80 protein-coding genes, 1 tRNA gene and 3 pseudogenes are annotated in these 84493 nt (G+C 60.8%); 60 read left to right on the top strand and 24 right to left on the bottom strand.

Going from position 1 to position 84493, the window contains the following annotated elements; translation table 11 throughout:
* Positions 1 to 1308 (bottom strand): Ig-like domain-containing protein (locus tag ACTJJN_RS05565; protein WP_440781076.1); only part of this gene is annotated, 1308 nt, incomplete at its 3' end.
* Positions 1309 to 1498: 190 nt separating this feature from the next.
* Positions 1499 to 3055, bottom strand: a complete 1557-nt coding sequence (gene norR / locus ACTJJN_RS05560) for a nitric oxide reductase transcriptional regulator NorR (protein ID WP_014755368.1) — start codon at positions 3053 to 3055, stop codon at positions 1499 to 1501.
* Between the two features lie 154 nt (positions 3056 to 3209).
* On the opposite strand from norR, the gene hmpA reads away from it, so the two are divergent.
* From hmpA to ACTJJN_RS05480, 16 genes are all read left to right on the top strand, one after another.
* Complete coding sequence (gene hmpA / locus ACTJJN_RS05555) at positions 3210 to 4388, top strand: NO-inducible flavohemoprotein (RefSeq protein ID WP_012051223.1); 1179 nt, start codon at positions 3210 to 3212, stop codon at positions 4386 to 4388.
* A 456-nt stretch (positions 4389 to 4844) separates the two neighbouring features.
* Positions 4845 to 5351: a disulfide bond formation protein B gene (locus tag ACTJJN_RS05550; protein WP_012051224.1), complete on the top strand. Its 507-nt coding sequence runs from the start codon at positions 4845 to 4847 to the stop codon at positions 5349 to 5351.
* Positions 5352 to 5910: 559 nt separating this feature from the next.
* Positions 5911 to 6852 carry a ubiquinol oxidase subunit II gene (gene cyoA / locus ACTJJN_RS05545; RefSeq protein WP_003248605.1) on the top strand — a complete coding sequence of 314 codons (942 nt, stop codon included), beginning with the start codon at positions 5911 to 5913 and terminating at the stop codon, positions 6850 to 6852.
* 3 nt (positions 6853 to 6855) lie between these two features.
* Complete coding sequence (gene cyoB, locus ACTJJN_RS05540) at positions 6856 to 8874, top strand: cytochrome o ubiquinol oxidase subunit I (protein WP_003248603.1); 2019 nt, start codon at positions 6856 to 6858, stop codon at positions 8872 to 8874.
* A gap of 3 nt (positions 8875 to 8877) precedes the next feature.
* Entirely contained in the window at positions 8878 to 9504 is a 627-nt protein-coding gene (gene cyoC, locus ACTJJN_RS05535) for a cytochrome o ubiquinol oxidase subunit III (protein WP_012051225.1), read from the top strand.
* Positions 9504 to 9836 (top strand): cytochrome o ubiquinol oxidase subunit IV, encoded by a 333-nt coding sequence (cyoD, locus tag ACTJJN_RS05530; RefSeq protein ID WP_003248599.1) that lies wholly within the window; start codon positions 9504 to 9506, stop codon positions 9834 to 9836. Before cyoC ends, cyoD begins: the two co-directional genes overlap by 1 nt.
* 11 nt (positions 9837 to 9847) lie before the next feature.
* Complete coding sequence (gene cyoE, locus ACTJJN_RS05525) at positions 9848 to 10735, top strand: heme o synthase (protein WP_014861450.1); 888 nt, start codon at positions 9848 to 9850, stop codon at positions 10733 to 10735.
* 299 nt (positions 10736 to 11034) lie between these two features.
* On the top strand, positions 11035 to 12243 hold the full coding sequence (gene alaC / locus ACTJJN_RS05520) for an alanine transaminase (protein ID WP_012051226.1): 1209 nt from the start codon (positions 11035 to 11037) through the stop codon (positions 12241 to 12243).
* A 114-nt stretch (positions 12244 to 12357) separates the two neighbouring features.
* Positions 12358 to 13485, top strand: coding sequence for a hypothetical protein (locus ACTJJN_RS05515; protein ID WP_012051227.1), 1128 nt, complete (start codon positions 12358 to 12360; stop codon positions 13483 to 13485).
* A 160-nt stretch (positions 13486 to 13645) separates the two neighbouring features.
* Positions 13646 to 14029, top strand: coding sequence for a YkgJ family cysteine cluster protein (locus ACTJJN_RS05510; protein ID WP_003248590.1), 384 nt, complete (start codon positions 13646 to 13648; stop codon positions 14027 to 14029).
* Positions 14030 to 14290: 261 nt separating this feature from the next.
* The gene (locus tag ACTJJN_RS05505) at positions 14291 to 14854 is read left to right on the top strand and encodes a GNAT family N-acetyltransferase (protein ID WP_003248588.1); all 564 of its coding nucleotides are present in this window, start codon (positions 14291 to 14293) and stop codon (positions 14852 to 14854) included.
* Positions 14855 to 14910: 56 nt separating this feature from the next.
* Entirely contained in the window at positions 14911 to 15438 is a 528-nt protein-coding gene (locus ACTJJN_RS05500; protein WP_012051229.1) for a sigma-70 family RNA polymerase sigma factor, read from the top strand.
* Positions 15435 to 16406, top strand: coding sequence for a FecR family protein (locus ACTJJN_RS05495; RefSeq protein ID WP_012051230.1), 972 nt, complete (start codon positions 15435 to 15437; stop codon positions 16404 to 16406). Before ACTJJN_RS05500 ends, ACTJJN_RS05495 begins: the two co-directional genes overlap by 4 nt.
* Positions 16407 to 16482: 76 nt before the next feature.
* Positions 16483 to 19008: a TonB-dependent siderophore receptor gene (locus tag ACTJJN_RS05490; RefSeq protein ID WP_012051231.1), complete on the top strand. Its 2526-nt coding sequence runs from the start codon at positions 16483 to 16485 to the stop codon at positions 19006 to 19008.
* 67 nt (positions 19009 to 19075) lie between these two features.
* Positions 19076 to 19615: a hypothetical protein gene (locus ACTJJN_RS05485; protein WP_004576355.1), complete on the top strand. Its 540-nt coding sequence runs from the start codon at positions 19076 to 19078 to the stop codon at positions 19613 to 19615.
* 20 nt (positions 19616 to 19635) lie between these two features.
* Entirely contained in the window at positions 19636 to 20022 is a 387-nt protein-coding gene (locus ACTJJN_RS05480; RefSeq protein WP_440781068.1) for a lysozyme inhibitor LprI family protein, read from the top strand.
* 135 nt (positions 20023 to 20157) lie between these two features.
* On the opposite strand, the gene mnmH is transcribed toward ACTJJN_RS05480, so the two are convergent.
* Positions 20158 to 21270 (bottom strand): tRNA 2-selenouridine(34) synthase MnmH, encoded by a 1113-nt coding sequence (gene mnmH / locus ACTJJN_RS05475; RefSeq protein WP_004576353.1) that lies wholly within the window; start codon positions 21268 to 21270, stop codon positions 20158 to 20160.
* Positions 21270 to 22304, bottom strand: a complete 1035-nt coding sequence (gene selD, locus ACTJJN_RS05470; RefSeq protein ID WP_003248580.1) for a selenide, water dikinase SelD — start codon at positions 22302 to 22304, stop codon at positions 21270 to 21272. Before selD ends, mnmH begins: the two co-directional genes overlap by 1 nt.
* A 126-nt stretch (positions 22305 to 22430) precedes the next feature.
* Between selD and ACTJJN_RS05465 the strand changes: the two genes are divergently transcribed.
* The 4 genes from ACTJJN_RS05465 to phnE are packed head-to-tail and all read left to right on the top strand — an operon-like array spanning position 22431 to position 25676.
* The gene (locus ACTJJN_RS05465) at positions 22431 to 23285 is read left to right on the top strand and encodes a putative selenate ABC transporter substrate-binding protein (protein WP_440781066.1); all 855 of its coding nucleotides are present in this window, start codon (positions 22431 to 22433) and stop codon (positions 23283 to 23285) included.
* On the top strand, positions 23282 to 24091 hold the full coding sequence (locus tag ACTJJN_RS05460) for a phosphonate ABC transporter ATP-binding protein (protein ID WP_440781064.1): 810 nt from the start codon (positions 23282 to 23284) through the stop codon (positions 24089 to 24091). The genes ACTJJN_RS05465 and ACTJJN_RS05460 overlap by 4 nt, the downstream gene beginning before the upstream one ends.
* Positions 24085 to 24912 carry a PhnE/PtxC family ABC transporter permease gene (locus tag ACTJJN_RS05455; RefSeq protein WP_003248575.1) on the top strand — a complete coding sequence of 276 codons (828 nt, stop codon included), beginning with the start codon at positions 24085 to 24087 and terminating at the stop codon, positions 24910 to 24912. Before ACTJJN_RS05460 ends, ACTJJN_RS05455 begins: the two co-directional genes overlap by 7 nt.
* On the top strand, positions 24909 to 25676 hold the full coding sequence (phnE, locus tag ACTJJN_RS05450; RefSeq protein WP_003248573.1) for a phosphonate ABC transporter, permease protein PhnE: 768 nt from the start codon (positions 24909 to 24911) through the stop codon (positions 25674 to 25676). The genes ACTJJN_RS05455 and phnE overlap by 4 nt, the downstream gene beginning before the upstream one ends.
* 36 nt (positions 25677 to 25712) lie before the next feature.
* Here the strand turns inward: phnE and ACTJJN_RS05445 are convergent, their stop codons facing one another.
* Positions 25713 to 26606 (bottom strand): bestrophin family protein, encoded by an 894-nt coding sequence (locus tag ACTJJN_RS05445; RefSeq protein WP_012051235.1) that lies wholly within the window; start codon positions 26604 to 26606, stop codon positions 25713 to 25715.
* 221 nt (positions 26607 to 26827) lie between these two features.
* On the opposite strand from ACTJJN_RS05445, the gene ACTJJN_RS05440 reads away from it, so the two are divergent.
* Positions 26828 to 27121, top strand: a complete 294-nt coding sequence (locus tag ACTJJN_RS05440) for a type II toxin-antitoxin system RelE/ParE family toxin (RefSeq protein ID WP_012051236.1) — start codon at positions 26828 to 26830, stop codon at positions 27119 to 27121.
* On the top strand, positions 27118 to 27414 hold the full coding sequence (locus tag ACTJJN_RS05435; protein WP_004576347.1) for an addiction module antidote protein: 297 nt from the start codon (positions 27118 to 27120) through the stop codon (positions 27412 to 27414). The genes ACTJJN_RS05440 and ACTJJN_RS05435 overlap by 4 nt, the downstream gene beginning before the upstream one ends.
* A gap of 10 nt (positions 27415 to 27424) precedes the next feature.
* On the opposite strand, the gene ACTJJN_RS05430 is transcribed toward ACTJJN_RS05435, so the two are convergent.
* Together ACTJJN_RS05430 and ACTJJN_RS05425 are read right to left on the bottom strand one after the other, a co-directional pair.
* Positions 27425 to 27904 (bottom strand): GNAT family N-acetyltransferase, encoded by a 480-nt coding sequence (locus tag ACTJJN_RS05430; protein WP_012051237.1) that lies wholly within the window; start codon positions 27902 to 27904, stop codon positions 27425 to 27427.
* A 145-nt stretch (positions 27905 to 28049) separates the two neighbouring features.
* Entirely contained in the window at positions 28050 to 28697 is a 648-nt protein-coding gene (locus ACTJJN_RS05425) for a trypsin-like peptidase domain-containing protein (RefSeq protein ID WP_440781079.1), read from the bottom strand.
* Positions 28698 to 29039: 342 nt separating this feature from the next.
* Between ACTJJN_RS05425 and ACTJJN_RS05420 the strand changes: the two genes are divergently transcribed.
* On the top strand, positions 29040 to 29462 hold the full coding sequence (locus ACTJJN_RS05420; protein ID WP_012051239.1) for a bleomycin resistance protein: 423 nt from the start codon (positions 29040 to 29042) through the stop codon (positions 29460 to 29462).
* A gap of 15 nt (positions 29463 to 29477) precedes the next feature.
* On the opposite strand, the pseudogene ACTJJN_RS05415 reads toward ACTJJN_RS05420, so the two are convergent.
* Positions 29478 to 29588 (bottom strand): annotated as a pseudogene (locus tag ACTJJN_RS05415) (effector protein); the annotation flags it as partial.
* Positions 29589 to 30022: 434 nt separating this feature from the next.
* On the opposite strand from ACTJJN_RS05415, the gene ACTJJN_RS05410 reads away from it, so the two are divergent.
* Together ACTJJN_RS05410 and ACTJJN_RS05405 are read left to right on the top strand one after the other, a co-directional pair.
* On the top strand, positions 30023 to 31438 hold the full coding sequence (locus ACTJJN_RS05410; protein WP_041166846.1) for an NAD(P)/FAD-dependent oxidoreductase: 1416 nt from the start codon (positions 30023 to 30025) through the stop codon (positions 31436 to 31438).
* Between the two features lie 79 nt (positions 31439 to 31517).
* Positions 31518 to 32015, top strand: a complete 498-nt coding sequence (locus ACTJJN_RS05405; protein ID WP_435652912.1) for a RidA family protein — start codon at positions 31518 to 31520, stop codon at positions 32013 to 32015.
* Positions 32016 to 32207: 192 nt separating this feature from the next.
* Here the strand turns inward: ACTJJN_RS05405 and ACTJJN_RS05400 are convergent, their stop codons facing one another.
* Positions 32208 to 32441, bottom strand: a complete 234-nt coding sequence (locus ACTJJN_RS05400) for a hypothetical protein (protein ID WP_440781061.1) — start codon at positions 32439 to 32441, stop codon at positions 32208 to 32210.
* A gap of 242 nt (positions 32442 to 32683) precedes the next feature.
* Here ACTJJN_RS05400 and ACTJJN_RS05395 point away from each other — a divergent pair, with 242 nt between their 5' ends.
* Complete coding sequence (locus ACTJJN_RS05395) at positions 32684 to 34444, top strand: ATP-dependent nuclease (protein ID WP_440781060.1); 1761 nt, start codon at positions 32684 to 32686, stop codon at positions 34442 to 34444.
* A 139-nt stretch (positions 34445 to 34583) separates the two neighbouring features.
* On the opposite strand, the gene ACTJJN_RS05390 is transcribed toward ACTJJN_RS05395, so the two are convergent.
* Positions 34584 to 35165 carry a hypothetical protein gene (locus ACTJJN_RS05390; RefSeq protein ID WP_440781059.1) on the bottom strand — a complete coding sequence of 194 codons (582 nt, stop codon included), beginning with the start codon at positions 35163 to 35165 and terminating at the stop codon, positions 34584 to 34586.
* Positions 35166 to 35473: 308 nt separating this feature from the next.
* Here ACTJJN_RS05390 and ACTJJN_RS05385 point away from each other — a divergent pair, with 308 nt between their 5' ends.
* Positions 35474 to 36892, top strand: a complete 1419-nt coding sequence (locus ACTJJN_RS05385; RefSeq protein ID WP_440781058.1) for a hypothetical protein — start codon at positions 35474 to 35476, stop codon at positions 36890 to 36892.
* 77 nt (positions 36893 to 36969) lie between these two features.
* Here ACTJJN_RS05385 and ACTJJN_RS05380 read toward each other — a convergent pair.
* The 6 genes and pseudogenes from ACTJJN_RS05380 to ACTJJN_RS05355 form a co-directional block, all read right to left on the bottom strand.
* Positions 36970 to 37557: pseudogene (locus ACTJJN_RS05380) on the bottom strand (tail assembly protein).
* Positions 37557 to 37859, bottom strand: coding sequence for a hypothetical protein (locus tag ACTJJN_RS05375; protein WP_440781057.1), 303 nt, complete (start codon positions 37857 to 37859; stop codon positions 37557 to 37559). Before ACTJJN_RS05375 ends, ACTJJN_RS05380 begins: the two are co-directional and overlap by 1 nt.
* A 315-nt stretch (positions 37860 to 38174) precedes the next feature.
* Positions 38175 to 38372, bottom strand: coding sequence for a hypothetical protein (locus tag ACTJJN_RS05370; protein ID WP_440781056.1), 198 nt, complete (start codon positions 38370 to 38372; stop codon positions 38175 to 38177).
* Positions 38373 to 38501: 129 nt separating this feature from the next.
* Complete coding sequence (locus ACTJJN_RS05365) at positions 38502 to 39647, bottom strand: phage major capsid protein (RefSeq protein WP_440781054.1); 1146 nt, start codon at positions 39645 to 39647, stop codon at positions 38502 to 38504.
* Positions 39613 to 39729 (bottom strand): annotated as a pseudogene (locus ACTJJN_RS05360) (Arm DNA-binding domain-containing protein); the annotation flags it as partial. The pseudogene ACTJJN_RS05360 and the gene ACTJJN_RS05365, both read right to left, overlap by 35 nt.
* Before the next feature lie 207 nt (positions 39730 to 39936).
* A tRNA-Leu gene (locus ACTJJN_RS05355) sits at positions 39937 to 40021 on the bottom strand.
* A 105-nt stretch (positions 40022 to 40126) separates the two neighbouring features.
* Here ACTJJN_RS05355 and queA point away from each other — a divergent pair.
* The 6 genes from queA (at position 40127) to ACTJJN_RS05325 (ending at position 46193) form a co-directional block, all read left to right on the top strand.
* Positions 40127 to 41176 carry a tRNA preQ1(34) S-adenosylmethionine ribosyltransferase-isomerase QueA gene (queA, locus tag ACTJJN_RS05350; protein ID WP_440781052.1) on the top strand — a complete coding sequence of 350 codons (1050 nt, stop codon included), beginning with the start codon at positions 40127 to 40129 and terminating at the stop codon, positions 41174 to 41176.
* A 14-nt stretch (positions 41177 to 41190) separates the two neighbouring features.
* Complete coding sequence (tgt, locus tag ACTJJN_RS05345; RefSeq protein WP_003248558.1) at positions 41191 to 42306, top strand: tRNA guanosine(34) transglycosylase Tgt; 1116 nt, start codon at positions 41191 to 41193, stop codon at positions 42304 to 42306.
* 42 nt (positions 42307 to 42348) lie between these two features.
* On the top strand, positions 42349 to 42684 hold the full coding sequence (gene yajC, locus ACTJJN_RS05340; RefSeq protein WP_003248556.1) for a preprotein translocase subunit YajC: 336 nt from the start codon (positions 42349 to 42351) through the stop codon (positions 42682 to 42684).
* A 63-nt stretch (positions 42685 to 42747) separates the two neighbouring features.
* Positions 42748 to 44610, top strand: a complete 1863-nt coding sequence (secD, locus tag ACTJJN_RS05335) for a protein translocase subunit SecD (protein ID WP_012051243.1) — start codon at positions 42748 to 42750, stop codon at positions 44608 to 44610.
* A 10-nt stretch (positions 44611 to 44620) separates the two neighbouring features.
* A complete protein-coding gene (secF, locus tag ACTJJN_RS05330; RefSeq protein WP_012051244.1) occupies positions 44621 to 45529 on the top strand; it encodes a protein translocase subunit SecF in 909 nt (302 codons plus the stop codon).
* 121 nt (positions 45530 to 45650) lie between these two features.
* Complete coding sequence (locus tag ACTJJN_RS05325) at positions 45651 to 46193, top strand: glycine zipper 2TM domain-containing protein (protein WP_003248550.1); 543 nt, start codon at positions 45651 to 45653, stop codon at positions 46191 to 46193.
* A 132-nt stretch (positions 46194 to 46325) separates the two neighbouring features.
* Here ACTJJN_RS05325 and suhB read toward each other — a convergent pair whose 3' ends face one another.
* The gene (gene suhB / locus ACTJJN_RS05320) at positions 46326 to 47144 is read right to left on the bottom strand and encodes a type III secretion system regulator SuhB (protein WP_003248548.1); all 819 of its coding nucleotides are present in this window, start codon (positions 47142 to 47144) and stop codon (positions 46326 to 46328) included.
* A gap of 151 nt (positions 47145 to 47295) precedes the next feature.
* On the opposite strand from suhB, the gene trmJ reads away from it, so the two are divergent.
* The 21 genes from trmJ to ACTJJN_RS05215 all read left to right on the top strand — a co-directional run bounded on the left by trmJ (position 47296) and on the right by ACTJJN_RS05215 (position 65935).
* Entirely contained in the window at positions 47296 to 48051 is a 756-nt protein-coding gene (gene trmJ / locus ACTJJN_RS05315) for a tRNA (cytosine(32)/uridine(32)-2'-O)-methyltransferase TrmJ (protein WP_029611811.1), read from the top strand.
* A gap of 3 nt (positions 48052 to 48054) precedes the next feature.
* A complete protein-coding gene (gene cysE, locus ACTJJN_RS05310; RefSeq protein WP_003248544.1) occupies positions 48055 to 48840 on the top strand; it encodes a serine O-acetyltransferase in 786 nt (261 codons plus the stop codon).
* A gap of 179 nt (positions 48841 to 49019) precedes the next feature.
* On the top strand, positions 49020 to 49511 hold the full coding sequence (gene iscR / locus ACTJJN_RS05305; protein WP_003248542.1) for a Fe-S cluster assembly transcriptional regulator IscR: 492 nt from the start codon (positions 49020 to 49022) through the stop codon (positions 49509 to 49511).
* 45 nt (positions 49512 to 49556) lie between these two features.
* Entirely contained in the window at positions 49557 to 50771 is a 1215-nt protein-coding gene (locus tag ACTJJN_RS05300) for an IscS subfamily cysteine desulfurase (protein ID WP_003248541.1), read from the top strand.
* Between the two features lie 46 nt (positions 50772 to 50817).
* Positions 50818 to 51204 (top strand): Fe-S cluster assembly scaffold IscU, encoded by a 387-nt coding sequence (gene iscU, locus ACTJJN_RS05295; RefSeq protein ID WP_003248539.1) that lies wholly within the window; start codon positions 50818 to 50820, stop codon positions 51202 to 51204.
* 28 nt (positions 51205 to 51232) lie between these two features.
* Positions 51233 to 51556: an iron-sulfur cluster assembly protein IscA gene (iscA, locus tag ACTJJN_RS05290; RefSeq protein WP_003248536.1), complete on the top strand. Its 324-nt coding sequence runs from the start codon at positions 51233 to 51235 to the stop codon at positions 51554 to 51556.
* Positions 51557 to 51564: 8 nt separating this feature from the next.
* Positions 51565 to 52086 carry a co-chaperone HscB gene (gene hscB, locus ACTJJN_RS05285; RefSeq protein WP_003248535.1) on the top strand — a complete coding sequence of 174 codons (522 nt, stop codon included), beginning with the start codon at positions 51565 to 51567 and terminating at the stop codon, positions 52084 to 52086.
* 42 nt (positions 52087 to 52128) lie between these two features.
* On the top strand, positions 52129 to 53991 hold the full coding sequence (gene hscA / locus ACTJJN_RS05280) for a Fe-S protein assembly chaperone HscA (protein ID WP_143999577.1): 1863 nt from the start codon (positions 52129 to 52131) through the stop codon (positions 53989 to 53991).
* 3 nt (positions 53992 to 53994) lie between these two features.
* Positions 53995 to 54336 carry an ISC system 2Fe-2S type ferredoxin gene (gene fdx, locus ACTJJN_RS05275; RefSeq protein WP_012051250.1) on the top strand — a complete coding sequence of 114 codons (342 nt, stop codon included), beginning with the start codon at positions 53995 to 53997 and terminating at the stop codon, positions 54334 to 54336.
* 10 nt (positions 54337 to 54346) lie between these two features.
* Complete coding sequence (iscX, locus tag ACTJJN_RS05270; RefSeq protein ID WP_003248529.1) at positions 54347 to 54547, top strand: Fe-S cluster assembly protein IscX; 201 nt, start codon at positions 54347 to 54349, stop codon at positions 54545 to 54547.
* An 88-nt stretch (positions 54548 to 54635) separates the two neighbouring features.
* A complete protein-coding gene (gene ndk / locus ACTJJN_RS05265) occupies positions 54636 to 55061 on the top strand; it encodes a nucleoside-diphosphate kinase (RefSeq protein WP_003248526.1) in 426 nt (141 codons plus the stop codon).
* 28 nt (positions 55062 to 55089) lie between these two features.
* Positions 55090 to 56235, top strand: coding sequence for a 23S rRNA (adenine(2503)-C(2))-methyltransferase RlmN (rlmN, locus tag ACTJJN_RS05260; RefSeq protein ID WP_010952067.1), 1146 nt, complete (start codon positions 55090 to 55092; stop codon positions 56233 to 56235).
* A gap of 14 nt (positions 56236 to 56249) precedes the next feature.
* Positions 56250 to 57011, top strand: coding sequence for a type IV pilus biogenesis/stability protein PilW (gene pilW, locus ACTJJN_RS05255; RefSeq protein WP_012051251.1), 762 nt, complete (start codon positions 56250 to 56252; stop codon positions 57009 to 57011).
* Positions 57008 to 58024 (top strand): RodZ domain-containing protein, encoded by a 1017-nt coding sequence (locus ACTJJN_RS05250; protein ID WP_440781048.1) that lies wholly within the window; start codon positions 57008 to 57010, stop codon positions 58022 to 58024. The genes pilW and ACTJJN_RS05250 overlap by 4 nt, the downstream gene beginning before the upstream one ends.
* Positions 58025 to 58027: 3 nt before the next feature.
* Entirely contained in the window at positions 58028 to 59137 is a 1110-nt protein-coding gene (gene ispG / locus ACTJJN_RS05245) for a flavodoxin-dependent (E)-4-hydroxy-3-methylbut-2-enyl-diphosphate synthase (RefSeq protein ID WP_003248517.1), read from the top strand.
* A 25-nt stretch (positions 59138 to 59162) separates the two neighbouring features.
* The gene (gene hisS, locus ACTJJN_RS05240) at positions 59163 to 60452 is read left to right on the top strand and encodes a histidine--tRNA ligase (protein ID WP_003248516.1); all 1290 of its coding nucleotides are present in this window, start codon (positions 59163 to 59165) and stop codon (positions 60450 to 60452) included.
* 39 nt (positions 60453 to 60491) lie between these two features.
* Positions 60492 to 61133, top strand: coding sequence for a tetratricopeptide repeat protein (locus ACTJJN_RS05235; protein WP_003248514.1), 642 nt, complete (start codon positions 60492 to 60494; stop codon positions 61131 to 61133).
* Entirely contained in the window at positions 61134 to 62276 is a 1143-nt protein-coding gene (bamB, locus tag ACTJJN_RS05230; RefSeq protein ID WP_003248513.1) for an outer membrane protein assembly factor BamB, read from the top strand.
* 116 nt (positions 62277 to 62392) lie between these two features.
* Positions 62393 to 63856, top strand: coding sequence for a ribosome biogenesis GTPase Der (gene der / locus ACTJJN_RS05225; protein WP_003248512.1), 1464 nt, complete (start codon positions 62393 to 62395; stop codon positions 63854 to 63856).
* Between the two features lie 151 nt (positions 63857 to 64007).
* Positions 64008 to 65156 carry a pyridoxal phosphate-dependent aminotransferase gene (locus tag ACTJJN_RS05220; RefSeq protein ID WP_003248511.1) on the top strand — a complete coding sequence of 383 codons (1149 nt, stop codon included), beginning with the start codon at positions 64008 to 64010 and terminating at the stop codon, positions 65154 to 65156.
* Entirely contained in the window at positions 65144 to 65935 is a 792-nt protein-coding gene (locus tag ACTJJN_RS05215; RefSeq protein ID WP_012051253.1) for an amidohydrolase, read from the top strand. Before ACTJJN_RS05220 ends, ACTJJN_RS05215 begins: the two co-directional genes overlap by 13 nt.
* Before the next feature lie 257 nt (positions 65936 to 66192).
* Here ACTJJN_RS05215 and ACTJJN_RS05210 read toward each other — a convergent pair whose 3' ends face one another.
* Together ACTJJN_RS05210 and ACTJJN_RS05205 are read right to left on the bottom strand one after the other, a co-directional pair.
* Positions 66193 to 68745, bottom strand: a complete 2553-nt coding sequence (locus ACTJJN_RS05210) for a PepSY domain-containing protein (protein WP_440781045.1) — start codon at positions 68743 to 68745, stop codon at positions 66193 to 66195.
* A gap of 239 nt (positions 68746 to 68984) precedes the next feature.
* Complete coding sequence (locus ACTJJN_RS05205) at positions 68985 to 71276, bottom strand: TonB-dependent receptor (RefSeq protein WP_440781044.1); 2292 nt, start codon at positions 71274 to 71276, stop codon at positions 68985 to 68987.
* Between the two features lie 221 nt (positions 71277 to 71497).
* Between ACTJJN_RS05205 and ACTJJN_RS05200 the strand changes: the two genes are divergently transcribed.
* Positions 71498 to 72178 carry a Fe2+-dependent dioxygenase gene (locus ACTJJN_RS05200; RefSeq protein WP_012051256.1) on the top strand — a complete coding sequence of 227 codons (681 nt, stop codon included), beginning with the start codon at positions 71498 to 71500 and terminating at the stop codon, positions 72176 to 72178.
* 3 nt (positions 72179 to 72181) lie between these two features.
* Positions 72182 to 72931, top strand: a complete 750-nt coding sequence (locus ACTJJN_RS05195; RefSeq protein ID WP_004577174.1) for a tetratricopeptide repeat protein — start codon at positions 72182 to 72184, stop codon at positions 72929 to 72931.
* Between the two features lie 183 nt (positions 72932 to 73114).
* Here the strand turns inward: ACTJJN_RS05195 and ACTJJN_RS05190 are convergent, their stop codons facing one another.
* Complete coding sequence (locus ACTJJN_RS05190; RefSeq protein ID WP_003248498.1) at positions 73115 to 74278, bottom strand: type III PLP-dependent enzyme; 1164 nt, start codon at positions 74276 to 74278, stop codon at positions 73115 to 73117.
* Positions 74279 to 74754: 476 nt separating this feature from the next.
* Between ACTJJN_RS05190 and ACTJJN_RS05185 the strand changes: the two genes are divergently transcribed.
* From ACTJJN_RS05185 to ACTJJN_RS05175, 3 genes are all read left to right on the top strand, one after another.
* Positions 74755 to 75252 carry an RNA polymerase sigma factor gene (locus ACTJJN_RS05185; protein WP_440781042.1) on the top strand — a complete coding sequence of 166 codons (498 nt, stop codon included), beginning with the start codon at positions 74755 to 74757 and terminating at the stop codon, positions 75250 to 75252.
* A 20-nt stretch (positions 75253 to 75272) separates the two neighbouring features.
* The gene (locus tag ACTJJN_RS05180; protein ID WP_440781041.1) at positions 75273 to 76235 is read left to right on the top strand and encodes a FecR family protein; all 963 of its coding nucleotides are present in this window, start codon (positions 75273 to 75275) and stop codon (positions 76233 to 76235) included.
* Positions 76236 to 76343: 108 nt separating this feature from the next.
* Positions 76344 to 78773 carry a TonB-dependent siderophore receptor gene (locus ACTJJN_RS05175; protein ID WP_440781040.1) on the top strand — a complete coding sequence of 810 codons (2430 nt, stop codon included), beginning with the start codon at positions 76344 to 76346 and terminating at the stop codon, positions 78771 to 78773.
* A gap of 136 nt (positions 78774 to 78909) precedes the next feature.
* Here ACTJJN_RS05175 and ACTJJN_RS05170 read toward each other — a convergent pair whose 3' ends face one another.
* Genes ACTJJN_RS05170 through ACTJJN_RS05155 form a run of 4 tightly spaced genes read right to left on the bottom strand, consistent with a single transcriptional unit; the run spans position 78910 to position 82352 of the window.
* On the bottom strand, positions 78910 to 80067 hold the full coding sequence (locus ACTJJN_RS05170) for an osmoprotectant ABC transporter ATP-binding protein OsmV (RefSeq protein ID WP_003248489.1): 1158 nt from the start codon (positions 80065 to 80067) through the stop codon (positions 78910 to 78912).
* Complete coding sequence (locus tag ACTJJN_RS05165; protein ID WP_010952080.1) at positions 80064 to 80717, bottom strand: ABC transporter permease; 654 nt, start codon at positions 80715 to 80717, stop codon at positions 80064 to 80066. The genes ACTJJN_RS05170 and ACTJJN_RS05165 overlap by 4 nt, the downstream gene beginning before the upstream one ends.
* The gene (locus ACTJJN_RS05160) at positions 80714 to 81625 is read right to left on the bottom strand and encodes a glycine betaine ABC transporter substrate-binding protein (RefSeq protein WP_110744911.1); all 912 of its coding nucleotides are present in this window, start codon (positions 81623 to 81625) and stop codon (positions 80714 to 80716) included. The genes ACTJJN_RS05165 and ACTJJN_RS05160 overlap by 4 nt, the downstream gene beginning before the upstream one ends.
* A 13-nt stretch (positions 81626 to 81638) precedes the next feature.
* Complete coding sequence (locus ACTJJN_RS05155) at positions 81639 to 82352, bottom strand: ABC transporter permease (protein WP_003248483.1); 714 nt, start codon at positions 82350 to 82352, stop codon at positions 81639 to 81641.
* A gap of 514 nt (positions 82353 to 82866) precedes the next feature.
* On the opposite strand from ACTJJN_RS05155, the gene ACTJJN_RS05150 reads away from it, so the two are divergent.
* Positions 82867 to 84450 (top strand): peptide chain release factor 3, encoded by a 1584-nt coding sequence (locus tag ACTJJN_RS05150; protein ID WP_003248481.1) that lies wholly within the window; start codon positions 82867 to 82869, stop codon positions 84448 to 84450.
* Positions 84451 to 84493: the final 43 nt, after the last annotated feature.

The following is an 84493-nucleotide window of genomic DNA, read 5'->3' as shown; positions in this document are numbered from 1 at the left end:
GCTCAGGGCCAGGCCGTCAGCACCAACTGTAATATTGGTTACTGCGTCAGGCGGTGTGATGTCCGGCGCATCGAATTGCAATGGGGCAGAGCTGTTGCCGGCGGCATCCACCAGACGCACGTCGAGTGCTTCACCATTGGTCTGGGCAGGCGACAGGGTGAGGCTGAACAGGCCATCGGCACCGACGACACCGGTGCCAATCAGGTTGCCGGCAGCATCGCGCACCTGCACGGTAGCACCAGGCTCACCGCGTCCGGTGAAAGTGACGCCATCGGCCAAGGCCAGGTCGGTCGGTTGTTCAGGGGCTGTGGTATCTGGGGTGTCGACGTCCGGCGCCGTGATGCTGGCAACTGGCGAGATATTGCCAGCCGCGTCTGCGGCGCTGATCTCCAGGGCCTGGCCGTCGATTTGTGGCGGTTGCAGAGTGATGCTGAACTGGCCGTCCGCACCGGCCACCGCAGTGCCCAGCAATACGCCACCAGCGCCTCGCACGGAAACCGTCGAGCCGGGCTCGGCACGACCGGTGAGGGTGTTACCCTGCTCATCGATAGCCAGGTCGGTCGGCGCCAGTGGTGCAGTTGCGTCCGGCGCAGTGACAGTGCCAGGCGCCGAGACATTGCCGGCGGCGTCGGTCAGGGTGACATCAAGGTTTTCGCTGTTGATCTGCGGTGCATTCAACGTCACGTTGAAGTTGCCGTCGGCACCCACTGTGCCGCTGCCGATCAGGTTGCCGGCGGCGTCGCGGATGTTCACCGTGGTGCCTGCTTCGCCACGGCCGGTCAGACGCAAGCCATCCGGCGAAACCAGCAGGTCGATCGGCGTGGCCGGTGCGCTGGTGTCGGGGTCGGAACCGCCGCTGCTGCTGCTGCTGCTGCCGCCGCCGTTGTTCGCCGCCGCCGCTGCGCCGCCCACGCCGAGCAGGCTGAGCCCGGCTATCGCCCACGTTGGCATGGCGCTACCGGCGGTGCCAATACCCGCGACCAGTTCGTCCAACGAGGCCACGTCTTCAAAGGTGAAGCCGGTGAACGCTGCTGCATCGTACTGGGCATGCCACAGGGTGCCATCGTCGCCGACGAAGACCATATCGCTGCCGACCCCGGCCTGGTCCACGGCGAAGAAGTTACCGATGGTGATCTTTTCCCCCGACTTCAGGGTGACGATCAGGTCCTGCCCGCGCTGGGTGACCGTGGCCACTTTGTCTGGAGAAACCGGTACCTGCACGACGCTTGGTGCGTTTAGATTGATATTGCCCCAGGCGCTCTGAGTGGCGACTTCGGATTGCTTATCGGCGACGACGATGTTGTCCATGGATGCTCCCTGCTGATATCCGGATCCCCCGGCCCGAGTGTTCGGGCCATAACCGACGTAACAGAGCCCTTTCAGGGGTCTTACGCACAGCCTCGACCAGGCAGTCGACAAACGGGTGGTTAGGGAGATATAGCAGCCGGTGGGGAAGCAACCAGATGGCTTTCTGGGTTAATCCTTTGGTAGAAAAGCCTCAGCGAAGCCCTAGCCTGCGGGCCAAACGGCTCAGGTTTGCGCGGTCCAGACCGAGTTCGCGGGCCGCTGCTGCCCAGTTGTCCTGATGCCGCTGCAGGCAGGCTTCGATCACCTGTCGCTGGTAACTATCGACGGCTTCACGCAAGCCGCCTTCAGGCGGGGTGACCACTTGCAGCGGTGCAGCGGGGGAGGGCAGCGTGCCTGGCGTGGTTGCCGACACACGCAGGTCCAGGTCGATGGCTTCGAGAGTGAGGATACGTGGCCGATCAGGGTGCTGGCCCAGCGCCTTGAGTGCCGAGCGGCCGATCAGGTGTTCCAGTTCGCGCACGTTGCCTGGCCAGTCGTAGGCGATCAACGCGGCTTGGGCCTCATGGCTCAGGCGCAGGCTGTTCAGGCCCAGCCGTGAACGGTTCTGTTCGAGGAAGTAGCCCGCCAATAGCAGCACGTCTCGCCCACGTTCGCGCAAAGGTGGCACGTGCAGCGGGTAAACGCTGAGGCGGTGATAGAAGTCGGCGCGAAAGTTGCCCGTACGCACCTCGGCAGCGAGGTCGCGGTTGGTAGCGGCGATCAGGCGCACGTCCACCCGGTGCTCGCGGTCCGAACCCAGGCGCTGCAGCTGGCCGCTTTGCAGCACGCGTAGCAGTTTCGCCTGCACCGTCAGCGGCAGTTCGCCCACTTCGTCGAGGAACAGCGTGCCGCCGTTGGCCAGTTCGAACTTGCCGCGGCGCTCGCCATGCGCGCCGGTGAAGGCGCCGCGCACATGGCCGAACAGTTCGCTTTCCACCAAGGTGTCGGGCAGGGCGGCGCAGTTGAGGCTGACCAGCGGCTTGTCGGCGCGGTTACTGGCCTGGTGCAGGGCCTGGGCCACCAGCTCCTTGCCAACCCCGGTTTCGCCGGTGATCAGCACGGTCAGGTCGCTGCTGCCGACCAGACGAATTTCCTCCACCAGGCGTTTGTGCGCGGGGCTCTGGCCAATCAGCTCTCTATCCTGGCCGCTGGCCTGGCGGTAGAGCTCGGCGCGATGGTGTTCGTCTTCGGCGCGCAGGGCCAGGTGCTCGATACGCTCGGCCACGGTAACGGTGGCGGCAGCCAGGCTGGCAAAGGCCTGCAGGGCATCCAGCTCCAGGCTCTGGAACTGCCCGGGGGTGAGGGCGTCGAGGGTGACCAGGCCCCATGGGCGCTCATCGACCATCAACGGGCAGCCCATGCAGTCGTGCACTTCAAGGTCGGCATCGGGGGCATTGACCAAACCATCGTAGGGGTCGGGCAGTTCGGAATCGCTGGCGAAACGGGTGGGTTCCGGGCGGCTGAGCAGTATCTGGAAACGCGGGTGCTCGCTGACCCGAAAGCGCCGGCCGAGGGTGTCGGGGCTAAGGCCATCCACTGCCAGCGGCACCAGCCATTCACCATCCAGTCGCAGCAGTGCTGCAGCATCGCACGGCAGCAGGCCACGCATGGCTTGCAACAGGCGGCGGTAGCGTTCCTGGTCGGGCAAATCGCGGGACAGGTCGCTGACCAGGGGCAGGAGGGTGGTGAGCAGTGGCTGTGTAGTCATATGGACTCCTATGGGTCGATATGACTATACGCAGAGGTGGGTCGTTTTGACATGACCTGCATCAAACCCCTGATTTTGCTGGCGATAAAAGTTGGCACGATTGCTGTAATGGCAGGGGCAGTCATTTGAAGCCACAGGCTCAGGAGTTGTTGCAATGCTCAATGCCGAACAACGTGCAATCATCAAGGCCACTGTACCTCTGCTGGAAAGCGGCGGCGAAGCGCTGACCACCCACTTCTACAAGATGATGCTCAGCGAATACCCCGAGGTACGGCCGCTGTTCAACCAGGCCCACCAGGCCAGTGGCGATCAGCCGCGTGCGCTGGCTAACGGCGTGTTGATGTATGCCCGCCATATCGACCAGCTGGAGCAACTGGGCGGCCTGGTCGGGCAGATCATCAACAAGCATGTTGCCCTGCAGATTCTGCCGGAGCACTACCCGATTGTCGGAAGCTGCCTGCTGCGCGCCATTGAGGAAGTGCTGGGCAAGGACATTGCCACCCCTGCGGTGATCGACGCGTGGGGCGCGGCCTATGGCCAGCTGGCCGACATTCTGATTGGCGCTGAAGAAAACCTCTATAAAGAGAAGGAAGAGGCCGAGGGTGGCTGGCGCGGTACCCGTGAATTCCGCCTGGTACGCCGCGAGCAGGAAAGCAGCGAGATCGTTTCGTTCTACTTCGCCCCGGTGGATGGCATGCCGGTGCTCAAGGCAGAACCTGGACAGTACATCGGTCTGAAACTTGACATTGACGGTGCCGAGCAGCGCCGCAACTATTCCCTGTCGGCGCTGTGCGACGGCAAGGAATACCGCATTAGCGTCAAGCGCGAGGCGGGCGGCAAGGTCTCCAACTACCTGCACGATGAGCTGGTGGTGGGCGATACCCTGAAACTGTTCCCGCCTGCGGGTGACTTCACCCTGGCAGCCAGCGACAAGCCGCTGGTGCTGATCAGCGGAGGGGTGGGCATTACCCCGACCCTGGCGATGCTGCAGGCAGCACTGCAAACCCGGCGCGAGGTGCATTTCATCCACTGTGCGCGTAATGGCGCGGTGCATGCCTTCCGGGACTGGATCGATGGCCTGGCGGCGCGCCATCCACAGCTCAAGCGCTTCTACTGCTATGCCGAGCCGGAAGGTGGCGCTGCGGCCGACGCCGTGGGTTTGCTCAGTGAAGACCTGCTTGCCGAGTGGCTGCCGCAGGAGCGTGACGTGGACGCCTACTTCCTCGGGCCGAAAGGCTTCATGGCGGCGGTCAAACGCCAGCTGAAGGGCCTGGGTGTGCCGGAGCAGCAGAGCCGCTACGAGTTCTTCGGGCCGGCGGCAGCGCTGGAGTGATATAGCGCCTGTGCCGGCCTCTTCGCGGGCACGCCCGCTCCCACAGGTATTGCACCGGTCTTGAATGTGGTGCCGTCTCTGTAGGAGCGGGTTTACCCGCGAAGGGGCCGGTACAGGCTTATAAAGTGCTCGTCCCCCAGCTGCAGCACACCTTTCTGCCTATATATAAAGGAAAGATGAAACCGGGCGCTGCGCTTTCATCCTTAATCATCCTTTAATCACGGTATCCTTCACTCCCGGGTGTCGAGGGGCTTGCCCCTGCGCGGCACCTGGGCAGCCGTTTTTTTGCCGCCCGGCGTTGAACCGACGTCGTTGCGGCCGGTCTCAGCCACACTGGATAGCCCTGCGCAGTGCTTCCGCGACGCTCCCTCGGCATGCTCACAGGCCATGCCCAGCGTGTAGACTTGCGCCCAGGCAGGCGGACCACGCTGCCACTATCCATCGAAGGAACCGGCAATGAACGAACAAACATCGCGCCTGAATCGGGAACGGCGCTTTCTGGTGCTGTTGGGGCTGATCTGCCTTTCACTGATCGGCGGCGCCCTCTACATGCAGGTGGTGCTAGGCGAGGCACCCTGCCCGTTGTGCATCCTGCAGCGTTATGCGTTGCTGTTCATTGCCGTGTTTGCCTTCATCGCTGCGGCGATGCCTGGGCGCCGCAGCCTGACCTTCTTCGAGGCATTGGTGGTGCTCAGTGCAATTGGCGGAATCGTTGCGGCTGGCAACCATGTGTATATACTCGCCAACCCCATGGTCAGTTGCGGTATCGATACCCTGCAGCCGATCGTGGATGACCTGCCACTGGCAAAGCTGTGGCCACTGGCGTTTCAGGTCGACGGCTTCTGCAGCACGCCGTATCCGCCGATCCTCGGCCTGTCGCTGGCGCAATGGGCACTTGTGGCGTTCGTGCTGACCGCTATCCTCGTCCCGCTCGGTATCTACCGCAATCGACGCCAGGCTTAGACAAAAGTCCCGAATTGCATGGGGTCTTTTGCACCGCATGAGAAGAGGGAAAAGTTGCGCACCGCTTGATCCAGATCAACCCACAGGCCTTGCAGAATGCGGCTTTGAGGCCTAGCAAGCGGGGTGCGACAAACTGTCGCGAAGTTGAATTATTGAGCAGCATTGTTACGGATTCTGTAAAAGACTGTTGCTCAATAAGTCATAGTCAAGGGTTGGCGACCTATCTACAATCGCCCCCAATTTCCGTTCGGCACTGCTTGCGAGTCGCAGGATTGAAGGAAGCCCCAGCGCTCCTTTTTGCTGACTTCGTCAAGTTTCGCCCAACGGCGATACCGGGCGGACACCCCTCCGCGTTTTCCCGCACCAAATGGACTTGGTCTGAAGTACAGGCCTGTTGCCTACGAAACCATAAGCACCGCTAACCCGCTTGAAGCCAAGGTCCTGCAGTCGGACCCCAGGCAGGAGCGAGTACGGGCGCGAAATGCCTCACTTGGCAGGACGAAGTGTTGGCTACCAAAACACAAATTGCATTGAAGCAAGCTGATCTAGAGGTCGTGAGATGAGTAAAAAGCGTTACCCCAGACTGTTTGGCATATTGCCCTTTTTAGGCATGCTTTTACTCAGTGGGTGCAACTGGACCCTGCTCGACCCGAAGGGCCAGGTCGGCATTGAGCAAAAGAACCTGATCCTGATCGCTACCGGCCTGATGCTGCTGGTGGTAATCCCTGTGATCATCATGACCCTGGCGTTTGCCTGGAAGTACCGTGCTTCCAACAAGGCAGCCACCTACACCCCTGACTGGTCGCACTCGACCAAGATCGAGGCCGCGGTGTGGATCATCCCGATCCTGATCATCATCGCCCTGGGTTACGTCACCTACCACTCCACCCACAAGCTGGACCCTTATCGTCCGCTGGATTCGGACGTTAAGCCGATTCAGATCGACGTGGTCGCGCTGGACTGGAAGTGGCTGTTCATCTACCCGGAGCAGGGCATTGCCACGGTCAACAAGATCGTCTTCCCGGCTAACACTCCGGTCAACTTCCGCGTCACTTCCGACGCCGTGATGAACTCGTTCTTCATCCCGGGCCTGGGCGGCCAGATCTACGCCATGGCCGGCATGACCACCAAGCTGCACCTGATCGCCAACGAAAACGGCGAATTCGACGGTATCAGCGCCAACTACAGCGGTGCTGGCTTCACCGGCATGAAATTCAAGGCTACTGCCACCTCTCAGGAAGACTTCGACAAGTGGGTCGCTGAAGTCAAGCAGTCGCCGAAGAAGCTGGACAAGGCCGAATACGACGCCTTGGCCAAACCAAGCGAAAACAACCCGGTCGCGCTGTATAGCGAGGCTTCGCCTGAGCAGTTCCAGCTGATCGTCGACAAGTACGAAGGCATGAACCGCGGTCGTAGCCACGAAGAAGCAGGCAGCAAAGATCTGGCCACAACCAAGGGTGTGGAATCGAGTATGCAACCAGCTGCCGGTGCAGAGGAGTAAGAGATGTTCGGTAAATTAAGCCTGGAGGCGATACCCTATCACGAGCCGATAGTCATGGTGACGCTTGCCATGATCGCGCTCGGCGGTATCGCTGTCGTCGGTCTTATCACCTATTTCCGCAAGTGGACCTACTTGTGGAGCGAGTGGCTGACTACTGTCGACCACAAAAAGATCGGCGTGATGTACATCATCGTCGCGATGGTCATGCTGCTGCGCGGCTTTGCCGACGCCATCATGATGCGTACCCAGCTGGCTGCCGCAACCGGCGGCTCCGAAGGCTACCTGCCGCCTGAACACTATGACCAGATCTTCACCGCTCACGGTGTGATCATGATCATCTTCATGGCGATGCCGTTCTTCACCGGCCTGATGAACCTGGCGGTTCCTCTGCAGATCGGTGCACGTGACGTTGCCTTCCCGTTCCTGAACTCCCTGAGCTTCTACCTGCTGCTGGCAGGCGTGCTGCTGGTCAACATCTCGCTGGGCGTTGGTGAATTCGCCAAGACCGGCTGGGTTGCCTATCCGCCGCTCGCGGGCATTCAGTACAGCCCTGGGGTGGGTGTCGACTACTACATCTGGGCGCTACAGCTATCCGGATTGGGTACGACGCTTACCGGCGTGAACTTCCTCGTCACCGTGATGAAGATGCGCGCACCTGGCATGAAACTGATGGACATGCCGATCTTCACCTGGACCTGCACCTGGGCCAACGTACTGATCGTCGCTTCGTTCCCGATCCTGACTGCTGCACTCGCTCTGCTGACTGTTGACCGTTATCTGGACTTCCACATCTTCACCAACGAGCTTGGTGGGAACCCGATGATGTACGTCAACCTGTTCTGGGCGTGGGGTCACCCTGAGGTTTACATCCTGATCCTGCCGGCCTTCGGCGTGTTCTCGGAAGTGACTTCGACGTTCTCTGGCAAACGCCTGTTCGGCCACCACTCGATGATTTACGCATCGGGCGCGATCGCCATCCTCGGCTTTGCTGTATGGCTGCACCACTTCTTCACCATGGGTGCCGGCGCCAGCGTCAACACCTTCTTCGGCCTGGCGACGATGCTGATCTCCATTCCGACCGGTGTGAAGCTGTTCAACTGGCTGTTCACCATGTACCAAGGCCGTGTGCGCTTCACCGCACCGATGCTCTGGACCCTGGGCTTCATGGTCACCTTCTCCATCGGTGGCATGACCGGCGTACTGCTGGCCGTTCCGGGTGCTGACTTCGTCCTGCACAACAGCCTGTTCGTAATTGCGCACTTCCACAACGTGATCATCGGTGGCGCGGTATTCGGCTACATCGCCGGTTTCGCCTTCTGGTTCCCGAAAGCCTTCGGCTTCACCCTGAACGAGAAGTGGGGCAAAGCTGCCTTCTGGTTCTGGCTGTCGGGCTTCTACGTTGCGTTCATGCCGCTGTACGCCCTGGGCTTCATGGGCATGACCCGTCGTCTGAACCACTCCGACAACCCACTGTGGGAACCCTACCTGTACGTAGCCGTTGTCGGCGCCGTGCTGATCCTGTTCGGTATCGCTTGCCAGCTGATCCAGATCTTCGTTTCGGTCCGCGACCGCAACCAGAACCTGGACGTGACCGGCGACCCATGGGGCGGCCGTACCCTGGAATGGTCGACTTCTTCGCCACCTCCGTTCTACAACTTCGCTCACATGCCTGAGAAAGTTGGCCTGGACTGCTGGCACGAAGCCAAGGAAGCAGGCGTTGCGTACAAGGCCCCGGCCAAGTACGAAGCCATCCACATGCCGAGCAACACTGCTACCGGTCTGTTCATGGGCCTGTTCCTGACCGTCTTCGGCTTCGCCTTCATCTGGCACATCTGGTGGCTGGTGGGCGCGAGCCTGGTTGCAACCATCGCTGTCTTCGTTCGCCACGCTGCACGTGACGACCAGGGCTACATGGTTCCGGCCGAAGAAGTGGCGCGCATCGAAGGCGAGCGTATGAAAGCGCTGGCCAAAGCAGGTGCTCTGCCTGCCGGCGCACGTGTCGAATCGTTTGAGCGGGTGTAATCAATGTCCAGTCAAGTAATGCACGGCGGCGCTGCTCATGGTCACGACCATGGGCATGACGACCACCACCACGACTCGGGCCAGATGACCGTACTGGGCTTCTGGCTGTACCTGATGACCGACTGCATCCTGTTTGCGTCGCTCTTCGCCACCTACGCGGTGCTGTCCGGCAGTTTTGCCGGCGGCCCGTCGGGTCATGACATCTTCCAGCTCGATTTCGTAGCTGTTGAAACGCTGTTCCTGCTGCTGTCCTCGATCACCTTCGGCTTCGCCATGCTGAAGATGTTCGATGGCAAGAAAGCAGGTGTACTGGGCTGGTTGGCTGTGACCTTCCTGTTCGGTGCAGGCTTCATCGCGATGGAGATCTATGAGTTCCATCACCTGATCAGCGAGGGCTTCGGCCCGCAGCGCAGTGGCTTCCTGTCGGGCTTCTTCGCCCTGGTAGGTACCCACGGTCTGCACGTGACTGCTGGTCTGATCTGGATGGCAATCATGATGTACCAGATCAACAAGCACGGCATCACGCCGACCGCCAAGACCCGCATGAGCTGCCTGAGCCTGTTCTGGCACTTCCTGGACGTGGTCTGGATCTGCGTATTCACCGTCGTTTACCTGCTGGGGGTTCTGTAATGGCTAACGCACACGACACTCATCACGAAGGTAATCACGGCAGCGTCAAGTCGTACATGATCGGTTTTGTACTGTCGATCATCCTGACTGCGATCCCGTTCGGCCTGGCCATGACTGCCAGCCTGCCGAAGAACCTGACCGTTCTGATCATTGTTGCCATGGCCGTGATCCAGGTAGTTGTTCACCTGGTTTACTTCCTGCACATGGACCGCTCGAAAGAGCAACGCAACAACGTTTCGACGTTCCTGTTCACCACCCTGGTGATCGCTCTGCTTGTCGGCCTGTCGCTGTGGATCATGTTCAGCATCCACTTCGAAATGTTGGCCAAGTGAGGTAAGACTGCATGTCCGTTAAGCACTTTATCCAAATCACCAAACCGGGGATCATTTTCGGTAACGTGCTTTCCGTGGCAGGCGGTTTCTTCCTTGCCTCGAAGGGCCATGTGGATTTCGCCCTGTTCCTGGCGGTGGTGATCGGTACTTCGCTGGTGGTTGCGTCCGGATGCGTGTTCAACAACTGCATCGACCGTGACATCGACCACAAGATGGAGCGCACCAAGAACCGCGTCATGGTCCAGGGCGGCATGTCGCTGCCCCTCGCGCTGATCTACGCCACCCTGCTCGGGGTGGCGGGTTTCAGCCTGCTGTATGTCCAGGCCAACCCGCTGTCTGCGTTCTGCGCACTGATTGGCTTTGTCGTCTATGTCGGTTTCTACAGCCTGTGGCTGAAGCGTAAATCGGTGCACGGCACCTTGGTTGGCAGCCTGTCGGGTGCCATGCCTCCGGTGATCGGCTACTGCGCCGTGAGCAACAGCTTCGACCTGGCTGCGGTAACCCTGCTGGTGATGTTCAGCCTTTGGCAAATGCCGCACAGCTTTGCCATCGCGATCTTCCGCTTCAAGGATTACAGCGCTGCCAACATTCCGGTCCTGCCGGTGGCACGTGGCGTCCTGGCGGCGAAGAAGCAGATTGTGCTGTACGTGCTGGCCTTTGTGCTCGCCACCTTGATGCTCACCCTCGGCGGTTACGCCGGCCTCGGCTACCTGGCCGTGGCAGCAGCCATGGGCCTGTACTGGCTGTACATGGCCTGGGGTGGTTACAAGGCCGAGGACGACAGCAAGTGGGCCCGCAAGGTGTTCGGCTTCTCCATCCTTACCGTCACTGCCCTGAGCGTGATGATGGGGGTGGACAGCCAGACCGCTGCGGATGTGCTGATGACCTACGCACGCTGAAACTGCTGCCTGTTTCACGAAAACCCCGGCCACTGTGCCGGGGTTTTTTTTGGGTATTTTTCCTGTGCTGGCCTCTTCGCGGGTANCCTACAAGGTTCCTGTAGCGGGTTTACCCGCGAAGAGGCCAGCACAGAAAAATAAAAATGCCTGATTTTCAAAAAATAGATCTGAAAAGTTCTAATAAAACAGGAAATTATCCTTTACAGGGATCCTGTTTCGGCACTATCTTCTGATTCAGGCCGCCATATCGGCCAACGTCGCTCGGACGGTTCCGGGCGCTTACGTCCTCAGAGGAAGCCATGGCCAACCCAGGTTCGCCGCGCCGCTTTGCGCGCATCGATCGTCTCCCCCCTTACGTCTTCAACATCACTGCCGAGCTCAAGATGGCCGCCCGCCGCCGTGGCGAGGACATCATCGACCTGAGCATGGGCAACCCCGATGGCGCCACCCCGCCGCACATCGTCGAGAAGCTGGTACAGGTCGCCCAACGTGAAGACACCCACGGTTACTCCACCTCGCGCGGCATCCCGCGCCTGCGCCGGGCCATCTCCAACTGGTACAAGGACCGCTACGAGGTCGACATCGACCCGGAAAGCGAAGCCATCGTCACCATCGGCTCGAAAGAGGGCTTGGCCCACCTGATGCTGGCCACCCTCGACCAGGGCGACACGGTGCTGGTGCCCAACCCCAGCTACCCGATCCACATCTACGGCGCAGTGATTGCAGGTGCTCAGGTGCGTTCGGTGCCGCTGGTGCCGGGTGTGGACTTCTTCAACGAGCTTGAGCGGGCCATTCGCGAGTCCATCCCCAAGCCGAAGATGATGATCCTGGGCTTCCCGTCCAACCCGACCGCCCAGTGCGTGGAGCTGGACTTCTTCGAGCGCGTGGTGGCCCTGGCCAAGCAGTACAACGTACTGGTGGTGCATGACCTGGCCTATGCCGATATCGTCTACGACGGCTGGAAAGCCCCATCGATCATGCAGGTGCCGGGTGCCAAGGACATTGCGGTGGAGTTCTTCACTCTGTCCAAGAGCTACAACATGGCAGGCTGGCGCATCGGCTTCATGGTCGGCAACCACGAGTTGGTCAGCGCCCTGGCACGGATCAAGAGCTATCACGACTATGGCACCTTCACCCCGCTACAGGTTGCAGCCATTGCCGCGCTGGAAGGCGACCAACAGTGCGTGCGCGACATTGCCGAGCAGTATCGCCAGCGCCGTAACCTGCTGGTAAAAGGGCTGCACGAACTGGGCTGGATGGTCGAGAACCCCAAGGCGTCGATGTACGTGTGGGCGAAGATCCCGCCGGAGTATGCACACCTGGGTTCGCTGGAGTTCTCCAAGAAGCTGCTGGCTGAGGCCAAGGTCTGCGTGTCGCCGGGGATCGGCTTTGGTGACTATGGGGACGACCATGTTCGCTTTGCGTTGATCGAGAACCAGGACCGTATTCGCCAGGCCATCCGCGGGATCCGGCAAATGTTCCGGGCTGATGGTTTGGCTCGCAAGTAAGCCCATTGGGGCTGCGAAGCAGCCCCAACTGCCTCTTGGGTGAGTTTTCCGCCTGCCTTCTGGTTACCCGTACGCCTACCGTCAGCACTCATTTCTCACCAAAGAGATCTCCCCATGAGTGTCTTCACCGCCTACTTCTGCGGCACTGGCTCGCACCGTTTCGACGACGCCAATCCCAACTTCTGGAATGGCGAGCTGGTCTCGACCCTGGCCAGTAATGACCAGAGCCGGGAATTCGCCCACTGGATCGCCGTCGATGGCCCAGGCAGCGGCAACCTTCAGGATGACAACCTGTTCGTCGAACCCGGCGGCTATTTCAACTGGACCGGCCAGCTGTTTGGCCGCGGCTGGGAGGAGAACGTCAACCATGTGCTGCAGGTCATCAAAGGCGAAAGCAGCTGGCGGCGCACCAAACTCAGTGAGCAAGAATACGAGCGGCTGAAAGCTGCCGGCGTGCCCATTCCGGACGTGTCTTCCTCCGCCTCATGGTTCTGGCGAACCTACGACTATGGCGATCGCCACCCGACCCCGCAGGAACTGCAGGAGCGCATCATCAGCATGTTCCGCAAACCGCGCCTGCCAACCCAGGTCAACCTGGTGGGCTGGAGCAGGGGAGGGATCAGCTGCCACATGCTGGCCAATGCCATGGCGCAAGACCCTGTATTGCGGGGCATACCGGTGAACATATTTGCCATCGACCCGGTGCCTGGCGTTGGTAACGTGCAAGTCGAACGCGTAACGTTGGCGGATAACGTCAAAGAGTACGTAGGCTTCTACTCAAGGGATGAGCGCTCCAAAGGTTTTGCCTGCGTGATCCCTTCGGTCGCCAAAGGGACACGGATATGCGTTTATCCGATGCCGGGTCGCCATGCCACGCTGGTGGGCAACGCCTCGGCTGATGGCGCAGGCGATGGCAAGGTGCTGGCCGAACCTGGGCTGATCGTTCGCCACTTTGCCGAGGTTTGTCTGACCCGCTGGGGCGTGCACCTGGACAAACGTCTGGCCTTGAGCAGCAGCCAGTTGATGAAGTATCACCAGGTCATGGCGGCCGCCGACAGGCAGTATCAGGCCATGCGCAGTGAGTCCTACACGGTACTCACCGAGGGCGATAAAAATGATCGTCTGGTGCACTGTGGTGAGGTGCATACGCAGTTCAGCAAGGTACAGGGAGGCAACTACAAGCCGAGCGAAGGCCTGGGTTTACAACGCTGGGATGCTGAAGCCTACCAGCCCATCTGCTAGCTGAAAGGGGGCGGCCGGTGAATGCACTGGTCGCCCTTGTTCAGTGGCCGGATCAGCGGCAACTTTTTTTGCATTCCCCCTCTATCCAGCGGCCCCTGGTTGGATTAAAAATGGCGCCGCGGGCCAGCCCCGATAACAACCACCTTCCCTCCGTGACATCATGTCTGAATATAACCCTTGCCTTGACTGCGGCGCCTGCTGCGGGTACTTCCGTGTGTCCTTCTTCTGGGGCGAATGCCAGTCTGCCGGGGGCGTAGTGCCGGACGACCTGGTGGTACAGATCAACCCCACGCGCGTTGCCATGATCGGCACCGATGCCAAGCCTTGCCGCTGTGTCAGCCTTCAGGGCGAGATCGGTAAAGAGGTGGCTTGTACGATTTACGCCAACCGTTCCAGCCCGTGCCGCGAGTTTGATGCGTCGTGGGAGGGTGGGGTGCATAACCCGAGCTGTGATGATGCGCGGGCAGCGTATGGCCTGCCGCCGCTGACTCCGCCAGAGGCCAACGAGCCGCATTGGCCTGATGATGGGGCTGAGGTGGCCTGAAGTATCGATCAGCCTGACGCGGTCGATGTGGGCCTTGCGTCGCGAAAGGGCCGCACAGCGGCCCCAGGCATCAGCGGCGCCGCGAGANGCCAGGGCTGCTTTGCAGCCCTTTCGCGACGCAAGGCCGCTCCCACAGATAGCGTGCAAGGCTCCTGGCCTGTGGTGAACCTGCCGGCGACGGCTGCAAAGCTGCCCGAGATGCCTGAACCCTGCACTTGACGTTAAACTGTCATCTCCCCAGCAATGGACAGGAGATCCGGCGTGACCCCTCCCCGCAGTTTCCCCAGTGACCTCTGCCTCGACAGCCCACGGCTGCAACTGCGCCCCATGCGCCATGCCGATGCCGCGCAGTGGCTGGCGATCATGGCCGACCCCGAGGTCATGCGCTATTGGCACCATGCACCCTGGCAAGACCTGGCCGAGGCCGAAAGCGCCCTGGCCGCCGACCGCGAAGCCTATGCCAATGGCGACCAACTCAAGCTCGGCATGTACCGCCGCGACAACGGCGAACTGATCGGCATGGTCCAGCTGTTCAACATCGACGACATTTCCCGCCGTGGCGAAATCGGCTACTGCCTGGCCAGCGCCGTGCAGGGCAGGGGCTACATGGACGAAGCGCTGACCTGCTTCATCGACTACCTCGCCCACACCCTGCATATGCGCCGCCTGGAAGGCGAAATCGACCCGCGCAACCAGGGCTCGGCACGCACCCTGGAGCGGCAAGGTTTTGTGCTGGAAGGCACCTTGCGGGCGCGCTGGTGCGTGGCGGGAGAGTTGTCCGACTCTGGCATTTACGGCTTGTTGCTCGAACCACCTGTTGCATAGTCTTACGGCGAATAGCTACTATTCGGGAACAATTCTCACTTGTGTCCCGGTGCCCCATGCCCGTAGCCGACTCACCGAGCCCGTACCCGCTTGAACAGCTGTACAGCGAGCACCATGGCTGGCTTTTCAGCTGGCTACGTCGCAAGCTGCGTTGTTCGCACAGCGCAGCCGACCTGGCCCAGGACACCTTCGTGCGCATCCTGGCCTCGCGTGATGCCTTGCTGGGCATGCGCGAGCCACGCGCCTACCTCAGTACCACCGCACGCCGCCTGTTGATCGACCGGGTGCGCCGACAGCAAATCGAGGAGGCCTACCTCAGCGAACTTGCCTTGGCTGCCGAGGCGCTGGAAGGGCACCAGTCTCCCGAAAGCATCCTCATCACCCTCGAAGCGCTGGAACAGATCGCTTTCCTGCTGGAAGGCCTGCACGTGAATGCCCGCGAGGCCTTCGTCGGTTACTACCTGGACGACCTGACCCAGCCTCAGATTGCCAAACGCCTACAGATTTCCCCACGCATGGTGCGCAAGTACCTGGCCCAGGCCCTGATCCATTGCCACCGCACGCTGGACATTGCCGAACCGTGAATCCCTCGCGTATCGAACAGGAAGCTGCCGAGTGGGCCCTGTGCCTGGGCGAGGGTGAGCTGGATGCCGACGAGACGCGCGAGTTCGACGCCTGGCTGCAGGCCGACCCACGCCACGGCGCCACCTTGCGCCGCATGCAAGGGGTGATCAGCCAGGTGCAGGCACTGCGCGAGCAACGCGGACCGGTGGGCGCCGGGCTGCGCGCCGGCGCACAGGTTTCGGCTTCAGGCTCGGGTGCACGGCGCACGTTGCTCGGTTTGGCCCTGGCAATCTCCTTGCTGGGCACACTGAGCCTTTCCGGTGGTACGCCGCGCGACTGGCTGGCCGACTTGCATACAGCGCCGGCGGAGTGGCGCAGCCAAACCTTGGAAGATGGCTCGCAGCTGACCTTGGCGGGCAACTCTGCCGTGGATGTCGAGTTCAGCACTGGCGAGCGGCGCATCCGCCTGCTGCATGGCCAGGTGCTGGTAGATGTCAGCCATGACCCGACGCGACCCTTCGTGATACAGACCGAGGAAGGCAGCTTCAAGGCGTTGGGTACGCGCTTCGTGGTCAGCGAAGGCCACGCTCGCAGCGAGCTGACCATGCTTGAGTCCCGGGTCGAGGCGCGCACTGCCGTGTCCGGCGATCAGTTGGTCGTCGGCCCGGGCGAGCGGGCATGGGTGGCGCGTGACGGGCTTGGCCCGTTGCCGGCCATCGACCCGGCACGGGTCGATCGGGCCTGGCAGCATCACCAGTTGGTGGCCGACGGCGTACCGCTCGACCAGGTGCTCGATGCCTTGGCCGAGCAACGCCGTGGCGTGCTGCGCTTCGACCGCCAGGCAATGCAGGCGATCAAGGTGTCGGCGGTACTGCCTCTGGATGACAGCGAAAGGGCCCTGCGCCTGCTGGCCGAGGCGCTGCCGATTCGTATCGGCGGCGTTGGCCGCTGGTGGACCACGGTCGAGCCCGTCTCACGAGAAAATTGATTCAGGTGGTTCCGCTTCTGCGCAGTGGCCCGTCAGACAAGAGGCCAACCGATCAAGAACAAGGAGCCGATCCACCATGCGCCGATTCCCTGGCCACCCCGTCCTCAGCCCGCTAGCCCTGGCCCTGCGCCTTTCCTGGGCCGGGCTGGCCCTGTCCGTTGCGTCCCTGCCGGCCGTCGCCGAGGAGGCCGCCCGCCGCAGCTTCGAAGTGCCCGCCGGCAACCTGGCCCAAGCGCTGGGTAGCTATGCTCAGCAAGCCGCCGTGTCGCTGGCCTTCACCCCCGAAGCACTGGCCGGCCTGCAAAGCAACGGCCTGCATGGCCTGTATTCGGTGGACAGCGGTTTTGCCGTGCTGCTGGCCGGCAGTGGCTACCGGGTAGAGCGTAGCGATAACGGCTACCGGCTGGTGGCCGAGCCGCAAGCGGCGGTGAGCAGTGAGGCGATGGAACTTGGCGTGACCACCGTAGCCGGGCAGGGCATGGGCCAGAGTACCGAGAACACCGGCTCCTACGCACCGGGCCTGATCAGCGTTGGCTCCAAGACCCCGACCAGCCTGCGCCAGACGCCGCAATCGGTGTCGACCGTGACCCGCCAGCTGATTGAAGACCAGCAACTGACCGACATCAACCAGGCGATGAAAGTGACGCCGGGGATCGTCACCCAGAGCACCACCTTCCGCACCCAGGACTTCATCTCGCGTGGTTTCAGTATCCAGAACCTGCAGATCGACGGCGCTGCACCGCAGGCGCTGGGCACCGCGATGGGTTCGTTCTATTCGTCGAACATCTTCGAACTGGCCGAGTTCGACCACATCGAGGTACTGCGCGGTACTGCTGCGTTGTATGGTGGCTCGGGTGACCCGGGTGGCATCATCAACATGGTGCGCAAGCGGCCGACTTCTTTTAACCAGCTGAAGCTGACCCTGTCGGCCGGTAGCTGGGACAACTATCGCCAGGAGTTCGACCTGTCCGGCCCGCTGGGCTGGGATGGCCGCGTGCGCGGTCGCCTGGTGATGTCCAACACCGATCGCCAGTATTTCACCGACAACCGCGCCACCGAGCGGCCGTTGGTGTATGGCGTGCTGGAGGCGGACGTTACGGACGACACCATGCTCACCTTCGGCGCTCGCTACAACAAATCCCACGAAACTGGCAGCAACAGTGCGGTGCCGCGCTACAGCAATGGTGCTGACCTGAACCTGCCACGGCATACCGGCCTGACCAAGAATTGGGCCTACCTCGACGCCACTGCGCGCGAGTACTTCGCCAAGGTGGACCACCGATTCAACGACGACTGGAAGCTCAACCTCAGCTACACCAACACGTGGGACCTTGGGCTGTTCAAGACGGCGACCACCCTGAATGCAGTAGACCCGGTGACCAATACCGGGGCGACCTGGTACGGCACCTCGACCCGCCAGGAGAACGAGCAGCACCTGTATGACGGTAACGTCTCTGGCCACTTCCAGGCCTTTGGTCTGGACCATGAAGTGGTCTTCGGCGCCGACTACCAGAAGATCGACAGCCGGTGGCTGGGCACTGCGCCTTATGCCGCCTCGGGCGCGCCGGCCAACGTGTTCGACCCCGACAGCTCGGCATTCGACGACCCCGGCAACGGGCGTGACTACAAGCGCGACTACAGCCCCAACTCGCAACGTCAGTACGGCCTGTACGGCAGCCTGCGTTTGCAGCTGGCCGAGCCCCTGCACCTGATTGTCGGTGCGCGTGCACAGCGTTTCCACTTTTGGCAGACCTACACCAACAACCTGACCTCGCCAGCAAGTATCTCCAGCCCGGAGCAGCGTATAGGCACGAAGGTCACCCCGTTCGGTGGCCTGGTCTACGACCTTGACGATCAATGGTCGACATACGTCAGCTATTCGGAAATCTACAAACCGCAGTCCAGCCGAATCAGCGGCCCTGCGCAAAGCGGTTCGCCGCTTGAGCCCATGACCGGCAAAACCTACGAAACCGGCCTCAAGGGTGAGTTGTTCAATGGCGCGCTCAACGCCAGCGTGGCGCTGTACTACAGCACCCGCGAAAACGAAGCGGTGCAAGACCCGAACTTCCTGGCCACCAACGCCGGCTTCTCGGGCAGCTGCTGCTATGTGTCCAACGGTAAGGTGGTGAGCAAGGGCATCGACATGGAGCTGTCTGGCGAGCTGCTGCCGGACTGGATGCTGGTGGGGGGCTACACCTTCAACCTGAACCGTAACCGCAGCGCCGATGCACCGCTGAGCACGGTGATGCCAAAGCACCTGTTCAAGCTGTACAGCACCTACCGGCTGCCGGGTATCCTCAGCGACTTCAAGGTCGGCGGCGGCGTGCAGGTGCAAAGCGCCACGTACATGAGCGGTACAGTGAATCGCTACGACAGCAGCGGCGCGCTGGTTGAGCGAAACGTACCGTTCGACTTCGACCAGAGCGGCTATGCGATCTGGAACGCGTTGGTCGAATACCGTGTCGATGATCACTGGAACGTCACGCTCAACGGCAACAACCTGTTCGACAAGAAGTACTACGAAACCGTGGGTACTTCGACCTATGGCAACTACTATGGTGAGCCACGCAACTTCATGGTGACCCTGCGCGGCACCTATTGAGGGTTTGGAAGCGGGGCAGGGCCTGGGTTAAGGTCGTAGGCTGTCCCGTTTCTCTCAGGAATCCCCTTTGCCCGCTTTCTACCTGAGTATCAGCCTGCTGCTGTATTTGCTCGCCCTGTTCTTCGATGGTGCGCTGATGAGCGGCGAGCGTCATATGCCGGCCCTGCAGATGCTGCTGTACGGGCCATGGGGCATGCCGTTCGGCTTGTACCAATGGTTTGCCAATCCGCTGCTGGCCCTGGCCATCCTGGCTCATCGGCGGTTTCGCCGGCTGGCCTTGCTGGCCGGGCTTGGGGCGGCGTATCTGGCTGCCAGCAGTTTTGGCATCGACCGCTTGCCGGATAACCGCAGCTACGAGTTTCATGACCTTACCGGTTTTGGTGCTGGCTTCTACCTGTGGCTGGTAGCAATGGTGGTGTTTTGCCTGGGGCAAGCCTGGTTTTGCTGGAAGGCGCGAAGGGCTGACGACATGCCAGGCTGGAACTGGCTTGATGTCGCCTTGATTGCCGCCCTGGGGGTAACGTTGTATGCAGCGACGCAAATGCCCTCGCTGCGCTTCGAGCCAGGCAAGGTGCTGATGCCTCCGGAGCAGCCGCAGACGCTTTGATACCCACAAGGAGGGTTAGCATGATCAAGCATTACCTGGCAGGCCTGGCACTGGCCTGCGTGCTACCGGTAGCGATGGCGGACGATTACACGGCGGCCTACGGGCAGTGCATGGACAAGGCCTCCAGCACCGTGGCCATGAGCGCGTGCATCGGGGCCGAAACGCAAGTGCAGGACCAGCGCTTGAACCGGGTGTACAAGCAGTTGATGGGCAAGCTGGATGCCGGGCAGCAGAAGAGCCTGCGGGATGTGCAGCGCAAGTGGCTGGCCTACCGTGATGGCAATTGCCAGTTCCATGTACAGGCCAGTGGCGGGACCCTGGCGCAGCTGGAAGGTGGCACCTGCATCCTGGACATGACCTGCGACCGCGCTGCGGAGCTGGAGCGGGTGCTTAGCCCTGGGCAGTAGCGCCTGTTCAGGCATGATTGGCCCACATTTGCAGGCGCGGGTTCAGCCGCGAACACCGGCTTTACCGGTGTCCTGCTCCGCGTTGCCTTCTTCGCGGGTGAACCCGCTCCTACAGGGCACTGCAGGGTGCTGGTTCTATTTGCGCGGTTCGCGCAGCGCCCGGGCCTTGAGGTACTCGCGCACTTCCACGGCATCCCCGGCAAACTCGATGCGCTCGGCCTTGGCTGCGCGCTGGTAGGCATACATCGGGTCGTAGTACTCGTTCAGCAAGCCTTCGATCCAGCCCCGGTGCAGGTCTACTGCGCCGCTGCGCTGCTGCTCTTGCAAGGCTTCGCGCAGCATCTCGGACAAGCGCTGATGGCGCTCTCCACCCAAACGCTTGTAGATATTGGCCATGCTCTGCAGCATACGTTCGGCAAACAGCCGGGGACCGTCTTCTTCGCCATGCACGGCCTTGAACTCGGCGCTCAGGTTGACCACGTAGTCGCGCAGGATGCGCTCCACGCGGTTGGTGAAGCTGTCTTCAAGCCACACCAGCGGGTAATGCTGCATGCCTTGGTACAACTCCAGCGGCACCGTGCAGCTGCCAACAATGCGGCCTTCATCTTCCAGCACAAACTGCCCGATACCGCGGGCGCGCTTTTTCAGCACGTCGATTGCCAGCTGGTTTTCAAAGTCGATCTGCGCCGGTTGCGCCGTGGCGCGCTTGCCGAAACTGGAGCCGCGATGGTTGGCGTGGCCTTCAAGGTCCAGCACGTTGTCCAACTGGTGCAGCACATCGGTCTTGCCGGTACCGGTCAGTCCACCGACCAGTACGAAATCACATTGCTCCACCGCTTGCTGGGTAGTCTCCAGCAGGAAGGTACGCATGGCCTTGTAGCCGCCTTTGACACGCGGGTACTGAATACCCGCCTCATCGCGCAGCCAGCCCTGCACGATCTGCGAACGCAGGCCGCCACGGAAGCAGTACAGGTAACCGTCAGGGTGCGCCTTGGCAAACGCTGCCCAGGCCTCCAGGCGGGCTTGCTTGGTGGTGCCACTGACCAGCTGGTGGCCCAGGGCGATGGCGGCGGCCTGGCCCTGCTGCTTGTAGCAGGTGCCGACCTTCTGCCGCTCCTGGTCGTTCATCAGCGGCAGGTTTACCACGCCAGGGAAGGCGCCTTTGGCGAATTCGACGGGGGCGCGCATGTCCATCATCGGCACGTCGTCGAGGAACAGCTGACGGAAGTCGGTGCAGTCGGGGCGCATCAGATCACCTCGACCGCATGGCTCTGTCGCTCGACCAGCTTGCCGATCGGAGACAGTTTCAGGCCCAGTTCGGCAGCCACGGCGAGGAACTCGGTTTCACCCTCCGGGGCAACAGCAACCAGCAAGCCACCGCTGGTCTGCGGATCGCACAGCAGGTGCTTCTGGTCGTCGCTGAGGGCGCCGATCTTGTGCCCGTAGCTGTCGTAGTTGCGCAGGGTTCCACCGGGGATGCAGCCTTCGGCCAGGTAGTGGTCGACGCTAGGCAGGCGTGGCACGGCGGCGTAGTTCAGGTGCGCGGTGAGGCCGCTGCCTTCGGCCAGCTCGACCAGGTGGCCGAGCAGGCCGAACCCGGTGACGTCGGTCATGGCCTTGACCCCGTCCAGCTTGCCGAAGCGGCTGCCGGGCGTGTTGAGGGTGCACATCCAGTCGCGAGCCAGGCCTTGGTCTTGCACACGCAGCTTGGCCTTCTTTTCGGCAGTGGTGAGGATGCCGATGCCCAGGGGCTTGGTCAGGTACAGCTGGCAGCCCGCGCTGGCAGTGTCGTTGCGTTTGAGGTGGCGTTTATTGACCACGCCGGTGACGGCCAGGCCAAAGATCGGCTCAGGCGCGTCGATCGAGTGGCCGCCGGCCAGCGGGATACCCGCTTCGGCGCACACTGCGCGGCCGCCGCGGATGACTTCGCGGGCGACTTCCGGCGGTAGCACGTTGACCGGCCAGCCGAGGATGGCAATGGCCATCAGCGGGTCGCCGCCCATGGCATAGATGTCGCTGATGGCGTTGGTGGCGGCAATGCGGCCGAAGTCGTAAGGGTCATCGACGATCGGCATGAAAAAGTCGGTGGTCGAAACCACGCCGCGCTCGTCGTCCAGCGCGTACACTGCTGCATCGTCGCGCGAGGCATTGCCGACCCACAGTTTCGGGTCCAGGGCCTGGGTGCCGCTTTCGGCGAGGATCACGTCCAGCACCTTGGGGGAGATCTTGCAGCCACAGCCGGCGCCATGGCTGTACTGGGTCAGGCGAATCGGCTCGCTCATATGCACCTCTGCAGGTCAAATTGTTGCGCGATTGTAGCAAAGCTGGCCTTTAGGCCCTTGCCTCTTATAATTCCCGGTGTCGGCAAATGTGTCGGCACTTCCCCGCTATTGAACCGGAGAACACCCATGCTCAACCGCCCCCTGGCGCTTGCCGCCGGCCTCGTGCTGTCTTGCTGTGCCGCTGTCGTTCAGGCCGCCGAAACCCTGCGGGTCAGCGCCATCCCCGACGAAGCGCCGACCGAACTGCAGCGCAAGTTCAAGCCTTTGGGTGAGTACCTGGCCAAGCAACTGGGCATGGAGGTGAAGTTCGTACCCGTGGCCGACTACCCGGCGGTGGTGGAGTCGCTGGCCGCAGACCGTCTCGACCTGGCCTGGCTGGGGGGCTTCACGTTCGTTCAGGTGCACCTGAAGGACCCGACCGCCACGCCATTGGTACAGCGTGAGCAGGACGCTCAGTTCACGTCCAAGTTCATCACCGCCAACCCCGACGTGAAAAGCCTGACCGACCTGAAGGGCAAGTCGTTTGCCTTCGGTTCCATTTCGTCCACCTCGGGCAGCCTGATGCCGCGTTACTTCATGCTCAAGCAGGACAATATCAAGCCTGAAGAGTACTTCAGCCGCGTGGCCTATTCTGGCGCCCATGATGCCACCGTGGCCTGGGTGCAGGCTGGCAAGGTCGAGGCTGGCGTGCTGAACGCCAGCGTGTGGCAAAAGCTGGTGGATGCCGGCAAGGTCGACACCACCAAGGTGAAGGTGTTCGCCACCACCCCGACCTACTTCGACTACAACTGGACCGTGCGCGGCAACATGGACCCGGCGTTGAAACAGAAAATCAAGAAAGCCTTCCTGGACCTTGACCCGAGCAACCCGGAGCACAAGGCGATCCTGGACCTGCAGGCCGCCAGCCGCTTCATCGAGACCAAGCCTGAGAACTACAAGGGCACCGAACAAGCTGCACGCGAGGCCGGCCTGCTCAAGTGACAGCTTCGAATGCGGCAATCCATCTTCACGGTGCCAGCCTGCGTCATGGTCAGGTACGCGCGCTTGACGCGGTGAGCCTGCGGATCGCGCAGGGCGAGCGTGTCGCCATCATCGGGCCGTCGGGGGCGGGCAAGTCCAGCTTGCTGCACCTGATGGCCACGGCCGTTCAGCCCAGCAGTGGGCGCCTGGAGTTGCTTGGCGAGCAGCCTTGGGCGCTGTCGGCAAGGGCACGCCAGCGACTGCGCGCGCAGGTTGGCCTGGTGCATCAGGCGCCGCCTTTGCCACCGCGTCAGCGGGTAGTGACCGCAGTGCTGGCGGGTCGCCTGGGGCAGTGGGGTACGATGCGCGGCTTGCTCAACCTGCTGTACCCCAGCGATGTACCGGGGGCGCGCCAGGCCTTGGCCGAACTGGGCCTGGCCGACAAGCTGTTCGTGCAGTGTGGGCAGTTGTCCGGTGGCCAGTTGCAGCGGGTGGGCATTGCTCGGGCGTTGTACCAGCGCCCGCAGGTGCTGCTGACCGACGAACCGGTGTCGGCCATGGACCCGGTGTTGGCCGACCACAGCCTGGCCTTGCTCAATCGCCATGCCCAAGCGACTGGCGTGACGTTGGTGGCGAGCCTGCACGCCGTAGAGCTCGCGCTGGCGCATTTTCCGCGGGTGATTGGCATTCGGGAAGGGCAGGTTGTGTTCGACTGCCCGGCCGAAGCGGTCACCGAGCATCTGCTGGACGCGCTGTATGCCAACGAACAACTGGCTCCGCCGCCAACCCAAGGGCCGATCCTGACCGTGCAGATTCCGCGATGCTAAAGGCTGACGCCCGCGACCCGGCGCTGCTGCCACGGTTGCTGCTGGCCCTGTTGGCGGTAGCAGTACTGTGGCCGGCTATCCAGTCAAGCGAACTGAACCCCGGGGTGCTGTTGCAGGCGGACAACCGTCAGCAGATTGCCAGCTTTACCAGCGCCTTCTGGCCGCCGGCACATGATGCCGATTTTCTTGCACTGCTGTATGAAGCCACCTTGCAGACCCTGGCCGTGGCGACTGCCGGCATGGCGCTGGCGTTGTTGTTGGCGATCCCGGCTGGCTTGCTGGCCAGCCGTGCCTTGTCCTTGCGTGCTGCTTCACGCGGCGGGCGGGCCGGGTTCTGGTCGCGACTGTTGCGCCTGCCGGTGCGTGGGCTGCTGATTTTCCTGCGTAGCGTGCCGGAGATCGTCTGGGCGTTGCTGTTCGTGCGCGCCGTGGGGCTGGGACCGACGGCGGGCGTACTGGCTATCGCCATCACCTACAGTGGCATGCTCGGCAAGGTTTACGCCGAAATCTTCGAGTCGGTCGACCAGCGCCCGGCGCATGCCTTGTTGCAGGCGGGCAGTGGCCGGCTGGCGGCGTTTTTCTACGGCATCCTGCCCAATGCTGCCTCCGAAGTGGTGTCGTACACCGTGTACCGCTGGGAGTGCGCGGTGCGGGCTTCGGTGGTGATGGGCTTTGTCGGTGCTGGCGGGCTGGGCCAGCAGATCGACCTGTCGATGCGCATGTTTGCGGGTGCGCAAGTGGCGAGCATGCTGTTGACGTTCTTGCTGCTGGTGATCCTGGCCGACCTGCTCAGCCGCCTGCTGCGCTGGAGACTGGCATGAACCGGGTGATCAACTTGGTGCTATTGGGTGCCATCGTGTCAGCGGTGGTGGCCTCGTTCGCATACCTGGAGCTGGACCTGCACGCACTGGTCGGCAATGGCGGGCTGGGGCAGATGGGCGAGTACGCCGGGCGCTTCCTGCAGCCGGATCTGTCTGCGGGGCACCTCAAGGCGGTGTGGCGCGGGGCGCTGGAAACCCTGGCCATGTCTGGCATGGGCACCTTGTTGGCGATGGTATTGGGGATGTTGCTGGCACTGCCGGCGGCGGGCCGCTTCGGTTGGCCGTTGCAAGGGGCCGCGCGTTTGCTGCTCAATGCCTTGCGTGCCATTCCTGAACTGGTGTGGGCTGCGCTGACTGTGCTGGCGGCTGGGCTGGGGCCGAATGCCGGTACCCTGGCTTTGGCGTTGCACACCGCTGGCGTGCTGGGGCGGTTGTTTGCCGAGGCGCTTGAGAACGCCCCGCCCGAGCCGGCGGCAGCGATCCGTTTGCAGGGGGGCAGCCAGGTGGCGGCGTTCTGCTTTGGTACCCTGCCCAACCTGTGGCCGCAGTTGCTGGCCTACAGCTTGTACCGCTGGGAGAACAACATCCGCATGGCCAGCGTGCTTGGGTTTGTCGGGGCGGGCGGGTTGGGGCAGATGCTGTACACCACCTTGAGCCTGTTCCAGGAGGCCCAGGCCAGCACGGTGATCATCGGTATGCTGGTGTTGGTGTTGCTGGTGGATGTGTCGAGTGATGTGTTGCGTCAGCGCTATGTGCGGGCCTGACGGAGAGCCCGGGCTGCAAAGCAGCCCCTATATCTCTCAAGCGTCTACAGCCTCGGCACACTGCGCCTCCCGCTGCATCGACTCCAGGTTACGCTCGATCGTCTCGCATATGGTATCCATCTGGATCTGATGCTCGCTGAACCTGAACGGGCTCTGCAAGTCCGTGCCGATCCGCTCGATGGCCAGCAACATGAACCCTACCACCGTCGACGCCAGCGGCGTGAACCAGCCTAGCGACTCCACCAACCCCACGGGCACGATCAGGCAGAACAGGGTGATGAACAGCCGTGGGAAATACACATAGGGGTAGGGCAATGGCGTATTGGCAATCCGCTCCATGCCGCCCTGGGCGTTAGACAGGTCTACCAGCGTCGACTCCAGCCGCGCCAGGCGAATGCTGTCCAGTCGCCCGGCCTGGTATTCCCGCGCCAGCAAGGCTGCCGAGCCGCCGAGAATGTCATTGGCGAAATTGTTCGAGCGGTTGCGCCGTTCGAACTCACCTGGCGGGATGAAGGCCATCAGCTCCTCCGGGCAGGGCTCACCTTTCAGGTGAGCCGCCAGGCAGTTCACATAGGCGATATGCCGGCGCAGCAGGGTGGCCTTGACCGGGTTCAGGCCGTCATCCGGGTCATCGATCAGCGTCAGCGTCTGCCGGGCGAAGCTGCGCGAACTGTTCACCAGCGCGCCCCACAGGGTGCGAGCCTCCCACCAGCGGTTGTAGGCGCTGCTGTTGCGAAAACTCACCAGCACCACCAAGGCTGAGCCCAGCAGGGTCAGCGGGATCAGTGGCAGGGTGAACTTGCTGTTCAAGAACAGCATGAAATCGATGGTGACCAGCACATCCCAGATCAGCAGCCAGAACAGCGACCAACCGATATAGCCGATGGTCTTCACCACCAGGCGGTACTTGCGGGCGATGACGTCTTTCACGCGGGGGTACCTCGAAACGCGGGGGATGCAGGATGGGACGCCGAGGCTCGTCGAAGGTTCGAGGGTTGAATGTTGCAAGGGATTTTGTAGCTGAAACGAAGGGAAAACTCCGACCAGCCTATCAGACGTGCCTGAATTCCTGATTCAGCTCAAAAACGACAGAGTGGGTCGCTTCAATCCTTGAATGGGTGTATCCATAAGGATACGAGTGGGACCACTTGATGTTTCTCGTTGAACAGACGGAAAGCTTTGCCGCTTGGCTATCGAGCTTGAGAGATTTGAGTGCCAGGCTGGCGATAGGTCGTAGGCTGGAGCGAGCAGCGGCGGGCAATCTTGGTGACTTCAAGTGGCTTGGAGGCGGTATTGGTGAGCTTCGCATCGACGTAGCTGCCGGTTATCGCGTCGATTTCACGCAAAAGGGGCAGAGGTTGGTTTTACTGCTGGTCGGCGGCGACAAGTCCACCCAGGCCGCCGACATCCTCAAAGCCAGAAAGCTGCTGAAGGAGATGAAATGAGCGAAAAATTGATCCCGTTTGATATGGCAGCCTTGTTGAGCAGCGATGAGGCAATCAGTGAATACCTTAGCCAGGTGCTATCAAATGGCGATACCGAGGAAATCATTCGAGCACTTGGCCATATCGCTCGTGCACGGGGCATGACACATATTGCTACGGAGAGTGGGCTGGGTAGAGAAAGCCTGTACAAGGCGCTGAGCCCTGGCGCGAAGCCTCGTTTTGACACTGTATTGAGGGTCATTCGTGCTCTGGGGGTGGACCTTCTCGTTCAGCCACATGCAATGACCCGCTGATCCAGCTCGGTTAAGTCAATATTTGCTTCATCTGCACCAACGCTACCCGCGTGCCGTCCCACGCCTGCCGCTCCTCGATGCCGAACGGTGTGAAGCCCAGCTGTGGATAAAGCAGCAAGCCTGCGGTGTTGTGATTGAAGCATGACACCCAGACCTCCCGGGCGCTGTACTGCTGGCGGGCGAGGTCGATCATTGCCATTACCAGATAACGCGCTACACCAAGGCCGCGGGCGCTGGGGGCCACCACTACGTTACCCAAGGCACATAGGCCGCCATGTTCGGCTTTGTAGAAATTGGCGAAGGCCAGGACAGCGCCGTTACCTTCCACTACCGTGGAGCCGCTGCGTTGGGCTATGGCGTCGCTCAGCTGGTTGGGGGTGAGGGGGTAGGTGGCTTTGGGGAACATGTAGAACAGTTCGTCCGGGCTCTGCGGGAAGCTGCAGATAACGGGGATGTCTTCAGGCCGGATGGGACGATGGGTCAGGTGCATGGCAGGTCCTTCTCGCGTTGGCTGGCAGGGCCTCTTCGCGGGTAAACCCGCTCCCACAGGTACTGCACAAGGCNGCGGGTTTACCCGCGAAGAGGCCATCACCCTCACATCATAGGCCGCTTTCCATCCAACACCGCGCCCCGATTCACGGCTTGGCGGCCACCGCCACGTAGCCTTTGACCGCAGCCGGCGCCCTCGGCTTGGCCTTGTGCGCCAACAGGTACTGATAGCGCCGCCATTCCTTGTCGATCTCGCTAAACGACATGAACACGCTGATGCGATCTTTACCGGCCAGGTCCGGGCGCTGGCCGGCGTCGATCTCGCTGGTGGGAATGATGGCGACGTTGATGCCTACCACCGTGCCGTCATCGGCAAACACCGGCCCACCCGACATGCCTTTGGTGATCGGGCCGTCATGCACCGAGTAGAAAACACTGCCAGGCGTACCTTCAAGCCGTACCAGCGACGACAGGGCATGGCCCTTGCCCTGCATCGGTATCATGAAACTGTTGAAGCCCACCGCCGTCACGGCTTCCCCTGGCACGTACTGGCGCCAGTGCGGCACGCTGCTGGCTTTGTGCTTGAAGAACACTACGTCACCGAGGCCCTCGTGGACCACGTTGCGCAGGAAGGGGGTGTGTTTGGCGGTTACAGCGTAATCCTCGTTCCACTGGATGGCGCTGGCCATCAGCAACATCGGCAGAGGGGCACCAGAAGTGACCACGAAAGCCTGACTGTAGACGGGATCTGAAACGTACGACGTTGGCACTCCATTGCACCCACTGAGCAGCATCATTGCCGCCATGCAGGGCGCGATTGTTTTCATGTGTCACACAGGGCGTGGAAAAATGGGAACGCAACTATGGCTAAGTGCCATTACGCTAGCAATACTTTCGGCATATATCCGACGAATGACAGCTTAAGTGTTAGTCATGACGGCGGCCAATAGAATGCAGGTATGGCTACAGGTCCCAGAGCCATTGGGGCGGCGTCAAAGTGAAGGGATTTTTTTCGGGCGAATCTGAGGGGTGTGAACTGCATTGAGCTGCATTGGGCGACCACACTGACAAGCTACCTTTTTCAGGGCGGCCTGTTCATAGTTGCCAGTCGACTTACCCTGAAAGGAATCAGAACATTGTTTAAGCTAAATCCCCTGGTGCCGGAGCTGATTGTTTCTGATCTACCTCGCAGCCTGGCATTTTACTGCGGCGTACTCGGCTTCAAGATTGAATACGACCGGCCAGAAGAGCATTTTGCCTTTCTGTCTTTTGGCGGCAGCCAGCTGATGCTGGAGCAGGACTGGCAGAGTGAGTCACCCTGGCGGGTCGGCCCGCTGGAGCCGCCGTATGGTCGAGGCATCAACCTGTCGATCGAATGCGCTGATGCACTGGCCTTGGTCGCGTCGCTGGGGGTTGCGGGGCATAGCATCAGAAAGCCGATTGAAGAGTGTTGGTACCGCCAGGGCGGCATGCTGGTCGGCCAGCGCAATTTCCTGGTGCAGGATCCGGACGGCTACTTGCTTCGGTTTGCTGAAGATCTCGGCGTGAAGAGCGCCTGAGCCACGGGCGGGCACACGAAAAATTGACCCCAGGTTGCGCTCGATGGTCTCGCAACGGGTATCCATCTGGATCGGGTGCTCACTGAACCTGAACAGGCTCTGCTAATCCGTGCCGATCCGCTCCATGCCTCCCTGTGCATTGGACAGATCTACCACCGTCGGATCCTGATGCCCTTGTCCACACTGAATATGTGGCAATGAAGTGTTGCCGCATAACGCTATGCACCCACACAGTTACTGAATCCGCAGCGCTTATTGCCCCCGCGCACTTTCGGAACTAAGCCAGCATCTTCGCCCGAACTAACTTCCCTCTTTCGAGTGTTGAGTGTCGCCATATTAACTATTTATGTCACTTGCGCGATAGTTTCAAAATGGCTGAACTAAGTATTTGTCCACAGCGCTTTTTCCCGAAGCGGGTCATCAACAAAATAGCCGCCCTTCAATTTTAAACATCAGCCTGACGCGGTGGCCGAAAGTTGGCCGCGGCGGCTGGCGGCCGGGTAGGTGGCTCGCCGCCTGAGCTGATGAACCCACACCGATTACCAGGAAAGGAAAGTGTCATGGGAATGACGAGGCGTAAATTTTTGATCGGCGGCGGCGTCGTGGCTATTGCAGGTGGCGCAGGCATTCTGACCCCCTTGCTGACCCGCGAAGGCAGGTTGATCCCCGGCAAACCGCGGTTTGGTTTTGTAGAAGGTAGCGAAGGTGCGCTTCCCAAACAGGCAGACGTCGTCGTTGTTGGCGCTGGTATTCTGGGGCTCATGACCGCAATCAATCTTGTCGAGCGTGGCCTCTCGGTAGTCGTCGTTGAAAAAGGTGATATTGCCGGCGAGCAGTCATGCAGGTTCTATGGTCAGGTCATGACCTACAAGATGCCTGATGCGACGTTCCAGTTGCACCATCTTGCCAAACAACGGTGGCGCGAGATGAATGCCAAAGTGGGTGCAGATACCAGCTATCGCACTCAGGGCCGGGTCGAAGTTCCTTTCGATGAAGAAGACCTGGAAAACGTCAGAAAGTGGATCGATGTCAAAAGCCGGGAAGTAGCAGCGGACAACCCCTTCAAGACTCGGATCATTCAGGGGAATGAACTCGAACAGCGGCTGCGCGGTGCATCCTCGAGCTGGAAAATTGCAGGTTTCGAGGAAGACTCCGGTAGCCTGGACGCCGAGCGCGCATCGTTTGTCATGGCGGAGTACGCCAAGAAAATGGGTGTGCGCATCTACACCCACTGCGCCGCAAGGGGCCTGGAAACCCAGGCGGGCGTCATCTCCGATGTGGTGACCGAGAAGGGCGCCATCAGGACTTCTCGCGTGGTCGTGGCAGGCGGCGCCTGGTCCAGGCTGTTCATGCAGAACCTGGGCGTCGATGTGCCTACCTTGCCGGCCTACCAGTCCCAGCAAATCATCAGCGCGGCGCCCCGTGCACCGGGGGGCAACGTTGCATTGCCAGGGAATATCTACTTCCGTGAGCAGGCCGACGGTACATACGCCACCTCGCCGCGCGTCGTCGTTGCCCCGGTGGTCAAAGAATCGTTCATGTATGGTTATAAATACCTGCCATTGCTGGCCATCCCCGACTTCCCGGTGCACATCTCACTCAACAAGCAACTGATCGATTCGTTCACTCAGCCCACCCAGTGGAGGCTGGACGAGGTATCGCCCTTCGAGAAAAACAGGCTGATGACGGCGGCCCCGGATATTCCAGAGCTGGATGCATCTCTGGAAAAGCTCAAAGTCGAGTTCCCTGCCTTCAAAGATGCGAAGTTGATCGATCAGTGGAGCGGTGCCATGGCCATCGCCCCGGATGAGAACCCGATCATTTCGCAGGTCAACGAGTACCCAGGCCTGGTCATCAACACCGCGACCGGTTGGGGTATGACGGAAAGCCCGGTGTCGTCCGAGCTGACGGCAGACCTGCTGCTTGGAAAGGCGCCGGTGCTGGACCCGAAACCCTTCAGTTTGTATCGATTCTAAATACGCATACCGCAATGGAATGACCCGTACACGCATAAACGGTGCGTGTACATTCTTGTGTAACCATCAGGAGAGAAATATGAAATTCGCTTTCAAGACCGTTGCTGCATTGGCGTTGGGAATAGCCGGTGTTGGCAGCGTTCATGCACAAGATATTGTGCGCCATGGCGCAGGTAGTTTCCCTATCTCGTCGGCTGTAGAGATTCCTGCCGGGAAGTCGGTCGTCTATCTGAGCGGTTCCGTCCCGTCGGTGATCCATCCCGATGCGCCCAAGGATTCGCTGGAAGCCTACGGTGATACCAAGGCACAAACCATCAATGTGCTTGAAAGCATCCAGCAGCAGCTGAAAACGCTGGGTCTTGGCCTGACTGACGTGGTGAAGATGCAGGTTTTCCTGGTGGGTGGGCCGGAGAACGGCGGCAAGATGGATTTCGACGGTTTCATGGCTGGCTACACCCAGTTCTTCGGGCCAGCCGCCAAGCAGCCGGTGCTACCTGCGCGCTCGGCGTTCCAGATTGCAGGCCTGGCGCACCCTGCCTGGCGGGTTGAGATCGAAGTGACAGCGGTTCGTCCCTGAGAGGACCTTGGCCCAGCCCGACAAAATCGTCGGGCACAAAAAAACCGACCGTAAGGTCGGTTTTTTCCGGATTTGGTGCCCGAGGGAGACCAATACTGTTCGATGAAGGCCTTAGCTTATGAGGGGTTTGGTGTTTGTGGGAGAAAACCTACTCACAAATCTACTCACTTTGTTGCGAGCGTTGCGAAGCCATCACACATCTGTGCCATCTATTCGGACAGACGCTTGAGCGTCATCAGCATACGGGATGCTCACCTCGACCTTTTTGCCTGACTCGGTAGTGATTTCAATCACGAGTCGGTGAGGAGGGGCTGCAAAGTCGTCTGTGAACAGCACGTGGACAGCCTCTTTGCATGAGTCGCCCGTGGAGACCGGCCAATAAGCCGAGCCGTCTTTGGCCGGCAGATACACTTGAATGCTGGACATTTCCTTTCTCCTAGCTGCTTTAGATTGCGTGTCTTAGCAGGCTAGCCGACTTTTATGATCCTTCTTCGGGATGTCAACACGCTGCTAAACCTCATGGAATGCTGCACGCTAGCGGCCATCGAGATTATTGGTACCCCCAGAAATACCCCCTCGGGTGAATTGATGCGACTAGTGGCTTTGGGCTACTCTGGTGCGATCTACTTGCCTCACGCTAGGCGCATCGGCTTAAAGGGAATTAAAAATTGGTTGCCATCACGTCAATTAGATTTAACCAGTTCAAAGCGTTTCATTCCTTTTCAGTGAGGCTTGACACCTGCAACATACTAGTTGGTCCCAACAACGCAGGGAAATCCACTGTAATCAGTGCATTTCGCCTTCTCGAAACAGCTTTAAGAACAGCAGGGAAGCGTCGCCCAGAATTCGTAACGATCGATGGAAGAAATAAGCTAGGACATCGAATCCCAGTAACCGGACTGCCGGTATCCTTGGAGAACGTACATACGGACTATGTGCACACCGATACAAACATCACCTACCGTTTCTCCAATGGAAACTTTATATATCTTACCTTCCCTGAAGATGGTGGATGTGTAATGACGTGGGAAACCCAAGGGCCCTCAATTCGCACCGCACAGGGCTTTCGCACTGCATTCCCGATTAAAGTTCAAGTAGTCCCAGTGCTCGGACCACTTGAACATGAAGAACCGATGATTACTGAAGAAACTGTAAGGCGATCAGTCGGAACCCCACGAGCTAGTCGACACTTCAGAAACTTCTGGTATCAAAATCCAGAGGGTTTTGAAAGCTTCCGCGAAATGCTCGAAAAAACATGGCCAGGCATGTCTATTGGGAAGCCGGAATTCGATTCATCATCTAGACTATTTGCTATGTATTGCAAAGAAGGCCGAATGGATCGTGAGATCTTCTGGGCAGGATTCGGATTTCAAATCTGGTGCCAACTTTTAACACATTTATCCCGATCCAAAGAGTACAATCTGACAGTTATTGACGAGCCCGAAGTTTATCTTCATCCAGATCTACAGCGACAGCTTCTTACAATACTTAGAGACTGTGCAAACGACTTCGTATTAGCTACCCACTCAACAGAAATCATGGGTGAGGCAGATCCTTCAGAGATTCTCATTGTTGATAAAACAAAAAAATCTGCCAGGCGAGTAAAGGATGTCGAAGGCGTCCAAGAAGCCATGAACGCCTTAGGCTCAATGCAGAACATTACGCTGACACAGTTAGCGCGCAACAAAAAAGTGTTATTCTGCGAGGGCACATTTGACTATAAGGCAATGCGCAGATTCGCCGGAAAAATGGGATTTAGTGAACTAGCCTCGGGCAACGACATAACTCAGCTTTCGTCGGACGGTTATAGTTCCTGGCCGAAGGTTCAAGCCTTAGCATGGGGTTTAAAATCGGCTTTGGGAGCTGAAATCAAGATCGCGGCTGTCTATGACAGAGATTTTTGGTGCGATGCCGAAACCGAAATTGTAGAAGCAAAACTAAAAGCAGAACTTACCTTCGCTCACATCCACCGAAGAAAGGAAATGGAGAATTATCTTCTAGTCCCGGCAGTGCTAGAGCGCTGCTTGAATAAATACATCTTGGAGCGCAGCAAGCGAGACGGTAGCCCAGTGATCGAGGCTTTCATAGAGCCTATTCTTGAAACCATTACTAGCAGTCAAAAATTTGAACTTCAGGGCCAGTATGTAAGCAAGTACACGGAGCACCACCGCGGCACCGGAAAGGACTTATCGACATTAAACTCTGAAAGCTTGAAAGCATTCGAAGAGAAATGGATCAACCTCGACATCAGAATGGAGATCGTCTGCGGCAAAGATGTACTTAGGGAGTTAAGATCCAAAGTGAACGAGCTTTACTCAGTCACTCTTACCGACTTGAGGATCATGGACGAGTTTGACGTCGATGAAATCCCTGAAGATCTACGAAACTTAATTACCTCACTAGACACATATCGCGCTGGCACTTTGTAACTCTGCCCGCGCCTAGCACATGCGAATAGACTCTTTGCACGGGCGCACTGATGCTTAGAGGTGTCCTCAGATCTGAGGACACCCCAAGCCGGTACGCAGGTCTTGGTCAGCGGCGGGCTACCAGCCGTGTGATGCGGTCCTACGCATACTCGGCTGGCGGTAGATCGCCCTCGATTAATTGCGGGAAGAATGTGTAGGTGGTGGTGAATCGCTTCTTTTTTCGAAGCTTGCTAGGGATTGATAGTAGCCAATTGAGTATTCCTGGGGGAGCATCGTAGCTTGCAGTAATCGTAAATTTCTGCTTTTTTAAACCAAGAGGCATTCCGCCTTCAGGCGGATACTGCATCAAATCGGTGTTTTGAAGCAAAAATAGAAACTGCGTTTGTCCTGGTGCGAACTGTTCTATTGTGTTCTTGAATAGTCCCCCAAAAATATCACGCCGGTCGTTTTTGAGGTCGCCCTCAACGGTTAAGCTTAGATTCTCTGCACGAATGCTGCCGATATTTACCAGAGTGAACTGAACAAAGATGTCTTGAAATCTAGTCTTGGATTTTGCGGTTTTAGTTTCAGTTGAGCCGATAGGCATGTCGAATTCTATCTCTGGTCCGAAGCGGTTACATACCTGGTGGTATACCTCAATTACTGGGCGCTTTTGGTTGGATATAATTTGAACTCCAACCCTCAAAGATCCAGTTAGTGCCGAAGCTGGTACTTCAACCATTGTTTACTCCACCGCAAAGGCTGTTAAATTGTGATCGTGGATTTTACTTGATCTTTCAGGTCTTCGCTGGCTTTCCGAAGGTAGGCAGTCACCCTGCCATTGCGTTGCGTGCGCTGATTGAGCATCCAGGCCCAGTCCTTGATAGCCGACCCAGAACCTTACGTAGGTCAACCTAAGAAATCTCCAGATACACGGCCATGTCGAAAAGGGAGGTGCAAGTGGACCGCCAAGCGGTTTGAGATCGGTATAATGATGGCTTCAGGCCTGCGTTGGTAGGTTGCTCATGGCGCTTTCTAGATGGAATTTTTATGGGTCAGAACTTAACTGGGCTGTTCTTGGGCGCAGGCGCTTCATTCGACGTTGGAATGCCTCTTGTCTGGGATCTGACTAAAAAAACAAAAAACTGGCTGACGCCAGAAAAATTGCGCAGTTTCAATGAAGGCTGGAAAAGGCAAGGTGGTGGGGTTTCAGATTCGATTATTGAGGAATTGATCGGTGTTATGTCGAGGGACGACTTGCATTACGAGAGTGTTCTCGGATATCTAGAGGTTCAATCTAAACGACACGGTGGTGACTCTGCAGGGTACCACACGATGTATTCGTGGATGGTGGAGATGGTTTATATGCAGCTGTATCTACAGCATGTAAATGGATCTCAATTTATTATAGAACATCTTGATCTCTATAGAGGGATAAATGCCCTTTATGAAAATAACACACCATTGTGGGTCTTTTCACTAAATCACGACTCCATTGTGGAGATGATTGCCAAAAATCTTTCTATTCCGTTGTATTCAGGTTTTACAGATGCATTGGTTGAACTACCTCGACGGAACGCCGCAGGGGAAATTATTGGTACTCTTTTGGCTGAATCAATCTCTAAAAGTGAATTGGATGACGGATGTATGCGGTTCCCCAATCCGCCGGAGCCTGGGATATACTTGCTCAAGCTTCACGGATCTCTTGATATATTTGTCCATAATGACAATTCTGATTTAGTAAAGATTCTTCCCCAAGGCGATACACCTCAGGCTGTCATTGACTCTCTGCGGGCTACTAACGAAGAGTTGGTTTATGTAGATCAGCGTGCGCCTGGCGGTAAAGCCAAAGTGCTGAACGAGATAGCCTACGCCGACTTTGATGGGGAAATGAAATTTCTCCGCAGAACCCTACTTTCTGGAGCTCAGAAATTTAATGAGCGGTCTTCTCAGGTTCTTCCTAAGTCGATGCTTAAACACTTCAGGTCTAATATCAACTTTGTTCGGGAGTTGATATGCGTTGGTTACGGATTTGGTGATCAGCACATTAATGAAATTATGAAGTCTTGGTTGGAGTTTTCTGCAGATAGGTCTATCAAGATAGTTAGTCCAGGAGCGAAGTCAATTCCGTCCTTCCTCTTGCATCTGGCACCGCAAATTGTGTTGGTTCCAAGCGGGGCTACGGAATTTTTCGATGAGATAGCGGGCATCGAGAGGTCGGAAAAGGAGTTGCTAGGAAAAAGAATTTTCCTGGCGACTCATAGACTTGGACCGCTCAAAAGTGCAGAGGCGTTTAAGCTTTTTGAAGCGAGTGAGCGCGATAGGCATCTCGCTGAAGTGGCGGAAATGATGTTGTCAATTAAAGGCGGAGAAGAACCGGAGAGCATTCTAAAGAGAACTGAAGATTTTGTAGCGTCAGAAATCGAATCGATTCGACGGTTTTTACAACATCTTGAGTCGCTATCATGAATTACTTGGGGGCGTCCCTACAACTGAGGACACCCTTACATACCCGGAATTCCGGGTATGTAAGGGTCGAGCTAGCTTCAAACCTTGTCCTGCGGATAGATCCCGAAGGAAATGATCGCTCCTCCCCAGCGGCGCTCGCCGATGCAGATCGGGACAGGGTTACCGCTGGCCGTAGTGTTCTTGGCATTTCCGAAAGCATATGACGGCAGATTCTCTGGCGCTCCGCTCTGCGACAGCCCCGCGACCTGAGGGCTGAGCATCTGAATGACACCACCAGCCACAAGAGCAACGCCGGGGCCTTAGGTAGCCCCTCCGGTGAACGGTCCTGCAATGATCAGGGCTATTCCGACGATGGTCTGCAGCAGGCCAGCACGCTTGCTGCCATGCACTACCGGCACAAACCACAGCTCCCGAGCACCGCCCAGACCCAACTCCCCCTCACCGATGTTCTTGCCGTTCTTGAAGACCGCGAAGCACATGCCCTGGCCCTCTGCCTCGGCCAGGTCACGGGCGAAGCCTGGATAGTTAGCATCCAGCGCTTTGGTGGCCTCTTTCGCATCACCGCGCTCCAGCACGAAGTGGTGGTGCTTGCCGTACTTCTTGCCCAAGAAGCCGCCCAGGCGGATCTTGGTCTTTGGTGCGTAATCAATCGCGGTTGCGGCCATTACACAGCCTCCTGTGGCATACCCAGGTGGACGCCCAGGCGCCGGGCAAGCATCTCGCGACACTGCAACGCCTCCAAGCGGATGGCGGCCTCTCGGGCAGGATCAGGGTTCCAGTTGGGCGCATAGTTGCACATGGAGGCGCGAGCGCCCCGCAGGGTGCCACGCAACAAGTCGGCGGATATGCGCGCCTCCTCTTCGGTGAAAAACACACCATCGCGCTTCACCCTTTGGCCGGCCTGGACGTGATCGACTTCCCACAGCAGATAGCAGGGGCCGCCTTTGTCCAGGGTGAAGGTGGCCACGTCACAGGCTCGGGCGAAACGCTCTTAAAAGGTGGATGGAGCTGGTTGGATGGTCATCAGCGGGTAGCCTCCAGGTGTTAACTCGTCGGTGTTAAAGCGTTAACTTTTTGGTGTTAAAGGTGTTAACCCTTTAACATTCGCCAGACCGTCTAGAATTGGCTCAAGGCCGCTAAATCATTGGCTTCCAGCCCCATGCACGTTCGGCATGGGTGTTAACCTCGCTTTAGCATTTTTTGTTAAAGGGGGAAAAAATCTGCACGTGGGGTCGGAGGCGGTCTAGGTCAGCGGACCTTCCAGACTTTCGACCCGCCCCCCTCAGTAGGTCGGCGCGATGTACGGCGGCGCCGACCGGATCTGCTCCAACGCTTCGGCTGGGCTCAGGCCGCTGGCCAACAGGCGATCGATCTCTTTGCTCAACCGCTCACGCTCTTCCATCTGGCGCAACAGGGCGCGGCTGTGGGCGATCTGGTTGAGGGCTCGTTGAACTGGCTTGGGTAGATGGGTATGGCTCATGGTCTTCTCCGGTGTGAATGAAAAGGCCCGCGAGTGCGGGCCAGTGCCGGATCACCCCACAAAGGAAAGAAGGGCTCCGACTGCTGCGGTTAGGAGGTCGTGGCACTCACAGCTGACCCACGCTTGCGCTTACGGAGTCGGCGCACCGGTCAGCGTCACCAGGCGAGTGGCCGTAGGAGCGAACACAGCCAGGCCAGCGCGCAGCTCTGCCAGGATGGTCACAATGATGCGGCGGAAGTTGTCGCCGTCGTGGCGGCTAGCCTCCACGGTCACTTCCTGGCGGTCCAGCAACGCGGCCACGCTGGTATCGAGGATCAATGCCTCGCCTTGTGGCATGCCGTTGGTGACGACTACGGGGGTGCCCCACAGGCTGGGCGGCGCTGGATCGCGTGGGGTGCCAATCACATACTGGCCGTCGCCATCCTCGGCGCGCTCGCTCTCGATGGCGAACCAGTCACGCGGGTTCATCACGATTACGTTTGGATTCCAACCTTCGGCTTTGAGGTCAGTAAGGGCAGCGCCAATGCGGTCAGCTGGCTTGCCGGTGGTGATGCCTGCAGCGGTCGCCTGCTTCTTGAACCCGAGGATTTCCCCCGCGCCGCCGGCGCCGTTGATGAGTTCGGCTTCCAACTTCTGGCGCACGCCCACGCTCATCAGCGTGTTGATCTGTCCCTCAAGCTGGTCATTGTCCTTCAGCACCTGGAGGCTCGCCGGAATCCAGGTGGCGATCTCCGCCCGTTCCATTTTGGTGGGCATCGACCCTTCGGCCTTCTCCTCACCTTCTTCTTTCTGGTAGGCCGCGCCGTTGATGTAGCCGTCGAGGCGAACGAACTCGTAGGTAGCGCTGGTGACCGGCACGATCGGCAGCACATCCAGCAAGCTCAGCCGCGGCTGCGGAATGCCACGGATACCGGCACCATCACGCTGCGGGGCAGTTGGGTAGCTGGTCGAGCCAGTGACGCCTTTGTTGGGGTTGGTGATGGCTGCGCGCACGCCCACTTTGCAATTGATCTGGCCGGTGGACTTCATACCGTTGCGGAAGCCGGCGATGCCATCAGCGACCACGACCTGGGCAGTCAAAGCATTGGAGTCGGTGGAATCGTCGTTAGCGCCTCGGCGGGCGCTGACATTCACCATCTTCTGCTCGATTTCTTGAAGGCGGGCGCCGAACTCGTTTTGCTTCTCTGCTGAGGACGATTTGAAGTCAGCGATCTGCGTGCCGATGTTCTGCAGCGTTAAGGCGCCACAGTTTGCCCCCAGCGGTTGTAACCTCAAGGCAAAGGCCCTGGGCGTCAGCGAGGCGATAGAGCTTGTCGCGGGGTTTGGCGGTGCGGATGGCGGTATCTGTGAGCGCCACGGCTATTCCCGTGGAGTGCCGAACCGCGCTGGATTGCGGTCGGTGTGTGAGTAGGATTCTGGACCGAACTCGTCCTACTCACAAATCTACTCATATGCTTGCGGGCTTACAAGGGAACCGCTGGGAACGATGGGCACAAAAAAACCGGCCATGTGGCCGGTTTCTCTGGTGTTCCGGGTCTGGTAGGGACCGCTTGGAACTATGTGATGGTGCCCCGAGGGAGACTCGAACTCCCACTCCTTTCGAAAACGGATTTTGAATCCGCCGCGTCTACCAATTCCGCCATCAGGGCGTGGCGCGCAGTATAAAGAGGTGCCGCTGGTCGGTCAATCGGCTTTCATGGTCAATTTTCACACATTGGGCTAAACTTCCCGGCCCTGCCGAACCGAACATCATCATGCGCGTCGCCGATTTTTCCTTCGAACTCCCTGATTCCCTGATCGCCCGCCACCCGTTGGCCGAGCGCCATGGCAGCCGTCTGCTGGTGCTCGATGGGCCTACCGGCGCGCTGGCGCACCGGCAATTCCCCGACTTGCTCGACTATCTGCGCCCCGGCGACTTGATGGTGTTCAACAACACCCGAGTGATCCCGGCGCGGTTGTTCGGCCAGAAAGCCTCCGGCGGCAAGCTGGAGGTACTGGTCGAACGCGTGCTCGACAGCCACCGGGTGCTGGCCCATGTGCGCGCCAGCAAGGCGCCCAAGGTTGGCGCGGTCATCCTCATCGATGGCGGTGGCGAGGCCGAAATGGTCGCGCGCCATGACACGCTGTTCGAACTTCGCTTCACCGAAGAGGTGCTGCCGTTGCTCGACCGTGTCGGCCACATGCCGCTGCCGCCCTATATCGACCGCCCGGACGAGGGCGCCGACCGTGAGCGCTACCAGACCGTGTACGCCCAGCGCGCCGGCGCGGTTGCCGCGCCTACCGCAGGCCTGCACTTCGACGAGGCGCTGCTGGAAAAGATCGCCGACAAGGGCGTCGAGCGCGCCTTCGTCACCCTGCATGTGGGCGCCGGCACCTTCCAGCCGGTGCGGGTCAACAAGATCGAAGACCACCACATGCATAAAGAGTGGCTCGAAGTGGGCCAGGATGTGGTCGATGCCATCGAGGCCTGCCGGGCCCGTGGTGGTCGGGTGATCGCGGTTGGCACCACCAGTGTGCGTTCGCTGGAAAGCGCCGCGCGTGATGGTGTGCTCAAGGCCTTCAGTGGCGACACCGACATCTTCATCTACCCGGGCCGGCCGTTCCATGTGGTCGATGCCTTGGTCACCAACTTCCATCTGCCGGAGTCCACGCTGCTGATGCTGGTCTCGGCTTTCGCCGGCTACCCCGAGACCATGGCTGCCTACGCAGCGGCGGTCGAGCACGGGTACCGCTTCTTCAGTTACGGTGATGCCATGTTCATCACCCGCAATCCGGCGCCACGCGGGCCCGAGGATCAAGCATGAGTCGCACCTGTCGAATGTCCTTCGAACTGCTGGCCACCGACGGCAAGGCCCGTCGGGGTCGCATCACCTTCCCACGCGGCACCGTGGAAACCCCGGCATTCATGCCGGTAGGGACCTATGGCACGGTCAAGGGCATGCTGCCACGCGACATCGAGGCCATCGGCGCCGAGATGATCCTCGGCAACACCTTCCACCTGTGGCTGCGTCCGGGCACCGAGGTGATCAAGAAGCACAACGGCCTGCACGATTTCATGCAGTGGAAAGGCCCGATCCTCACCGACTCCGGTGGTTTCCAGGTATTCAGCCTGGGTGCCATGCGCAAGATCAAGGAAGAGGGCGTGACCTTCGCTTCGCCGGTCGATGGTTCCAAGGTGTTCATGGGCCCGGAAGAGTCGATGCAGGTTCAGCGTGACCTGGGCTCGGACGTGGTAATGATCTTCGACGAGTGCACCCCGTACCCGGCCGAGCACGATGTGGCACGCACTTCCATGGAGTTGTCGCTGCGCTGGGCCCAGCGCTCGAAGAATGCCCATGCCGACAACACCGCAGCGCTGTTCGGCATTGTCCAGGGTGGCATGTACCAGGACCTGCGCATGCGCTCGCTGGAAGGCCTGGAAAACATCGGTTTCGACGGCCTGGCCATTGGCGGCCTGTCGGTGGGCGAGCCCAAGCACGAAATGATCAAGGTGCTGGATTATCTGCCGGACCAGATGCCTGCTGACAAACCTCGTTACCTTATGGGGGTAGGCAAACCGGAAGATCTCGTTGAGGGTGTGCGCCGCGGCGTCGACATGTTCGACTGCGTGATGCCGACGCGTAACGCGCGCAACGGTCATCTGTTCGTTGATACAGGGGTGATCAAGATCCGCAATGCGTTCCATCGTCACGATGAATCGCCGCTGGATCCGACCTGTGACTGCTATACCTGCACCAACTTCTCGCGCGCCTATCTCCATCATCTGGACAAATGCGGCGAAATGCTGAGCAGCATGCTGAATACCATCCACAACTTGCGCCATTATCAGCGCTTGATGGCCGGTTTACGCGAGGCTATTCAACAGGGTAAATTGGCCGCCTTTGTCGACGCCTTCTACGCCAAGCGCGGGCTTCCTGTACCGCCCTTGGACTGACTGTCCGCATCCATTATTAGAAAATTACATTAGGAGTGCCCAATGAGCTTCTTCATCCCCGCCGCATACGCGGACGCTGCAGCACCTGCCGCTGGCCCAGCCGGTACCGGCTTCGAGTGGATTTTCCTGGTCGGTTTCCTGGTCATCTTCTACCTGATGATCTGGCGCCCGCAGGCCAAGCGCGCGAAAGAGCAGAAGAACCTGCTGAGCAACTTGCAGAAAGGTGACGAAGTTGTCACCAACGGCGGCATCGCCGGCAAGATCGTCAAGGTTTCCGATGACTTCGTGGTGCTGGAAGTGTCCGACACTGTCGAGCTGAAGTTCCAGAAGGGTGCCATTGCTGCCACCCTGCCAAAAGGTACGCTCAAGGCTATCTGAGTTACCGGTTTTATTTTCCAGTCGGGGCGCGCAACGCGCCCCGCGTCTTGAACGGGCGGCGTGATGCTGAACAAATATCCTCTGTGGAAATATGCACTGATCGTGCTGGTACTGGTGGTCGGTTTCATTTATTCCGCTCCCAACCTCTACCCGGATGACCCGGCGGTACAGATCAGCGGTGCCAGCTCGGCGCTGCAGGTGAATCAGGCCGACCTTGATCGCGTCAGCAAGGCGCTGGTCGATGCCAAGATCGCCGTCAAGGGTGCAAGCCTGGGTGAAAAGGGCAGCGGGCTGATCCGCCTGACCAATCAGGAAGACCAGCTGCCAGCCAAGGATGTAGTGCGCAAGGCACTGGGCGATGATTACGTCGTGGCCCTGAACCTGGCCCAGACTACCCCGCAATGGCTGCGCAACCTGGGCGCAAGCCCGATGAAACTGGGCCTGGACCTGTCCGGTGGTGTGCACTTCCTGCTGGAAGTGGACATGGACAAGGCCATGACTGCCCGCATGAAAGTCTACGAAGGCGAGGTCAAGACCTTGCTGCGCAAAGAGCGCGTCCGCTACCGCAGCCTGCCTCAGCAGGATGGCGGCATCATGCTGGGCTTCGCTGACGATGCCACCCGCGAACAGGCACGTGCCCTGATCCGCAAGAATTTCAATGATTTCGACCTGACCACCACCGATCGCAACGAGCTTGCGGTGCTGCGTCTGGCGCTGACCCAGGCGAAAGTCGCCGAGATCCGCGAATACTCGATCAAGCAGAACCTCACCACCGTGCGCAACCGCGTGAACGAGCTGGGTGTGGCAGAGCCTCTGGTACAGCGCCAGGGCGCCAACCGTATCGTGGTCGAGCTGCCAGGCGTGCAGGACACCGCCGAAGCCAAGCGTATCCTTGGTAAAACGGCCAACCTGGAGTTCCGCTTCGGTGCCGAACCGGGTGCATCCAAGGCCACTACCGAGGTGTTCGAGTTCCGTGAGGGCGGCCGCTCCGCCGCAGTCGAGCGGGGCCTGATCATCACGGGTGACCAGGTTACCGACGCACAGGCCAGCTTCGACGAGCATGGCCGCCCGCAGGTGAACATTCGCCTGGATGGCCACGGTGGCGAGCTGATGAGCCGTGCTACCCGTAGCAACGTCGGCCGTAGCATGGCGGTGATCTTCATCGAGCAGAAGCCGGTTACCCGCTACGTCAAGCAAACCGTCGGCGGCGTCGAGAAGGACGTTGCCGTACAAAGCTTCGTCGAAGAGAAAAAAATCATCAGCCTGGCGACCATCCAGTCGCCGCTTGGCAGCCAGTTCCGCATCACCGGTCTGAACGGCCAGGGCGAATCGTCCGAGCTGGCCCTGCTGCTGCGTGCCGGTGGTCTGGCTGCGCCGATGTACTTCGCTGAAGAACGTACCATTGGCCCAAGCCTGGGTGCTGACAACATCACCAAGGGTATCGATGCGTCGCTGTGGGGCATGCTGTTCGTCTCGCTGTTCATCATCGCCATCTACCGCGGCTTCGGCGTGATCGCCACCATCGCCCTGGCGGGCAACATGGTCCTGCTGCTGGCGTTGATGTCGCTGCTGGGCGCTACCCTGACGCTGCCGGGTATTGCCGGTATCGTGCTGACCATGGGTATGGCGGTGGACGCCAACGTGCTGATCTTCTCGCGTATCCGCGAGGAGCTGAAAGCCGGCATGTCGGTGCAGCGTGCCATCCACGAAGGCTTCAATCGTGCGTACACCGCGATCATCGACGCCAACCTGACCAGCCTGCTGGTCGGCGGTATCCTGTTCGCCATGGGTACCGGCCCGGTCAAAGGCTTTGCGGTTACCATGTCCCTCGGGATTTTCACCTCGATGTTCACCGCCGTCATGGTGACCCGCGCAATGGTCAACCTGACCTGCGGCGGGCGTGACATCAAGAAGCTGTGGGTTTGAGGGAGCTGCGATGAAAACCATCAACTTCATGGGCGTGCGCAATGTCGCGTTCGCCATTACCGTGCTCCTCACCGTGCTGGCGCTGTTCAGCTGGTGGCAGAAGGGCCTTAACTTCGGCCTGGACTTCACCGGTGGTACGCTGATCGAGCTGACTTACGAGCGCCCGGCCGACCTCAAGGCAGTGCGTGCCGAGTTGGTCGACTCCGGTTTCCACGAGGCGGTAGTGCAGAGCTTTGGCGCTACCACTGACTTGCTGGTGCGTATGCCAGGCGATGACCCGCAGCTGGGCAACAAGGTCGCTGCTGCGCTGCAAAAGGCCGGGGGTGACAACCCGGCCACGGTCAAGCGTGTCGAGTTCGTCGGCCCGCAGGTCGGTGAAGAGCTGCGCGACCAGGGTGGCATGGGCATGCTCTTGGCCCTGGGCGGTATCCTCATCTACCTGGCCTTCCGTTTTCAGTGGAAGTTCGCCGTGGGGGCGATCGTTTCGCTGATCCACGACGTGGTGGTGACCCTGGGTATCCTGTCGTTCTTCCAGATCACCTTCGATCTGACGGTGTTGGCAGCGGTGCTGGCGATCATTGGCTACTCGCTGAACGACACCATCGTCGTGTTCGACCGGGTACGTGAAAACTTCCGCGTCATGCGCAAGGCATCGCTGATCGAAAACATCAACGTTTCCACCACCCAGACCTTGCTGCGCACCATCGCCACTTCGGTTTCGACCTTGCTGGCCATTGCTGCGCTGCTGTTCTTCGGGGGTGACAACCTGTTCGGTTTCTCGCTCGCCCTGTTCATTGGTGTCATGGCCGGTACCTACTCGTCGATCTATATCGCCAACGTGGTGCTGATCTGGCTGAACCTGAACAGCGAAGACCTGATCCCGCCGACCAAGGCCGAGGGTGTGGATGATCGTCCGTAAGGGCTAGTCCATCACCGCCTGGCGGTGTAAAAGGCGCGAGTATTGAACTCGCGCCTTTTTTTTTGCTCCAAGGCTGGGAGAAGCGCGGGTTGATGCCCGCTGGTACGATCAGGAGGTCCACGTGAACAAATCAATGCTGGTGGGTGCGGTACTGGGTGCTGTCGGTGTGACTGCCGGAGGTGCTGTCGCGACCTACAGCTTGGTCAACAAGGGGCCTGAGTATGCCCAGGTCACCGACGTGCAGCCGATCAAGCAACAGGTGAAAACCCCGCGCGAAGTGTGCAAGGACGTTACCGTTACGCGCCAGGCGCCGGTCAAGGACCAGCATCAGATCGCCGGCACCGTCGTGGGTGCGCTGGCCGGTGGCTTGCTGGGTAACCAGATCGGTGGTGGCACCGGCAAGAAGATTGCCACGGTGGCCGGTGCGGTCGGTGGTGGTTATGCCGGTAACAAGGTGCAGGAAGGCATGCAGGAGCGTGATACCTACACAACCACGCAAACTCGCTGCAACACGGTCAACGACATCAGCGAGAAGGTGGTGGGCTACAACGTGACCTATTCCATCGGTGATCAGGTAGGCAAGGTGAAGATGGATCGCGAGCCGGGATCGACCATTCCGCTGGACAAGAATGGCAAGTTGATCCTGAGCGAAGCGGGTCAGTAATTTGCGTGGCCTGTGTCGGCCTTTCGCGGGTAAACCCGCTCCTACNCGAAGAGGCCGGCACAGGCCGCGCAAAACCACCAGGCACAAAAAAAGCACCTCAAGAGGTGCTTTTTGTTTGCCGCCAATCTGCGCTTAGCGCTTCATGCTTTCTGGCAGGTGCGGCTGGATGGCAGTCAGTACTGCCTTGAAGCACTTGATGTTGCCTGCAACGATGTGACCTTTGTCGAGGAAGTCGTGGCCACCGTTGAAGTCGCTCACCAGGCCACCGGCTTCCTGGATCAGCAGTACGCCAGCTGCCATGTCCCATTCGGACAGGCCCGACTCCCAGAAGGCGTCGAAGCGGCCAGCAGCCACATAGGCCAGGTCCAGGCTGGCGGAGCCGGCGCGGCGGATGCCGGCGGTCTGGCCGGTCAAGGCGCGGAACATGCCCAGGTAGTTGTCCATGTCCGCCATCTGGCCGTCACGGAACGGGAAGCCGGTGCCCAGCAGGGCGCCTTCCAGGCTTGTGCGCGAGCTGACGCGCAGGCGGCGGCCATTGAGTTGGGCGCCACGGCCACGGCTGGCGGTGAATTCTTCCTGGCGAACCGGGTCGACGATCACGGCGTGCTCAAGGCGGCCGCGGTATTTGCAGGCGATGCTGACGGCGAAGTGCGGGATGCCGCGCAGGAAGTTGGTGGTGCCGTCCAGCGGGTCGATGATCCACAGGTAATCTTTGCCTTCTTCGCCGCTACCCGCGTGCAGGCCGGTTTCCTCGCCCTGGATGGAGTGGTTCGGGTAGGCCTTGCGCAGGGCGTTGACGATGCTCTGCTCGGCGGCGCGATCGACTTCGGAAACGTAGTCCTTGGCCTCTTTCTCATCGACCTTGATGCTATCCAGGCGTTCGATGGAGCGGAAAATCAGTTCACTGGCGCTGCGAGCGGCGCGCAGGGCGATATTCAGCATAGGCTGCATGGGCGGGTCACCTGGAGATGTTAAAGAAGAAAGCCGATCATTCTAGCAGAAAACTTTGGCGGCAGAAGTGTCACATTTGCTTTCATGGCGTTACGTCTGTCGGTTCTGTAAGATCGAAGGCCCTGATTCCTGCATCTGTGAGCACAACACCTTGCTGCAAAATATTCGTGTTGTTCTGGTCAATACCAGCCACCCCGGCAACATCGGCGGCGCTGCGCGTGCCATGAAAAACATGGGCTTGTCGCGTCTGGTGCTGGTGCAGCCGAAAGAATTCCCCGCCGTGGATGCCAGTGCCCGTGCTTCGGGCGCCGACGATGTGCTGGATAACGCCCAGGTGGTCGACAGCCTCGAACAGGCGCTGGTCGGCTGCAACCTGGTGATGGGCACCAGCGCCCGCGAGCGCAGCATTCCCTGGCCGTTGATCGGCCCGCGTGAATGCGGTGCCAAGGCGGTGGAGCATGCCAAAGGCGGCGAGGAAATCGCCCTGGTGTTCGGGCGCGAGCACGCCGGCCTGACCAACGAAGAACTGCAGCGATGTCACTTCCACGTGCACATTCCCTCCAACCCCGACTTCAGCTCGCTGAACCTGGCGGCTGCCGTGCAGGTGCTTTCCTACGAGGTGCGCATGGCCTGGCTGGCTGCCGGTGAAGCACCGGGCAAAGTCGAGAAGGTTGACGCCGCTGAGCTGGCGACCATGGATGAAATGGAGCTGTTCTACGACCACCTGGAGAAAACCCTGGTGGGCATCGGCTTCCTCGACCCCGAAAAGCCCAAGCACCTGATGCCGCGCCTGCGACGGCTGTATGGGCGGGTGGCGGTCGAGCGTTCGGAAATGAGCATTTTGCGCGGCATCCTCACCGAGACCCAGAAAGTGGTCCGGGGCGAGCCGCATAAACGGAAGGACTGACAGATGTTCGAACGTCTGCGTGAAGATATTCAAAGCGTATTCCACCGTGATCCGGCTGCACGCAATGCCTTCGAGGTGCTCACTTGCTACCCCGGCATGCATGCCATCTGGTTGCACCGCCTGGGCAATGCCCTGTGGAGGCGTGATTTCAAATGGCTGGCCCGGCTGGTGTCGAACTTCGGTCGCTGGCTGACCGGTATCGAAATCCACCCTGGCGCCACCATTGGCCGGCGCTTTTTCATCGACCATGGTATGGGCATCGTCATTGGCGAAACCGCCGAGATCGGTGATGACGTCACCCTGTACCAGGGGGTGACGCTCGGTGGCACCAGCTGGAACAAGGGCAAGCGCCACCCCACCTTGGAAAACGGCGTGGTGGTAGGGGCGGGTGCCAAGGTGTTGGGGCCTTTCACGGTCGGCGCCGGGGCCAAGATCGGTTCCAATGCGGTGGTCACCAAGGCGGTGCCGGCCGGGGCTACGGCAGTAGGCATTCCGGGGCGGATCATCGTCAAGAGCGAGGACACCGAAGTCGAAGCCAAGCGTAAGGCTATGGCCGAGAAGATCGGCTTTGACGCCTATGGTGTCAGTGGCGACATGCCCGACCCGGTGGCGCGGGCCATCGGCCAGATGCTCGATCATCTGCAGGCCGTCGACGAACGGTTGGAGGGTATGTGTGGCGCGCTGACCAAGATGGGCAGTGACTATTGCGCCAAGGAACTGCCGGCCTTGCCGGAGGACGACTTCACCGAGGTTACCCAGGTGGCCCAGCGCGACACTCAGCCGCATTGATCGCGCCGCACTGAAGTCATGGTGGCATGTGGGGCGTGTGCTCGCGCCCCTCGTCTGCTACAATCGCGCCCGCCTCCCTGATGCAAACCCGACTAAAGCAGTAGGTCTAATAGTTGACTTAAATGCTCGGGAATCGCATACTCGCACACATCCTGAAACTCCCGTGGTACCCAATAGCCATGCGACTGACTACCAAAGGCCGATACGCCGTGACCGCCATGCTCGACCTGGCGTTGCACGCGAAGCATGGGCCGGTGTCTTTGGCCGATATTTCCGAGCGCCAGGGCATTTCCCTCTCTTATCTGGAGCAGCTGTTCGCCAAGCTGCGTCGCAGCAGCCTGGTTTCCAGTGTGCGCGGTCCAGGCGGTGGCTACCAGCTGTCGCGGGGCATGGAAACCATCCAGGTGGCCCAGGTTATCGACGCGGTCAACGAATCGGTCGATGCCACCCGTTGCCAGGGGCTCGGGGACTGCCATGCCGGTGATACCTGCCTGACCCACCACCTGTGGTGCGACCTCAGCCAGCAGATCCATGAATTCCTCAGCGGCATAAGCCTGGCCGACCTCGTCAAGCGCCGTGATGTGCAGGAAGTCGCCCAGCGCCAGGACCTGCGCCGTGTCGCAGGACGAACCGCCCAGCTGGACAAGATTGAGACGTCTGCCGTCGATTGATCCCCAGGGACGACGAGCGACGCCACCGCCTGATAGGAGAGACAAATGAAGTTGCCGATCTACCTTGATTACTCTGCGACCACTCCGGTCGACCCACGCGTGGCCCAGAAGATGGCCGACTGCCTGCTGGTCGACGGAAACTTCGGTAACCCGGCCTCGCGCTCCCACGTCTTTGGCTGGAAGGCCGAGGAAGCGGTGGAGAACGGTCGTCGCCAGGTTGCCGAGCTGATCAACGCCGATCCGCGCGAAATCGTCTGGACCAGCGGTGCCACCGAGTCCGACAACCTCGCGCTCAAAGGTGTCGCGCACTTCTATCAGACCAAGGGCAAGCACATCATTACCTCCAAGATCGAGCACAAGGCGGTCCTGGATACCGCTCGCCAGCTGGAGCGCGAAGGTTTTGAAGTCACTTACCTGGAGCCAGGCGAAGACGGCATCGTCACCCCGGCCATGGTAGAAGCGGTGCTGCGCGACGACACCATCCTGGTCTCGCTGATGCATGTGAACAACGAAGTCGGCTCGATCAACGACATTGCTGCCATCGGTGAACTGACCCGTTCGCGCGGCGTATTGTTCCATGTCGACGCCGCCCAGTCGGCCGGCAAGGTCGAAATCGACCTGCAAAAGCTGAAAGTCGACCTGATGTCCTTCTCGGCGCACAAGGTCTATGGCCCGAAAGGCATCGGCGCACTGTACGTCAGCCGCAAGCCGCGTGTACGTCTTGAGGCCATCATTCACGGCGGCGGTCATGAGCGCGGCATGCGTTCGGGCACCCTGCCGACCCACCAGATCGTCGGCATGGGCGAAGCCTTCGCCATTGCCAAACAGGAAATGGTTGCAGAAAACGCACGCATCAAGGCCCTGAGCGACCGCTTCTTCAAGCAGGTCTCAAACCTTGAAGAGCTGTACGTCAATGGCAGCCAGACTGCGCGTGTACCGCACAACCTGAACCTGAGCTTCAACTACGTCGAAGGCGAATCGCTGCTGATGTCGCTGAAAGACATCGCCGTATCGTCCGGTTCGGCCTGTACCTCCGCGTCGCTCGAGCCGTCCTACGTACTGCGTGCTCTGGGCCGCAACGACGAGCTGGCGCACAGCTCAATCCGCTTCTCCTTCGGCCGTTTCACCACCGAAGAAGAAGTCGACTACGCCGCGCAGAAAGTCTGCGAGGCCGTCAACAAACTGCGTGAGCTGTCGCCGCTGTGGGATATGTACAAAGACGGCGTTGACATCTCCAAGATCGAGTGGGCCGCCCACTAAGCAGTCGCCGGCAAGAGCGGCTCCCTGATGAGGAAGGAATTGCACCATGGCATACAGTGAAAAGGTCATCGACCACTACGAAAACCCGCGCAACGTCGGCAAGATGAATGCCGAAGACCCGGATGTCGGCACCGGCATGGTCGGCGCCCCGGCCTGCGGTGACGTGATGCGCCTGCAGATCAAGGTCAACGAGCAGGGCGTTATCGAAGACGCCAAGTTCAAGACCTACGGCTGCGGTTCGGCCATCGCGTCCAGTTCCCTCGCCACCGAGTGGATGAAGGGCAAGACCCTGGACGAGGCCGAAACCATCAAGAATACCCAACTGGCCGAAGAGCTGGCGTTGCCGCCGGTCAAGATTCACTGCTCGGTACTCGCCGAAGATGCCATCAAGGCAGCCGTACGCGACTACAAGCAGAAGAAAGGCTTGATCTAAGTCGCCTGTTGCAAGGTAAGGAGTTCTGATGGCTATCAGCATGACAGAAGCCGCCGCCAACCACATTCGCCGCTCCCTCGACGGGCGCGGCAAAGGTGAGGGCATTCGCCTGGGCGTGCGCACCACCGGTTGCTCGGGTCTGGCCTACGTGCTGGAATTCGTCGACGAACTGGCGGACGAAGACCAGGTGTTCGAAAACCATGGCGTCAAGGTGATCATCGATCCCAAGAGCCTGGTCTACCTCGATGGCACCGAACTGGATTTCGTCAAGGAAGGGTTGAACGAAGGCTTCAAGTTCAACAACCCCAACGTGCGCGGTGAGTGTGGCTGCGGCGAAAGCTTCAACGTTTGAGGCTGGCTGTGGGTACTCCTTGTCATTACGCATTGTTTGACCTCCAGCCAAGCTTCCGTCTGGATCTCGACAAGCTGGCCACTCGCTATCGCGAGCTGGCCCGCGAAGTCCATCCCGACCGCTTTGCCGACGCCTCCGAGCGTGAGCAGCGGGTAGCGCTGGAAAAGTCCGCAGCACTCAACGACGCCTACCAGACCCTGCGCAGTGCGCCGCGGCGTGCCCGCTATCTGCTGGCCATCAGCGGCCATGAAGTGCCTCAGGAAGTCACGGTCCACGACCCTGACTTCCTGTTGCAGCAGATGCAGTGGCGTGAAGAGCTTGAGGAGTTGCAGGACGAAGCCGACCTTGATGGTGTCGGCGTGTTCAAGAAGCGCCTCAAGGCTGCCCAGGACACGCTGAACGAGGACTTTGCCGCCTGCTGGGATGCCCCAGGCGAGCGCGACAAGGCCGAGCGCCTGATGCGCCGCATGCAGTTCCTCGACAAGCTCGCCCAAGAAGTGCGCCAACTGGAAGAGCGCCTCGACGATTAACCCGGTGTTGCCCGTGATGACACCTAAGGTATTCAGATAAGCATGGCCCTACTGCAGATTGCCGAACCCGGTCAAAGCCCTCAGCCTCACCAGCGTCGCCTGGCGGTGGGGATCGACCTGGGTACCACCAACTCTCTGGTCGCTGCACTGCGTAGCGGCCGCAGCGAGCCCCTGCCCGACGCGCAGGGCAACGTCATTCTGCCGTCCGCGGTGCGCTACCTCGACGGGCGTATCGAAGTGGGGCAGGCTGCGCGTGACGCCGCCTCCAGCGACCCGCTGAACACTGTGCTGTCGGTCAAGCGCCTGATGGGGCGCGGCCTGGCCGACGTCAAGCAGCTGGGCGAGCAACTGCCATACCGCTTTGTGGGTGGTGAGTCGCACATGCCGTTCATCGACACCGTGCAGGGGCCGAAAAGCCCGGTGGAAGTGTCTGCCGACATCCTGAAGGTGTTGCGCGAACGTGCCGAAGCTACCTTGGGTGGCGAGCTGGTAGGCGCGGTGATCACCGTGCCGGCCTATTTCGATGACGCCCAGCGTCAGGCTACCAAAGATGCTGCGCGTCTGGCCGGCCTGAACGTGCTGCGCCTGCTCAACGAACCGACTGCGGCCGCCGTAGCCTACGGCCTGGACCAGAACGCCGAAGGCGTGGTGGCCATCTATGATCTGGGCGGCGGTACTTTCGATATTTCCATCCTGCGCCTGACCGCTGGCGTATTTGAAGTGCTGGCCACCGGGGGTGATACCGCCCTTGGGGGGGATGACTTCGATCACACTATTGCCGGCTGGATCATCGAACAGGCGGGTTTGTCGTCTGACCTCGACCCGGCTACCCAGCGCGCGCTGCTGCAAACCGCTTGCGCCGCCAAGGAGGCCCTGACCGACGCTGACGTGGTCAGTGTCAGCCACGGTGCCTGGCACGGTGAGCTGACCCGCAGCGCCTTCGAAGCCATGATCGAACCATTGGTTGCCCGCAGCCTGAAGGCTTGCCGCCGTGCCGTGCGCGACAGTGGCGTCGAGCTGGAAGAGGTCAGCGCCGTAGTCATGGTCGGTGGTTCTACCCGCGTGCCGCGTGTGCGTGAGGCCGTCGGTGCACTGTTCGGGCGCACCCCGCTGACCTCGATCGACCCAGACCAGGTGGTGGCCATCGGTGCCGCCATCCAGGCTGACACCTTGGCCGGCAACCGCCGCGAAGGTGGCGAGCTGCTGCTGCTCGATGTCATCCCGCTGTCGCTTGGTCTTGAGACCATGGGCGGGCTGATGGAGAAAGTGATCCCGCGTAACACCACCATTCCGGTGGCGCGTGCTCAGGAATTCACCACGTACAAAGACGGCCAGTCGGCCATGATGATCCACGTCCTGCAGGGCGAGCGCGAGCTGATCAGTGACTGCCGTTCGCTGGCCCGCTTCGAGTTGCGCGGCATTCCGGCCATGGTTGCCGGTGCTGCGAAAATCCGCGTCACCTTCCAGGTGGATGCCGATGGCCTGCTCAGCGTCGCTGCCCGCGAGCTGGGTTCGGGCGTTGAAGCCAGCATTCAGGTCAAGCCGTCCTACGGCCTGACCGACGGCGAAATCGCCCGCATGCTCAAGGACTCCTTCGAGCACGCCGGTTCCGACAAGCACGCCCGCCAGTTGCGTGAGCATCAGGTAGATGGCGAGCGGCTGCTCGAGGCGGTACAGGGCGCCCTGGACGCCGACGGCGAGCGCCTGCTCAGCAGTGACGAGCGCGACGCCATCGAATTCCAGATGCAAGAACTACGTGATTTGCTGGCCGGCACCGATGGCGCAGCCATCGAGCAACAGACCAAGCGTCTGTCGCAGGTGACCGATGCATTTGCCGCCCGTCGCCTTGATTCGACGGTCAAAGCCGCACTGGCCGGGCGCAACCTGAATGAGATCGAGGAGTAATCGATGCCGCTGGTGACATTCCTGCCGCATGAGAAGTTCTGCCCCGAGGGGCTGACCGTGGAGGTGGAGCCTGGGACCAACATCCTGGAGTTGGCCCACGACCACCACATCGAGATGGAAAGTGCCTGCGGCGGCGTCAAGGCCTGTACCACTTGCCACTGCATCGTGCGCAAGGGCTTCGATTCGCTCGAAGAGGCTGACGAGCTGGAAGAGGACATGCTGGACAAAGCCTGGGGCCTGGAAGCGCAATCGCGCCTTGGTTGCCAGGTTTTCGTCGCTGACGAAGACCTGACCATCGAGATCCCCAAGTATTCGCTCAACCATGCCGCCGAAGCACCGCACTGAGGGCCTGTACATGAGTCTGAAATGGGTTGATGTACTTGAGATCGCAATCCAGCTTGCAGAAAGCAAGCCTGAGGTCGATCCTCGTTATGTGAATTTCGTGGACCTGCACCGCTGGGTGCTGGCGTTGCCTGAGTTCAGCGACGATCCGTCACGCGGCGGTGAGAAAGTGCTCGAGGCAATCCAGGCCGCCTGGATCGACGAAGCCGACTAAGCGTCACTTGCAGGTTAGGCAATCCCCCGGAACCCGCGTATAATTCGCGGGTTTAATTTTTCGTAACACTCATATTCTGGAGTTTTCCATGGCTGTTCAACGTACTTTCTCCATCATCAAGCCTGACGCTGTTGCCAAAAACGTCATCGGCAAGATCACCACTCGCTTCGAAGAAGCCGGCCTGAAAATCGTTGCCTCGAAAATGAAGCAACTGTCCAAAGCCGAAGCCGAAGGCTTCTACGCTGAGCACAGCGAGCGCGGCTTCTTCGGTGACCTGGTTGCCTTCATGACTTCCGGTCCGGTCGTTGTCCAGGTTCTGGAAGGCGAGAACGCCATTGCCAAGAACCGTGAGCTGATGGGTGCTACCAACCCTAAAGAAGCTGCTGCCGGCACCATCCGCGCTGACTTCGCCGAGTCGATCGACGCCAACGCCGTTCACGGTTCGGACTCCGAAGCTGCTGCTGCTCGCGAAATCGCTTACTTCTTCGCTGCTACCGAGGTAACCACTCGCTAAGCGAAAGCTTACGGGTGAGGGTGAATCCATGACGACATCTACTGGCAAAATCAACCTGTTGGGTCTGACCCAGCCGGAAATGGAACAATTCTTCGACTCTATCGGGGAGAAGCGCTTCCGTGCCGGCCAGGTGATGAAATGGATTCACCATTTTGGCGTGTCCGACTTTGCGGCCATGACCAACGTAGGCAAGGTCTTGCGCGAAAAGCTCGAGGCCGTTGCCGAAATACGCCCACCGGAAGTGGTCAGTGAAGACATTTCCGCCGACGGCACCCGTAAATGGGTGATCCGCGTTGCCTCCGGCAGCTGCGTCGAGACCGTCTATATTCCAACCGACGACCGCGGCACCCTGTGCGTATCGTCGCAAGCCGGCTGTGCCCTGGACTGCAGCTTCTGCTCCACCGGCAAGCAAGGCTTCAACAGCAACCTCACTGCCGCCGAAGTGATCGGCCAGGTGTGGCTTGCCAACAAATCCTTCGGGACCGTTCCTGCCAAAGTCGACCGCGCGATTACCAACGTGGTCATGATGGGCATGGGCGAGCCCTTGCTGAACTTCGACAACGTCATTGCCGCCATGAAAATCATGATGGATGACCTTGGCTATGGCATTTCCAAGCGCCGTGTCACCTTGTCCACCTCGGGCGTGGTGCCGATGATCGACGAGCTGGCCAAGCACATCGACGTGTCGCTGGCCCTGTCGCTGCATGCGCCGAACGACGAACTGCGCAACAAGCTGGTACCGATCAACAAGAAGTACCCGCTGAAAGTGCTGCTGGAATCGTGCATGGGCTACATGTCCACCCTGGGTGGCAAGCGCGTGCTCACCGTCGAGTACACCCTGCTCAAGGACGTCAACGACCAGCCCGAGCATGCTGCGCAGATGATCGAACTGTTGCGCGATGTACCCTGCAAGATCAACCTGATCCCGTTCAACCCGTTCCCGCATTCGGGCTACGAGCGACCGAGCAACAACGCCATTCGTCGCTTCCAGGATCTGCTGCACCACGGTGGCTTCAACGTCACCACCCGTACCACGCGCGGCGACGACATCGACGCTGCCTGTGGCCAGCTGGTCGGCCAGGTCAATGACCGTACTCGCCGCAGTGAGCGCTACATCGCTGTTCGCCAGCTTTCTGCGGACGTCGAACTGCCAGACAGCGCCGCCAGCCACTGACAGGTACCTTGCCCATGAGCCTGCGCGCCGCGCTGTCGATCCTTGCGCTTTCGCTGCTGGCCGGCTGCGTGTCGGGCGGCGCGAGCGACCCCTTGGCCAGCCGCCAGGGCAGGGTGGAGGCGGGGCGGGCTTATGTGCAGCTTGGCTTGGGTTATTTGCAACAAGGTTTGACCGAACAGGCCAAGGCGCCGCTGGGAAAGGCCCTGGCGCTGAATGACCAGGATGTCGATGCGCACGCCGCCCTGGCAGTAGTGTTTCAAGCCGAAGGCGAGCCGGCGCTGGCCGAAGCACACTTTCGCAAGGCCTTGCTGATAAGCCGCGGTGACACGCGAATTCGCAACAATTACGGCAGTTTCCTTTATGCTCAGGGGCGATTTGCCGAAGCCAAGCAGATGTTTCGCCAGGCCAGTGCCGATACCCTGTATCCTGAGCGCTCACGCGTGTACGAGAATCTGGGCCTGACCGCCCTGAAGCTCGAACGCCGCGATCAGGCGCACGCGTATTTGTTGAAAGCGTTACAACTCAACCCGCGGCAACCAAAAGCGTTGCTGGAAATGGCTGAGTTGTCCTACGAAAACAGGCATTATGTGCCGGCCCGGGACTACTACGATCGTTTCAGCCAGTTGAGCGACCACGACGCCCGTAGCCTGCTGCTGGGCAGCCGCCTTGCCAGGGTGTTCGACGAGCAGGGCGCACTGGCCGAATTGGGCCAGCAATTACAACGACTTTATCCCGGTACGCCGGAATACCAGCAATACCTGTCGGAGCAACGATGAACGCCGCGCACCCCGAAGTAGCAGTAGCGCCTGGCCAGAACCCCGGTGAGCTTTTGCGCCTGGCCCGTGAGAAACGGGACTGGTCTCAAGCCGAGGTGGCCCGCAAGCTCAACCTCACTGTCAGTTCGTTGAACCACGTGGAAACCGGCGCCTTCGACAAGCTGCCCGGGCATACTTTCGCTCGTGGCTACATTCGTGCCTACGCCAAGCTGATGGACCTCGACCAGGCCGCCCTGGTAGACGCCTTCGACCGTTACACCGGTACCCACGCCAAAGGCAGCGACGTGCATTCGCTGGGCCGTATCGAAGAGCCTGTGCGTCTGTCGCACAACATCCTGCGCGGCGTCAGCCTGCTGTTGCTGGTGGCTGTGGTCGGTGGTGGCTTTTTCTGGTGGCAGGACCAGGGCAGCCTGCGGGGCAAGGACCTGGCCAAGATTGCCCTGGAGCATGTCGAGGTCGAAAGCGCCGACGGCACCACACAGATTCACCCGCTCGATGAGCCTGAAGACCAGGCCGTTTCCGCTGGCCAGCAAGCTGAAAGTGCGCCGCTGGCGCTGGAGCGGGGCGCTGCCGAGCAGCCTGCTGCCGCTGAACAAGCACCGGTAAGCTCTGAGGCCGCCATTGCCGCAGCGCCTGCTCCAGCACAGCAAGCGCCGGTGCAACCCGCCCCTGCTGCTTCGCCTGCACCGGTTACGCCTCCGGTACAGGCCACTGCTGCACCTGCACCTGCACCGGCCGTGGCGGCCACCGAGCCTGCCGCAGTGCCAGCTGGCAGCGCCAAGGTCGCCATCCAGTTCACCGCCGATTGCTGGACCCAGGTCAGCGACGGCAACGGCAAGGTGCTGTTCAGCGCCATCAAGCGCAAGGGGGACAACCTCGAGCTGACCGGCAAGCCGCCATTCGCGGTACGCCTGGGCTTTGCCCGGGGCGCCCAGGTCAGCTACAACGGCCAGGCCGTCGATGTTGCCCCATTCACCAGTGGCGAGACTGCTCGCCTGAAGTTGGGACAGTAAGTCATGCACGGCGAATCTCCGATCAAACGTCGCGAATCCCGCAAAATCTGGGTTGGCAATGTGCCGGTGGGTGGTGATGCGCCCATCGCGGTGCAGAGCATGACCAACACCGACACCAACGATGTCGCTGCTACCGTGGCGCAAATCCAGCGACTGGTCGATGCCGGCGTGGACATCGTGCGTGTCTCGGTGCCGGACATGGACGCCGCCGAAGCGTTTGGCAAGATCAAGCAACGGGTCAGCGTGCCGCTGGTCGCCGACATCCATTTCGACTACAAGATTGCCCTGCGCGTTGCCGAGCTGGGCGTTGATTGCCTGCGGATCAACCCGGGCAACATCGGCCGTGAAGACCGTGTGCGCGCTGTGGTCGATGCCGCCCGCGACCGCGGCATTCCGATTCGTATCGGGGTCAACGCCGGTTCGCTGGAAAAAGACCTGCAGAAGAAGTATGGCGAACCGACCCCGGCCGCACTGGTCGAGTCGGCCCTGCGCCACGTCGAGCATCTCGATCGCCTGGATTTCCAGGACTTCAAGGTCAGCGTCAAGGCCTCGGACGTGTTCATGGCTGTCGAAGCCTACCGTCTGCTGGCCAAGCAGATCGTGCAACCGCTGCACCTGGGCATCACTGAAGCCGGTGGCCTGCGTTCGGGGACGGTGAAGTCCGCCGTCGGCCTCGGTATGCTGTTGGCCGAGGGTATTGGCGATACCATCCGCATCTCGCTGGCGGCCGACCCGGTCGAAGAAGTGAAAGTCGGCTACGACATCCTCAAGTCGCTGCATCTGCGTTCGCGTGGCATCAACTTCATCGCCTGCCCGAGCTGCTCGCGGCAGAACTTCGATGTGGTCAAGACCATGAACGAGCTGGAAGGGCGCCTGGAAGACCTGCTGGTGCCGCTGGATGTGGCGGTGATCGGTTGCGTGGTCAACGGCCCGGGTGAAGCCAAGGAGGCCCATGTAGGGTTGACCGGCGGCACGCCGAACCTGATCTACATCGACGGCAAGCCTGCGCAGAAACTGACCAATGACAACCTGGTCGATGAGCTGGAAAAGCTCATCCGCCAGAAAGCGGCCGAAAAGGCCGAGGCCGACGCGGCGCTGATCGTCCGTGGCTGACACACCGAATTCGTAAGGACTTTTCGTGAGCAAATCGCTGCAAGCCATCCGTGGCATGAACGACATCCTGCCAGAACAGTCGCCGCTGTGGCGCTACTTCGAAGGCACCGTGGCCGGGCTGCTGGACACCTACGGGTACAGCCAGATCCGCACGCCGATCGTCGAGTTCACCGAGCTGTTCAAACGCTCGATCGGTGAAGTGACCGACATCGTCGAAAAAGAGATGTACACCTTCGAGGACCGCAACGGTGATTCGCTGACCCTGCGCCCTGAAGGCACCGCGGCCTGCGTGCGAGCGGTGCTCGAGCACGGCATCACCGGCAACGGTCAGGTGCAGAAGCTGTGGTACATCGGCCAGATGTTCCGCCACGAGCGCCCACAGAAGGGCCGCTACCGTCAGTTCCACCAGATCGGCGTGGAAGTGTTCAACCTGGACGGCCCGGACATCGATGCCGAGCTGATCATGCTGACCTGGCGCCTGTGGGGCCTGCTGGGCATTCAGGACGCGGTCAAGCTGGAGCTCAACAGCCTGGGCACCAGTGAAGCCCGCGCACGCTACCGTGACGCGTTGGTCGAGTTCCTCTCGGCGCGCCTGGAGCAACTGGACGAAGACAGCCAGCGCCGCCTGAAGAGCAACCCGCTGCGCATCCTCGACAGCAAAGACCAGAACACCCAGGCGGTGTTGGTCGGGGCGCCGAAGCTGGAAGACTACCTGGACGAAGAGTCGCGCGTGCACTTCGAAGGCCTCAAGGCCCGCCTGGACGCAGCCGGTATTCCGTTCGTGATCAACACCAAGCTGGTACGTGGCCTGGACTATTACAGCAAGACCGTGTTCGAGTGGGTAACCGACAAGCTCGGCGCCCAGGGCACGGTGTGCGCGGGTGGCCGTTACGACGGCCTGGTCGAACAGATGGGTGGCAAGCCGACCACTGGCGTTGGTTTCGCCATGGGCATCGAGCGCCTGATCCTGCTGTTGGAAACCTTGGGCAAGGTGCCGGAGTCCATCAGCCGCCAGATCGACGTTTACCTGTGCGCGTTTGGCGAGCAGGCGGAGCTGGCAGGCCTGCGCCTGTCCGAAGGCTTGCGCGACCGCTTGCCGGGCCTGCGCCTGGCTGTCAACGCCGGGGGTGGCAGCTTCAAGAGCCAGTTCAAGAAGGCCGACAAGAGCGGTGCACTGTTCGCCCTGATCCTCGGCGACGACGAGCTGGCCAAGCAAGAGATCGGCTTGAAGCCCCTGCGTGGCCAGGGCGAACAACAGAACATTGCCTGGGATGCTCTTGCAGAGCACCTGGAAACCGCGATCGCGCAGGCGTAACGCGGTTCAACAAGCGAATAGGCGAAAAGGAGTATTGGGGTGTCGAGTACCGATGATGATGACCTGGCAGGGGTCAAGGACTGGTGGAACCGCAACGGCAAGCCGCTGCTGACCGGTGCATTGCTGGCTGGCGTGGTGGTGTTGGGCTGGAATACCTGGCACAAGTACCAGACCAACCAGTCGCAAGGTGCCTCGCAGTTGTATCAGGCGCTGATTGAAACCAGCCTGACACCGACCGGCCAGCCGGACGCCACCAAGGTCGCGGAACTGGCCGGCAAGCTCAAGAGCGAGTTTGGCGGCACCGCTTACGCCCAGTACGGCAGCCTGTTCGTGGCCAAGGTCGCGGTCGACAGCGGCAAGCTCGATGACGCCGCAGCCGAGCTGAAAAGCGTGCTGGACAAACCGGCCGACGTTACCTTGGGCGAGATTTCGCGTCAGCGTCTGGCGCGCGTACTGGCAGCCCAGAACAAGGCCGAGGATGCCCTCAAGCTGCTCGACGGCGACGCCGACAAAGCCTTCCTGGCCAGCCGTGAAGAGTTGAAGGGTGACCTGCTGGTGCAGCTGGGTCGCGCCGACGACGCACACAGCGCTTACGAAAAAGCCAAGGCTGCGCTGTCCGATGACGCGGCGGTCGGTGGCCTGCAATTGAAGCTGGATGACCTGGCTAAAGGGGACGCGTAAGTGATCGGTTGGAAACATGCAGCAGTGCTGACCCTGGCCGTACTGGCCGCAGGTTGCAGCAGCAACAGCAAGAAGGAACTGCCCCCGGCCGAGCTGACCAAGTTCACCGAGGAAGTGGTGCTGAAGAAGCAGTGGAGCCGTTCGATCGGTGACGGCCAAGGTGAAACCTACAACACCCTGGTACCGGCCATCGAGAACGACCGTATCTACGCTTCCGACGTCAACGGCGAAGTCTTCGCCCTCGACCGCATCACGGGTGACGTGGTGTGGAAGAAGGACCTGGAGCTGCAGGTTTCCGGTGCAGTTGGCGTAGGCTATGGCCTGGTCATGCTCGGCACCCTCAAGGGTGAGGTCATTGCTCTGGACTCCAGCACCGGTGAGGAGCGTTGGCGCTCGCGCGTGACCAGCGAAGTGCTGGCCCCACCTGCCAACAACGGTGACGTGGTGGTGGTGCAGACCCAGGACGACCGCCTGATCGGCCTGGATGCCGCCACTGGCGACCGCCGTTGGATCTACGAAAACTCCCCGGCCGTGCTGACGCTGCGTGGCACCGGTGCGCCGATCGCCACCAACCGCCTGGCGGTTGCCGGCCTGTCCACCGGCAAAGTGGTCGCGGTTGACATCAACAACGGTGTGCCGGTGTGGGAAAGCCGCGTGGCCATCCCGAAGGGCCGTTCCGAGCTGGACCGTGTGGTTGATATCGACGGCGGCTTGCTGCTGTCTGGTGGTACCCTGTACGTCAGCACCTACCAGGGCCGTGTAGCGGGCCTGGACCTGGAAAGCGGCCGCGAGCTGTGGCAGCGCGATGCTTCCAGCTATGTGGGTGTCGCCCAGGGCTTCGGTAACGTCTACGTCAGCGAAGCTTCGGGTACCGTGGAAGGTGTGGATGAGCGCTCTTCCAGTGCCCTGTGGAGCAACGACAGCATGGCTCGCCGCCAGTTGACCGCCCCTGAAGTGTTCAGCAGCTACGTGGCTGTGGGTGACTTTGAAGGTTACCTGCACCTGCTGAGCCAGGTGGATGGCCGCTTCGTCGGCCGTGAGCGTATCGACAGCGATGGCCTGCGCGCCCGCCCACTTGTGGTCGGCGACACCATCTATGTCTTCGGCAACAGCGGCAAGCTCGAGGCACTGACCATCCGCTGAAGCTATGCTTGAAGCCTTGGCGGGCTTCAAGCCGCGGCGTAGGACACGCCGCCCAAACTCCGGCCGCTGCCTTGCAGCGGCCTTTGCATTTTCAAGAATTCGAGAGTGGAGAGCCGATGGTTCCCGTAATTGCCCTGGTGGGCCGCCCGAACGTCGGCAAATCCACCATGTTCAACCGCCTGACCAAGACCCGCGATGCCATCGTCGGTGACCTGTCGGGCCTGACCCGTGACCGCCAGTATGGTGATGCCAGCTGGCAGGGTCGTTCCTTCATCCTGATTGACACCGGTGGTATCACCGGTGACGAAGTGGGCATGGACGAAAAAATGGCCGAGCAGTCGCTCATGGCCATCGAAGAAGCCGACTACGTGCTGTTCCTGGTTGATGCCCGAGCGGGCATGACCGCAGCAGACCAGATGATCGCCGAGCACCTGCGCAAGCGGAACAAGGCCGCGATCCTGGTTGCCAACAAGATCGACAACATCGACCCCGACGTTGCCCGCGCCGAATTCTCGCCAATGGGCATGGGCAACGCCATTCCGGTGGCAGGCTCCCAGGGCCGGGGTATCAGCGCCTTGATGGAGGCCGTGCTCGGTCACCTGCCGCGTGATGCCGAAGACGAAGCCCTCGAACAGGACGTTGCTGAAGGTGAGGAAGCCGTGCGCATTCCTGGCCCAAGCGAGAAGGATGGCATCAAGATCGCCATCATCGGCCGCCCGAACGTTGGCAAGTCGACGCTGGTCAACCGCATGCTCGGCGAAGAGCGTGTGGTGGTCTACGACGAGCCGGGTACTACCCGTGACAGTATCTACATCCCGTTCGAGCGTGATGGTGACAAGTACACCTTCATCGACACCGCCGGTGTGCGCAAGCGTGGCAAGATCCACGAGGAAGTCGAGAAGTTCTCGGTGGTGAAGACGCTGCAGGCAATCAAGGACGCCAACGTCGTCATCTTCGTCATGGATGCCCGCGAAGGTGTGGTCGACCATGACCTGAACCTGCTGGGCTTTGCCCTTGAAGCCGGTCGCGCCATCGTCATTGCCCTGAACAAGTGGGATGGCATGGAGCCGGGTGAGCGCGCCTACGTGAAGACCGAGCTGGAGCGTCGGCTGTTCTTCGTCGATTTTGCCGACATCCACTTCATTTCTGCGCTGCATGGCACGGGCGTGGGCAACTTGTACAAGTCGGTGCAGGCTGCGTTCCAGTCCGCGGTCACCCGCTGGCCGACCAGCCGCCTGACGCAGATCCTCGAAGATGCCGTGAGCGAGCACCAGCCGCCGATGGTCAATGGTCGCCGCATCAAGCTGCGCTATGCCCACCTCGGCGGTGCCAACCCGCCGCTCATCGTGATCCACGGCAACCAGACCGACAGCATTCCCAAGTCGTACTCGCGTTACCTGGAAAACACCTATCGCCGGGTGCTCAAACTGGTCGGTACGCCGATTCGTATTGAGTACAAGGGCGGCGAGAACCCGTACGAGGGTAAGAAGAACACCCTTACCGATCGCCAGGTCAACAAGAAACGCCGCCTGATGTCGCACCACAAGAAGGCCGAGAAGAAGCGTCGCGACAAACGCTAAGTAGCGCCATGTGGGGGCGAGCAAGGCCGCCCCCACAGATGCCCTTTGATCCAGAGCAATCCCCCTATTGTTTCAACCTTTTTCCTGACCGCTCGATCCGCTATGCTCGGACTCCACCCCGTGCCGGATATACCCCAGGAAAGAGGGCTCCATGATCCGCAGCAAACTGCCGAATGTCGGCACGACCATCTTCACCACCATGTCCCAGCTCGCCGTGCAGACTGGCGCGCTCAACCTGTCCCAGGGCTTTCCTGACTTCAATGGCCCGCAGGCCCTGCTCGATGCAGTGGGCCGGCACGTGGCTGCCGGGCATAACCAGTATTCGCCGATGACCGGCCTTCCGGCTTTGCGCCAGCAGGTAGCGGCCAAGGTCGAGCGGCTGTATGGGGCCAGGGTGGATGCCGATCAGGAAGTGACTATCACCCCCGGCGCCACCGAGGCTATTTTCTGTGCCATCCAGGCGGTGGTGCATGCCGGTGACGAAGTGATCGTCTTTGACCCCTGCTACGACAGTTACGAGCCGTCCGTGGAGCTGGCCGGTGGTCGCTGTGTACATGTGCAGTTGAGCGACGGCGATTTCCGTATCGACTGGCAGAAATTCAGCGATGCTTTGAGCCCGCGCACGCGCATGGTCATCCTCAACTCGCCACACAACCCCAGCGGCGCGTTGATCACCCGCGAAGACCTCGACCAGTTGGCCGCACTTATTGCCGACCGCGATATCTACCTGGTCAGCGATGAAGTGTACGAGCACCTGGTCTACGACGGTGTACGCCACGCCAGTGTGCTGGCCCATGAGCAGTTGTACTCGCGTGCCTTCGTGGTTAGTTCCTTCGGCAAGACGTACCACGTTACCGGCTGGAAGACCGGTTACGTGATCGCGCCGCCTGCCCTGAGCGCCGAGCTGCGCAAAGTGCACCAGTACGTCAATTTCTGTGGCGTGACGCCGCTGCAGTGTGCCTTGGCCGACTTCATGGCCGGGCACCCCGAGCATATTGATGAGTTGCCAGCCTTTTACCAGGCTAAGCGCGATCTGTTTTGCGGTTTGCTGGACGGCTCGCGTTTTAACTTTACCCGCACGACGGGCACTTATTTCCAGTTGGTGGACTATTCGCAAATCCGTCCGGACCTGAACGATGTCGACATGTCGCTGTGGCTTACCCGCGAACATGGCGTGGCAACCATTCCGGTATCGGTGTTCTACCAGCAACCTATCCCCGAGCAACGCCTGGTGCGCCTGTGCTTTGCCAAACGAGAGGAGACGCTGCGTCAGGCAGCGGAAAGACTATGCGCGATCTGAGTACACTGCCGAACCTGAAAGTCGCCCTGGTGCAAACCACCTTGGCCTGGCACGACCGCGAGGCCAACTATGCGCACTTCGAGGTGCTGCTGGAGCAGGTGGGCGAGGTTGACCTGGTGATCCTGCCGGAAATGTTTACCACCGGTTTTTCGATGCAATCGGAAAGCCTGTGCGAGCCGGAGAACGGTCCGACCTACAAATGGCTGAAGGCACAGGCCAAGAAGCACAACGCGGTGATTACCGGCAGTGTGATCATCCAGGCCGCCGATGGCAGCCACCGCAACCGCCTGTTGTGGGCGCGGCCGGACGGCGAGATTCTGCACTACGACAAGCGCCACCTGTTCCGCATGGCCGGTGAGCACAAACATTACACCCCAGGCGAGCGGCAGGTGCAGTTCGAGCTCAAGGGCTGGCGGATTCGCCCGCTGATCTGCTACGACCTGCGCTTCCCTGTGTGGAGCCGTGACGCCCAGGACACCGACCTGCTGCTGTACACCGCCAACTGGCCGGCCGCGCGTCGCCAGCACTGGAACCGCCTGCTACCGGCGCGGGGGATCGAGAACCTGTGCTATGTGGCGGCGGTGAATCGAGTGGGCACGGACGGTAAAGGCTTTGCTTATTCTGGTGACAGCCAGGTGCTGGATTTCCAGGGTGAGAGCCTGCTCAGTGCCGGGGAGGCGGACGGGGTGTTCACTGCAGTATTGAGCGCGGCGGAACTGGCGGCGTACCGGGCCAAGTTCCCGGCCAACCTGGATGCCGATACCTTCGAGCTGCACTGACAGCAGGGCCGGCTTCTTCGCGGGCTTGCCCGCGAAAGGGCCGGCCTGCTGGCCAATTTCCACCTGTCGTTCGCCATTGCCGCCGCCACCGTATCCGCGGGTAAACCCGCGCCTACACACGCATCGGCGGTTGGTCACAGGCCGTCGTAGGAGCGGGTTCACCCGCGAAAGGGCCGGCCCTGCTGGCCAATTTCCATCCGACGTTCACCGTTGCCGCCGCCACCGTATTCGCGGGTAAACCCGCTCCTACACACCGATCAATACACATCCCGCCGATACCGCCCATCCTCGATCAACTGCTGTACAGCAGCTTCACCCAGCATGCCTTTGAGCGCCGCATCCACCCCCGCCGCCATGCCTTGCAGGCTGCCGCAGACGTACACGCAAGCCCCGTCGGCCACCCAGCGCTTGAAGTCCTCGGCCTGCTCCAGCATCACGTCCTGCACATACACCTTCTCGGCCTGATCGCGCGAGAACGCCAGGTCCAGCCGTGCCAGGTCGCCGTTGTCCAGCCAAGCGTGCAGCTCATCGCCACACAGCAAGTCATGCGCCCGATTACGCTCGCCGAACAACAGCCAGTTGCGCTGCTCACCGGCATTGACCCGCGCGCGCAACAGGCTGCGAAGACCCGCCAGGCCAGTGCCGTTGCCGATCAGGATCATCGGCGCAGCGGCCTCAGGCAGATGGAAGCCACTGTTACGCCGCAGGCGCAGGCTCAGGGTGCCATTCATTGGCAGGTATTCGGTCAGCCAGCCAGAGCCCAAGCCAGGGCTGCCGTCGGGGTGGCGTTCCTGGCGCACGATCAGCTCCAGCACACCATCGCTGGCGATCGAAGCAATGGAGTACTCGCGGCAACCGATTGGCACCAGTGCATCGACCAGCGCTTGTGGCTGCAAGCCGATCAGGTGGTCGCGGCGCGTCGGCAGTTGGCGGCCAGCGAGTGCCTGGGCAAGGGTTTCACTCAGGCCATTCACCTGCACCTGGCTGCCGGCGTCCAGTGCCATGCCCTTGAGGAACGCGTCGATCCGTGGCTGCCCATTCAGCGGCAGTATCTCTACCAGATCGCCGGCTTCCCAGCTCGCCGGTTCTGCAGCCTGCAGGCCAAGCAGGTACACCGGTTGGCCTTGGCTGCCGGGGTTGAGCAGTTTGCGGCGCACCAGCGACCAGTTGGCAAAGGTTGGCGGCTGCCAGGCGGCCACCGGTTGGACGCCCGTCAGTTGCGCCAGTTCCTGCTGCCATTGCTGCAGGGCGGCCTTGTCGGCGTTGTCCACTTCCACCGGGCTGAATGCACTGCTGGCACCGCGCTCCCCCAGCCACGCCTGGAGACGACGAGCGAAACCGCAGAAGTGCGGGTACTGACGATCACCGAGGGCGAGCAGGGCATAGTTGAGGTTGTTCAGTGCCCAAGGCTGGCCGAGCACCTTGCGCTCGAAGGCGCGAGCGCTGTCGGGCGCTTCGCCGTCGCCGAATGTACTCACCACGAAGAGCGCGCGATGGGCCTGGCGCAGGTCGTTTTCACCCAGCTCGGCAAGGGCGCGCACCTGAACGGGCTGGCCAGCTGCCTGCAGCTGCTCGGCACTCTGCCAGGCCAACTGTTCGGCAAAGCCACTCTGGCTGGCGAAGCCGATCAGCCAGCCGTCGCCAGTGCCGCTGTTGGCGACGTTGCCACGGGCTGCGCGCACCTGACGTTTCTTGCGGCGGCGGTCGAGGTACAGCAGCCAGCCGGTGACGAAGAACAACGGCATGGTGAGGCTGGCGATGGTGACGATGATGCGCCCGGGCAAGCCGAAGTATTCGCCGACGTGCAAGGCGTAAACACTCTGCAGCAGTTGCGCCTTGAAGGACTTGTCGGTGTAGCGGTCGTGCTTTTTAACCTGGCCGGTGGCCGGGTCCAGGACCAGGGTATTGAAGGCACGTGGGTGCGCGGCGTTGTCGAGCAGGTAGAACAGGTTGGCCGGCTGACCGCCAGCAGGCGGCAGGCGCAGGTTGTAGGTGGACAGGCCTGGGCCTGCGGCGTCCTTGAGGTTGGCCCAGATGGCGTCGTAGTCCACCACCAGCGGTGGCGCATTCTTGTCGACTTTTTGCGGCCCGTGCCGGCCACGGCCTTCACCACGTTTTTGCTGCTGGCCCGCGGCCGGCGCGTCGGCCAGCAGCTTGTTCAGGCCTTCACGGTACCACTCATAGGACCAGAACAGCCCGGTCAGGGCGAACAGAAGATAGAACAGCAGGCACCAGGTGCCGGCAACGGCGTGCAGGTCCCAGTTGAAGGCGCGGCCTTTCTTGGCCCAGTCGAAGGTCAGCCAGGTGCGCCAGTCCAGCGCTTTACGCGGCCAGCGCAGGTAAAGGCCGGACAGGCAGAAGAACACCAGCATCAGGGTGCAGGCCCCGGTGATTTGCCGGCCAGTATCGCCCATGGCGAGGAAACGGTGCAGCTTGAGCATGAGGTTGAAGAAGCCTTGCCCGGCCGCTTCACCCTTGAGTTCGCCGGTGTACGGGTCGGCATAGCGCAGCTCGCCACGGCGTTCGCCCGGTGCGGGCATGAAGAAGATCCGTGCAGCGTTGCCTTCGCGCACGTCGACCCACAGCATCGAGACTTTGTCGTGTTGCTGGGCTTCGACCCGCTTAACCAGCTCGGCCGGCGGTAGCACGCCTTCGGCGCGTACTTCTACCTTGAGTACATCGGCATTGAATGCGCGCAGCAGTTCTTCCTGGAACGAGTACAGCGCCCCGGTAATGCCCATCAAGGCCAGCACCAGGCCAGCGGTGATGCCAAAGAACCAGTGCAATTGGAACAGCGTCTTCTTCACCACGTTTCTCACCTTGAGTTGCTGCCGCGACCAGCGCGGCGTGCATTATGCCTTGATACGCAAAAGCCCCGCTCAATGAACGGGGCGGGGGTGGGCTTCTTTTGGTGGAAGCTTGTACCGGCCTCTTCGCGGGCTTGCCCGNCACAGGGTTTGAAGGTTGTGGTGGACTTGTGGGAGCGGGCAAGCCCGCGAAGAGGCCGCCACAGGAGCAGCCCTTCTAGCGGATCAACCCAATCCCGACATCAGAAGTGGACGCTGGTGGTCAGCAGTGCCGTCCGCCCGGCCGCCTGGTTGGCGAAGTGGGTGGAGAAGGCCTTGTCGTAGTACACCTCGTTGGTCAGGTTCTGCACGTTCAGTTGCAGGTCGACGTTCTTGGTCAGCTTGTAGGCGGCCATGGCGTCGTAGCGTACGTAGCTGTCGACCATGGTGGTGTTGGCCACGCTGCCGTACACGTCATCCACGTAGAACGCACCACCGCCAACGGTCAGCTTTGGCGTGATCGAGTAGGTGGTCCACAGGCTGGCGCTGTTGTTTGGCGTGTTCGGCAGCTGGTTGCCGTCGTTGGCCTTGCCCACCGGGCCGCCGTCGATCTGGCGAGCCTGCATGTAGGTGTAGCCGGCGAACACCTGCCACTTGTCGGTCAGCTTGCCGCTGGCCGACAGTTCGATACCTTGAACCCGGGTCTCGCCAATGTTCTCGTAGGTATTGGTGTTGACCTGGACCCGGGCGTTTTCCTTCTCGGTGCGGAACAGCGCGGCAGCCAGCGACAGACGCTGGTCAAGCAGGTCCCACTTGGTACCGATCTCGTAGTTGGTGGTTTCTTCGGGCTCCATGTCGCTGCCCAGCAGGTTGCCGTTACGGTCTGGCGTGCCGCCCAGCGGGTTGCCTTCGGTACCTTCGCCAAGCATGGCGCCAGGTGGTGTGGCGGAGGTGGCATAGGACACGTAGATGCTGCCGTTTTCGGCCGGCTTCCACACCAGGCCCAGCTGGCCGGTGACGAACTCGCTGACATCTTTGCCTTTGGCGGTGGTGGTGCCAGCGGCGTTGTAGGTCTTGTAGTCGGTGTCAAAGTGGTCGTAGCGCAGGCCCATGTTGACCAGCCACTCCGGGGTAAGCTCCAGGGTGTCGAACACGTAGATTGCACGGGTCTTGCTGTTGGTGGTGGTGCCGGCATAGTTGCGCGAGATGGCGCCGTTCCACGGATCATCCGGGTTCGGGTTGCTCAGCGAAGTGCAGTTATAGCCACTGGTGGCGCCGATCATGCCTGGGGTGCAGTTGCTGTTGGCAGACCCGCCTGGCACGGTGTCGGTGTCGACGGTGTAGCTTGAGCGCTCGCTTTCTTCACGGCTCAGTTCGATACCGGTCGAGAAGCTGTTTTTCATGCCGCCAACGTAGAACTCGCCGAACAGATCGGTCTGGTTGGTGGTAGTGGCGGTGTTGCCGACACGGGTGTTGGCGCGGCGCCAGACACTGCCGTTGTTGACGTTGCCCTTGCTGTCGTCGGGCTGGGTCAGGATGTAGTCCTGCATGCTGTTGCCGTGACGCAGGGTGTTCTTGATGGTCAGCGAGTCGGTCAGGTCGTGCTCGACGGCGAAGGTTGCGATATCCACTCGGGTCTTGCGGAAGTCGCGGCCGGTCAGGCCATAGAAGTTATCACTGTCGCCGCCATCATTCGGCTTGCTCGGGTGTGCCGAGGTGCGCCCGGCGCTGCCGTTGGTCGGGATGGTGTAAGGGATACCCGAATCCGGCAGGTCGTCACTTTCCAGGTGGTAGTAGTCAAGGTTGACGCGGGTCGGCGTGCCCAGGCCAAAGGCCAGCGACGGGGCGATACCCCAGCGGTCGTAGTTGACCTTGTCGCGGCCGGCGACGTTGCTTTCGTGGGTCATCAGGTTCAGGCGACCGGCAACGGTATCGCTGAACTGGTAGTTGCCATCGAAGGTGTAGCGCTGGGTCTGGTCGCTGCCCCAGGTCCAGGCGCCGTTCAGCGAGTTGCCCAGATGCGCGCGCTTGCTTACCAGGTTGATGGTACCGCCGGCCGCGCCGCGGCCACCGATGGCCGAGTTCGGCCCCTTGGCCACTTCAACAGATTCGATGGCGAAGATTTCGCGGGTTTGGGCGCCAGTGTCACGTACGCCGTCCAGGTAGGTATCGCCCTGGGCGTCGAAGCCACGAATGAACGGGCGGTCGCCTTGCGGGTTGCCACCTTCGCCGGCACCGAAGGTAATGCCGGGTACGGTGCGCAGGGCATCCTGCAGGGTCAGGGCGTTGGTGTCCTTGATCACTTGCTGCGGGATCACGGTTATCGAGCGCGGGGTGTCTACCAGCGGCGCGGTGTACTTCTGCGAGGCGGCCTTGTCCACCTTGTAATCGGTGCTGGCTTGTTCAGCCTTGCCGTTGACGCTGGTGGCATCGAGGGTGATGGCGCTGCTGGCGGCCGGATCGGCGGCATAGACCGACGAGGCACTCAGGGCGACACCGATGGCAGACACGATCAGGCGTGGCGAACTCACAGCAGATGGTACGTACTGGCGCATTGCAAAGAACCTTCCCCAAGGTATTGAGGCGGTGGATCTTAATGTAAGCAATTTTGACTAACAATTGAGACTCGTTACCATTCGTGAAGAATTTACAATCTTTACAATTTGTCTTTACGGTTTCATGCCGCTGAAACGTCTTAAGTGGCGAATGGGGCTTGTGTAGCGCAAAAGGGAATCAATATCATTGCGCCTTTACATTTCCTAACGGTGCCGTTGCCATGCTGCTTCACATCCCAGGCCTGTTCGACGCTGATGAACTGGCCCGTATCTGCGAGGCGCTGGAGCGGGCCGACTGGGCCGATGGCAAGGTTACGGCGGGTTATCAGTCGGCCAAGGCCAAGCACAACCTGCAGTTGCCGGAAGGTCATGCGCTGGCCAAGGAAATCGGCAGTGCGCTGATCGACCGCCTGTGGAAAACCCCACGCTTCATGTCGGCAGCCTTGCCGCACAAGGTGTTCCCGCCGTTGATCAACTGCTACCGCGAAGGCGGCAACTTCGGTTTCCACATCGACAACGCCCTGCGCCAGCCCAAGGGCAGCCCGGAGCGGGTGCGTACCGACCTGTCTTCCACGCTGTTCCTCAGTGACCCGGAAAGCTACGACGGCGGTGAGCTGGTGATCCAGGACACCTATGGCGTGCAGCAGGTCAAGCTGGCCGCCGGTGACATGGTGCTGTACCCCGGCACAAGCCTGCACAAGGTCAATCCAGTGACCCGTGGCCAACGCTATGCCGCGTTCTTCTGGACCCAGAGCCTGGTGCGCGATGACAGCCAGCGGACGCTGCTGTTCGAGATGGACAACGCCATCCAGCAACTGACCGCCGATGTGCCGGACCATCCTTCGCTGTTGCAGCTGACGGGCACCTACCATAACTTGCTGCGCCGCTGGGCTGAGGTCTGAGCCGTGTCCTACCTGCTGCGACGTGAGGAAGTAGTGGATGTGGCCGGCTTGCAGGCCATGCTCGAGGAAACCCCTGGCAAGGCCGCCCAGGCGATTCTGGCGGCAGCGGGGCAGGGCGCGGTCGAGGCGCAGTTGCTGCTGGGGCAGATCCTGCTGGATGGGCGTGGCATCCAGCAGGATGCCACGGTTGCCCGGCGTTGGTTCGGTATCGCTGCACAGGGTGGCAGTGCCATGGCGCACAACATGCTCGGGCGTTGCCTGGAGCATGGCTGGGGCGGCGAGGTGAGTTTGGTGCAGGCGGCCGTTCACTACGCCCGTGCGGCCGATTCGGGTTTGGACTGGGGCCTGTATAACCTGGGCAACCTTCTGGCGACCGGGCGTGGGGTGCCGGCCAATCAGGCGCAGGCACTGATGTGCTACGAGAAGGCTGCGCAGCTGGGGCATGCCAAATCGATGAACCTGTATGGGCGTTACCTGGAGCAGGGCATTGCCACGGCGCCCAGCCCGGCGCGGGCGGTGCGCTGGTATCGGCGTTCGGCCGAGGCGGGGGATTTTCGTGGGATGTTCAGCCTGGCGCTGGTGCTGGTCGAACGTGGCCAGGTGGCGGAGGCCGCGCCTTGGCTGGAGCGGGCGCGGATCGAGGGCAACATGAACTTCCTGCGCGCTGCACTGGTGACCTTGCAGAAGGCGGGGCCGATGCTCATGGCCTTTGCCGGGCGCTATGCCGAGGAGATCGAACGGCGTGGTGAGTGAGGTTGACTGTGCTGGCCAATTTCCACTCGCCGTTCACCGTTGCCGCCGCCACCGTATTCGCGGGTAAACCCGCGCCTATATACGCATCGGTGGTTGGGCACAGGCCGTTGTACGGTTTACCCACAAAGAGGCCAGCATCGACAGCACGCACATGAAAACGGGGCCTTTCGGCCCCGTTGTGCATTACAGATAGTAGGCCTTCAGCGGCGGGAAGCCGTTGAATTCCACTGCGCTGTAGCTGGTGGTGTAGGCGCCGGTCGACAGCCAGTACAGGCGGTCACCGATGGCCAGGTTCAGCGGCAGCCCGTACTTGTAGTTCTCGTACATGATATCGGCGCTGTCGCAGGTCGGGCCGGCGATGACCACTTCCTCGGCTTCGCCTTTCTTCTCGGTCCAGATCGGGAACTTGATGGCTTCGTCCATGGTTTCGATCAGGCCGGAGAACTTGCCCACGTCGGTGTAGATCCAGCGCTCGACGGCGGTACGCGACTTGCGTGCGACCAGCACCACTTCGCTGACCAGGATACCGGCGTTGGCGATCAGCGAACGGCCGGGCTCGAGGATGATTTCCGGCAGTTCGTCACCGAAGTCTTCCTTGAGGAAGCGGATGATTTCTTCGGCGTAGGTTTCCAGGCTGTTGGTACGGGTGATGTAGTTGGCCGGGAAGCCACCACCCATGTTGATCAGCTTCAGTTCGATGCCGTCTTCTTCTTTCAGGCGTTCGAAGATTACCTTGACCTTGGCGATGGCGGCGTCCCACACGCTGATGTCGCGTTGCTGCGAGCCCACGTGGAAGGAGATGCCATAAGGCACCAGACCCAGGTCGCGGGCGAGGATCAGCAGGTCCATGGCCATGTCGGTCTGGCAGCCGAACTTGCGGGACAGCGGCCAGTCGGCAGTGGTGGAGCCTTCAGTCAGAATACGCACATACACTTTCGAGCCCGGTGCGGCCTTGGCGATGTTGCGCAGGTCGGCTTCCGAGTCGGTGGCGTACAGGCGCACGCCCTTCTCGTAGAAGTAGCGGATGTCCTTGGACTTCTTGATGGTGTTGCCGTAGCTGATACGGTCGGCGCTGACACCGCGGCCCATCACTTTGTCCAGCTCGTAGATCGAGGCGATGTCGAAGCTCGAACCTTTCTCTTTGAGCAGGTCGATGATTTCCACGGCCGGGTTGGCCTTGACCGCGTAGTAGACCTTGGCAAATTCGAAACCGGCGCGCAGGTCGTCGTACGCCTGGCTGATCATCTGGGTGTCGATGAGTACGAACGGGGTTTCCTGCTTGTCAGCGAACGCCTTCATTTTCTGGAAGGTTTCACGCGCGAAATAGTCTTCGACCTGGATCGACATGCTCAGGGACTCCATGGGCAAACTGAAAGATTAAGTGGCTGCAAACTGAACGTCCTCCGTATCCCCACTTTGGTTCGCCTACTCAGTACTTGAGCCGGATGGATCGTTTCCAGCATGGACGTTCGGCGCGCACTTTAGGGCGTGAAGAATGCAGAATCAACAGGCAATCCGGGCGTGATCGACGTGGATCGACGACCAGCCATTTGAATAACCGACTCGTGTGACCGGCTGATGTTCCCTGCGATCTTTCAAGCGTAAAAAATTGTGGAATGGAGCGTGTTGGGCCCTTCGCGGGCAAGCCCNGTTCCATGTGGGGGCGGGCTTGCCCGCGAAAAGGGCGGAGGTGTTCATATTTATGGCCACATTTTCCTGGTACCTCCGTACAGGAAACCGCCCATAAATTTTTTGTTACCGACTGGCGGATTTGCTGCTTTTGATGCGAAACATTACTATTCGCACCCTTATCTGCCTCCCTGATGACCCCGACCGTGTCCGGACACAAAGGCTTCCTCGACCACTACCATGAGCTGATCGGCACCTGGACGCGCAAGCTGCGCAGTCGTCAGCAGGCCGAAGACCTCACCCACGATGCCTTTGTCCGGGTACTGGAAACCCCGCGCGAGCAGGTTGAGCAGCCACGCGCCTACCTGCATCAGGCTGCGCGCAACATCGCTGTGGATGGCTTCCGTCGCGAAGACCGGCGCCAGGCACTGGAGCGGGAAGCCTTCGACGAAGGCGCAACCGGCAGTGGCGACCCGGAAGCCTACGTGCGTGCCCTGGAGCTGGCCGACAGCGTCGAGCGGGCGCTTGCCAAGCTGCCACTCAACTGCCGGCAGGTGTTCATCTGGCAGAAGCTCGAAGGCCTGACCCAGGCCGAGATTGCCGAGCGCATGGGGTTGAGCAAGAACATGGTCGAAAAGTATATGATCCGCACGCTTCGGCACCTGCGTGAGCACCTGGATGTGTCGGCATGAAGAGTCAGGAGGCCTTTTCGATGAAACAGCACGGTACCGATGCCGTCCGCGAGCAGGCGGCCGCATGGTTCGCCCGCGTGCAGGATGCACCTCGGGATGCCGGGCTGCACAAGCAGTTGCATGCCTGGTTGGCGAGCGACGAGCACCACCGGGAAGAATATGAGCATCTCTGCCGCGTGTGGCTGGCCGCCGACTTCATTCCACGCCAGCACCTGGAGGCGCTGTGCCAGCCAGACCCGGTGCAGCAGCTGCCACGACGGCGTTTCATGCGCCAGGCGTTGGCCGCCAGTGTTGCGGTAGTGGCGCTGGGCCTGGGCTGGGGCGGCTGGCACCACCTGCAACTGAACCATCAAGGCAGCCTGCAGACGGCCTTCAATGAGCGCCGTCAGGTCGAACTGCCGGATGGCTCGCATCTGGAGCTCAATGGCAGCACGCAGGTGCAGGCCGAGTTCAGCGCCGGCCAGCGGCACGTGCGCCTGAACGCCGGTGAAGTGATGTTCAGCGTCGCCCATGACAGTAACCGGCCGTTTGTGGTCGACACTGCCCAGGGCAGTGTGATCGTCACAGGTACCCGCTTTGACGTCCGCCTGGACCCAGCCAGCACCCGTGTGGCGGTGGAACAGGGGTCGGTGCGGGTGCAGAGCAAGGGCGACTCGCCGGCGCTACTGACGGCCGGGCAGGGGTCGCATATAGATGCACAGGGCCTGGTCGCCGCACCCTATGCGGTCAACACCGGCGCCATGACCGCATGGCGACAGGGCAAGCTGGTGTTCGACAACGCAACCCTCGCCGAAGTAGTGGCCGAAACCTCGCGCTACCGTCGCCAGCCATTGCGGGTCGCCCCTGGGAAAGTCGCCCGGCTGCGCCTGTCCGGTACCTTCAGTACCAACGATACAGACGCTCTGCTGCGGGCCTTGCCGAGCATCCTCCCGGTGGCCATCAAAGCCCATGAAGACGGCTCCAGCGAAATAATCGCCAAATAGATTCAGGTTTTTTTTCACTCGTTCGTCTTCCTCGCCAGCTGCAACTGCCAAGCATTTCCATTTGCACGCGGTTGGCGTTTATTCCGCATTCCAGGATGTTTCGACGACGTGAACAACAACAAACCTCTCCCACGCTTTCGCGCCCTGGCGATGGCCCTGGCGGTCAGTACTGTGGCCGTTGGCAGCCAGGCCGCAGAGGCCGCTAATGCCCTCCACATCCAGGCCCAGCCATTGGGTTCGGCGCTGAACCAGCTCGGCCAGCAAACCAGCCTGCAGCTGTTTTTCAGCCCCGAGCTGGTCGCCGGCAAACAGGCCCCGGCGGTATCGGGCAACCTGGCGCCGGTGCAGGCGCTGCAACAGCTGTTGCAAGGCAGCGGGCTCACCTACGAGATGTCCGGGGACACCGTTGTGGTGAAGCCTCTGCCGACTACCCTTGACCTGGGCAGCGGCAGCCTGGAGCTGGCACCCACCGACATCAAGGTGGTCGGTGACTGGCTGGGTGATGCCCAGCAGAGCGTGGTACAGAACCACCCTGGGGCACGCACCGTGGTACGCCGCGAGGCAATGGTGGAGAAGGGCGCAATGAACGTGCGCGACGTGCTGCGCGGCATCCCCGGCGTGCAAGTGCAGGACTCCAACGGGACCGGTGGCAGCGACCTGTCGCTGAACGTGGGCGTACGCGGCCTTACTTCGCGCCTGTCGCCGCGCTCCACGGTACTGATCGATGGCATCCCGGCCGCCTTCGCGCCGTATGGCCAGCCACAGCTGTCGATGGCACCGATTTCTTCTGGCAACCTCGACAGCATCGACGTCGTGCGCGGTGCCGGCTCGGTGCGCTATGGCCCGCAGAACGTGGGCGGCGTGATCAACTTTGTAACCCGGGCGATTCCGGAAAAGGCCTCGGCAGAGCTGTCCACCACCCTGGAGACCTCCCAGCACGGTGGCTGGAAACATACCGAGTCAGCCTTCGTCGGTGGCACGGCCGACAATGGCATGGGCGTGGCGCTGCTGTACACCGGGGTGAATGGCAACGGTTACCGTGAAAGCAACAACGGCAACGACATCGACGACGTAATCCTCAAGACGCATTGGGCGCCAACCGATGTTGATGAGTTCTGGCTGAACTTCCATTATTACGATGGCCGTGCCGACATGCCGGGTGGCCTGACCCAGGCCCAATACGACAGCAACCCGTACCAGTCGCTGCGCGATTACGACTACTTCGCGGGCCGGCGCAAGGATGTGTCGTTCAAATGGCAGCGGCAGCTCGACGATGCCACCCAGTTCGAAGTGCTGACCTACTACACCGACAGCTTCCGCGGCAGCACCATCGCCTCGCGGGACATGAAGACGTTGTCGTCGTACCCGCGCAACTACCACACCTTTGCCATCGAACCCCGTGTGTCGCGCATCTTCTTTGCCGGCCCAACCACCCAGGAAGTCAGTGTCGGTTACCGTTACCTGAAGGAAGCGATGCGCGAACAATCGACTCGCCTGGCGCTGATCGACAACGTGCCGACGGTGACCCCGACTTCCGACGGCCACGTGTTCCAGGACCGCAGTGGCGGCACCGAGGCCAGCGCCTACTACATCGACGACAAGATCGACGTGGGCAACTGGACCATCACCCCTGGCGTGCGCTTCGAGCACATCAATACCGACTGGCGCGACCGCCCGGTGCTGGACGCCAACAACCGCCCGGTAGCCGAGAAGAAGCGCAGCATCACCAGCAACGAGCCTTTGCCGGCACTGAGCGTGATGTACCACGTTTCCGATGCCTGGAAGGTGTTCGCCAACTACGAGACGTCGTTCGGTAGCCTGCAGTACTTCCAGCTGGGCCAGGGCGGTTCTGGCAACAGTACGGCCAATGGCCTGGAGCCGGAAAAAGCCAAGACCTACGAAATCGGTACCCGTTATGACAATGGCGGCTTTGCCGGTGAGCTGACGGCGTTCTACATCGACTTCGATGATGAGCTGCAGTACATCAGCAACGACGTGGGCTGGACCAACCTTGGTGCGACCAAGCACCAGGGCATCGAGGCTTCGGTGCGTTATGACCTGGCCGGGCTGGACCCGCGCCTGGACGGGCTGTCGGTGAGCGGTGGCTACACCTATACCCGCGCGACCTATGAAGGGGATATCCCAGGGTTCAAGGGCCGAGACCTGCCGTTCTATTCACGCCAGGTGGCCACTGCCGGGGTGCGTTACGCAGTTAACCGCTGGACCTGGAACCTGGACGCCTATGCCCAATCGAAGCAGCGTGCGCCGGGAACCGGGATCAATGCCGATGGCAGTTTCAATGGCGACTACATCACCGAGCCGAGTGCTGACGGGCAGTATGGCGATATTCCGGGTTATGTGACCTGGCATGCCCGCGGTGGGTACGAATTCGGGCCTGAACTGTCCAACCTGAAGCTGGCGGCGGGGGTGAAGAACCTGTTCGACAAGCAGTACTTCACCCGCTCCAGTGACAACAATGCCGGCCTTTACGTGGGTGAGCCGCGAACCTTCTACGTGCAGGCCAGTGTTGGGTTTTGATCGAGATTGCCGGGGCCGCTTTGCGGCCCTTCGCTCGCTCCTACACATGATCGGTGGTGGACATACATCGGGGATTGAACACAGGCCGTTGTAGGAGCGGGTTTACCCGCGAAGGGGTGCAAAGCGCCCCCGACGATTACGAAACCACCGCCTCGGCCGGCGAAACGATACTGCTCTTCGCCCCCCGCGATCTCCCCGAGCTCAGGTACGCGGCAATCGACTCCTGCGTCACCTCGCCCAAGAACACCTGCTCGGCATCCAACACTGGCAACCACGCGCGGTTGAACTCGTACATGCGCGACAGCAGGATGCGCAAGTGCTCATCGTACGAGGCCGTGGCATTGAACGGCCGCAGGAAATCACCGCAAGTGCCTTGCTGGCGGTGCATGTCGCGCCGGCGCACATAGCCCAAGGCCTTGTTTTGCGCATCGGTCACCACCACGTAGCGGCGGTCGTGCTCATCGAGCAGCTCCAGCGCGTCGCCCACCGGTGTTTCCGGGCTCACCGACGGCGCGTTGTCCGCTGCATCCTCGGCACGCACCAGCAACAGGCGTTTGAGGGTGCTGTCCTGGCCCACAAAGTTGCTGACGAAATCATCCGCCGGGTGCGCCAGCAGGGTATCCGGGTGATCCAGCTGCAACAGCTTGCCGGCACGGAAGATGGCAATCTTGTCGCCCAGCTTGATCGCTTCGTCGATGTCGTGGCTGACCATGATCACGGTCTTGTTCAGCGCCCGCTGCATTTCGAAGAACTCGTTCTGGATCATTTCGCGGTTGATCGGGTCGACCGCGCCGAACGGTTCATCCATCAACAGCACGGGTGCATCTGCTGCCAGGGCGCGAATCACGCCGATACGCTGTTGCTGGCCGCCAGATAGCTCGCGCGGGTAGCGTTGCAGGTACTGCTTGGGTTCGAGCTTGATCATGTGCATCAGCTCGCGAGCCCGCTCGTGGCATTTCTGCTTGTCCCAGCCAAGCAGGCGCGGGACCACGGTAATGTTCTCCTCGATGGTCATGTTGGGGAACAGACCGATCTGCTGGATCACATAGCCGATGTGCCGGCGCAGGGTAACTTCGTCCAGGCCGGTGGTGTCTTCGCCGTTGATGAACACCTGGCCCGAGGTGGGCGTGATCAGGCGGTTGATCATTTTCAGCGTGGTGCTCTTGCCGCAGCCCGACGGGCCGAGGAACACGCAGATTTCCCCTTCATTGACGGTGAGGCTTACCGAGTCGACGGCTTTGACGTCCTTGCCGTTGACGTTGAAGGTTTTGCTGAGGTTCTTCAGTTCGATCATGAGCGCAGTCCTTCTGGAGTCAGGGCACGTTGCAGGGTTTGCAGCAGCAGGTCGGCGATGATCGCCAGCAGGCTGACCAGTACGGCGCCGACCAGCAGCATCGACATGTCGCTGCGGCTGATGGAGGTAAGGATCAGCACGCCGAGGCCGCCGGCGCCGATGGTGGCGGCAATGGTCATCACACCGATGTTCATCACCACGGCGGTGCGCACGCCGGCGAGGATCACCGGTACGGCGATGGGCAGCTCGACCATGCGCAGGCGCTGGCCGAAGGTCATGCCGATGCCACGCGCGGCTTCACGGATACCGGGCTCGACATTGGTCAGGGCCAGGTAGGTGTTGCGCAGGATGGGCAGCAGCGAATAAAGAAACACGGCAGTGATCGCAGGCAAGGGGCCCAGCCCCTGGCCGAACTTGGAGTAGAACGGCAGCAGCAGGCCGAACAACGCAATCGATGGGATGGTCAGCAGCACTGTGGCGCTGGCCTGCAGCGGGCCGGCCACTGCCGGGAAGCGGGTCATCAGGATGCCCAGCGGCACGCCAACGAGGATCGCCAGGCCGACGGCGATGCCGACCAGCATGATGTGCTGCCAGGTCAGTTGCAGCACCTGGGCCCAGTCGAGGTGGGCGAACGTGTCGAGCAGGCTCATGGCTGTACCTCCTTGAGGGGATGCTCTCGCAGGAATGCGGCGGCCACTGCGGACGGGTTCTGGTGGTCCACGTCGACCTTGGCATTGAGCTGGCGCATGGTCTCGTCATCGAGCTGCTCGGCCAGTGGCTTGAGCAGGGCGACCAGTTGCGGGTTGGCGTCGAGCACGGCCTTGCGCACCACCGGGGCGGCGGTGTAGTCGGGGAAGTAGTGCTTGTCGTCTTCGAGCAGCTTGAGGTTGAACGCGCTCAGGCGACCGTCGGTGGTGTAGACCAGGCCTGCGAACACCTGGTTGTTGTGCATGGCCGTGTAGACCAGGCCCGCGTCCATCTGGCGGATGTTGGCGCGGCCGACCTGCAGGTCGTACATTTCCTTGAGCCCGACCAGGCCGTCGGGGCGGTTGGCGAACTCGGTGTCCAGAGCCACCAGGTGGTTACGCTTGCGCTCGTCGCGCAGCACCTGGTTGAGGTCGCTGATCGAGTTGATCTGCGGGTAGGCCTCGGCGACCTGCTTCGGCAAGCCGAGGGCATAGGTGTTGCTGAATTTCGACGGGGTCAGCCAGATCAGGTCTTTTTTGGCATCCAGCTCCTTGACCTTGGCGTAGGTGGCCTCGGCGCTGGGCATACGCTCATCGATGTGGTTGTAGGACACCAGCGACACCCCGGTGTATTCCCACATCAGGTCGAGCTGGCCGGTTTCCTGGGCCTGGCGAGCGATGCTGCTGCCAAGGCCGGTGGTGACGCGTACGTCAAAGCCGTTGGCGCGCAGGTACTGCGCGGTGATTTCGGCGAGCACGGTCTGTTCGGTGAACACCCGCGCGCCGATGCGCACCAGGGGTTTTTCCGCTGCCTGGGCAACTCCTGCGAACAGCAGGGCCGCGCCCAGCAGCAAGGCGATTCTCTTCTTCATACGTTTCCTATCCTTATTGGGCCAGGCCACGTTCCAGCCAGCGCCTGCTGGAGAAACTCACCGCCGCGTCCAGCACCAGTGCCAGCAGCGCGGTGCAGGCGGCACCCAGCAGCAGCTGCGGCTGGTTGTTCAGGGCGATGCCGGGGAAGATCAGGCTGCCCAGGCTGTTGGCGCCGATCAGGAATGCCAGCGGTGCGGTGCCCACGTTCAGCGCCAGGGCCACGCGTACGCCGCCGACGATGATCGGCACGGCGTTGGGCAGTTCCACCTGCCAGAGTTGCTGGCGCGGGGTCATGCCAATGCCGGTAGCGGCTTCCTTGAGCGATGCGGGGACGTTTTTCAGGCCTTCGTAGGTGTTGCGCACGATGGGCAGGAGGGACGCGAGGAACAGTGCGAAGATCGCAGGCCCGGCGCCGATGCCCAGGATACTCAGGGCGATGGCCAGAACGGCCAGAGGGGGGATGGTGTTGCCAACGTTGAAGAACTGCATGAAACGCTCGGCTTTGTCGACCCGGTGCGGTCGACTTAACGCAATGCCGGCGGGGATGCCCACGGCCAGCGCCGCCGCCATCGAAGCCAGCACCAATACCAGGTGCGCTTGCAGGTAGAACCCAAGATCGTCGCGATAACGCGCGATCGTGTCGATGCCGATCCAGTGGACCAGCAGGGCCAGGATGACGAGCACGGCGGCCCATCCCAACAGCCCCTTTCCGTAGCGTTTAGCCACAGGCGGACTCCTTGTGTTGTCGGCGAGCACACTTCTTGGAAGCCGGCCAATCCTGGCGGCGGGTGGTGTGTTCGCGAGTAGCAGCGAGATGCAAGCCGAAGGCTGCGATCAGGCCATGAGCCGAACCCCGTCGGGCCCGAAAATGCTGATGAAACCAGTCCCCAACCGAAGCGGGTTGCAGGGGAGTGGACGTCTCCGTGGGCGTAAAGGTTCCCATCTGAGGCGGCATTTGGCCAGCGTTAATCGCTGGGTGGCAGGATTTTTGGCGAGAAAAAACAGCGACTTAATACGCTGCAGGCGTTGAAATAACTGCGCTTTGGGCATTTGTCGTGATAAATCGATTGCCTGTTGGATTTCTTTTGTCTGTGCCGGCCTCTTCGCGGGTANTACCTGTAGGCGCGGGTTTGCCCGCGAAGAGGCCGGCACAGGCGCCATTCATTCGGCAGATTTTGGTCCAGGCCCAACTTCAGGTATGATACTGCCCCTTTCAAATCCCCCAGTCAGGCGATTTCCCATGACCAACCAGGCCGCCGAAGTCGCGAAGCGCCGCACTTTCGCAATCATTTCCCACCCCGACGCCGGTAAAACCACCATCACCGAGAAGCTGCTGCTGATGGGCAAGGCCATTGCCGTCGCCGGTACCGTGAAGTCGCGCAAGTCCGACCGCCATGCCACCTCCGACTGGATGGAAATGGAGAAGCAGCGCGGCATCTCCATCACCACCTCGGTGATGCAGTTCCCGTACCGCGAGCACATGATCAACCTGCTCGACACCCCCGGCCACGAAGACTTCTCGGAAGACACCTACCGCACCCTGACCGCGGTGGACTCGGCGCTGATGGTGCTCGACGGCGGTAAAGGTGTAGAGCCGCGTACCATCGCCCTGATGGACGTGTGCCGCCTGCGCGACACGCCTATCGTCAGCTTCATCAACAAACTCGACCGAGACATCCGCGACCCGATCGAACTGCTCGACGAAATCGAAGCCGTTTTGAAGATCAAGGCCGCGCCAATCACCTGGCCGATCGGTTGCTACCGCGACTTCAAGGGCGTGTACCACCTGACCGGTGACTACATCGTGGTGTACACCCCGGGCCACGGCCACGAGCGCACCGAAGCCAAGATCATCCAGAAGCTGGACTCGGACGAAGCCCGCGCGCACCTGGGCGACCAGTACGATTCGTTCGTCGAGCAACTGGAGCTGGTGCAGGGCGCTTGCCACGAGTTCAACCAGGAAGAGTTCATCAACGGTCAGCTGACCCCGGTGTTCTTCGGTACTGCGCTGGGCAACTTCGGTGTCGACCACGTGCTCGACGCCGTGGTCGACTGGGCGCCGCGCCCGCTTGGCCGTGTGGCCCACGAGCGCACCGTGGAGCCTGTGGAAGAGAAGTTCACCGGCTTCGTGTTCAAGATCCAGGCGAACATGGACCCGAAACACCGCGACCGTATCGCCTTCATGCGCATCTGCTCGGGCAAGTACGAGAAGGGCATGAAAATGCGCCACGTGCGCTTGAACAAAGACCTGCGTATCGGCGATGCGCTGACGTTCTTCTCCTCCGAGCGTGAGCAGCTGGAAGAAGCCTTTGCCGGTGACATCATCGGCCTGCACAACCACGGCACCATCCAGATCGGCGACACCTTCACCGAAGGCGAGGCGCTGGGCTTCACCGGTATTCCGCACTTCGCGCCGGAGCTGTTCCGCCGCGTCCGCCTGAAAGACCCGCTGAAATCCAAGCAACTGCGTCAAGGCCTGCAGCAGCTGGCCGAAGAAGGTGCTACTCAGGTGTTCTTCCCTGAGCGCAGCAACGACATCATCTTGGGTGCGGTCGGTGTGCTGCAGTTCGACGTGGTCGCCAGCCGCCTGAAGGAAGAGTACAAGGTCGAGTGCGCCTACGAGCCTATCACCGTCTGGTCGGCGCGCTGGATCAGCTGCGATGACAAGAAGAAGCTCGAGGAATTCCAGACCAAGGCCATGGAAAACCTGGCCATCGACGGCGGCGGTCACCTGACCTACCTGGCGCCGACCCGGGTCAACCTGGCGCTGATGGAAGAGCGCTGGCCGGACATCAAGTTCCGCGCTACCCGCGAGCACCACTGATCTCGAGAGCTTGCTCTTGACCTCTGTGGGAGCGGGTTTACCC

The organism is Pseudomonas sp. 22515 (genome assembly GCF_052044625.1).
Taxonomy (GTDB): domain Bacteria; phylum Pseudomonadota; class Gammaproteobacteria; order Pseudomonadales; family Pseudomonadaceae; genus Aquipseudomonas; species Aquipseudomonas alloputida.
This window is presented reverse-complemented; position numbering and strand designations above follow the sequence as displayed.

Coding starts and splice junctions, on each gene's coding strand:
- norR (WP_014755368.1), bottom strand. CDS start 3,055: ATGACTACACAGCCACTGCTCACCACCCTCCTGCCCCTGGTCAGCGAC.
- hmpA (WP_012051223.1), top strand. CDS start 3,210: ATGCTCAATGCCGAACAACGTGCAATCATCAAGGCCACTGTACCTCTG.
- ACTJJN_RS05550 (WP_012051224.1), top strand. CDS start 4,845: ATGAACGAACAAACATCGCGCCTGAATCGGGAACGGCGCTTTCTGGTG.
- cyoA (WP_003248605.1), top strand. CDS start 5,911: ATGAGTAAAAAGCGTTACCCCAGACTGTTTGGCATATTGCCCTTTTTA.
- cyoB (WP_003248603.1), top strand. CDS start 6,856: ATGTTCGGTAAATTAAGCCTGGAGGCGATACCCTATCACGAGCCGATA.
- cyoC (WP_012051225.1), top strand. CDS start 8,878: ATGTCCAGTCAAGTAATGCACGGCGGCGCTGCTCATGGTCACGACCAT.
- cyoD (WP_003248599.1), top strand. CDS start 9,504: ATGGCTAACGCACACGACACTCATCACGAAGGTAATCACGGCAGCGTC.
- cyoE (WP_014861450.1), top strand. CDS start 9,848: ATGTCCGTTAAGCACTTTATCCAAATCACCAAACCGGGGATCATTTTC.
- alaC (WP_012051226.1), top strand. CDS start 11,035: ATGGCCAACCCAGGTTCGCCGCGCCGCTTTGCGCGCATCGATCGTCTC.
- ACTJJN_RS05515 (WP_012051227.1), top strand. CDS start 12,358: ATGAGTGTCTTCACCGCCTACTTCTGCGGCACTGGCTCGCACCGTTTC.
- ACTJJN_RS05510 (WP_003248590.1), top strand. CDS start 13,646: ATGTCTGAATATAACCCTTGCCTTGACTGCGGCGCCTGCTGCGGGTAC.
- ACTJJN_RS05500 (WP_012051229.1), top strand. CDS start 14,911: ATGCCCGTAGCCGACTCACCGAGCCCGTACCCGCTTGAACAGCTGTAC.
- ACTJJN_RS05490 (WP_012051231.1), top strand. CDS start 16,483: ATGCGCCGATTCCCTGGCCACCCCGTCCTCAGCCCGCTAGCCCTGGCC.
- ACTJJN_RS05480 (WP_440781068.1), top strand. CDS start 19,636: ATGATCAAGCATTACCTGGCAGGCCTGGCACTGGCCTGCGTGCTACCG.
- mnmH (WP_004576353.1), bottom strand. CDS start 21,270: ATGCGCCCCGACTGCACCGACTTCCGTCAGCTGTTCCTCGACGACGTG.
- selD (WP_003248580.1), bottom strand. CDS start 22,304: ATGAGCGAGCCGATTCGCCTGACCCAGTACAGCCATGGCGCCGGCTGT.
- ACTJJN_RS05465 (WP_440781066.1), top strand. CDS start 22,431: ATGCTCAACCGCCCCCTGGCGCTTGCCGCCGGCCTCGTGCTGTCTTGC.
- ACTJJN_RS05455 (WP_003248575.1), top strand. CDS start 24,085: ATGCTAAAGGCTGACGCCCGCGACCCGGCGCTGCTGCCACGGTTGCTG.
- phnE (WP_003248573.1), top strand. CDS start 24,909: ATGAACCGGGTGATCAACTTGGTGCTATTGGGTGCCATCGTGTCAGCG.
- ACTJJN_RS05440 (WP_012051236.1), top strand. CDS start 26,828: ATGTTTCTCGTTGAACAGACGGAAAGCTTTGCCGCTTGGCTATCGAGC.
- ACTJJN_RS05435 (WP_004576347.1), top strand. CDS start 27,118: ATGAGCGAAAAATTGATCCCGTTTGATATGGCAGCCTTGTTGAGCAGC.
- ACTJJN_RS05430 (WP_012051237.1), bottom strand. CDS start 27,904: ATGCACCTGACCCATCGTCCCATCCGGCCTGAAGACATCCCCGTTATC.
- ACTJJN_RS05425 (WP_440781079.1), bottom strand. CDS start 28,697: ATGCTGCTCAGTGGGTGCAATGGAGTGCCAACGTCGTACGTTTCAGAT.
- ACTJJN_RS05410 (WP_041166846.1), top strand. CDS start 30,023: ATGGGAATGACGAGGCGTAAATTTTTGATCGGCGGCGGCGTCGTGGCT.
- ACTJJN_RS05405 (WP_435652912.1), top strand. CDS start 31,518: ATGAAATTCGCTTTCAAGACCGTTGCTGCATTGGCGTTGGGAATAGCC.
- ACTJJN_RS05400 (WP_440781061.1), bottom strand. CDS start 32,441: ATGTCCAGCATTCAAGTGTATCTGCCGGCCAAAGACGGCTCGGCTTAT.
- ACTJJN_RS05390 (WP_440781059.1), bottom strand. CDS start 35,165: ATGGTTGAAGTACCAGCTTCGGCACTAACTGGATCTTTGAGGGTTGGA.
- ACTJJN_RS05385 (WP_440781058.1), top strand. CDS start 35,474: ATGGGTCAGAACTTAACTGGGCTGTTCTTGGGCGCAGGCGCTTCATTC.
- ACTJJN_RS05370 (WP_440781056.1), bottom strand. CDS start 38,372: ATGAGCCATACCCATCTACCCAAGCCAGTTCAACGAGCCCTCAACCAG.
- queA (WP_440781052.1), top strand. CDS start 40,127: ATGCGCGTCGCCGATTTTTCCTTCGAACTCCCTGATTCCCTGATCGCC.
- tgt (WP_003248558.1), top strand. CDS start 41,191: ATGTCCTTCGAACTGCTGGCCACCGACGGCAAGGCCCGTCGGGGTCGC.
- yajC (WP_003248556.1), top strand. CDS start 42,349: ATGAGCTTCTTCATCCCCGCCGCATACGCGGACGCTGCAGCACCTGCC.
- secD (WP_012051243.1), top strand. CDS start 42,748: ATGCTGAACAAATATCCTCTGTGGAAATATGCACTGATCGTGCTGGTA.
- secF (WP_012051244.1), top strand. CDS start 44,621: ATGAAAACCATCAACTTCATGGGCGTGCGCAATGTCGCGTTCGCCATT.
- suhB (WP_003248548.1), bottom strand. CDS start 47,144: ATGCAGCCTATGCTGAATATCGCCCTGCGCGCCGCTCGCAGCGCCAGT.
- cysE (WP_003248544.1), top strand. CDS start 48,055: ATGTTCGAACGTCTGCGTGAAGATATTCAAAGCGTATTCCACCGTGAT.
- iscR (WP_003248542.1), top strand. CDS start 49,020: ATGCGACTGACTACCAAAGGCCGATACGCCGTGACCGCCATGCTCGAC.
- ACTJJN_RS05300 (WP_003248541.1), top strand. CDS start 49,557: ATGAAGTTGCCGATCTACCTTGATTACTCTGCGACCACTCCGGTCGAC.
- iscU (WP_003248539.1), top strand. CDS start 50,818: ATGGCATACAGTGAAAAGGTCATCGACCACTACGAAAACCCGCGCAAC.
- iscA (WP_003248536.1), top strand. CDS start 51,233: ATGGCTATCAGCATGACAGAAGCCGCCGCCAACCACATTCGCCGCTCC.
- hscA (WP_143999577.1), top strand. CDS start 52,129: ATGGCCCTACTGCAGATTGCCGAACCCGGTCAAAGCCCTCAGCCTCAC.
- fdx (WP_012051250.1), top strand. CDS start 53,995: ATGCCGCTGGTGACATTCCTGCCGCATGAGAAGTTCTGCCCCGAGGGG.
- iscX (WP_003248529.1), top strand. CDS start 54,347: ATGAGTCTGAAATGGGTTGATGTACTTGAGATCGCAATCCAGCTTGCA.
- ndk (WP_003248526.1), top strand. CDS start 54,636: ATGGCTGTTCAACGTACTTTCTCCATCATCAAGCCTGACGCTGTTGCC.
- rlmN (WP_010952067.1), top strand. CDS start 55,090: ATGACGACATCTACTGGCAAAATCAACCTGTTGGGTCTGACCCAGCCG.
- pilW (WP_012051251.1), top strand. CDS start 56,250: ATGAGCCTGCGCGCCGCGCTGTCGATCCTTGCGCTTTCGCTGCTGGCC.
- ACTJJN_RS05250 (WP_440781048.1), top strand. CDS start 57,008: ATGAACGCCGCGCACCCCGAAGTAGCAGTAGCGCCTGGCCAGAACCCC.
- ispG (WP_003248517.1), top strand. CDS start 58,028: ATGCACGGCGAATCTCCGATCAAACGTCGCGAATCCCGCAAAATCTGG.
- der (WP_003248512.1), top strand. CDS start 62,393: ATGGTTCCCGTAATTGCCCTGGTGGGCCGCCCGAACGTCGGCAAATCC.
- ACTJJN_RS05220 (WP_003248511.1), top strand. CDS start 64,008: ATGATCCGCAGCAAACTGCCGAATGTCGGCACGACCATCTTCACCACC.
- ACTJJN_RS05215 (WP_012051253.1), top strand. CDS start 65,144: ATGCGCGATCTGAGTACACTGCCGAACCTGAAAGTCGCCCTGGTGCAA.
- ACTJJN_RS05205 (WP_440781044.1), bottom strand. CDS start 71,276: ATGCGCCAGTACGTACCATCTGCTGTGAGTTCGCCACGCCTGATCGTG.
- ACTJJN_RS05200 (WP_012051256.1), top strand. CDS start 71,498: ATGCTGCTTCACATCCCAGGCCTGTTCGACGCTGATGAACTGGCCCGT.
- ACTJJN_RS05190 (WP_003248498.1), bottom strand. CDS start 74,278: ATGTCGATCCAGGTCGAAGACTATTTCGCGCGTGAAACCTTCCAGAAA.
- ACTJJN_RS05185 (WP_440781042.1), top strand. CDS start 74,755: ATGACCCCGACCGTGTCCGGACACAAAGGCTTCCTCGACCACTACCAT.
- ACTJJN_RS05180 (WP_440781041.1), top strand. CDS start 75,273: ATGAAACAGCACGGTACCGATGCCGTCCGCGAGCAGGCGGCCGCATGG.
- ACTJJN_RS05170 (WP_003248489.1), bottom strand. CDS start 80,067: ATGATCGAACTGAAGAACCTCAGCAAAACCTTCAACGTCAACGGCAAG.
- ACTJJN_RS05165 (WP_010952080.1), bottom strand. CDS start 80,717: ATGAGCCTGCTCGACACGTTCGCCCACCTCGACTGGGCCCAGGTGCTG.
- ACTJJN_RS05160 (WP_110744911.1), bottom strand. CDS start 81,625: ATGAAGAAGAGAATCGCCTTGCTGCTGGGCGCGGCCCTGCTGTTCGCA.
- ACTJJN_RS05150 (WP_003248481.1), top strand. CDS start 82,867: ATGACCAACCAGGCCGCCGAAGTCGCGAAGCGCCGCACTTTCGCAATC.